General features: G+C 63.9%; 105 protein-coding genes, 2 tRNA genes and 1 riboswitch (2 of these 108 running past the window's edge). Of the genes, 44 read left to right on the forward strand and 63 right to left on the reverse strand.

Translation table 11 applies throughout. From position 1 onward, the window contains the following. The 4 genes from betC to betB all read left to right on the forward strand — a co-directional run. On the forward strand, positions 1-975 hold the 3' portion of the coding sequence (gene betC / locus C7441_RS06000; RefSeq protein ID WP_109612102.1) for a choline-sulfatase. 552 nt of this gene lie to the left of the window's left edge; only the last 975 of its 1527 coding nucleotides appear in the window; its start codon lies beyond the left edge, outside the window; the stop codon is at positions 973-975. Positions 976-977: 2 nt separating this feature from the next. Then, the gene (gene betA / locus C7441_RS06005; protein WP_109612103.1) at positions 978-2630 is read left to right on the forward strand and encodes a choline dehydrogenase; all 1653 of its coding nucleotides are present in this window, start codon (positions 978-980) and stop codon (positions 2628-2630) included. Between the two features lie 71 nt (positions 2631-2701). Further along, complete coding sequence (locus C7441_RS06010) at positions 2702-2848, forward strand: hypothetical protein (RefSeq protein ID WP_019172126.1); 147 nt, start codon at positions 2702-2704, stop codon at positions 2846-2848. Between the two features lie 28 nt (positions 2849-2876). Continuing rightward, positions 2877-4340 carry a betaine-aldehyde dehydrogenase gene (gene betB / locus C7441_RS06015; RefSeq protein ID WP_109612192.1) on the forward strand — a complete coding sequence of 488 codons (1464 nt, stop codon included), beginning with the start codon at positions 2877-2879 and terminating at the stop codon, positions 4338-4340. Positions 4341-4481: 141 nt separating this feature from the next. Here betB and C7441_RS06020 read toward each other — a convergent pair whose 3' ends face one another. Both C7441_RS06020 and C7441_RS06025 read right to left on the reverse strand, forming a co-directional pair. Then, positions 4482-6716, reverse strand: a complete 2235-nt coding sequence (locus C7441_RS06020; RefSeq protein WP_109612104.1) for a mannose-1-phosphate guanylyltransferase/mannose-6-phosphate isomerase — start codon at positions 6714-6716, stop codon at positions 4482-4484. Positions 6717-6731: 15 nt separating this feature from the next. Further along, the gene (locus C7441_RS06025; protein ID WP_109612105.1) at positions 6732-8252 is read right to left on the reverse strand and encodes a phosphomannomutase/phosphoglucomutase; all 1521 of its coding nucleotides are present in this window, start codon (positions 8250-8252) and stop codon (positions 6732-6734) included. 204 nt (positions 8253-8456) lie between these two features. Here C7441_RS06025 and C7441_RS06030 point away from each other — a divergent pair. Beyond that, positions 8457-8533 (forward strand) — tRNA-Pro (locus tag C7441_RS06030). A gap of 107 nt (positions 8534-8640) precedes the next feature. After that, on the forward strand, positions 8641-8892 hold the full coding sequence (locus tag C7441_RS06035; RefSeq protein ID WP_109612106.1) for a hypothetical protein: 252 nt from the start codon (positions 8641-8643) through the stop codon (positions 8890-8892). A 15-nt stretch (positions 8893-8907) separates the two neighbouring features. On the opposite strand, the gene C7441_RS06040 is transcribed toward C7441_RS06035, so the two are convergent. From C7441_RS06040 to C7441_RS06055, 4 genes are all read right to left on the reverse strand, one after another. Beyond that, positions 8908-10545 carry an ABC transporter ATP-binding protein gene (locus tag C7441_RS06040; RefSeq protein WP_109612193.1) on the reverse strand — a complete coding sequence of 546 codons (1638 nt, stop codon included), beginning with the start codon at positions 10543-10545 and terminating at the stop codon, positions 8908-8910. Positions 10546-10549: 4 nt separating this feature from the next. Then, a complete protein-coding gene (locus tag C7441_RS06045; RefSeq protein ID WP_109612107.1) occupies positions 10550-11668 on the reverse strand; it encodes an ABC transporter permease in 1119 nt (372 codons plus the stop codon). Further along, positions 11661-12584, reverse strand: coding sequence for an ABC transporter permease subunit (locus tag C7441_RS06050; RefSeq protein ID WP_019169779.1), 924 nt, complete (start codon positions 12582-12584; stop codon positions 11661-11663). Before C7441_RS06050 ends, C7441_RS06045 begins: the two co-directional genes overlap by 8 nt. Positions 12585-12669: 85 nt before the next feature. Beyond that, complete coding sequence (locus C7441_RS06055) at positions 12670-14262, reverse strand: peptide ABC transporter substrate-binding protein (protein ID WP_109612194.1); 1593 nt, start codon at positions 14260-14262, stop codon at positions 12670-12672. 331 nt (positions 14263-14593) lie between these two features. Between C7441_RS06055 and C7441_RS06060 the strand changes: the two genes are divergently transcribed. Together C7441_RS06060 and C7441_RS06065 are read left to right on the forward strand one after the other, a co-directional pair. Then, on the forward strand, positions 14594-15007 hold the full coding sequence (locus C7441_RS06060) for a TadE/TadG family type IV pilus assembly protein (RefSeq protein ID WP_109612195.1): 414 nt from the start codon (positions 14594-14596) through the stop codon (positions 15005-15007). Further along, the gene (locus tag C7441_RS06065; protein ID WP_109612196.1) at positions 15007-16749 is read left to right on the forward strand and encodes a pilus assembly protein TadG-related protein; all 1743 of its coding nucleotides are present in this window, start codon (positions 15007-15009) and stop codon (positions 16747-16749) included. Before C7441_RS06060 ends, C7441_RS06065 begins: the two co-directional genes overlap by 1 nt. Positions 16750-16770: 21 nt before the next feature. On the opposite strand, the gene C7441_RS06070 is transcribed toward C7441_RS06065, so the two are convergent. Next, entirely contained in the window at positions 16771-18399 is a 1629-nt protein-coding gene (locus tag C7441_RS06070; protein WP_109612197.1) for an alpha-D-glucose phosphate-specific phosphoglucomutase, read from the reverse strand. Positions 18400-18796: 397 nt separating this feature from the next. Here C7441_RS06070 and C7441_RS06075 point away from each other — a divergent pair, with 397 nt between their 5' ends. The 3 genes from C7441_RS06075 (at position 18797) to C7441_RS06085 (ending at position 22416) form a co-directional block, all read left to right on the forward strand. Next, complete coding sequence (locus C7441_RS06075) at positions 18797-19942, forward strand: ROK family transcriptional regulator (protein ID WP_109612108.1); 1146 nt, start codon at positions 18797-18799, stop codon at positions 19940-19942. Positions 19943-20045: 103 nt separating this feature from the next. Next, positions 20046-20969 (forward strand): carbohydrate kinase family protein, encoded by a 924-nt coding sequence (locus C7441_RS06080; RefSeq protein ID WP_109612109.1) that lies wholly within the window; start codon positions 20046-20048, stop codon positions 20967-20969. Between the two features lie 307 nt (positions 20970-21276). Further along, a complete protein-coding gene (locus C7441_RS06085) occupies positions 21277-22416 on the forward strand; it encodes a DegT/DnrJ/EryC1/StrS family aminotransferase (RefSeq protein WP_109612110.1) in 1140 nt (379 codons plus the stop codon). Between the two features lie 277 nt (positions 22417-22693). Here C7441_RS06085 and cysQ read toward each other — a convergent pair whose 3' ends face one another. The 4 genes from cysQ to C7441_RS06105 all read right to left on the reverse strand — a co-directional run bounded on the left by cysQ (position 22694) and on the right by C7441_RS06105 (position 27175). Then, complete coding sequence (gene cysQ / locus C7441_RS06090) at positions 22694-23488, reverse strand: 3'(2'),5'-bisphosphate nucleotidase CysQ (RefSeq protein ID WP_170125032.1); 795 nt, start codon at positions 23486-23488, stop codon at positions 22694-22696. A gap of 10 nt (positions 23489-23498) precedes the next feature. Then, positions 23499-25436: a sulfate adenylyltransferase subunit CysN gene (gene cysN / locus C7441_RS06095; protein WP_109612112.1), complete on the reverse strand. Its 1938-nt coding sequence runs from the start codon at positions 25434-25436 to the stop codon at positions 23499-23501. 1 nt (position 25437) lies between these two features. Next, a complete protein-coding gene (gene cysD / locus C7441_RS06100; RefSeq protein ID WP_109612113.1) occupies positions 25438-26343 on the reverse strand; it encodes a sulfate adenylyltransferase subunit CysD in 906 nt (301 codons plus the stop codon). A 241-nt stretch (positions 26344-26584) separates the two neighbouring features. Further along, positions 26585-27175, reverse strand: a complete 591-nt coding sequence (locus tag C7441_RS06105; RefSeq protein ID WP_019169788.1) for a biotin transporter BioY — start codon at positions 27173-27175, stop codon at positions 26585-26587. A gap of 146 nt (positions 27176-27321) precedes the next feature. On the opposite strand from C7441_RS06105, the gene C7441_RS06110 reads away from it, so the two are divergent. After that, positions 27322-28227, forward strand: coding sequence for an MBL fold metallo-hydrolase (locus C7441_RS06110; protein WP_109612114.1), 906 nt, complete (start codon positions 27322-27324; stop codon positions 28225-28227). 3 nt (positions 28228-28230) lie between these two features. On the opposite strand, the gene C7441_RS06115 is transcribed toward C7441_RS06110, so the two are convergent. Together C7441_RS06115 and C7441_RS06120 are read right to left on the reverse strand one after the other, a co-directional pair. Beyond that, the gene (locus tag C7441_RS06115) at positions 28231-29031 is read right to left on the reverse strand and encodes a DUF1499 domain-containing protein (RefSeq protein WP_109612115.1); all 801 of its coding nucleotides are present in this window, start codon (positions 29029-29031) and stop codon (positions 28231-28233) included. A 32-nt stretch (positions 29032-29063) separates the two neighbouring features. Continuing rightward, positions 29064-30725 carry a fatty-acid--CoA ligase gene (locus C7441_RS06120; RefSeq protein ID WP_109612116.1) on the reverse strand — a complete coding sequence of 554 codons (1662 nt, stop codon included), beginning with the start codon at positions 30723-30725 and terminating at the stop codon, positions 29064-29066. A 176-nt stretch (positions 30726-30901) separates the two neighbouring features. Between C7441_RS06120 and C7441_RS06125 the strand changes: the two genes are divergently transcribed. Next, positions 30902-31279, forward strand: a complete 378-nt coding sequence (locus tag C7441_RS06125; RefSeq protein ID WP_109612117.1) for a hypothetical protein — start codon at positions 30902-30904, stop codon at positions 31277-31279. A 146-nt stretch (positions 31280-31425) separates the two neighbouring features. Continuing rightward, the gene (locus tag C7441_RS06130; protein ID WP_109612118.1) at positions 31426-31824 is read left to right on the forward strand and encodes a DUF427 domain-containing protein; all 399 of its coding nucleotides are present in this window, start codon (positions 31426-31428) and stop codon (positions 31822-31824) included. Between the two features lie 119 nt (positions 31825-31943). Here the strand turns inward: C7441_RS06130 and ppdK are convergent, their stop codons facing one another. Then, positions 31944-34613 (reverse strand): pyruvate, phosphate dikinase, encoded by a 2670-nt coding sequence (gene ppdK / locus C7441_RS06135; RefSeq protein WP_109612119.1) that lies wholly within the window; start codon positions 34611-34613, stop codon positions 31944-31946. A 208-nt stretch (positions 34614-34821) separates the two neighbouring features. On the opposite strand from ppdK, the gene C7441_RS06140 reads away from it, so the two are divergent. Beyond that, on the forward strand, positions 34822-35163 hold the full coding sequence (locus tag C7441_RS06140; protein ID WP_019169795.1) for a VOC family protein: 342 nt from the start codon (positions 34822-34824) through the stop codon (positions 35161-35163). Positions 35164-35308: 145 nt separating this feature from the next. Next, positions 35309-35383 (forward strand) — tRNA-Gln (locus C7441_RS06145). 61 nt (positions 35384-35444) lie between these two features. On the opposite strand, the gene smc is transcribed toward C7441_RS06145, so the two are convergent. The 3 genes from smc to C7441_RS06160 form a co-directional block, all read right to left on the reverse strand. Further along, on the reverse strand, positions 35445-38903 hold the full coding sequence (gene smc, locus C7441_RS06150; RefSeq protein WP_109612120.1) for a chromosome segregation protein SMC: 3459 nt from the start codon (positions 38901-38903) through the stop codon (positions 35445-35447). Positions 38904-38963: 60 nt separating this feature from the next. Beyond that, positions 38964-39623, reverse strand: a complete 660-nt coding sequence (locus tag C7441_RS06155; protein WP_109612121.1) for a DsbA family protein — start codon at positions 39621-39623, stop codon at positions 38964-38966. A 135-nt stretch (positions 39624-39758) separates the two neighbouring features. Then, positions 39759-40265 carry a DUF721 domain-containing protein gene (locus tag C7441_RS06160; protein ID WP_109612122.1) on the reverse strand — a complete coding sequence of 169 codons (507 nt, stop codon included), beginning with the start codon at positions 40263-40265 and terminating at the stop codon, positions 39759-39761. 53 nt (positions 40266-40318) lie between these two features. Here C7441_RS06160 and mutY point away from each other — a divergent pair, with 53 nt between their 5' ends. Together mutY and C7441_RS06170 are read left to right on the forward strand one after the other, a co-directional pair. After that, positions 40319-41449, forward strand: a complete 1131-nt coding sequence (gene mutY, locus C7441_RS06165; RefSeq protein WP_109612123.1) for an A/G-specific adenine glycosylase — start codon at positions 40319-40321, stop codon at positions 41447-41449. Continuing rightward, the gene (locus C7441_RS06170; RefSeq protein WP_109612124.1) at positions 41446-42057 is read left to right on the forward strand and encodes an HAD family hydrolase; all 612 of its coding nucleotides are present in this window, start codon (positions 41446-41448) and stop codon (positions 42055-42057) included. The genes mutY and C7441_RS06170 overlap by 4 nt, the downstream gene beginning before the upstream one ends. 49 nt (positions 42058-42106) lie before the next feature. Here the strand turns inward: C7441_RS06170 and C7441_RS06175 are convergent, their stop codons facing one another. Beyond that, positions 42107-43240: a site-specific DNA-methyltransferase gene (locus C7441_RS06175; RefSeq protein ID WP_026059939.1), complete on the reverse strand. Its 1134-nt coding sequence runs from the start codon at positions 43238-43240 to the stop codon at positions 42107-42109. 197 nt (positions 43241-43437) lie between these two features. Here C7441_RS06175 and C7441_RS06180 point away from each other — a divergent pair, with 197 nt between their 5' ends. Continuing rightward, on the forward strand, positions 43438-44127 hold the full coding sequence (locus C7441_RS06180; protein WP_109612125.1) for an HAD family hydrolase: 690 nt from the start codon (positions 43438-43440) through the stop codon (positions 44125-44127). A 20-nt stretch (positions 44128-44147) separates the two neighbouring features. On the opposite strand, the gene C7441_RS06185 is transcribed toward C7441_RS06180, so the two are convergent. Then, positions 44148-44708: a hypothetical protein gene (locus tag C7441_RS06185; protein WP_170125028.1), complete on the reverse strand. Its 561-nt coding sequence runs from the start codon at positions 44706-44708 to the stop codon at positions 44148-44150. 130 nt (positions 44709-44838) lie between these two features. Between C7441_RS06185 and thrC the strand changes: the two genes are divergently transcribed. Genes thrC through C7441_RS06205 form a run of 4 tightly spaced genes read left to right on the forward strand, consistent with a single transcriptional unit; the run spans position 44839 to position 51038 of the window. Further along, positions 44839-46233 carry a threonine synthase gene (gene thrC, locus C7441_RS06190; RefSeq protein ID WP_109612198.1) on the forward strand — a complete coding sequence of 465 codons (1395 nt, stop codon included), beginning with the start codon at positions 44839-44841 and terminating at the stop codon, positions 46231-46233. 14 nt (positions 46234-46247) lie between these two features. Next, positions 46248-47540: a M16 family metallopeptidase gene (locus C7441_RS06195; protein WP_109612127.1), complete on the forward strand. Its 1293-nt coding sequence runs from the start codon at positions 46248-46250 to the stop codon at positions 47538-47540. 10 nt (positions 47541-47550) lie between these two features. Next, positions 47551-48147: a GNAT family N-acetyltransferase gene (locus C7441_RS06200; RefSeq protein ID WP_109612128.1), complete on the forward strand. Its 597-nt coding sequence runs from the start codon at positions 47551-47553 to the stop codon at positions 48145-48147. 2 nt (positions 48148-48149) lie between these two features. Next, the gene (locus tag C7441_RS06205) at positions 48150-51038 is read left to right on the forward strand and encodes an EAL domain-containing protein (RefSeq protein WP_109612129.1); all 2889 of its coding nucleotides are present in this window, start codon (positions 48150-48152) and stop codon (positions 51036-51038) included. 178 nt (positions 51039-51216) lie between these two features. Here C7441_RS06205 and C7441_RS06210 read toward each other — a convergent pair whose 3' ends face one another. Next, positions 51217-51825, reverse strand: coding sequence for a YqgE/AlgH family protein (locus C7441_RS06210; RefSeq protein ID WP_019169808.1), 609 nt, complete (start codon positions 51823-51825; stop codon positions 51217-51219). Positions 51826-52063: 238 nt separating this feature from the next. Here C7441_RS06210 and C7441_RS06215 point away from each other — a divergent pair, with 238 nt between their 5' ends. Together C7441_RS06215 and C7441_RS06220 are read left to right on the forward strand one after the other, a co-directional pair. Next, complete coding sequence (locus C7441_RS06215) at positions 52064-52867, forward strand: protein-disulfide reductase DsbD domain-containing protein (protein ID WP_109612130.1); 804 nt, start codon at positions 52064-52066, stop codon at positions 52865-52867. A gap of 81 nt (positions 52868-52948) precedes the next feature. Beyond that, positions 52949-53434: a peroxiredoxin gene (locus C7441_RS06220; RefSeq protein ID WP_109612131.1), complete on the forward strand. Its 486-nt coding sequence runs from the start codon at positions 52949-52951 to the stop codon at positions 53432-53434. A gap of 161 nt (positions 53435-53595) precedes the next feature. Here C7441_RS06220 and rnhA read toward each other — a convergent pair whose 3' ends face one another. The 11 genes from rnhA to coxB all read right to left on the reverse strand — a co-directional run bounded on the left by rnhA (position 53596) and on the right by coxB (position 62604). Further along, a complete protein-coding gene (gene rnhA, locus C7441_RS06225; RefSeq protein ID WP_019169811.1) occupies positions 53596-54051 on the reverse strand; it encodes a ribonuclease HI in 456 nt (151 codons plus the stop codon). After that, positions 54048-55010: a homoserine kinase gene (locus tag C7441_RS06230; RefSeq protein WP_109612132.1), complete on the reverse strand. Its 963-nt coding sequence runs from the start codon at positions 55008-55010 to the stop codon at positions 54048-54050. Before C7441_RS06230 ends, rnhA begins: the two co-directional genes overlap by 4 nt. Continuing rightward, positions 55010-56020, reverse strand: coding sequence for a 4-hydroxy-3-methylbut-2-enyl diphosphate reductase (ispH, locus tag C7441_RS06235; RefSeq protein WP_109612133.1), 1011 nt, complete (start codon positions 56018-56020; stop codon positions 55010-55012). The genes C7441_RS06230 and ispH overlap by 1 nt, the downstream gene beginning before the upstream one ends. Before the next feature lie 70 nt (positions 56021-56090). After that, the gene (locus C7441_RS06240; RefSeq protein ID WP_109612134.1) at positions 56091-56855 is read right to left on the reverse strand and encodes an SURF1 family protein; all 765 of its coding nucleotides are present in this window, start codon (positions 56853-56855) and stop codon (positions 56091-56093) included. After that, entirely contained in the window at positions 56852-57250 is a 399-nt protein-coding gene (locus C7441_RS06245) for a DUF983 domain-containing protein (protein WP_026059944.1), read from the reverse strand. Before C7441_RS06245 ends, C7441_RS06240 begins: the two co-directional genes overlap by 4 nt. Positions 57251-57341: 91 nt before the next feature. Continuing rightward, positions 57342-58229, reverse strand: a complete 888-nt coding sequence (locus C7441_RS06250; protein WP_019169813.1) for a cytochrome c oxidase subunit 3 — start codon at positions 58227-58229, stop codon at positions 57342-57344. Between the two features lies 1 nt (position 58230). After that, positions 58231-58863, reverse strand: a complete 633-nt coding sequence (locus C7441_RS06255; protein WP_109612199.1) for a cytochrome c oxidase assembly protein — start codon at positions 58861-58863, stop codon at positions 58231-58233. Between the two features lie 7 nt (positions 58864-58870). Continuing rightward, the gene (locus C7441_RS23975; RefSeq protein ID WP_019169815.1) at positions 58871-59029 is read right to left on the reverse strand and encodes a hypothetical protein; all 159 of its coding nucleotides are present in this window, start codon (positions 59027-59029) and stop codon (positions 58871-58873) included. 2 nt (positions 59030-59031) lie between these two features. Next, on the reverse strand, positions 59032-59976 hold the full coding sequence (locus tag C7441_RS06260) for a heme o synthase (RefSeq protein ID WP_019169816.1): 945 nt from the start codon (positions 59974-59976) through the stop codon (positions 59032-59034). Positions 59977-60048: 72 nt separating this feature from the next. Continuing rightward, positions 60049-61698, reverse strand: a complete 1650-nt coding sequence (gene ctaD / locus C7441_RS06265; RefSeq protein WP_019169817.1) for a cytochrome c oxidase subunit I — start codon at positions 61696-61698, stop codon at positions 60049-60051. A gap of 39 nt (positions 61699-61737) precedes the next feature. Next, a complete protein-coding gene (coxB, locus tag C7441_RS06270; RefSeq protein ID WP_109612135.1) occupies positions 61738-62604 on the reverse strand; it encodes a cytochrome c oxidase subunit II in 867 nt (288 codons plus the stop codon). A 420-nt stretch (positions 62605-63024) separates the two neighbouring features. Here coxB and C7441_RS06275 point away from each other — a divergent pair, with 420 nt between their 5' ends. The 3 genes from C7441_RS06275 (at position 63025) to C7441_RS06285 (ending at position 66131) form a co-directional block, all read left to right on the forward strand. After that, positions 63025-63588: an invasion associated locus B family protein gene (locus C7441_RS06275; protein WP_109612136.1), complete on the forward strand. Its 564-nt coding sequence runs from the start codon at positions 63025-63027 to the stop codon at positions 63586-63588. Positions 63589-63763: 175 nt separating this feature from the next. After that, positions 63764-65176: a metalloprotease TldD gene (tldD, locus tag C7441_RS06280; protein ID WP_109612137.1), complete on the forward strand. Its 1413-nt coding sequence runs from the start codon at positions 63764-63766 to the stop codon at positions 65174-65176. A 214-nt stretch (positions 65177-65390) separates the two neighbouring features. Then, a complete protein-coding gene (locus C7441_RS06285; protein WP_109612138.1) occupies positions 65391-66131 on the forward strand; it encodes an NAD-dependent deacylase in 741 nt (246 codons plus the stop codon). Between the two features lie 40 nt (positions 66132-66171). On the opposite strand, the gene C7441_RS06290 is transcribed toward C7441_RS06285, so the two are convergent. From C7441_RS06290 to C7441_RS06315, 6 genes are all read right to left on the reverse strand, one after another. Next, the gene (locus tag C7441_RS06290; protein WP_109612139.1) at positions 66172-67413 is read right to left on the reverse strand and encodes a class I SAM-dependent RNA methyltransferase; all 1242 of its coding nucleotides are present in this window, start codon (positions 67411-67413) and stop codon (positions 66172-66174) included. Further along, positions 67410-68171: a TlyA family RNA methyltransferase gene (locus tag C7441_RS06295; RefSeq protein ID WP_109612140.1), complete on the reverse strand. Its 762-nt coding sequence runs from the start codon at positions 68169-68171 to the stop codon at positions 67410-67412. Before C7441_RS06295 ends, C7441_RS06290 begins: the two co-directional genes overlap by 4 nt. Positions 68172-68211: 40 nt before the next feature. Next, the gene (gene dxs / locus C7441_RS06300; protein WP_109612141.1) at positions 68212-70125 is read right to left on the reverse strand and encodes a 1-deoxy-D-xylulose-5-phosphate synthase; all 1914 of its coding nucleotides are present in this window, start codon (positions 70123-70125) and stop codon (positions 68212-68214) included. Positions 70126-70228: 103 nt separating this feature from the next. Then, complete coding sequence (locus C7441_RS06305; RefSeq protein ID WP_019169825.1) at positions 70229-71149, reverse strand: pirin family protein; 921 nt, start codon at positions 71147-71149, stop codon at positions 70229-70231. A gap of 109 nt (positions 71150-71258) precedes the next feature. Next, positions 71259-71513: an exodeoxyribonuclease VII small subunit gene (locus tag C7441_RS06310; protein WP_019169826.1), complete on the reverse strand. Its 255-nt coding sequence runs from the start codon at positions 71511-71513 to the stop codon at positions 71259-71261. Between the two features lie 6 nt (positions 71514-71519). Beyond that, positions 71520-72446 carry a histone deacetylase family protein gene (locus C7441_RS06315; RefSeq protein WP_109612142.1) on the reverse strand — a complete coding sequence of 309 codons (927 nt, stop codon included), beginning with the start codon at positions 72444-72446 and terminating at the stop codon, positions 71520-71522. Positions 72447-72569: 123 nt separating this feature from the next. Next, a riboswitch (cobalamin riboswitch) is annotated at positions 72570-72754 on the forward strand. Between the two features lie 49 nt (positions 72755-72803). Here C7441_RS06315 and bluB point away from each other — a divergent pair. Continuing rightward, positions 72804-73550 carry a 5,6-dimethylbenzimidazole synthase gene (gene bluB / locus C7441_RS06320; protein ID WP_109612143.1) on the forward strand — a complete coding sequence of 249 codons (747 nt, stop codon included), beginning with the start codon at positions 72804-72806 and terminating at the stop codon, positions 73548-73550. Here the strand turns inward: bluB and ribB are convergent. Together ribB and aroC are read right to left on the reverse strand one after the other, a co-directional pair. Further along, positions 73522-74619 carry a 3,4-dihydroxy-2-butanone-4-phosphate synthase gene (gene ribB / locus C7441_RS06325; protein ID WP_019169829.1) on the reverse strand — a complete coding sequence of 366 codons (1098 nt, stop codon included), beginning with the start codon at positions 74617-74619 and terminating at the stop codon, positions 73522-73524. The two genes, bluB and ribB, sit on opposite strands and share 29 nt — an antisense overlap. Before the next feature lie 97 nt (positions 74620-74716). Then, the gene (gene aroC, locus C7441_RS06330; protein ID WP_109612144.1) at positions 74717-75814 is read right to left on the reverse strand and encodes a chorismate synthase; all 1098 of its coding nucleotides are present in this window, start codon (positions 75812-75814) and stop codon (positions 74717-74719) included. Between the two features lie 256 nt (positions 75815-76070). Here aroC and C7441_RS06335 point away from each other — a divergent pair, with 256 nt between their 5' ends. After that, complete coding sequence (locus C7441_RS06335) at positions 76071-76325, forward strand: DUF1344 domain-containing protein (RefSeq protein ID WP_019169832.1); 255 nt, start codon at positions 76071-76073, stop codon at positions 76323-76325. A gap of 91 nt (positions 76326-76416) precedes the next feature. Here the strand turns inward: C7441_RS06335 and C7441_RS06340 are convergent, their stop codons facing one another. The 4 genes from C7441_RS06340 to C7441_RS06355 form a co-directional block, all read right to left on the reverse strand. Beyond that, on the reverse strand, positions 76417-77004 hold the full coding sequence (locus C7441_RS06340; protein WP_109612145.1) for a histidine phosphatase family protein: 588 nt from the start codon (positions 77002-77004) through the stop codon (positions 76417-76419). 40 nt (positions 77005-77044) lie between these two features. Then, entirely contained in the window at positions 77045-77869 is an 825-nt protein-coding gene (gene fabI, locus C7441_RS06345) for an enoyl-ACP reductase FabI (protein ID WP_109612146.1), read from the reverse strand. Positions 77870-77980: 111 nt separating this feature from the next. Next, on the reverse strand, positions 77981-78910 hold the full coding sequence (locus C7441_RS06350; protein WP_109612147.1) for a DnaJ C-terminal domain-containing protein: 930 nt from the start codon (positions 78908-78910) through the stop codon (positions 77981-77983). Positions 78911-79031: 121 nt separating this feature from the next. Continuing rightward, positions 79032-79427, reverse strand: a complete 396-nt coding sequence (locus C7441_RS06355) for an RT0821/Lpp0805 family surface protein (protein WP_244916073.1) — start codon at positions 79425-79427, stop codon at positions 79032-79034. 116 nt (positions 79428-79543) lie between these two features. Between C7441_RS06355 and pdxH the strand changes: the two genes are divergently transcribed. Next, entirely contained in the window at positions 79544-80161 is a 618-nt protein-coding gene (pdxH, locus tag C7441_RS06360) for a pyridoxamine 5'-phosphate oxidase (protein ID WP_109612149.1), read from the forward strand. A gap of 178 nt (positions 80162-80339) precedes the next feature. Next, entirely contained in the window at positions 80340-80786 is a 447-nt protein-coding gene (locus C7441_RS06365; RefSeq protein WP_109612150.1) for a BA14K family protein, read from the forward strand. Between the two features lie 70 nt (positions 80787-80856). Here C7441_RS06365 and C7441_RS06370 read toward each other — a convergent pair whose 3' ends face one another. Together C7441_RS06370 and C7441_RS06375 are read right to left on the reverse strand one after the other, a co-directional pair. Beyond that, on the reverse strand, positions 80857-81618 hold the full coding sequence (locus tag C7441_RS06370; RefSeq protein WP_109612151.1) for a crotonase/enoyl-CoA hydratase family protein: 762 nt from the start codon (positions 81616-81618) through the stop codon (positions 80857-80859). 38 nt (positions 81619-81656) lie between these two features. Further along, positions 81657-83432 carry an acyl-CoA dehydrogenase family protein gene (locus C7441_RS06375; protein ID WP_109612152.1) on the reverse strand — a complete coding sequence of 592 codons (1776 nt, stop codon included), beginning with the start codon at positions 83430-83432 and terminating at the stop codon, positions 81657-81659. A 321-nt stretch (positions 83433-83753) separates the two neighbouring features. On the opposite strand from C7441_RS06375, the gene C7441_RS06380 reads away from it, so the two are divergent. Continuing rightward, complete coding sequence (locus tag C7441_RS06380; RefSeq protein ID WP_425326563.1) at positions 83754-85040, forward strand: glycoside hydrolase family 25 protein; 1287 nt, start codon at positions 83754-83756, stop codon at positions 85038-85040. Between the two features lie 76 nt (positions 85041-85116). Here C7441_RS06380 and arsC read toward each other — a convergent pair whose 3' ends face one another. Then, positions 85117-85473 carry an arsenate reductase (glutaredoxin) gene (gene arsC / locus C7441_RS06385; RefSeq protein WP_109612154.1) on the reverse strand — a complete coding sequence of 119 codons (357 nt, stop codon included), beginning with the start codon at positions 85471-85473 and terminating at the stop codon, positions 85117-85119. Beyond that, complete coding sequence (gene purD, locus C7441_RS06390) at positions 85470-86744, reverse strand: phosphoribosylamine--glycine ligase (RefSeq protein ID WP_109612155.1); 1275 nt, start codon at positions 86742-86744, stop codon at positions 85470-85472. The genes arsC and purD overlap by 4 nt, the downstream gene beginning before the upstream one ends. A gap of 138 nt (positions 86745-86882) precedes the next feature. Between purD and ubiA the strand changes: the two genes are divergently transcribed. Further along, positions 86883-87866, forward strand: coding sequence for a 4-hydroxybenzoate octaprenyltransferase (gene ubiA, locus C7441_RS06395; protein WP_109612156.1), 984 nt, complete (start codon positions 86883-86885; stop codon positions 87864-87866). Positions 87867-88026: 160 nt separating this feature from the next. Here the strand turns inward: ubiA and C7441_RS06400 are convergent, their stop codons facing one another. The 7 genes from C7441_RS06400 to C7441_RS06430 form a co-directional block, all read right to left on the reverse strand. Continuing rightward, positions 88027-88593 (reverse strand): DUF6101 family protein, encoded by a 567-nt coding sequence (locus C7441_RS06400; protein WP_019169844.1) that lies wholly within the window; start codon positions 88591-88593, stop codon positions 88027-88029. A gap of 350 nt (positions 88594-88943) precedes the next feature. After that, a complete protein-coding gene (locus C7441_RS06405; RefSeq protein WP_109612157.1) occupies positions 88944-90374 on the reverse strand; it encodes an FAD-binding oxidoreductase in 1431 nt (476 codons plus the stop codon). 118 nt (positions 90375-90492) lie between these two features. Further along, positions 90493-91422, reverse strand: coding sequence for an L-threonylcarbamoyladenylate synthase (locus C7441_RS06410; protein ID WP_109612158.1), 930 nt, complete (start codon positions 91420-91422; stop codon positions 90493-90495). 243 nt (positions 91423-91665) lie between these two features. Next, entirely contained in the window at positions 91666-93993 is a 2328-nt protein-coding gene (gene glyS / locus C7441_RS06415) for a glycine--tRNA ligase subunit beta (protein ID WP_109612159.1), read from the reverse strand. Positions 93994-94112: 119 nt separating this feature from the next. Next, complete coding sequence (locus C7441_RS06420; RefSeq protein ID WP_425326566.1) at positions 94113-95042, reverse strand: glycine--tRNA ligase subunit alpha; 930 nt, start codon at positions 95040-95042, stop codon at positions 94113-94115. Positions 95043-95149: 107 nt separating this feature from the next. Beyond that, complete coding sequence (locus C7441_RS06425) at positions 95150-97159, reverse strand: tetratricopeptide repeat protein (protein WP_109612161.1); 2010 nt, start codon at positions 97157-97159, stop codon at positions 95150-95152. 147 nt (positions 97160-97306) lie between these two features. Continuing rightward, on the reverse strand, positions 97307-98323 hold the full coding sequence (locus C7441_RS06430) for a polyprenyl synthetase family protein (RefSeq protein WP_026059949.1): 1017 nt from the start codon (positions 98321-98323) through the stop codon (positions 97307-97309). A gap of 253 nt (positions 98324-98576) precedes the next feature. Here C7441_RS06430 and C7441_RS06435 point away from each other — a divergent pair, with 253 nt between their 5' ends. The 7 genes from C7441_RS06435 (at position 98577) to moaB (ending at position 103945) form a co-directional block, all read left to right on the forward strand. Then, the gene (locus C7441_RS06435) at positions 98577-100235 is read left to right on the forward strand and encodes an alpha/beta hydrolase (RefSeq protein WP_019169850.1); all 1659 of its coding nucleotides are present in this window, start codon (positions 98577-98579) and stop codon (positions 100233-100235) included. Positions 100236-100294: 59 nt separating this feature from the next. After that, on the forward strand, positions 100295-100528 hold the full coding sequence (locus tag C7441_RS06440; RefSeq protein ID WP_109612162.1) for a putative signal transducing protein: 234 nt from the start codon (positions 100295-100297) through the stop codon (positions 100526-100528). Then, on the forward strand, positions 100525-101310 hold the full coding sequence (locus C7441_RS06445) for a tRNA1(Val) (adenine(37)-N6)-methyltransferase (RefSeq protein WP_109612163.1): 786 nt from the start codon (positions 100525-100527) through the stop codon (positions 101308-101310). The genes C7441_RS06440 and C7441_RS06445 overlap by 4 nt, the downstream gene beginning before the upstream one ends. 72 nt (positions 101311-101382) lie before the next feature. Next, positions 101383-102252 carry a S49 family peptidase gene (locus tag C7441_RS06450; protein WP_109612164.1) on the forward strand — a complete coding sequence of 290 codons (870 nt, stop codon included), beginning with the start codon at positions 101383-101385 and terminating at the stop codon, positions 102250-102252. A gap of 88 nt (positions 102253-102340) precedes the next feature. Next, entirely contained in the window at positions 102341-102526 is a 186-nt protein-coding gene (locus tag C7441_RS06455) for a membrane protein (RefSeq protein ID WP_019169854.1), read from the forward strand. A gap of 10 nt (positions 102527-102536) precedes the next feature. Beyond that, positions 102537-103391, forward strand: coding sequence for a 4-(cytidine 5'-diphospho)-2-C-methyl-D-erythritol kinase (locus C7441_RS06460; RefSeq protein WP_109612165.1), 855 nt, complete (start codon positions 102537-102539; stop codon positions 103389-103391). 5 nt (positions 103392-103396) lie between these two features. Then, positions 103397-103945 (forward strand): molybdenum cofactor biosynthesis protein B, encoded by a 549-nt coding sequence (gene moaB, locus C7441_RS06465; protein WP_019169856.1) that lies wholly within the window; start codon positions 103397-103399, stop codon positions 103943-103945. A gap of 16 nt (positions 103946-103961) precedes the next feature. Here the strand turns inward: moaB and C7441_RS06470 are convergent, their stop codons facing one another. After that, positions 103962-104504, reverse strand: a complete 543-nt coding sequence (locus C7441_RS06470; RefSeq protein ID WP_109612166.1) for a glycosyltransferase family 2 protein — start codon at positions 104502-104504, stop codon at positions 103962-103964. A 101-nt stretch (positions 104505-104605) separates the two neighbouring features. Here C7441_RS06470 and C7441_RS06475 point away from each other — a divergent pair, with 101 nt between their 5' ends. Beyond that, on the forward strand, positions 104606-105760 hold the full coding sequence (locus C7441_RS06475; RefSeq protein ID WP_109612167.1) for a PA0069 family radical SAM protein: 1155 nt from the start codon (positions 104606-104608) through the stop codon (positions 105758-105760). Between the two features lie 152 nt (positions 105761-105912). Beyond that, complete coding sequence (locus tag C7441_RS06480; RefSeq protein ID WP_109612168.1) at positions 105913-106608, forward strand: ribonuclease HII; 696 nt, start codon at positions 105913-105915, stop codon at positions 106606-106608. A 303-nt stretch (positions 106609-106911) separates the two neighbouring features. On the opposite strand, the gene C7441_RS06485 is transcribed toward C7441_RS06480, so the two are convergent. From C7441_RS06485 to C7441_RS06520, 8 genes are all read right to left on the reverse strand, one after another. Then, a complete protein-coding gene (locus C7441_RS06485) occupies positions 106912-107391 on the reverse strand; it encodes a F0F1 ATP synthase subunit B (RefSeq protein WP_109612169.1) in 480 nt (159 codons plus the stop codon). A gap of 12 nt (positions 107392-107403) precedes the next feature. Beyond that, positions 107404-107973 (reverse strand): F0F1 ATP synthase subunit B, encoded by a 570-nt coding sequence (locus C7441_RS06490; RefSeq protein WP_019169861.1) that lies wholly within the window; start codon positions 107971-107973, stop codon positions 107404-107406. Positions 107974-108041: 68 nt separating this feature from the next. Further along, complete coding sequence (locus C7441_RS06495; protein ID WP_019169862.1) at positions 108042-108266, reverse strand: F0F1 ATP synthase subunit C; 225 nt, start codon at positions 108264-108266, stop codon at positions 108042-108044. 74 nt (positions 108267-108340) lie between these two features. Then, complete coding sequence (locus C7441_RS06500; RefSeq protein ID WP_019169863.1) at positions 108341-109090, reverse strand: F0F1 ATP synthase subunit A; 750 nt, start codon at positions 109088-109090, stop codon at positions 108341-108343. Positions 109091-109134: 44 nt separating this feature from the next. Beyond that, on the reverse strand, positions 109135-109542 hold the full coding sequence (locus C7441_RS06505; RefSeq protein WP_109612200.1) for an AtpZ/AtpI family protein: 408 nt from the start codon (positions 109540-109542) through the stop codon (positions 109135-109137). A gap of 242 nt (positions 109543-109784) precedes the next feature. After that, positions 109785-110972, reverse strand: a complete 1188-nt coding sequence (locus C7441_RS06510; protein WP_109612170.1) for a cell wall hydrolase — start codon at positions 110970-110972, stop codon at positions 109785-109787. A 258-nt stretch (positions 110973-111230) separates the two neighbouring features. Next, a complete protein-coding gene (der, locus tag C7441_RS06515) occupies positions 111231-112658 on the reverse strand; it encodes a ribosome biogenesis GTPase Der (protein ID WP_109612171.1) in 1428 nt (475 codons plus the stop codon). Between the two features lie 9 nt (positions 112659-112667). Beyond that, a complete protein-coding gene (locus C7441_RS06520) occupies positions 112668-113333 on the reverse strand; it encodes a tetratricopeptide repeat protein (RefSeq protein WP_109612172.1) in 666 nt (221 codons plus the stop codon). A gap of 214 nt (positions 113334-113547) precedes the next feature. Between C7441_RS06520 and C7441_RS06525 the strand changes: the two genes are divergently transcribed. Then, on the forward strand, positions 113548-114302 hold the 5' portion of the coding sequence (locus C7441_RS06525; RefSeq protein ID WP_109612173.1) for a polysaccharide deacetylase family protein. It continues 241 nt past the right edge of the window; 755 of the gene's 996 nt are visible here — the first part of the coding sequence; it begins with the start codon at positions 113548-113550; the stop codon falls past the right edge of the window.

A 114302-nucleotide genomic window follows, 5' to 3' on the forward strand; every position in this document is an offset into this window, starting at 1 on the left:
CCGCAGCGCCGCCCGTGGTGCCTTACCGTCTCCTTCACCCATCCGCACGACCCCTACGTCGCGCGCCGCAAATACTGGGACCTCTACGAAAACTGCCCCGAACTGGAGCCCGAGGTCGGCTTCATCCCGAAAGAAAGCCAGGACCCGCATTCGCAGCGCCTCTACCTCGCCAGCGACTACGACAGTTTCGACATCACGCCCGAACAGGTGCGCCGCTCGCGCCAAGGCTACTTCGCCAACATCTCCTATCTGGACGATCAGGTCGGCGAATTGCTCTCGGTGCTGGAACGCACCCGCATGCTGGACGACACGATCATCCTGTTCTGCTCCGACCACGGCGACATGCTGGGCGAGCGCGGCCTGTGGTTCAAGATGAGCTTCTTCGAGGGCTCGGCGCGCGTGCCGTTGATGGTGGCGGGCAAGGGCATCGCCCCCGGCCTGATCGACGCGCCGACCTCCAACCTCGACATCTGCCCCACGCTCTGCGACCTCGCCGGCATCGACATCGCCGACATCATGCCCTGGACCGACGGCCAGTCGCTGAAGCCGCAAATGCGGGGCCAGCCACGCAACGAACCGGTGCTGATGGAATATGCCGCCGAAGGCTCCTACGCGCCGCTGGTGGCGATGCGCGACGGCAAATACAAGTTCGTGCATTGCGAGATCGATCCACCGCAACTCTTTGATCTGGAATCGGATCCGCTGGAGCTGACCAATCTCGCCGCCGATCCGGCCAATGCCGCGCTTGTGGCCAGCTTCATGGAGAAGGTCCGGGCGCGCTGGGACATGGCCGCCTTCGACGAGGCGGTGCGTCAGAGCCAGGCACGGCGCTGGGTGGTCTATCCGGCGCTGCGCAACGGCGCCTATTTCCCCTGGGATTTCCAGCCGCTGCGGCAGGCATCGGAGCGCTACATGCGCAACCACATGGACCTCAACGTGCTCGAGGACCAGAAGCGCTTTCCGAGAGGAGAATAGCCATGCTTGAGGCGGATTTCGTCATCATCGGCTCCGGCTCGGCCGGCTCGGCCATGGCCTACAGGCTGTCGGAAGACGGTAAGCATTCGGTCATCGTCATCGAGTTCGGCGGCTCGGATATGGGGCCGCTGATCCAGATGCCGTCAGCGCTTTCCATCCCCCTCAATATGCCGCTCTATGACTGGGGTTTTTCCAGCGAGCCGGAGCCGCATCTGGGCGGGCGCGTGCTGGCCACGCCCCGTGGCAAGGTGCTGGGCGGCTCGTCATCCATCAACGGCATGGTCTATGTGCGCGGCCACGCGCATGATTTCGACCACTGGGCCGAGGAAGGAGCCACCGGCTGGAGCTATGCCGATGTGCTGCCCTACTTCAAGCGCATGGAGCATTCGCATGGCGGCGAGGACGGCTGGCGCGGCACCAAGGGGCCGCTGCATGTGCAGCGCGGCAAGCGCGCCAACCCACTTTACGCCGCCTTCATCGAGGCAGGCCGGCAAGCGGGCTTCGAGTTGACCGACGACTATAACGGCTCCAAGCAGGAGGGGTTCGGACCGATGGAGCAGACCATCCATCTCGGCCGCCGCTGGTCCACCGCCAATGCCTATCTGCGCCCGGCGCTGAAGCGGAAAAATGTGCGTCTGGTCAATGGCTTCGCGAGAAAGGTCGTCATTGAGAATCAACGCGCCATCGGCGTCGAGATCGAAGCGCGCGGGAAGATCGAGGTGGTAAAGGCGCGGCGCGAGGTGATCGTGGCCGCCTCCTCCATCAATTCGCCGAAGATCCTGATGCTGTCGGGCATCGGCCCCGCGCAGCACCTGAAGGACAACGGGATTTCCGTGGTCGCCGACCGTCCCGGCGTCGGCGCCAATCTGCAGGACCATCTTGAACTCTACATCCAACAGGAATCGACCCAGCCGATCACCCTGAACTCGGTGCTCAACCCCTTCTCCAAGGCGCTGATCGGCGCACGATGGATGCTCTTCAAGAGCGGGCTGGGCGCCACCAACCACTTCGAGGCGGCCGCCTTCGTGCGTTCCGCCGCCGGCATCGACTATCCCGACATCCAGTATCACTTCATCCCCGCAGCCGTGCGCTACGACGGCAAGGCGGTGGCCAACACACACGGCTTCCAGGCCCATGTCGGCCCGATGCGCTCGAAATCGCGCGGAGCGGTCACGCTGCGTTCGCCGGACGCGAAGGAAAAGCCGGTCATCCGCTTCAACTACATGTCGCACCCGGACGATTGGGCCGAGTTCCGCCGCTGCATCCGTCTCACCCGCGAAATCTTCGGCCAGGCCGCCTTCGATCCCTATCGCGGCGAGGAGATTTCGCCTGGCAGCCGGGTGCAGACCGACGCCGAGCTCGATGCCTTCATTCGCGACCATGCCGAAAGCGCGCTGCACCCATGCGGCACCTGCCGCATGGGCCGTGCCGACGATCCGATGGCGGTGGTGGACCCGGAATGCCGCGTCATCGGCGTGGAAGGCCTGCGCGTGGCCGATTCCTCCATCTTCCCGCGCATCACCAACGGCAACCTCAACGGCCCCTCGATCATGACCGGCGAAAAGGCATCCGACCACATCCTTGGTCGCCAGCCGCTTTCCCCGTCCAATCAGGAACCGTGGATCAATCCGCGCTGGCAGGTGTCGGATCGTTGATCCTCAAACGGTTCGAATCGCGGCAAATTCGGCTATAGATCGGCTGTGTTGAAGTTTCTGAGGAGCAGTCGATGAAGCAGAACCAGCTCTACCTCGTGATCGGCGCGCTTGTCGTGATCGTCATCGGTCTCGGCATCTATGTCTGGAACGAACAGACGAAACCCAAGGGCGTCGAGATCAAGCTCGATGAATCCGGCATTTCGGTGCAGCAGAACTGACGCAAATTCCAACGCCAGAAAGATGACCATGAAGGCCCAGCCCCAATCATCCCACTATATCAACGGCCGTTTCGTGGACGACGAGCGCGGCGCGCCCATCGCGGTCATCTACCCGGCGACCGGCGAGACGATTGCCACGCTGCATTCGGCCACGCCCAACGTGATCGAGCTGGCGGTCGAGGCCGCGCGTGCCGCCCAGCCCGCCTGGGCACGGCTGAAGCCGGTCGAGCGCGGGCGCATCCTGCGCCGCGCCGCCGACATTCTGCGCGCCCGCAACGAAGAGCTTGCACGGCTGGAGACGCTGGACACCGGCAAGGCGATCCAGGAAACGCTGGTGGCCGACGCCCCCTCGGCCGCCGACTGCCTCGAATATTTCGCCGGCGCGATCGGCGCCTATAACGGCGATTTCATCGACCTCGGCGGGCCGTTTGCCTATACGCGGCGCGAGGCGCTTGGCGTGTGCGTGGGCATCGGCGCCTGGAACTACCCGATCCAGATTGCCGGCTGGAAATCGGCTCCGGCACTCGCCATGGGCAATGCCGTGGTGTTCAAGCCCTCCGAGAACACGCCGCTTTCGGCGCTTGCGCTGGCCGAGATCTACACCGAGGCCGGCCTGCCGGACGGGTTGTTCAACGTGGTGCAGGGTTATGGCGATGTCGGCGGCGCGCTGGTCGGCCACGACGTCGTCGCCAAGGTTTCGGTCACCGGCTCGGTGCCCACCGGCCGCAAGGTGCTGTCGCTCGCCGGCTCGAAGATGAAGCACGCCACGATGGAACTCGGCGGCAAGTCGCCGCTCATCGTCTTCGACGACGCCGACCTCGAAAACGCCATCGGCGGCGCGATGCTCGGCAATTTCTATTCCACCGGCCAGATTTGCTCGAACGGCACCCGCGTCTTCGTCCAGAAAGGCCTGCACGACCGTTTCGTGGAACGCCTGGTGGAGCGCACCAAGAAAATTCGGATCGGCGATCCGCTCGATCCCGAAACCCAGATGGGGCCGCTGGTCAGCAAGGCCCACCACGAAAAAGTGCTCAGCTATATCGAGATCGGCAAGCAGGAGGGCGCCACGCTCGCCTGCGGCGGTAGCGTGCCCGCGTTGCAGGGCTTCGATGGCGGCTGCTTCGTCGAGCCCACCGTCTTCACCGGCGTGACCGACGACATGCGCATCGCCCGCGAGGAAATTTTCGGGCCGGTGATGAGCGTGCTGACCTTCGATAACGAGGACGAAGTGATCGAGCGCGCCAACGCCACCGAATTCGGCCTTGCCGCCGGCGTGTTCACCCGCGACCTGCCGCGCGCGCACCGCGTGATCTCCGAGCTCCTGGCCGGCACCTGCTGGATCAACGCCTACAACCTGACCCCGGTGGAAATGCCCTTCGGCGGCTATAAGCAGTCGGGCATCGGCCGGGAGAACGCGCTGGGAGCGCTCGGCCATTATTCGCAGGTCAAGTCTGTCTACGTCGAGACGGGAGACGTCGAGAGCCCCTATTGAGGCTCGCGAACTGAATCTCTTTTCTCTTCCAAAACACTGTTTGGAAAAGCTTTTGCGGCGGCGATCCATCTCTCATTGAGCATCGGATCTTCCGAAAACCGGCTTCCACTTTTCGGTCCGATGCTCTGGATGCCGCCGTTGTCAGTTCTCGCTTGTGCTGTCCAGATATTGCATCAGCGCGCAGACGAGGTGGTAGAAGATCGAGGCCGGCACTTCGCTCGCCAGCGAGCGGCCGCGTTCGTCGATCCGGTCGATCCACAGACCGAGCGGCGCGGGGTCGATATGCCAGCGGAACAGCCTGCCCACCCGCGCCTCGATCTCGGGCTTGAGGTCCGGGCCGTCCGCGCCGTCGAGCGCGATCGCCGCCTTGATCGCCTCGGTCTGCGGCCAACTGCGCGACACGCGGTCTAGCGGCATGCCCTGGCGCGAGACCGCGCCATAAGCGAGCCCCGTCGCGCGGTTCAGGCCGTTGGCGATGGCCGAGGCGTAGAGCTTGCGGGCATAGGCGGTGAGGTTCTTCTGGCCGCTCTTGGCGGCGAAATCGACCAGCAGCGAGGCCCATTCGAAATGGTGGCCGGGCTCGGTCCATGTCCCCTTTTCGCCCGCTGCCGGCAGCCAGTCGTCATCGTAATATTCGCCCAGCGTCCAGCTTTCGGCATCGAAGAAATGGCTGCGGAACAGGTCGATGATGCGGGCCGCACGGCGCAGATAGTTCCTGTCGCCGGTCGCCGTGTGCCAGGCGAGAAACGCTTCCAGCAGGTGCATATGCGGGTTGGAACGCCGCAGCCCCTCGCCCGCCGAGGTTTCCAGAAAGCCGGTCAGCCGCTGGTCTTCCAGATGCGCGTCGAGGAAGTCGAAAGTCTCCGCGCCCAGCCGCAGCGCGTCCGGGTTGCCGCACATATGCGCGTAAGCCAGCGCCAGCAGCACGCAGGAATGGTCGTAGGCATCCTCCGTGGCATCGGCCACGCCGCCGTCGAGGTTCATGGTGCGTACCCAGCCGCCGCGTTCGGTACGGCCGTTACCCGACATGAAGTCCAGCCCGTACGCGATCAGCCGGTCGGCAGGACCGTCCCAGCCGCGCGCCTTGGCCACGGCGAAGGCGTAGACCTGCCGGGCCATGGTGCGCATGCGCTTGGGCCTCATCAGCGACTTGCCGTCGAAGCCGAGCGCCTCGTGGAAGCCGCCATAGCGCTCGTCCACGCCGGCGGTGGACCAGAGCGGCAGCGTCTCCTCGAACAGCCAGTGGTGCACGCGCTTGCGCCACGCGCCGCTTTGCAGCACGCGGTCGTGCGAGGGCGTGAACTTCGTCTCCAGCCGCCCGCTCTTTTCAAGCTGCTCAACGATTTTCTTGACGTTCTGGCTGTGGCTGACAGGTGCGACGAAGGTGGCGTCCATGGTGGCGACGATGGCGATGTCCTTCAGCCCGATGGCCGAAAGCAGGCGGCCCTCGCTGCGCATGTAGGAATTCTCGCAATCCATGGCGACCACGTCGCCGACGATCACATTGCCCTGCGCGTCCGTGGGGCTGACATCGAGCAAAGACTGCCATGAGCCGAGATCGTTCCAGCGGAAGGCCGCCGGCACCATGGCGATACCGGTGGCATGTTCCATGATGGCGTAGTCGATGGAATCCGACGGGATCGCCTCATAGGCTTCCAGCGGCATGTAGAGCCCCGACAGATCGCGGCTGGCCGTCCTGAAGGCCTGTTCGGCCGTCTGCCAGATTTGCGGCTGGTGCTTCAGGAACTCCTCGCGCATGGTGCTGGCGCGGAACAGGAAGATACCGGTGTTCCAGAAGAAGTTGCCGGCTTCCAGATAGGCCCTGGCGGTTTCCAGATCGGGCTTTTCGACGAAGCGGGAAACGTCGCTGACGCCCTGCCCGCTGCCGGCGACCTCGATATAGCCATAGCCGGTTTCCGGCTGGCTCGGGCGGATGCCGAACACCACCAGCCGGCCCTCCCGCGCGGCCGGCACGCCCTGTTCTATCGTCTGCCAGAACTGGTCATCCGTCGAAATCTCGTGGTCGGAAGGCACCACCAGCACGATGCCGTCGCCATAGGCGTCCAGCGTCTGCAAGGTGGCGATGGCCACGGCAGCGGCCGTATTGCGGCCGGTCGGCTCGAAGATGGCGGCCCCACCGGCGAGATCGATGCCGGCAATGTCATCCTTCACGCGCGCGGCGTGACGCTCGGAGGCGATCAGGTAAACCGGTGTTTCACCCTCCTGCCGCGCCTTGAGGCGGCGCAACGTCTTGACCAGCATCGAGCCATCGCCCGACAGGTCGTGGAACTGTTTTGGGTTGTCCTCGCGCGACAGCGGCCACAGGCGCGAGCCGACGCCGCCGCTCATCACGAAACTGACGATCCGCTCGGTCATGGCAAAACTATCCGTTCAGAATGTCTGGTTGTAGGGGCCGACTTCCGGGCTGCGGCGCAGCACCGCGTCGACCGCGTCGAACATTTCCCGGCGACGTTCGGCCGAGACCGGGCTTTCCACGACAACAACCAGCTCCGGCTTGTTGGAAGAGGCGCGCACCAGACCCCAGGTGCCGTCCTCGGCCACCACGCGCACGCCGTTGACGGTGACGAGGTCGGTGATCTTCTGGCCGGCGAATGTGGCGCCACTTTGTTTCATGGCCTCGAAGTCGGCGACCACCCGCTCCACCACGCCATATTTCAGCTCGTCGTCGCAATGCGGCGACATGGTCGGCGTGCCGTAGGTCAGCGGCAGGTCCCGGTAGAGGTCGGCCATGCTGCGCCCCGGATTGCGGTCGAGCATCTCGCAAACCGCAATCGCAGTCACGATCCCGTCGTCATAGCCGCGCCCGATGGGCGGGTTGAAGAAGAAGTGGCCCGACTTTTCGAAACCCGCGATCGCGCCGAGTTCGGTGACGCGGCGCTTCATGTAGGAATGGCCGGTTTTCCAGTAATCGGCGCGCGCGCCGTTGGCCTGCAACACCGGGTCGGTGGTGAACAGGCCGGTGGACTTCACGTCGGTGACGAACAGCGAGCCCGGATGCAGCGCCGAAATATCGCGCGCCAGCATGACACCCACCTTGTCGGCGAAGATTTCGTTGCCCTCATTGTCCACCACGCCGCAGCGGTCGCCGTCGCCGTCGAAGCCGAGGCCGACATCCGCGCCCGTCTCCAGCACCTTGTCGCGGATGGCATGAAGCATCTTCATGTCTTCGGGATTCGGGTTGTAGCGCGGGAAACTGTGGTCGAGCTCGACGTCGAGCGGGATGACCTCGCAGCCGATGCGCTCCAGCGCTTCCGGCGCGAAAGCGCCCGCCGTGCCGTTGCCGCAGGCGGCCACGACCTTGAGCCTGCGGGCGAGCTTGTGCCCTTTGGTCAGATCGTCGAGATAGGTTTCGCGAAAACCAGAGACGAATTCATAGGCGCCGCCGCCGGTCAGCTCGAAATCGCCTTCGAGCACGATCTTCTTCAGCGCGCTCATCTCGTCGGGACCGAAGGTCAGCGGCCGCGCGGCCCCCATCTTCACGCCGGTCCAGCCGTTTTCGTTGTGCGAGGCCGTCACCATGGCGACCGATGGCGTGTCGAGCGCGAACTGCGCGAAATAGGCCATGGGCGACAGCGCCAGCCCGATATCCTTCACCCGTGCGCCGGCCGCCATCAGGCCCGCCGTCAGCGCCAGCTTGATGGAAAGCGAATAGCCGCGAAAGTCATGTCCGACGACGATATCCGGACCCACGCCCAGCCGCCGAATCAGCGTGCCGAGCCCCATCCCCAGCGCCTGCACCCCGATGAGGTTGAGTTCCGGCGCCTTGGTCGAGCCCGGATGGCCGAACCACCAGCGCGCATCATATTCACGAAAACCGGTCGGCTTCACCAATGCGCTGGTCTCGAACGCGAATGTATTGGGGCTGGCTTCGGCCACGATCTTGAAAGGCACGCGCTATGCTCCGCTTGCTGTTTGTCGGATTCCACAATAGCCGCAACGGCTTACCGTGGCATTAAACGCTCCGGCGCGGCTTGTCGCCACCGCAATGCCGAAAGCTGTGGGCTGGACCAAAGAAAAGCGAAGTTTCTTCACAAGACAGGTCGTTTGCCGCTTGCGGGATTTTTTTTCGACAGCTATAAGCCCGCCGTCTGGTCGCGGAGTGTAGCGCAGCCTGGTAGCGCACCTGCTTCGGGAGCAGGGGGTCGCAGGTTCGAATCCTGCCACTCCGACCAGAAAAATCCCGGGTTTCCGGCGTTTTGCCGTAACCATTGTCTCCCTCGCAAAATTGTGTTCAGGCCTGACGGTGGCGCAAGCCACACCGGATCGCTATGCTCGACGCATGACCAGAGACGCACGCCTCCTTTCCGCCCTTGCCGTTGCAGCGACGCTGCTTCCGTTTCAGGCGTTGGCGGATGACAGCCAGCCGCTTCCCGGCGTCAAGCAGCCGGAGCCCATCGTGCAGGCTCCCCAGCCCGAGCCCGATGAGCAGCCGGGAACGGGAGACACGTTCAAGGTGGGCGATTTCGACGTGAAGGTTTCCGGCAGCGTCACCGTCGATATCGGCTTCGGCAAGGTCAAGCCGCCAAGGTGAGCGGAGCCGCCGACCTCACACGGCGACGCGGAATTTCTTCTCGTCGATCGCGGCGCTCATCAGCGCCCTCGTGTAGTCCTCGCGCGGACGGTCGAAAATGTCCTCGGTCGGCCCCTGCTCCACGATCTGCCCCTGCTTCATCACGATGATGTAATCGGCCATGGCGCGCACCACCGCCAGATCATGGCTGATGAAGAGATAGGAAAGTTCGTGCTCGGCCTGCAGGTCGCGCAGCAGTTCCACGATCTGCTTCTGCACCGAGCGGTCGAGCGCCGAGGTCGGCTCGTCCAGCACCACCACCTTCGGCCGCAGGATCATGGCGCGGGCGATGGCGATGCGCTGACGCTGGCCGCCGGAGAATTCGTGCGGATAGCGGTTGCGCATGGCGGGATCGAGCCCGACACGCTGCAAGGCAATCACGGCGCGCGCATCGCGATCCTTCGCCGACAGCGAGGGCTCATGCACCAGGAGACCCTCCGTGATGACCTGACCGATGGTCATGCGCGGCGACAGCGAGCCGAACGGGTCCTGGAAGACGAGTTGCAGTTCGCGGCGCAGGGGCCGCATGGTTTCGGTATTGGCGGCCGAAATGTCCTTGTGTTCGAAGCGGATCGCGCCCTCGCTCGGCAGCAGCCGCAACAGTGCGCGACCGAGCGTCGATTTGCCCGAACCCGACTCGCCGACGATGCCGATGGTCTGGCCCTGCTTCAGCGACAGCGAAATGCGGTCTACCGCCTTCAGCAGAAGCGGCGGACCGGAGAGGAAGCCGCCACCTATCCTGAACGCCACCTCGACATTGCGGCCTTCCAGCAGCACGGGCGCGCCGGCCGGCGGCGGAGCCTTGCGCCCGGTTGGCTCGGCGGCGAGCAGCATTTTCGTGTAATCGTGCTGCGGAGCGGCGAATACCCGTTCCGTCTCCCCCTCCTCCACGACCTGGCCCGAACGCATGACATAGACGCGGTCGGAAAAGCGCCGGACGATGTTGAGATCGTGGGTGATGAACACGATGGCCATGCCGAGCGTGCGCTGCAATTCGGCCAGAAGCGTCAGGATCTGCGCCTGAACGGTCACGTCGAGCGCGGTGGTGGGCTCGTCGGCGATCAGGATGTCCGGATCGTTGGCAAGCGCCATGGCGATCATCACACGCTGGCGCTGGCCGCCCGACATTTCATAGGGATAGGACCGCATGCGCCGCTCGGGATCGGGTATCTTCACCAGTTCCAGAAGCCGCAGCGCCTCTTTCCGCGCCTCGGCAGCGCCCAGCCTGCGGTGGCGGCGGATCGGTTCGATAAGCTGGTTGCCGATGGTGTAGAGCGGATCGAGCGAGGTCATCGGCTCCTGGAAGATCATGCTGATCTTCGCGCCGCGCACCTGATTGAGCGCCGCCTTGTCGAGCGTCAGCAGGTTCTTGCCGCGGTAGTCCACCTCGCCGCTCGCCTCGCCATTGGAGGCCAGCAGACGCATGGCCGCCATCATGGTCTGGCTTTTGCCGGAACCGGATTCACCGACGATGGCAACCGTTTCGCCGGCATTCACATGCAGGTTGATGCCCTTGACCGCATCGATCTCGCCGTCGAGCGTGCGAAAGCGCACGCGCAAGTCCTTCACCGAAAGTATCGGCCCCGACGCTGTGGGATTGTTGGTCGCGTTCATGGCGTCACCGGTCCTTCGGGTCGAGTGCGTCACGCAGGCCGTCGCCGACGAAATTCAACGCAAACAGCGTGGAAACCAGGAAGAAAGCGGGAAACAGCAGCAGCCAGTTGGCGGTGCCGATATTCTTGGCGCCCGTCGAAATCAGCACGCCCCAGCTCGTCATCGGCTCCTGCACGCCAAGCCCGAGGAAAGACAGGAAGCTTTCCAGGATGATGACATGCGGCACCAGCAGCGTCATGTAAATGACCACCACACCGAGCAGGTTTGGCACGATGTGGCGCGCCAGAATGCCGCTTCGCGTCACGCCCAGCGCCTCTGCCGCCTGCACATATTCCTGCCGGCGGATCGACAGGGCCTGCCCGCGCACGATGCGGGCCATGTCCAGCCACAGCACCGCGCCGACGGCCAGGAACATCAGCACGAAGTTTCGTCCGAAGAACACCACCAGCATGATGACGAAGAAGATGAAGGGCAGTGAATAGAGCACATCCACAATGCGCATCATCACCTCGTCGGTCTTGCCGCCGATGAAACCCGAGGTCGCGCCGTAGAGCACGCCGATCACGACCGCGACGACGCCGGCCAGCAGGCCGATGGCCAGCGAGATGCGCCCCGCCATCAATGTGCGCGAAAGCAGGTCGCGGCCGGTATTGTCGGTCCCGAACAGGAAATATTGCTGCTTGACCGAAGTGCTCATGGTCATCTTCAGGCCGTCGTCCGACCTGCTGTCGATCACCGTGTTGTCGAAGGTGTCGGAGCGGTCGAGATAGCGCGCGTTGCGCTCGTCGATCGGCTTCGATGCGGTGACGGTCACAAAGACGCGCTCACCTTCCTGGCGCCAGTCCTCGATGTCCACGCGCATGCGCCGGACGGCATCGCGCAGCGCATTCTCGATCATACCGGCCTCGGGATAGGCCGACAAACTCGGCGGCGTGCGCACATAGTCGGCATAGATCGTGGTGTAGTTGTGCGGCACGAACAGCGGACCGACGACGCAGACGACCGCCATGAACACCAGATAGAACAGGCTGACCATGGCCGCCTTATTGGACTTGAGGCGCGCCCAGGCATCGCCCCAGAACGAGCGCCCGGCAACAGGCGCGGCAAGCGCAATTTCAGTCATAGCGCACCCTCGGATCGATCACCGCATAGAGAAGATCCACGATGAGGTTGAAGACGATGGTGAAGATCGCGATCACCACCACCGTTCCCATCACCAGCGTGTAGTCGCGGTTGAGCGCGGCATCGACGAAATAGCGGCCGACGCCGGGAATGGAGAAGATGGTTTCCACCACGATGGAGCCTGTGAGCAGGGCCGCGGCGGCGGGACCGGCATAGGACACGATGGGCAGAACCGCGCCGCGGAAGGCATGCCTGACCACCACCGACCATTCCGAAAGCCCGAGCGCGCGAGCCGTGCGGATATGGTGCGAGCGCATGGATTCGATCATCGAGCCGCGCATCAGGCGCGCGACGATGGCGATCTGCGGCAATGCCAGCGTGATGACCGGCCCCACCTTGTTGATCAGCGCGCCGTTGCCCCAGCCGCCGACGGGCAGCAGCATCCAGGTCAGCCCGAACACGAGCTGGATGATCGGCGCGATGACGAATGTGGGAATGGTGCTGCCGGCGGTGGCGATGGCGATCACCGTATAGTCGCCGAGCCTGTTCTGGTTCAGCGCGGCGATGACGCCCAGAATGCTGCCGACGATCAGGGCCAGAAGCAGCGCCGAGGCGCCGAGCTGGATCGAGATCGGCAGACCCTTGGCAAACAGTTCGCCCACGGTGAAGTCCGGCAGATTGTAGCTCGGGCCGAAATTGCCGTGCAGCAGGTTGTTGAGATAATTGAGATATTGCTGCCAGAGCGGATCGTTGAGGCCGAACTGGGCTTCAAGATTGGCCTTGATCTCGGGGCTTAGCCCGCGCTCCTGGTTGAAAGGCCCGCCGGGGGCCACGCGGATCAGGAAGAACGCCAGCGTCACGATGACGAAAAGCGTCGGGATGGCGGTGAGAAGCCGCCGGAAGACGTAGAGCAGCATGGATATTCCCCGCTGTCGCTGAAGGCCGCTCCGCCGCCTCCCCAGGATCAGGACCCGGTGGAGGCGGCGGGCGATCGGCCAGGGATCAGTCCTTGCTGATGAAGCGCGACGGATGCACGTCCATCACGTTCGATTCAAAGCCATGCAGCTTCGAGGAAACGAGGTTGTGGAAGCTGTAATAGAGCAGCGGGATATTGCCGACCTCGTCCACCAGAACGCGTTCGGCGTTTTCCAGCTCCTTCATGCGCTCTTCCGGCTTTCCACCTGCGGCGGCCGCTTTGTCCATGGCTTCCTCGAACTTCGGGCTGTCGAAGTTCGAGTAGTTGTTGCCGCTGGCCTTGCGCGAGATGCCGAGGAAGGTCTCAGGATCCTTGTAGTCCGCGATCCAGCCGGCACGCGCGACGTCATAATCGCCCTTCTGCTCCAGATGGCCGTAATGCGTCTTGGTGTCGGTGTTGAGCAGGGTCACTTCCACGCCGAGCGGCTTGAGCTGCTCCTGGATGGCGACGGCCGTGTTCTTGTGGTTTTCCGACGTGTTGTAGCGGATTTCCATCTTCAGCGGCTTGTCGGGTCCATAGCCGAGCTTTTCCAGGATTTCCTTGGCCTTGTCCTCGCGATCGATCTGCGATTCTTCGGCGAAGGACGCCATCGCCGACGTGTAGCCATCGATCCCCGGAGGCACCATCGAGTAACCCGGCAGCATGGAGTTCTGCCAGACCTTCTCGGCCAGGAAGTCACGGTCGATGGCCATCGAGATGGCGTTGCGCAGCTCCGGATTGTTCCAGGGCTCCTTGTCGGTCTTGATGGCGTAATAATAGGTGCCGAGATACGGCCCGATGCGGAGCTGGTCGCCGAACTTGGCCTTCAGGTCGGCAAGCTGCTCGGTGGGCAGGTCGTCGTTGGAATCGAGCTCACCAGCCTCGAAGCGCTTCATGGCGGTCGAGCGGTCTTCGGTGGGGATGTAGTTCACCACGTCGATCTTCACATTCGCCGCGTCATGGAACTTCGGGTTCTTGACCAGCTTGATGTGATCGTTGGGCGTGAACTCCGCCAGCGTGTAAGCGCCGTTGGAAACCAGATTGCCCGGCTTGATCCAGTCATTGCCCAGCTTCTCGATGGACACCTTGTTGACCGGATAGGTCGACTGGTGGGTCAGCATCTCAAGGAAATAGGGCGTGGGCGAATTGAGCGTCACCTCGAAGGTGGACGCATCGACCGCCCTGACGCCCAGCTCCTCCGGCTTGACCTTGCCGGTGTTCACATCCTCGCCGTTCTTCACCACGTAAAGCATCGAGGCGTATTCGGCGGCTGTCGCCGGGTCGAGCAGGCGGCGGAAGGAATAGACGAAATCGTCGGCCGTCACCGGCGCACCGTCCGACCAGACGCCATCGCCACGCAGCTTGAACGTATAGACCTTGCCGTCGTCCGACACCGTCCAGCTTTCGGCCGCGCCGGGAATGAGATCGGCGTTCTGGTCCTGCATCACCAGACCCTCGAACAGGTCGCGCAGGATATGCGCTTCATAGACCGTCGAGGTCTTGTGCGGATCGAGCGATTCCGGATCCGCCGAATTGCCGCGATTGTAGACGACTTCCGCGAAAGAAGGGGCGAGCATGGCGCCGCCAGCCACGGACAGGCTGACAGCGAACACGGTCGCTTTCAGAAAGTTCTTGAGCAGCATTTTGTCTCTCTCCCGACTTGCCGGCGCTTCTTGGGCGGCGGCGAAGTACCATAAAGCGCCCCTAGGCCGGTTTTCCCCGGCTTCGTTGAGCGAGCCGGCGTCCCTCCCGGACGCCGTTCTGGCGCTGACAGTAGCGAGCGCGAATATCGATTTCAACAGCCCTCAAGGTCACCTTGAGTAAGCTCGAAATTCCGGCGAAGCCGAAAAATCGACCTATCTCGTTAAGCGTTCTTAAACAACCACAGGTTACATTGTGGTTAGCTGGCGCACTACATCCGCATGGCAGGTGGAAGGCGCCGCGGTCAACCGTGTCCGCAGGGGTGCGATCATGTATGTTTGGCGAGATCGGTCCGGAACTTCCGCAATAGAATTCGCCCTGCTTGCGCCGATCTTCATCCTGTTCCTGCTCGGAATGATCGCCTACGGCATCTATTTCGGCGCCAGCCATTCGGTGCAGCAGATCGCCGCCGACGCGGCCCGCACCGCCATCGCGGGGTTGAACGAAACGGAACGGCGCACGCTGGCCGCCGACTTCATTCGCGTCAACGCCGCCGGCTACGCGTTCGTCGATCCGCAGAAACTGTCCATCGACACGCATGACAGCAGCGCGGACGGAAGCCAGTTCGTGGTTGCGCTGAGCTATGACGCAAGCGCGCTGCCGATCTGGAACCTTCTGCAAGACCTGCCCTTGCCGGGCAAGACCATCCTTCGTCAATCGGTCATTCGCGTCGGAGGCATATGATGCCACCTCCCGGACACTTCCTTTCTCCTGGAAAATCTTTCTTTTCAAATACTTCCGGCAATTTCGCAATAATGTCCGCAGCCTGCCTGCCAGTGGCGCTGGTGCTTGCGGCAGTCGCCATCGACGAAGGTTCGCTCTATACCGAGCGACGCGCCGCGCAGTCGATCGTGGATCTCGCGGCCATCACCGCAGCGGCAAATCTCGACAAGGCCGAAACGGCCGTCACCACGGTGTTCGCCGACAACGGCATTTCCGGCGTGACGGTCGGCCGCGCCGGAACCAGGCCACCGGTGGATCCGGCCGGCTTCATCAAACCCACCGTCAACATCGAGCCGGGACGCTATACTGGCTTGGCCACGAGTGCCGTGGGAACCCGTTTTTCGCCGGGCGCAAAACCGTATAATGCCGTGCGCGTGACCTTCGCCAAGAATGGCACGCGGCATTTCGGCTCGGCGCTGATTTCGCCACCGGTCATCGCCACGCAGGCCACCGCAAGCGTATCGGCTCAGGCCGCCTTCTCGATCGGTTCAAGGCTGGCGAGCCTGGACGGCGGCATCCTCAATCAGCTCCTCGGCGACCTGACTGGAAGCAACCTTAAGTTGAACTTGATGGATTATCGGTCGCTCATCGACGCGGACGTAAATCTGCTTTCGGTGTTCGACCAGCTCAATACCAGGCTGAAGCTCAACGCCGCCAGCTACACCGACGTGCTCGGCGCGGACGTCACCGTCGGGCAGCTCGTCGCCGCCATGGCCGCCGTTCCCGGCACGGACAGCCAGGCGAAAGTCGTGCTCGACAGGCTGGCCGGCGTGCTTACCGGAACCGCGAAGGTTCCCTTGCGGGCCCTGGTGGATCTCGGTTCCACCGCACGGGTCGGCGTCGGGCAGACCAGTGCGGGGTTGCCCATCGTCGCCAACGTGATGGAGATACTGACGGCCAGCGCCGTTCTGGCCAATGGCAAGAACCAGGTCGCGACCGGTCTCAAGGTCAATGTGCTTGGGCTTGCCGGGGCGACGGTCGACATCGCCATCGGTGAGCCGCCCCAATCCACGCCCTTCTACACGGTCGGAGAAACGGGCGCGCTGGTGCGTACGGCGCAGACGCGCATTCGCATCGAGGCCGCCGTAAGCGGGCTTGGGCTTCTTGGCGACAAGCTCATTTCACTTCCGGTCTATGCCGACATCGCCTATGCGGAGGGCAGGCTGGCGGAAATTTCGTGCAGCACGGGGCGCGTCGAAAGCGTACGGGTGAAGGTGGACACCACGCCGGGGGTCGCCGACCTTCGCATCGGCGATGTCAACAGCGCGATGATGAAGGATTTCAGCAGGAAGCCGACCGTCTCGCCCGCCAAGCTGGTCGATGTCTCTCTGCTCGGCCTCGGATTGATTTCGATCCATGCGCAGGCACGTGCGGCGGTCGAGAATATCGAGCCGACAAAGCTGTCCTTCACCTATCAGGACATCACAGACCGCACGATCAAGACCGCCCATACCAAGAACCTGACGTCATCGCTGACGCGCTCCCTGCTCGGCGACCTCCACCTGGAGGCACGCACCTTGCTCGGCCTCAAGATCGGGGTTCCTTCGGGCATTGCCTCGGCGCTCGGAACGACGCTTGGCGCAGTCACCGCGCCGGTGGACAGCCTGCTCATGAACGTGCTCGGTCTGCTGGGCGTGCGCGTCGGCGAAGCGGATGTGCGCGTGGAAGGCGCCACCTGCGGCCGTTCCGTGCTGGTTCAATAGGAATCCGGCTCGGGCGCCTCGTCAGGTGATGACGCTCGGCTCCTTGCGGCCGGTATGGGCATGGATGCCGGCAATATCGTCGGCTGCGGCGATCAGGTCGGCGAGCGCGGCCTGCGTGTCGAGATCGTGCCTTGCCGGATCGGGCTCGAAACGCTCGATATAGAGCCGTACTGTCGCGCCCGATGTGCCCGTACCCGAAAGGCGCAGCACGATCCGCGAATTTCCCTCGAAGAAGATGCGGATACCCTGATGCTCGCTTGTCGAGCCATCGACGGGATCGTGATAGGCGAAATCGTCGGCCTTTTCGATCTTCATCCCGCGCACGCTGGTGCCCGGCAGGCCCGGCAGCTTCGCGCGCAGCTCCTCGATCATCCTGCCCGCGCGGTCGGCCTCGACTTCCTCATAGTCGTGGCGCGAATAGTAATTGCGGCCATAGGTCGCCCAGTGTTTTCTGGCGATCTCCATCACGCTTTCTCCGCGCGCCGCGAGGATGTTGAGCCACAGCAGCACCGCCCACAGCCCGTCCTTCTCGCGCACATGGTTGGAGCCGGTGCCGGCACTTTCCTCGCCGCAGATAGTGGCCATGCCGGCATCGAGCAGATTGCCGAAGAACTTCCAGCCGGTCGGCGTCTCATAGATGCCGATACCGAGCTTTTCGGCGACACGGTCGGCGGCCGCACTGGTGGGCATGGAACGGGCAATGCCCTTCAGCCCGTCCTTGTAGCCCGGCGCCAGATGGGCGTTGGCGGCCAGCATGGCGAGTGAGTCCGACGGCGTGACGAAGATGCCCCGGCCGATGACGAGGTTGCGGTCGCCATCGCCGTCCGACGCCGCGCCGAAATCCGGCGCGTCGGGCGCCATCAGCGCATCGTAGAGATGCTTGGCGTGGACGAGGTTCGGATCGGGATGATGCCCGCCGAAATCCGGCAGCGGATGATAGTTGCGCGCGGTGTGGTCGGGCGCCCCGAGCCGCCCCTCCAGAATCTCCTTCGCATAGGGTCCGGTCACGGCATGCATGGCATCGAAGCGCATGCGAAACCCGGATTTGAACAGCTTGCGGATGGCGTCGAAATCGAACAGTTCTTCCATCATCTGCGCATAATCGGCCACCGGGTCGATGATCTCGACCGTCATGCCGGCCACCTCGACCGTGCCGATCCTGTCGATGTCCACCGGCGGCGCATCGACGGTGACGTAGCGCGAAATAGCCCTGGAACGCTCATAGATGGCGTTGGTGACTTTTTCCGGGGCCGGTCCGCCATTCCCGACGTTATATTTGATGCCGAAATCACCCTTGGGGCCGCCGGGATTGTGGCTGGCCGACAAGATGATGCCCCCAAAGGCCTTGTATTTGCGGATGATGTGGGAGGCTGCCGGCGTGGACAGGATACCGCCCTGCCCCACGATGACGCGTCCGAAACCATTGGCCGCCGCCATGGCGATGACCTTCTGCACCACCTCGCGATTGTAGTAGCGGCCGTCGCCGCCCAGAACGAGGGTCTTGCCCTCGAAGCCCTCCACCGCATCGAAGATCGATTGCAGGAAATTCTCCACATAATGCGGCTGCTGGAACACCGGGACCTTCTTGCGCAAGCCGGAGGTGCCCGGCTGCTGATCTTCGAAGGGCTTGGTGGCAACGGTTTTCGTCATCGGAAAGGTCCTGGTCATCTCTCAGCCATGTGTCTGGAAAATCAACGAACGCAACACAACGCATCCGGACGCGGTTCGATCCCCGTGCCGGCCAATACAAATCTTGTGCACGACTATCCCGTTCGAATCCATCCGGGTGCTGATGCACCATGCGGGCGCGTGCCGATCAAATGGCTTTTTCCAACAGGCTGAAATGTTTGCATCCGCGCTGGGGTTGCGAAATGGCCGGCCGATGCAATAGTAATTAAATCACTCTGAATTATTATTGACCAGATCGCCCAACCGGCGCATTGTCCGCCCGAAATGGCAGGAAGTTTTCGTGCAAACGACTGAAATCCGTCCAGCACCGGGTGGCGCGGCAGAAAGCGGTTTTTTGCGCGGCACCAACCAGAGCGGAATGCGCGACCACAATGAGCGGCTGGTGCTTTCGCTGCTGCGCAGGCATGGCGGCCTCGCCAAGACCGACATTGCGCGCCTGACACAGCTTTCCGTCCAGACGATTTCGGTCATCATGCGCGCGCTGGAAGCGGACGGCCTGCTGCTGCGGCGGGAGCCGGTTCGCGGCAGGGTCGGCCAACCTTCCGTGCCGATGGCGTTGAACCCGGATGGCGCTTTCTTCTTCGGCCTCAAGATCGGGCGGCGCAGCGCGGAACTGGTGCTGATCGACTTCCTCGGCAATATCCGCGCGATGCGGCAGCTTTCCTATCGCTACCCCACACCGCGCGAAACCACCGCCTTCGCGCTGGACGATGTAGCCGCCATACGCAGCGCCCTGCCTCCTGAGCAGGACAGGCGCATTGCGGGCCTCGGCATCGCCATTCCCTTCGAGCTTTGGAACTGGGCGGATACTGTCGGCGCACCGCATGAGGCAATGGACGCATGGCGCGGCGCCGACATAAAGGCCGACATCCAGTCCCGCCACGATTTTCCCGTCTATCTCCAGAACGACGCGACCGCCGCCTGCGGTGCCGAACTGGTGTTCGGGCAGAGCGGCGGCCTGAGCGATTTTCTCTATTTCTACATCGGCGCCTTCGTCGGCGGGGGCGTCGTGCTCAATGGCGCGCTCCATGCCGGACGTACCGGCAATGCCGGCGCGCTGGGCTCCATGCCCGTTCCGGGCCCCGGCGGAAAGCCCGTCCAGCTCATCGACGCCGCCTCTCTGGCGACACTGGAAAAAAGCCTTGCGGCACGCGGCATCGATGCATCGTTCCTGTGGCAAAAGCCGGCCGATTGGGACTGGCTCGGCTCCGATCTCGACCTCTGGATCGCGACGGCCGCCAATGCCCTCGCCCACGCCATAGTCTCGGCTTCGGCGGTGATCGATTTCGAAGCGGCCGTCATCGACGGCTGGATGCCCCGAACAGTACGGGCAAGGCTGGCCGAGGCCGTCCGGGCGGCGTTCGGGCAGATCGACACTGCCGGCATCGCCCTGCCGCATTTGCGCGAAGGCACCGTGGGCGTCGATGCACGCTCGCTGGGCGCGGCAAGCCTGCCGCTGTGCGAGCGCTTTCTCGTCGGCGCGCCGCTGGCGGCGGCAACATGACCATGGCCTGTCCTGCCTGCTTTGGCGCGGCCGCCCTGCAACCCGACCCCCGAGCAATCATGCCCAAGCGGTCGCTTGGGCCAATCATCAGCGAGTGACCAGAATGATCCTGTGTTGTGGCGAAGCCCTCATCGACATGCTGCCGCGCGAAAGCACCCAAGGGGAACCCGCCTTCGCGCCCTATGCGGGCGGAGCGGTGTTCAACTCGGCCATCGCGCTCGGGCGGCTGGGCGTGCCGGTGGAATTCTTCTCCGGCCTGTCGTCCGACCTGTTCGGCCAGCAGATCCGCAAGGTACTGGCCTCCAGCAATGCCGACTCCCACTACGCGGCCATTTCGGAGCGGCCCACCACGCTGGCCTTCGTCAAGCTGGACAACGGCCACGCGACCTACACCTTCTATGACGAAAACACCGCCGGCCGCATGCTGAGCGAGGCCGACCTGCCCGCACTGGCCGACGACATCACCGCCATGCTGTTCGGTGCGATCAGCCTGATCCCGGAGCCTTGCGGCTCGGCCTATGAGGCGCTGATGCGCCGCGAGTGCGAACGGCGCGTCACCATGCTCGATCCCAACATCCGCCCCGGCTTCATCCCCGACGCCGAAAAACACCGCGCGCGCATCCTGCGCATGGTGGCCATGGCCGACATCGTGAAACTGTCCGACGAGGACCTTGCCTGGTTCGGCCCCGAGGCCGATGAAGGCGTATTCGCGCGAGGCTGGCTGGAGCTCGGCCCAAAACTGATCGTGGTCACGCGCGGCGCGGAAGGGGCCACGGCCTACACCCAACGGCACAAGGTGCATGTCCCCTCGCAGCGCGTGACGGTGGTCGATACGGTGGGCGCGGGCGACACCTTCAATGCGGGCCTGCTCGCCTCGCTGCACGACCAGAACGCGTTGACCAAAGCGCGTCTGGCATCGCTTGTCGAAGAGGAGATCGGGGCCGCCCTCACGCTCGGCGCGCGGGCGGCGGCGGTGACGGTTGCGCGCGCCGGCGCCAATCCACCATGGCGGCATGAACTGGGCTAGACCGCGATCACTTTATATTTCGCCGCTGGGAACGGTTCCGCCGCCGCAAGGCGCGTGCGACGCCGACTGCCGTGTTTTCGCGAGAGCGGTTCCTGTTTGTCCAATGTCGCCGGAACCGCTCTATCCGGTTGTTTTTACGTATTTCCGGACACAAAACCCCTTTGCGCTTTTGCTGCAAATGCTCCGGCCGCGCCGTCCCAGATGGTAACGCGTCATCCCGACGCGGGGCGGACCCGATCTTCCTGCAAATGTTCAATTCTGCTATCAGCCGGCCTATATCCGGCAGGAAACGAGGCTTGGAGCAGACATGCAGTTCATTGATCTGGGTGCGCAGCGCGCACGAATCCGTGATCGGCTGAGCGCGGCAATCGACCGCGTCGTCGATGAAGGCAAATATATTCTGGGGCCCGAGGTCGCTGAATTCGAGGCTCAGCTTGCCGCCTACACGGGCGTGAAGCATGTCGTGGCCTGCGCCAACGGCACCGACGCGCTGCAACTGCCGCTGATGGCCGCCGGCATCGGGCCGGGCGACGCGGTGTTCGTGCCGAGCTTCACCTTTGCCGCGACGGCCGAGGTGGTGGCACTCACCGGGGCCGAGCCGGTCTTCATCGACGTCGATGCCGACACCTACAATATCGACATCGACAGCCTGGAAGCCGCGATCGCCATGATCAAGGCCGAGGGCAGGCTGAAGCCCCGCGCCATAATCCCCGTCGATCTCTTCGGCCTCGCCGCCGATTACGGCCGCGTCGCCGAGATCGCCGAGCGCGAGAAGCTGATGGTCATCGAGGATGCCGCCCAGTCGATCGGCGGCAAGGCACATGGCAAGATGTGCGGCGCGTTCGGCACTGTCGGCGCCACCAGTTTCTATCCGGCCAAGCCGCTCGGCTGCTATGGCGATGGCGGCGCCATGTTCACCAATGACGACGCACTGGCCGACAGGCTGCGTTCCTTCGCCTTCCACGGCAAGGGCGAGACGCAGTACGACAACATCCATGTCGGCCTGAACTCGCGCCTCGACACGCTGCAGGCGGCGATCCTCATCGAAAAGCTCGCCATCCTCGAAGACGAGATGGAAGCCCGCCAGAAGGTGGCCCAGCGCTACCGTGACGGCCTGCACAATGTCGTCAAGGTCGCTCATGTACCCGAAGGCCACCGCTCGGCCTGGGCGCAATATGCCATCGAGACGCCGCATCGCGACGCGCTCAAGGCGCATCTCCAGACGCTCGGCATTCCGACCGTGATCTACTATGTGAAGCCGCTGCACCTGCAGGATGCCTACAAGCACTATCCGCGCACGCCCAAGGGCCTGCCGGTGTCGGAGGGTCTGCCGGAGCGCATCCTGTGCCTGCCGATGCATCCCTATCTCTCGACCGAGGATCAGGACCGCATCGTCAACGCGATCAGCGACTTTTTGGCCTCCAGACAGGCGCAGGCGGCTGAATAAGAGCTTCGCGCTTATGCTTTAAGAAAAACCGCGTGCCGGCGACGGCGCGCGGTTTTTTGTTTGAGGCCGGATTACCCGCAAGTCAGTCGCGAACGGCGTGGCCTACCCCTACCCCCTCCCCCCTCCCCACAAGGGGGACTTTCCCTAGCTCAATACAGCGCAAAACCGTTAGGACTTTCACCGGGCAGACGTGCAGGCTGGTTCCCCTCCCTTGTGGGGAGGGATCAGGGGTGGGGGTAAAGTCCCATGCGGCTGCCCTCCCCCAACAGGGTTCGCCTCAAAACCCCGGCGCGCCGGAAACTCGCCCCATTGCGACAAATGACGGGTTGGCGAAATCCACATCGTCCAACTGGTTGCGCTTGCCATATGTCAGCGGCTCCCCGCCACGCGTCACGGTTTCGCCGCCGGCCGCGCGCAGCACGGCGTCGCCGGCGGCTGTATCCCACTCCATGGTGCGGCCGAAGCGCGGATAGACGTCCGCCTCGCCCGCCGCGACAAGGCAGAATTTCAGCGACGAGCCGACCGATACGATCTCGGCTGCCTCGACCTGCCGGATATAGGCGTCGGTTTCCGGCGTGCGGTGCGAGCGGCTGGCCACGATGGTGAGCGGCACCTGCCCTTCCCGCACCGAAATCCGGTGACGGCCGGCAATAGTCCCGTCTCCGCTCAGCGCAATGGCCTCTGCCAGCCCCGGCCGCCCGGAGAAAAACCGCCCGCTGCAAGGCGCGTAGACGACGCCGATTTCCGGCGCGCCATCGCGGATCAGCGCGATGTTGACGGTGAAATCCGCATTGCCGTTGACGAATTCCCTGGTGCCGTCGAGCGGATCGACAAGGAAGAAGGCACGGCCCAATTCCGGCGCTTCGATGCCGGCCGAAGCTTCCTCCTCGGCCACGCAGGGAATGCCCGGAAACGCGGCGCGCAGGCCCGCGAGGATCAGCCGCTCGCTCGCGCGGTCGGCTTCAGTGACCGGCGAACTGTCCGGCTTGTGCTCCACCGCGACCTGCCCGTGGAAAATCTCCATGATGACGCGGCCGGCTTCCAGCGCCAGCCGCTCGAAAACGGCCAGCATCGCCTCGTCGTCAGATTCCGCCGCCTTCGTCGTAATGTTGGTCTGCAATTTCACGCTCGCGTAGCCAGCCTTCGAGAACATCTACCATCTCTTCCGGCGTCCTGCCGAGCGTTGCAAGATGTATTTCCGGTTTTTCCGGCGCCTCATAGGGCGAATCCACGCCGGTGAAATTCTTGATCTCGCCGTTCAGCGCGCGCGCATAGAGCCCCTTGGGGTCGCGGCGTGCGCATTCCTCGAAGGGCGTGTCCACGAACACCTCGACGAATTCGCCGGGGCTCATCAGTTCGCGCGCCACCCGTCGCTCGGCGCGGAAAGGCGAGATGAACGACACCAGCACGATCAGTCCGGCATCGGCCATCAGCCGCGCCACCTCGGCCACGCGGCGGATGTTCTCCACGCGGTCGGCTTCCGAGAAGCCGAGATCGCGGTTGAGGCCGTGGCGGATATTGTCGCCGTCGAGCAGATAGGTGTGGCGGCCGCCTGCATGCAGCTTGCGTTCCAGCAGATTGGCGATGGTGGACTTGCCCGATCCCGACAGGCCGGTGAACCACAGCACGGTCGGTTTCTGCTGCTTGGCGGCGGCGCGTGCCTGCTTCGTCACATCGAGCGAATGCCAGTGGATGTTGTCGGCGCGGCGCAAGCCATGCCTGATCATGCCCGCGCCCACGGTCGCGTTGGTGAGCCGGTCGATCAGGATGAAAGCGCCGGTGGCGCGGTTTTCCGCGAAGGGATCGAAGGCAATCGGCGACTGGGTGGAGATGGTGCAGAAGCCCACCTCGTTCATTTCCAGCGATTTCGCAGCCGCATGGGCGAAGTCATTGATGTCGAGTCGGTATTTGAGTTCGGTGACGGTCGCGCTCGCCTGATCCGTCTCCGTGCGCAGGATATAGGACCGGCCCGGCAGCAGCGCCTTCTCGTCGAACCAGACGATGTTGGCTGCGAACTGGTCGGCCACCTGCGGCCGCGTCGCGGGCGACACCAGCAGGTTGCCGCGCGAGACCTCAACCTCGTCCTCCAGCACGAGCGTCACCGCCTGCCCTTCCACCGCCCGTTCCAGGTCGCCGCCATGGGCGACGATGCGCCTGACGCGCGAAGCCTTGCCGGACTTGGCCACGACGATCTCGTCGCCCCGCGCGACAGCGCCGGAAGCGACCGTGCCCGCAAAGCCGCGGAAATCGAGATTGGGCCGGTTCACATATTGTACCGGAAAACGGAACGGCCGCCCCGAAGCATCTTCGTCGATGTCTACGGTTTCCAGGTGCTCGATCAGCGTCGGGCCGGAATACCAGCCGGTCTCGTCAGAGCGGCGGCTGACATTGTCGCCATAGCGCGCCGACATGGGGATGGCCGTGACCGAGGCAAAGCCGAGGTCCTGCGCGAAGCGGGAATACTCACCGACGATGCGCTCGAACACCGCGCGGTCGAAGCCGACAAGGTCGATCTTGTTGACCGCCAGCACGATGTGGCGGATGCCCAGCAGCGAGGCGATGATGGAGTGGCGGCGCGTCTGCCGCAGCACGCCCTGCCGCGCATCGACCAGCACGATTGCCAGATCGGCCGTGGACGCGCCGGTCGCCATGTTGCGCGTATACTGCTCATGGCCCGGCGTGTCGGCCACGATGAACTTGCGCTTCGACGTTGCGAAGAAGCGATAGGCGACATCAATGGTGATGCCTTGCTCGCGCTCGGCCTCCAGCCCGTCCACCAGCAGCGCGAAGTCAATGTCCTCGCCCGTCGTGCCGTGCTTGCGCGAATCCCGTTCCAAAGCGGAAAGCTGGTCCTCGAATATCTGCTTGGCGTCGGAGAGCAGCCGCCCGATCAGCGTGGACTTGCCGTCATCCACCGAGCCGCAGGTAAGGAAGCGCAGCAGCGATTTTTTCTCCTGCGCGGCCAGATATTCATCGACGGTTTCGGAAACGACCAGTTTTTCGGCGAGGTTGTGGCGCATTTCAGAAATATCCCTCGCGCTTCTTCTTTTCCATGGAGCCAGCCTCGTCGCGGTCGATAAGCCGCCCCTGCCGCTCGGAGGTGCGCGCCACCAGCATTTCGCTGACGATGCCATTGAGGTCGGTGGCATCGGATTCGATGGCGCCGGTAAGCGGGTAGCAGCCGAGCGTGCGGAAGCGGACACGGCGGTTTTCCAGCACCTCGCCGGGCTTCAGCTTCATGCGGTCGTCGTCGCGCATGACGAGCATGCCGTCGCGCTCGACCACCGGGCGCTCCTTGGCAAAATAGAGCGGCACGATAGGGATATTTTCCTGCAATATGTACTGCCAGATATCCAGTTCGGTCCAGTTGGACAACGGGAACACGCGGATCGATTCACCCGGAGCCACACGCGTGTTGAAGATCTTCCACATTTCCGGGCGCTGATTCTTCGGGTCCCAGGCATGGCTGGCGTTGCGGAAGGAGAAGATGCGCTCCTTGGCCCGCGCCTTTTCCTCGTCGCGCCGCGCGCCGCCGAAGGCCGCGTCGAAGCCGTATTTGTCGAGCGCCTGGCGCAGCCCAACGGTCTTCATGACATGGGTGTGGGTGTTCGAGCCATGGTCGAAGGGATTGATGCCATCGCGCACGCCGTCTTCGTTGACATGCACCAGCAGCTCGAAGCCGAGCTTTTGGGCCATCTCGTCGCGAAACGCGATCATCTCGCGGAACTTCCACGTCGTATCGACATGGAGGAACGGAAACGGCGGCTTGGCGGGATAGAAGGCCTTCATCGCCAGATGCAGTAGAACCGACGAATCCTTGCCGATGGAATAGAGCATCACCGGTTTGGAAAAGGTCGCCGCGACCTCGCGGAAGATATGGATAGCTTCGGCTTCGAGCCGGTCGAGATGGGTGAGCCTGGCAAGCATGAAGAGCCTTCGGGGAACTGGGAGGCTGCGAAAGGCAACGTCCTGAATTTCCAGAATTTTCTTCGCAAGCGGTCCGACTCTCAAGAAGCAGGCTACCAAAATCGGGCGCAATGCCGATTTCAACGTCCGCCACACGGCATTTCGGTGGAATGTTGTTCCGCAAGGATGCCGAACCGCGTTCGGCAACAAAAAAGCCGCGAACCGAGGTTCGCGGCTTTCTGCATCCGGAATTCCGGAAAGGTCAGCGCTTGGGCAGCAGCGCCCAGACGGCCGGGGCCAGCGTCGAGGCCAGCGCGACCTTGATCAGGTCCGGCACGATGAACGGCACGACGCCGAACTGCCACGACTTCTCCACGCCGATCAGCACGGCGAGCCAGGCAAAGCCCATCGCCATCATCACGACTTCGGCGGTCAGCACGGCGCCGAGCATCTTGACCGGGCTGCGGTCCCAGCCGCGGTCGGCCGCCCAGCCGACAATTGCGGCCATGGCCACGAAACCGGCCAGATAGCCGCCGGTGGAGCCCAGCATGTAGGCGAGGCCGATGCCCTTCTCGGGCGTGCTCTGGAAGACCGGGAAGCCCATGGCGCCCTGCGCCATGTAGAGCAGCAGCGTGGCGAGCGCCAGACGCATGCCGAAGGCCGCCGAAATCAGGAAAATCGCCAGCGTCTGCAGCGACATGTCGACCGGGCCGAGCACGACCTTCGTCTTGGCCGACAGGGTCAGCAGCAGCGTGCCGGAAACGGCGAGGAAAATCTGAGTTGCCAGACGCGCGGCGCCGCTTTCGGGCAGGGCCTGCGAGACGAGCGAGCGCGCGGTGATTGAATTTGCCATGTTGGTCCCCATTTCAGTCGAGGTCGACCGATCAGCATCGGCCCGGTTTGCCTATATTGGCTGACGTGCTAAGCGGCAAACGGTTTTAACGGTTTTGGCCGTGCCAGGCACAGCAACCGTATCCGAAAGGCGCAGTGAGGTCCGGCATGTCCATGGAATTCGACATAAGTTTCGAGCCGGCTTACGGCGAGGCCGTGCCGGTGGCGGATGGCGTGCTGCGGCTGACGGTCAACAATCCCAGCGCCTTCACCTTCCACGGCACCAACAGTTACATCATCGGGCGCGACACGCTGGCGGTGATCGATCCCGGCCCGGAGGACGACGCGCATTTTTCGGCGCTCATCAAGGCGATCGCCGGCCGGCCGGTCAGCCACATCCTTGTCAGCCACACCCATCGCGACCACTCGCCGCTTGCCGCGCGGCTGGCCGCGCATACCGGCGCCATCGTGGCGGCTGAAGGCCCGCATCGTTCCGCGCGGCCGCTCCGGATCGGCGAGACCAATCCGCTCGACGCCAGCGCCGATACCGACTTCCGGCCCGACCTGGCGCTGAAGGACGGCGATGTGATCGACGGCGACGGCTGGCGCATCGGCACGGTGCTGACGCCTGGCCACGCGGCCAACCACGCCGCCTTTTCGCTGGAAGGCACGGGCATCCTGTTTTCGGCCGACCATGTGATGGCCTGGGCCACCACCATCGTGGCGCCGCCCGATGGCGCCATGAGCGACTATATGAATTCGCTCGACCAGCTTCTGGCGCGCGACGACCGCCTCTACCTTCCCGGCCATGGCGGCGCGGTGACGAAGCCGCAGGCCTTCGTGCGCGGGTTGAGGGCGCACCGCAAGATGCGCGAGCGCGCCATTCTGGAGCGGCTGAGGTCCGGCGACCGCACCATCGCCGATCTGGTCGCCGCCATCTATCGCGACACCGATCCGCGCCTGCACGGCGCGGCCGGGCTTTCGGTGCTGGCGCATCTGGAAGACCTTGTCGGGCGCGGCGATGTCACCACCGACGAGGCCATCTCCCTCGACGGGCATTTCACACCGGCCTGACCCTCATTCGGCGTCGGGCAACGGCTTTTCGCCGGTTTCGTCGGCGATCTCGGCATCGAGGTCGTTGAGGAATTGCCGCACCCGCGCGGCGTTGTCGCCAAGATCGTGACGGCCGAAGCGCGAGGCCGAGCGCATGTCGACATAGGTCGTATCGCCTTCATCCATCAGCCGGATCGCCACGTCTGCCGGAAAGGCAAGGAAAGTGGTGAAGGCCAGCGCCTCGATGCGGACCTCGTCGGGATTGTCCTTCTGGCGGAAGGGACCGTAGAGCTTCCAGTTCGTATTCGACAGAACAGCCTCCACCGCGCCCAGCGTGCGGTCGAGCGGAAGCTCGTAGCGCCTGCCGGTAACCTCCGGATAGCTCTGTGTCTGCAGTCTCGCCTGCGCCGGCGACGGCGGCACCACGGGGTTCATGGCGGGGGTGCGCGTTTTCAGGGCCACCGTCAGCGCCGGCGGATCATCGAGATCGGTGGAAACGTCGTTGAGTTCGGGGTAGGCGTAGGCGCGATAGCCCGTCAGCAGGAACGGCAGCAGCACCAGCACCGACAGCAGCGCGCCGCCGGTCATGTCCCTGCCGCCGATGTCACCATCGTTCCATACCGAAGGAAAGGCGAAGGCGGCGAACATCAGGCCGAAGGCGGCAAGAACGGCGACGATGCCGAGCACCCACAGAAACGGCACCGTCTCCAGCAGCGCATAGCGGTGGCCCAGGCCCGAAACGATGAACAGCACCGTCGAAAAGGACCCCAGGCGCCAGGACCAGACGGCACTCCTCGACCTTCGCTCTTCCAGATATGCCGCCATGCTGTTGTGCCCGCGCCTCCGTCGCAGACTGTTTAAAGCGTTTCGCCGGTCGGAAGAAGTCCCTCGCCATCGGTTGGCAGGCGATAATCCCTGAACTGTTTGCGCAGCACGCTTTTCTGGATCTTGCCGGTGGCCGTGTGGGGGATTTCCTCGACGAAGGCGACATCGTCGGGCAGCCACCATTTGGCGACCTTGTCCTTCATGAAGGCCAGTATGTCCTCCCTGGCAGGCTCCTTGCCGGGCTTGCGCACCACCACCAGCAACGGCCGCTCGTCCCATTTGGAATGGCGCACGCCGATCACCGCCGCCTCGGCCACATCCGGATGGCCCACGGCAAGGTTTTCAAGCTCGATGGTCGAAATCCACTCGCCGCCCGACTTGATGACGTCCTTGGCGCGGTCGGTGATCTGCATGTAGCCGCTGGGGTCGATATGGGCGACGTCGCCGGTGTCGAACCATCCCTCGTGACCGAACTGCTCGCTGCCGGCATCACCGTAATAGGCGCGCGCAACCGCTGGCCCGCGCACCTTCAGGCGACCGAAGGTCCTGCCGTCCCAGGGCAGCACGGTGTTGTTGTCGTCCGTCACCTGCATTTCAACGCCGAACGGCGCATGCCCCTGCTTTTCCTCGATGTCGAGCCGCGCATCGCCCTCCAGCGCGGCATATTCCGGCTTTATGGTGCACAGGCTGCCGAGCGGCGACATTTCGGTCATCCCCCAGGCGTGGACGACCTCGACTCCATAGTTCTCCTGGAACTTCTTCGTGATGGCGCGCGGGCAGGCCGAGCCGCCAATGACCACCTTGTTGAGATAGGGAAGCTTCTTGCCGGTCTCCTCCAGATGCTGCAGCAGCATCAGCCACACAGTCGGGACGGCCGCCGTGAAGCTGACCTTTTCGGTGTCCAGCAATTCGTAGATCGAAGCGCCGTCCATGCGCCCGCCGGGCATCACCATCTTTGCGCCAACCATGGGGCAGCTCTGCGCCAGCCCCCAGGCATTGGCGTGGAACATGGGCACCACCGGCAGCACGACATCGCGCGAGGAGATGCCCATGGCATCGGGCATGCACGCCATCATCGCATGCAGCACGTTGGAGCGATGGCTGTAAAGCACGCCCTTGGGCTCGCCCGTGGTGCCGGAGGTGTAGCACATGCCCGCGGCGTCGTTCTCGCCGAGGTCCTTCCAGCGGTAGTCGCCGTCTGCCTCGGCCAGCCACTCCTCATAGGCGACCACGTTCGGCAGCGTGGTCTGCGGCAGATGCGCGGCGTCGGTCAGCACGACGATGCGCCCGAGGCTCGGCACCGAGGCGGCGATCTTCTCGACCAGCGGCAGGAAGGTGAGATCGACGAACAGCGCCCTGTCTTCGGCATGGTTCATGATCCAGGCGATCTGGTCGGGAAACAGGCGCGGGTTGAGCGTGTGATAGACGCCGCCCATGCCCATGATGCCATACCAGGCTTCCATATGGCGGGCGGTGTTCCAGGCCATGGTGGCGATGCGGTCGCCGGCCTTGCAGCCATCCCGTTCGAGGCGCTGCGCCAGCTTCAGCGCGCGCAGGCGCAGTTCGGCATAGGTGGTGCGCACGACCGGTCCTTCGACCGAGCGTGAAACAACTTCGCGATGGGGGTGCTGGATACCGGCATGATCCAGTATCTTGTGGCAGAGCAGCGGCCATTCCTGCATCAGTCCAAGCATTCGCTTCCTCCCTTTTTTCGTTTTGGACATTGTTTGAACGAAAGGAGCTATTGTCCAGAGTTTCTCGCGCTCTAGCTTCATGACACTTGGTCTAATCGGCAGCGGTCATATTGCGGCCACTGTCACCGAGAATCCTCGCCTGTGGCGGGGATGTGTGAGGGAACAGAGGTTTCCGGATGAGTGAGCAACCTGTCGAGTACAGCGTAGAGGAAGCAAAGGCCGCGGTGGCGGAAACGATCTCCGAAAACACGGTGCAACTGCCGCAGAAAGACCATCCGGTTTCGGACGGGGATTTCGACGAGGTCGTGCATGGCGCGCTAGACGCCGTGGGTGGTACGCTGCTGTTCACGATCCGCATCGACCAGACGGATCAGCCCCACTATGCGGCGGCGGCATTCATCGGCGAAGGCGAGGGCCGGCAATATCTGGTGCTGACCATGCCGCTTACCGGCGGGCATCTCAGCGTCGAGACCGCCGCAAAGAGCAAGAGCCCGATCGCCGGGATCGCAGCCGCATATGCCGGCCTGGCGGACGCCTTCTCGCACGCGGCATAAAAAAGAGCCTTCAGGCTGTCCGACCTGCGCCCGTTGCGCCGGGCGAAGCCTGCCGTTTGCTGCCGTCCCTTGAAATTTGCGCATCCTGTTGCGGAACGGAAATCCGGCCGGGCGCGTTCCTGGGTAACAGCAGGAGCCTCGCAAAGATGGAAATCGTCGCCCATTCCGCACCGGGATTTCGCCGCAACCCGACCTACAGCATCACGGTCAAACGGTTCACCGGCACGGTCGTCGTTTTCTTCGCCGATGCCGTGATAGCCTCGACCACGCATGCGAAAGTGCTGCGCGAGCAAGGCCATGAGCCGGTTTATTACATCCCTTTCGAGGACATTTATTTCGAGTTCCTGCGGCCCAGCGAGACGCGCACCTATTGCCCGTTCAAAGGCCATGCCAGCTACTGGAACGTCATCGCTTCCGGCGACGCGGCAAGGGATGTGATGTGGTCCTATCAGGACCCTTATTCGGAAATGGCGGTGATCGACAAGCACGCCGCCTTCTATCCCAGGAAGGTCAGGATAGATGTCACCCCGGCCTCAAGGATGTGAGAGACCGGGACCATCCCTGCGCAAGCCGGCCACGACAAGGGCGATCTTTGCCTACGCTTGCGCAAGAAGACCCGCCCCTGGCGGGACGGGTCCAATAGCTCGATTGCCTGACAGGCCGATTACTTTTGCGCGGCCTTGACCGCCGCCTGCGCGGCCGCCAGCCGGGCGATCGGCACGCGGAAGGGCGAGCAGGACACATAGTCAAGCCCGACCTGTTCACAGAAATAGATAGATGCCGGATCGCCGCCATGCTCGCCACAGATGCCGAGCTTGATGTCGGGTCGTGCCAGGCGGCCGCGATCGGCGCCCATCTGCACCAGTTCGCCGACGCCCTCGACATCCAGTGAAATGAACGGGTCCTGTTCGATGATGCCCTTCTGGCGATAGACTTCCAGGAAGGAAGCCGCATCGTCACGCGAAATGCCGAAGGCCGTCTGGGTCAGGTCATTTGTGCCGAAGGAGAAGAACTCGGCCGACTCCGCGATCACGCGGGCGCGGATCGCCGCGCTCGGCAGTTCGATCATCGTGCCGGTGAGATACTCCACCTTGACGCCGGTTTCTTCCATGACGCTTTTCGCGACGGCGTCGATGCGCTCCTTGACGAAGTCGAACTCCTTCACGACGCCGACCAGCGGCACCATGACTTCCGGCACCACCGGCTTTCCGGTCTGCCGGCCTGCTTCCACCGCCGCCTCGAAGATGGCGCGCGCCTGCATCTCCGCGATCTCCGGATAGGTGATCGCCAGGCGGCAGCCGCGATGGCCGAGCATGGGGTTGAACTCATGCAGCATTTCGGTGCGGCGGCGCAGCTTGTCGGCAGACACGTTCATGACGCCCGCCACTTCCTCGATTTCCTCTTCCGTCTTCGGCAGGAACTCGTGCAGCGGCGGATCGAGCAGGCGGATCGTGACCGGCAGGCCGGCCATGATCTCGAACAGCTCCACGAAATCCGCACGCTGCATCGGCAGCAGCTTGGCCAATGCGTTCCGACGACCCTCTTCCGTGTCGGACAGGATCATCTCACGCATCGCCAGAATGCGGTCGTCGTCGAAGAACATGTGCTCGGTACGGCTGAGGCCGATACCCTCGGCACCGAAGGAGCGGGCCATGCGCGCATCGGCCGGGGTCTCGGCGTTGGCGCGCACCTTCATGCGGCGGATCTTGTCGGCCCATTCCATGATCGAGGCGAAATCACCCGACAGCTCCGGCTGGAGCATCGGCACAGCGCCCTTCAGCACCTGACCCATGGCGCCGTCGATGGTGATGATGTCGCCCTTGCGGAAGGTCGTTCCCATCGCCGTCAGCGTGCCGGCCTTGTAGTCCACCCGCAGCGAGCCCGCACCCGAAACGCAGGGCTTGCCCATGCCGCGCGCCACGACCGCCGCGTGGCTGGTCATGCCGCCGCGCGTGGTCAGAATGCCTTCGGCCGCATGCATGCCGTGAATGTCTTCCGGGCTCGTCTCGACGCGCACCAGAATGACCTTCTTGCCGATCGCGCGCAGCTCCTCGGCCTCGTTGGAGGAAAACACGATCTCGCCGGTGGCCGCACCCGGCGAGGCCGGCAGGCCGGTGGCGATGATGTTGCGCTCGGCCTTCGGATCGATGGTCGGGTGCAGAAGCTGGTCGAGCGAGGCCGGGTCGATGCGGGCCACCGCTTCTTCCTTGGTGATCAGGCCTTCGGCCGCCATATCGACCGCGATCTTGAGCGCTGCCTTGGCGGTGCGCTTGCCCGAACGGGTCTGGAGCATCCACAGCTTGCCGCGCTCGATGGTGAATTCGAGGTCCTGCATGTCGCGGTAGTGCTTTTCCAGCCGCTGCGAGATTTCCATGAAGGCGCCGAAGGCTTCGGGCATCAGCTTCTGCAGCGACGGCTTGTCGGAACCGGCGGCGATGCGCGCGGCTTCGGTGATGTTCTGCGGCGTGCGGATGCCGGCCACCACGTCCTCGCCCTGCGCGTTCACCAGGAACTCGCCATAGAGCGCCTTTTCGCCGGTGGACGGATTGCGCGTGAAGGCAACGCCGGTGGCCGAGGTGTCACCCATATTGCCGAACACCATGGCCTGCACGTTGACCGCCGTGCCCCAGCTTTCGGGAATGTCGTGCAGGCGGCGATAGGTGATGGCGCGATGGTTCATCCAGCTCGAGAACACGGCGCCGATGGCGCCCCAGAGCTGTTCCTTCGCGTCCTGCGGGAACGGCTTGCCCAGCTCTTCCTCGACCTTGGACTTGTAGAGCCCGATGATTTCCTGCCACTCGGCCGCGGACAGATCAGTGTCGAGTTCGTGCCCGAGCCGGGCCTTCTCGTCCTGCAGTATCTCCTCGAACACCTCATGGTCGAGGCCCATGACGACGTCCGAATACATCTGGATGAAGCGGCGATAGCTGTCATAGGCAAAGCGCGCATCGCCGGAATCGGAGGCCAGCGCCTCGACCGTCACGTCGTTGAGGCCGAGATTGAGGACGGTGTCCATCATGCCCGGCATCGAGGCGCGCGCGCCCGAGCGCACCGAAACCAGAAGCAGCTTTTCGGGGTCGCCGAAACTGCGGCCGGTCAGCCGGCCGATATTCTCCAGCGCGTTCCCGACCTGCTTCTCCAGACCCTCGGGATAGGCGCGGCCATTGGCATAAAAGGAGTTGCAGACCTCGGTGGTGATCGTAAAGCCCGGGGGCACCGGCAGCCCGAGACTGCACATCTCCGCCAGGTTCGCGCCCTTGCCGCCAAGAAGATTCTTGTCGCCGGCACGCCCTTCGGCGGCACCATCCCCAAAGGTGTAGACCCACTTGGTCATGCTTGCTCCTCGCCAGTCGGCTTTCGCCACAGCCGCTCTGGGCCTGCGGCATTGCTACTGGCAGGAGCGATAGATTGCTGCGTTGCGAAACGCAACCTGTGCTTCCGCACCATCCCGGCCTACAATCGATTAAGAAAAAGCACTTATCGGCAGACTTGTGAAATGCTTCGGAATTTTATAGAACATAACAAGAACAAAGGAGGATGCCATGAAACAGACCGGAAAGCTCGATTATCTCGAAATGCCGGCAACCGGCGGCACGCTGGACAGCGTCAAGGCATTTTACAGCGCAGCCTTTTCGTGGACATTCACGGATTACGGCCCGACCTACGCCGCCTATGACGAAGGCCTGGAAGGCGGCTTCGATGCCGATGGCGCGGCCGTGGCAAAGCCGCTGCCGGTGCTTTATTCGGAGAATCTGGAGGACACGCTCGCGGCGGTGGAAAATGCCGGCGGCAGGATCGTGCGGCCGATCTTTTCCTTCCCCGGCGGCCGCCGCTTTCATTTCACCGACCCGGCAGGCAACGAACTGGCGGTGTGGGGGCAGTAGGTCCAGGCATATCCGGTTGCGCAGCCGCGACGTTGTCCATGACACGCTTTTCCCAAGCGATCAAAAATCGCGCCGGCGCGATTGTGCTTTTGCCCGACACTGAATATAAGGCCGCGACCGACGCGACTCGGGCGTCGGTCGGTCTTGGGGCGTAGCCAAGCGGTAAGGCAGCGGTTTTTGGTACCGCCATTCCCTGGTTCGAATCCAGGCGCCCCAGCCACGGACTTTCCGAAAACAGCTTGTCGAACGATCCGCCCACCGGTTCGGTGCGCACGAAAGCCTCAGCTTGCCTCGCGCATGCGTTCGGCGGTCTGCAGGTCCACCGACACCAGCGTGCTCACGCCCTGCTCGGCCATGGTGACGCCGAACAGGCGGTTCATGCGCGCCATGGTGATCGGGTTGTGGGTGATGATGACGAAGCGCGTCTCGGTCGTGCGCGCCATTTCTTCCATCAGGTTGCAGAAGCGCTCGACATTGTGATCATCGAGCGGCGCGTCCACCTCGTCCAGCACACAGATCGGCGCGGGATTGGTGAGGAACACGGCGAAGATCAGCGCCATCGCCGTCAGCGCCTGCTCGCCGCCCGAAAGCAGCGTCATGGTCTGCGGCTTCTTGCCGGGCGGGCGGGCGAGGATTTCGAGGCCGGCTTCCAGCGGGTCATCCGATTCGATGAGCTGGAGTTCGGCCGTGCCGCCGCCGAAAAGATGCGTGAACAGGCGCTGGAACTCGACATTGACCTTGTCGAACGCCGCCAGCAGGCGCTCGCGGCCCTCGCGGTTGAGGCTCTGGATCGCCTGCCGCAGTTTGCGGATCGCCTCGATCACGTCGTCGCGCTCCGAAACGATGGTTTCCAGCCGCTCGGAAAGCTCCCGCTGCTCCTCCTCGGCGCGCAGGTTCACCGCGCCAAGCCGCTCGCGCTCCATCTTCAGCCGCTCCAGCCGCCGCTCCACCTCGCCCATGTCGGGCAAGGGATCGTCGGCTTCCAGCCCGGTGTGGCGGATGACCAGATGCGGCGCGGTGTTCAGCGTTTCCTGGATACGGGCCTCGACCTCCCTGCGGCGGTCGTCGGCCGCGGTCAGGCGCTCCTCCGCACGGCCGCGCGCCTCGCGCGCTTCGGACAGCGCCTGGATCGCCTCGGTGGCAGCCTTGTCCAGCACGGCCTGACGGTTTTCCGCCTCCTGCAACCGGTCTGCCGCTTCCTTGCGCTGGGCCTCGGCCTTCGATAGCTCCGACATCAGGCTGCGGCGGCGCTCATCCAGCTCGTCCGGCGCGTCGATCAGCCTTTCGCGTTCCTCGGCGGCTTCGGCCTGCCGCTCATGCAGCGAGGCGATGTGACCGGCCGCATTATCGGCGCGCAGCGTCCAGTTGCGGCGCTCGCCCGCAATTGCGTCCAGCCGGCGGGTGCGGGTTTCGGCCTCGCGGGTCAGGCCGTCATGCATCGCGCGCGCGTCGGCAAGGGCCGCCCGGTCGCGGCCCACATGCCCCGCCGCCTGATCGAGTCGCGCCTGCAGCTCGGTAAGATCGGGCGCATCGGCCAGCATTTCCTCGGCTTCGACGAATGCCGCGGCTGCTTCCTCATGGTCGCCCTCGATGCGCGCGCGCGCATCGTCCAGCGCCGCACGGCGGCTGGAAAGCTCGCCGGCCGCCTTCTCGGCCTTCGCCAGCGCATCGCGTGCCTGGTCGAGTGCGTGCTGGGCATCGCGCCATGCCTGCCGCGCGGTGCGCTCGTCCTCGATGCATCCGCGCACGGCCGCTTCCGCATCGGCCAGCGCCTTCTCGGCCGCGCGCACCCTGACGGTAGCCGCGACCGCCTCGGCATCGAGTTCGGCCAGCCGGTTCTTCTGCGCCAGACGCTGCGCGGCCGCCGTGGGCGCGTCGGCGCTCGCGGTAAAACCGTCCCAGCGCCACAGCGCGCCGTCGCGGCTGACCAACCGCTGGCCGGGCGCAAGCAGGCGCTGAAGGCGCGGCCCGTCGGCCGGCGCGACAATGCCGATCTGGGCAAGGCGGCGCGCAAGCTGATTTGGCGCACGGACAACCGTGGTGAGGCCCTGCACGCCTTCGGGCAAGGTCGGGTCGCCCGCCGCAGGCTCCGTGTCGCCCCAATGCACCGGTGCGCTGCGGTCGAGCGGCACGTCGAGGTCTTCGCCAAGGGCGGCGCCAAGGGCGGTTTCGAAGCCGCGCTCGACGCTGATCTGCTCCAGCACCGCGGGGAAAAGATCGCCGGTCGCGGCATTGAGAATCTTCGCCAGCGTACGGGCTTCGGTCTCGATCTCGGCAAGTTCGGCGCGCGCCTGCTGCAAGGGCGGGCGGGCGGCCGCTTCCGCCGCGCGCGCTTCGCCAACCATGCGCTCGGCCTCGCCGGCGGCAAGCTCGGCCTCTTCCAGCGCGAGCTGCGCCTCCTCGGCCAGCACCCGCTTTTCGGCCGGGTCGGCAAGGCCGGAAATGCGCGAGACGATCTCGGAAAGCTCGCGGTCCACCTCGGCAAGCTGCCGGGCGAGCCGGTCGCGGCGCTCGGCGGTGTCGCGCAACGCGCGCTCATATTGCGTGCGCGAGGCGGATGCCTCCGCGCGCTCGGCCGTCAGCCGCGAAAGCGCTTCCTCGCTGCGGGCAAGAATGGCGGCGGCTTCCTCGAAGGCGGCGCGAGTGGCCACTTCGCGGTCGGCCGCGCCGTCGTTTTCGGCTCTCAGCGTGTCCTCTTCCTCGGCCAGCCGGGCGAGAATGTCGGCATTGTCGCGCACGAGCTGTTCCTCGCGCGCAATGTCCGCGTCGAGCTGCTGAAGCCGGCGCTCCAGTTCGGTCTGGCGCGCACGGACGCGGCCGGCCTCCTCCTCGATCTGCGTGCGTGCGATGGAAAGGCGCTGGAAGATCGCGGCGGCGGCAGCTTCCGCCTCGCGCAGCCTGGGCAGGCTGTGGGCCGCGATGGCCTGCTCCTTGGCCGCTTCCATCTGGGCGGCGGCGCGTTCGCCCACCAGCGAGGTGGCCGTGGCAAGCGCGGAACGCGCCTCGCCTTCCTGTGCCTTGGCCTGCGTCCAGCGCAGATGCAGCAGCGTGGCTTCCGCCGCGCGGATGTCGGCCGACAGGTTCTTGAAGCGCGCCGCCTGTCGCGCCTGGCGCTTCAGGCTGTCGATCTGGCTTTCCAGCTCGCCCACCACATCGTCGAGGCGTTCGAGGTTCTGTTCGGCCGCGCGCAGGCGCAGTTCGGCCTCGTGGCGACGGGTGTGCAGGCCCGAAATGCCGGCGGCCTCTTCCAGCAGCGCGCGGCGCGCCTGTGGCTTGGCCTGAATGAGTTCGCCGATGCGCCCCTGCCCCACCATGGAGGGCGAGCGCGCGCCGGTCGACTGGTCGGCGAACAGGAGTTGCACGTCCTTGGCGCGCGCCTCCTTGCCGTTGATGCGATAGACCGAGCCCGCCTCGCGCTCGATGCGGCGCGACACCTGCAACTCGTCGGCATCGTTGAAGGCCGGCGGGGCGGTGCGGTCCGAATTGTCGAGGAAAAGCGTGACTTCGGCGGTGTTGCGGGCGGGGCGTGTATTGGAGCCGGAGAAGATCACATCGTCCATGCCCGAGGCGCGCATGTTCTTGTACGAGCTTTCGCCCATCACCCAGCGCAACGCCTCGACCAGATTGGACTTGCCGCAGCCATTCGGCCCGACGATGCCCGTCAGGCCGCGCTCGATGACAAATTCACCCGGTTCGACGAAGGATTTGAAGCCGAGAAGCCTCAGGCGGGAAAATTTCATGCGCGCGGTCCCGCAACCGCAGGCGCACCGGGGCGCATGCGCCCCGGCATGGCCGGGCCGTCAGAGCATGCCGTCGATAACCGCCGACATTTCCTCAATAGACATCGCCCCTTTGTACATCTTGCCATTGATGAAGAAGGTCGGAGTGGAGTCGATCCCGAATTCTTCCGCACCACGTTTTTGTACTGCTCTGACATCGTCCAGAAGTTTCTGGTCCGTCAAGCAGGCCTCGAAGGACTCCTGTGAAAAACCCGCCAGTTTGGCGATTTGAAGGAGCGCGGTCTTTGCATCCGGCACCGGCGCCCAGTTTTCCTGCTGCTTGAACAGCACTTCGACCATCGGGAAGTAATTGTCCTTGGCACAGCGCGCAAGCATGAAGGCGGCTTCGGCGCGCGGGTCGAAGGGGAACTCGCGCAGGATATAACGCACCTTGCCGGTGTCGATATACTTGGTTTTCAGCTCGGGAAAGGTGGTGTTGGCGAAGTGCGCGCAGTGGCTGCAGGTCATCGAGGCATATTCCACGATAGTGACCGGCGCGTCTTCCTTGCCCATCACCTCGTCCGGCAGGGCGCCGGGCTGAAGCAGCTTGGCCATGTCCACCGTGCCCTGCGGCTGCGGCGCGGCAGCGACAGCCGGGCTTTCGCTGGCCGCGAGCAGCGCCACCGCCGGAACGGCGGCGAGCGAGGAAAGAACGGTTCTGCGCGAAATGGAACGGGTCATGCGAATCACCTGCCTGCCATTAGAGTGTGCGATGCCGAAGCAACGAAAAGCGATAGTCGGGATCAATTAAGGCATTCATTTCCCCAATCCAATCGCCAATTCAGGCGCTTTCATCACGAAAGCGCGAGAAAAATGTCAAGTCTTACGGTGCTTTGTGCCGATGACGGTGGCGCCGAGCCGTTCCAGCGAGGCGCGCAGGCCCTCGTCCTCGATATTGCCGACCGTGGCGCGCAGCCGCGCCCGCTCGCCCTCGGTAAGCTGGCGCGGGCGCGGCTTGGGCTGCAGCGAGGTGTCGGTGATCGGCTTCTGCACGATGCGCAGCCTGCCGATTGCCGTAAAACCGAGGAAGGCGTTGACCCGGCCGATGACCTCGCCCGACTCGTGCTGGAGGTGCAGCGCCGCTACCCCTTCGCAGGCCACCACCAGCGTGGCGGGCTCGAACGGGTCGTCCTCGTGCAGACGGCGCGGCCACTGGATCTTCTCCGGCCGCGTCTTCGCCGCAAGGCGCGGGCCGACGATCTCTTCCCAGGACTGGACCAGCCCGACGGAGATGCCGGCGCGCCTGCGCAGCACCGGATCGAGGATTTCCGTGGCGAGATCGCTCACCGGAACGGGATTGCCGAAAGGCCCTTTCCCTGCCATGTGCGTTCTCCAGACCAATTGCGCCAGCGCGGCGCGTGAAGCTTCAGGGATCAATGGCACCACAAGCTCCATCCCGCAAGAGCGCGGACCCGACGCAGGCAATCGCGCCGCAACTGCTGGCCTGGTACGACGCCAACCACCGTGAACTGCCATGGCGCATCGCGCCGCGTGAACTCGCGAAAGGCGTGCGGCCCGATCCCTACCGCGTCTGGCTGTCTGAGATCATGCTGCAGCAGACGACCGTCGAGGCCGTAAAGCCCTATTTCCGCGCCTTCCTCAAAAAATGGCCGGACGTTTCTGCGCTCGCCGCCGCCGACAACGAAGACGTCATGAAGGCCTGGGCTGGCCTCGGCTATTATTCGCGCGCCCGCAACCTCAAGGCCTGCGCCAATGCGGTGGCGGCTGGCGGGGGTGCGTTCCCCGACACGGAAACGGACCTGCGCGCCCTGCCCGGCATCGGCCCCTATACGGCCGCCGCCATCGCCTCGATCGCCTTCAACCGGCCGGCGGCGGTGATGGACGGCAATGTCGAACGCGTCATGTCACGGCTCTACGAGATCGCCACGCCTCTGCCCGAGGCCAAGCCGGAGATTCGCGCCCTGCTCGAAACGCTGGTACCCAACGACCGGCCCGGCGACTTCGCGCAGGCGATGATGGATCTCGGCGCCACCGTCTGCACGCCGCGCCGGCCGCGCTGCATGCTGTGCCCGCTGCGGGACGACTGCCTGGCGCTGGCGCATGGCGATCCCGAATTCTACCCGGTCAAGGCGGCGAAGGCCGAGAAGCCGGCGCGGCGCGGCGCGGCCTTCGTGGCGGTTCGGCCCGACGGGGCCGTGCTCTTGCGCAAGCGACCGGAAAAGGGTCTGCTCGGCGGCATGACCGAAGTGCCGACCACCGGCTGGACCGCACGGCAGGACGGGGCGACGGAAAGCGATGCCGCGCCCTTCCCCGCAAATTGGCAAAAGGCCGGAAATATCACCCATATTTTCACGCATTTTTCGCTCGAATTGCATGTTTTCCGGGCCGAGATTCATCAAATCGCGACCCCGAATGACCATTTCTGGGCGGCTGCCGACGATCTTCATGGGGAAGCCCTGCCGACTGTCATGAAAAAGGCAATCGAAGCCGCCATACCAGGGGCGACCCGCAAGCCGCATTCCATCAGACCAAAGAGGCCCAAATGACCGAAATCCGTCACATCGTCTTCGACATCGGCAAGGTGCTCATCCATTACGATCCGGACCTGCCCTTCAGCCGGCTGATCCCCGACGAGACGGAACGGAAGCGGTTCTTCGAGACGATCTGCACCAGCGAATGGAACATCGAGCAGGATCGCGGGCGCGGCTGGGAAGAGGCAGAGGCGCTGCTGATCGCGGAGTTTCCCGAGCACGAGGAAAACATCCGCAATTTCCGCCACCACTGGCACGAAATGGTGCCGCACGCCTATGACGACAGCGTCGAGTTCATGGAAGCGCTGATTGACAAGGGCCACGACGTGACGCTGCTGACCAACTGGGCGAAGGACACCTTCGTGGAGGCGCGCGGCCGCTTCCCCTTCCTCGACAGGCCGCGCGGCATCACCGTTTCAGGCGAGATCGGCATGATCAAGCCCGACCGCGGCATCTACGACCACCACGCGGCAACCTTCGGGCTGGAGCCCGCCGCCACCGTCTTCATCGACGACAGCCAGAAGAATGTGGACGGCGCCAGGGCCGCCGGCTGGCAGGCGGTGCTGTTCCAAAATGCCAAAACGCTCGAGGAGGACCTCGAGCGTTTCGGGATCAGCCGGTGACTGGAAACCGGACCAATCGGTAGGTGGTGAAGCGTGCCGGCGCGGCAGGTTACGCGCCGGCGCGCTCCATGCCGAGGCGCGCGATGCGCCGAAGCTCGTCGATGGGGGTCAGGCCGCCATTGCGCTCATAGTGCCAGAAGGTCCAGCCGTTGCAGGCGTCGAACCCCTGCACGGCCGCGCCGATACGGTGGATGGAGCCGGCCTGGTCGCCGACAGCCAGCGTGCCATCGGCGCGCACCGTGGCGGCCCAGCGGCGCTTGGCGTCATAGAGCTTTGCGCCCGGCTTGATCATGCCGGAATCGATCAGCGACACGAAAGCCACGCGCGGTTCGGCGCGCTTGCCCGAAAGCACCGTCAGCGTGGTGCTTTCCAACGGCTTCACCGCCTCGATGCGCGCCCTGGCGGCGTCGATATAGTCCTGCTCGCGCTCAATGCCGACGAAATGGCGGCCGAGGCGTTTGGCCACCGCGCCGGTCGTGCCGGAGCCGAAGAAGGGGTCGAGCACCACGTCGCCCGGCCTGGTCGTGGCGAGCATGATGCGGGCCAGCAGCGCCTCCGGCTTCTGCGTCGGATGCAGCTTATCGCCATTGTCATCCTTCAGCCGCTCGTTGCCGGTGCAGATCGGGAACAGCCAGTCCGAGCGCATCTGCACATCGTCATTGGCCGCCTTCATGGCATCGTAGTTGAAGGTGTAGTTCTTGGCGTTGGCGTCGCGCGAGGCCCAGATCAGTGTCTCATGCGCGTTCTGGAAGCGGCGTCCGCGGAAATTCGGCATCGGGTTGGTCTTGCGCCACACGACGTCGTTGAGGATCCAGTAGCCGAGATCCTGCAGAGAGGCGCCAACGCGGAATATGTTGTGGTAGGAGCCGATCACCCAGATCGTGCCATTGGGCTTCAGCACGCGGCGCGCGGCCAGCAGCCAGGCGCGGGTGAAGGCATCATAGGCGGCAAAGCTGTCGAACTGGTCCCAGTGGTCGTCCACGGCATCGACCTTGGACTGGTCGGGCCGGTGCAGGTCGCCGCCAAGCTGGAGGTTGTAGGGCGGGTCGGCGAAGATGACATCGACCGACTTTTCGGGAAGCTTGTCGAGTGCCGCGACGCAATCGCCTTTCAGGATCGTATCCAGCCATTCGGCCTTTTGCGGCAAGGGGGAAAGGTCGGCGGAAAGACGCACGGCAGACATTCGGACACCCGGATTACGCGTTACTGTTTACACGCTGTTATGGTTACCGATCAGCGTAAACAATTGGTGAAGCGGTGGCCGATTTTGTCGATTGGAAAACCGGGTGCGTTTGCGATGAAGGCTGCGATGGTGTATGCGGGCGGGCAACCTATATAGGGCGCAACGCCCCTTCCCTTCCCTGAATTCCCCGGATTGCCATGACCCAGCCCGATCTCGTCATATTCGATTGCGACGGCGTTCTCGTCGATTCAGAAATCATCGCAGCACGCGTGGAGGCGGACCTCCTGACCGCCGCCGGCTTCCCGATCGAGGCGGAGGAACTGGCCGAACTCTATGCGGGCCTGACCTTCAAGGACATTCTGCTCAAGATCGAGGAACAGTCGCAGATCCCGTTCCAGGCGACGCTGATCGACCAGGCCGAAAAGCTGGTGGACCAGCGGCTTGCCGCCGAGGTGCGAGCCATAGACGGCGTGTATGAAGCCGTGGCCAGCGTGACCGCGCCGCGCTGCATCTGCTCCAATTCGAGCAGCGAGCGCCTTGAAATGACGCTCGGCAAGACCCGCTTGCTGCCCTTCTTCTCCGGCCGTATCTTTTCGTCGCTCGACACGCCCAGCAAGAAGCCGAAACCTTCGCCGGACGTTTTCCTGCATGCGGCCACGACGCTCGGCGCCGATCCGGCGCGAACCTTCGTAGTGGAGGATTCGGTGCATGGCGTGGCCGGCGCGCGCGCGGCCGGCATGCGGGTGGTGGGCTTCACCGGGGCCTCGCACAGCTATCCCGGCCATGCCGATGCGTTGACCGAGGCCGGGGCCGAAACCGTCATCCGCCGCTGGGCGGATTTCGCAGGCGTGGTCGCCGCGCTGACGGAATGGTCGGAAGACGCGTGATCGCGTCTTCCCTGATCTGCTTACTTGCCCTTGGCCGGCGGGCCTTCGTCGAAGCCGGCGTAAAGTTGCACATTCTGCTCGGCCGGGATCGGGAAGGTTACGGCCGGGTCGTTGAAGACGAACTGGGTGGCGGTGGAGGTATCGCTGACCGTCACCTCGAATTTATGCAGCTTGGAATAGAGAACCTTCTGGTCCATGCCCTGCACCGCCACGACGCGGATTGGCATGGTGATCTTGCCGGGAGCGCCTTCCGGCCCCGGAACCACCTTGCCCGCAATAGCCACGTTCAGCGTCAGCATGCCGTCGGCACGGCTGCAGGCGCGCGTGACCTGCGCGATGGACGCCTGATAGACCAGCTTGGAGGCATCGTCCTGGCCGCCCTTGGCGTAAGTGCTGAAAAAGGCCGTTCCCTCGCGCAGCGTCACATTCGGGCAGTAGGCCCTCAGTTCGCTTTCCGCTACCTTGGGCTTTGCCGCGCTGTCAGCCCCGCCACCACTGGACTGGCAGCCCGCGACGACAATCATAAGGCTCGAAAGCGCAAGGCCCGCCACAACACGGCTATCGATAGATCGAAACTTCATATGCTGAACTTCCCTCTCGCAAAGCTGGCGCTGGTATAGCAATCGCGCGGCAAAAATGCGACTGACGGTGCGCAAGTTTTCAACGGTTGGCTTCCATCATGAAGCGGAACGCCAGGACAGACGGATGACGATGAACTACATCAGCACTCGCGGGGAAGCGCCCGCACTCGGTTTTTCCGACGCGGTCCTGACCGGACTGGCGCGCGATGGCGGCCTCTACATTCCCAGCGAATGGCCGCAGTTCAGCGCGGCTGAAATCCGGGCCATGCGCGGCCTTTCCTATCCCGACCTCGCCATCCGCCTGCTGACCCCGTTCCTCGGCGGCGAGATTTCCGCGCCGGCCTTCGAGCGCATCGTGCGCGAGGCCTATGCCACCTTCCGGCACGAGGCCGTGTGCCCGATCGTGCAGCTTGGCGCCAACAGCTTCGTGCTGGAGCTTTTCCACGGCCCCACGCTCGCCTTCAAGGACGTGGCCATGCAGATGCTGGCACGGCTGATGGACCATGTTCTGGCCGAGCGCGGCCAGCGCGCCACCATCACCGCAGCAACCTCCGGCGACACCGGCGGCGCCGCCATCGACGCCTTCGCGGGCCGCGACCGCACCGACATGTTCGTGCTGTTTCCCAAGGGGCTCGTCTCGCCGGTGCAGCAGCGCCAGATGACCACGCACACGGCAAGCAATGTCCACGCTCTGGCGGTCGAGGGCAATTTCGACGACTGCCAGGACCTCGTGAAAGAGATGTTCAACGACCATGCGTTCCGCGACCGGGTCTCGCTTTCGGGCGTGAACTCGATCAACTGGGCGCGCATCATGGCCCAGATCGTCTACTACTTCTCGTCCGCCCTTTCGCTCGGTGCGCCGGACCGCCCGGTTTCCTTTACCGTGCCGACCGGCAATTTCGGCGATATTTTCGCCGGTTACGCCGCCAAGCGCATGGGCCTGCCCATCGAGCGGCTGGTGATCGCCACCAACGACAACGACATCCTCGCCCGCACGCTGGCCACCGGCGAATACCGCACCACCGGCGTGGTGGCGACGACCTCGCCGTCCATGGACATCCAGGTTTCCTCGAATTTCGAGCGCCTGCTGTTCGAGACCACCGGCCGCGACGCGACTGCCGTGCGCCGCTACATGGCAGGCCTCAGGCAATCCGGCGCCTTCACCATCGAGGCTCCGGCGCTGGAAAAGATCCGCACCGGGTTCGACGCCGGTCGCGCCACCATGGCCGAGACGGCCGAAACCATCGGCGAGACGCTGAAGACCTGTTCCTACCTGCTCGACCCGCACACGGCGACGGCCGTGCATGTCGCGCGACAGCATGCAGGTGAAGCGCCGATGGTGATCCTGGCCACGGCGCATCCGGCCAAGTTCCCGGCGGCGGTGGAGGAAGCCTGCGGCGTGTCGCCATCGCTGCCAGTTTGGCTGGAGGGGTTGATGGAGCGCGAAGAAAGGTTCACGATAGTTCCTTCCAACCTGAAAATGGTGGAAGATCATATAAGCCGCCATGCGCGGGCGGCGCGTTAGGGAGTAAGAATTATATGGGTGTTGAGGTAAGCCGTCTGTCGAACGGCCTGACGGTCGCCACCGAAACCCTTCCAAGTATCGATTCCGTCGCATTGGGGGTGTGGGTCAAGTCCGGGGCCCGCAACGAACGCGATGACGAGCATGGGATGGCTCACCTCCTTGAACACATGGCGTTCAAGGGAACCAACAAGCGAAGCGCATTCCAGATCGCTTCCGAAATCGAGAATGTGGGCGGCGAGATCAACGCCGCCACGAGCGTGGAAACAACCGCCTTCTATGCCCGCGTGCTCGCCGACGACCTGCCGCTGGGGCTCGACCTGCTGGCCGACATCCTGACCGAGTCGAAATTCGACCCGGAAGAACTGGAGCGCGAGCAAAACGTGATCCTGCAGGAAATCGGCGCCGCGCACGACACGCCCGACGATGTCGTGTTCGACCATTTCACCGAGACCGCCTTCCGCCACCAGACGCTCGGCCGCTCGATCCTCGGCACGCCCGAGACCGTCAAATCCTTTACTTCCAAACAGCTTCATGCCTTCATGGAACGCCAGTATGGCGCCGACCGCATGATCGTCGTGGCCGCAGGCGACGTGAAGCATGACGAGTTCGTGCGCGACGTGGAGCGGCGGCTGGGCGGCTTCCGCCCCAAGGCCGATGGCGTGATACCGCAATATGCCCACTATGTCGGCGGCGACTATCGCGAGCATCGCGACCTGATGGATGCCCAGATCGTGCTCGGCTTCGAGGGTCGCGCCTATCATGTGCGCGACTTCTATGCCTCGCAGATCCTGTCGATGATCCTCGGCGGCGGCATGTCCTCGCGGCTGTTCCAGGAGGTGCGTGAAAAGCGCGGCCTGTGCTACTCTGTCTATGCCTTCCATTGGGGCTTTTCCGACACCGGCCTGTTCGGCATCCACGCCGCGACCGGCCAGAGCGACATCCGCGAACTGGTTCCGGTGATCATCTCCGAACTGGAGCGGGCCGGCGGCAAGATCCTTCAGGAAGAACTCGACCGGGCGCGCGCGCAATATCGCGCCGGCCTCATCATGTCGGCCGAAAGCGCATCCAGCCGCGCCTCGCAGATCGCCCGCCAGCTTCTGCTGTTCGGCCGCCCGATCGCCAAGGAAGAGCTGATGGAACGGCTGGGCGCGCTCACCGTCGATCGCCTGACCGACCTTTCTTCGCGTCTTTTCTCGACCAAGCCGACGATCACGGCCGTGGGGCCGGTCGGCTCGCTGCCCGCCTATGAGGAGATCTGCACCTCGCTTCCAAGCACTGCCAACGGCCTGCGCCAACTGGCGGGCTGACAGGCTCACAATGTTCGCGCTCCCTTTCTTTCGCCGAGATTCGCCGGCGCTGAGAGGCGAGCGCGTACATTTGCGCGTGCCCGAAGCCAGCGATTACCGCGAATGGGCGGTGCTGCGCGGCGAAAGCCGCACCTTCCTCGAGCCATGGGAGCCGCGCTGGGCGCCGGACGAACTGGAGCGCACGGCCTGGCGCCATCGCCTCAGCCGCTACCGCGAGGATTTCGCCAACGGCAATGCGGCTGCCTTCTTCATTTTCGACAATGAGACGAATCGGCTGGTCGGCGGCATCACGCTCGGCAATATCCGCCACGGCGTCGCCCAGACCGGACAGGTGGGCTACTGGATCGGGGCGCGTTATGCCGGACAGGGCCTGATGCTCGACGCCGTGCTGCTGCTTTCCAACTTCGCCTTCGATACGCTGAGGTTGCACCGGATCGAGGCGGCTTGTATTCCCAGCAACAAGCGTTCGATCCGTGTGCTTGAAAAAGCCGGATTTCAGCGTGAAGGACTGCTGCGATCCTATCTCAGGATCAACGGAAACTGGCACGATCACTATCTCTACGCCTTGATCGCGGACGATCGGCGTGGTGTCACGACAAAGGGTTGATTTTGGCAAATTCTCTGCGGATCGGACGCCTGCTGGCCTGTTTTCTTGCGCTTTTCGCCAGTTTGTGCGCGGTCTCCTCCGCATTCGCCATAGAGCCGATCAAGATTTCCCGCGACGATGTCGCGCTCGATCTTTCCGGGGCTGTGGAAATCTACCGGAATCAGGGCGAGAATTTCCAGGTCTCCACCGCGCCCGGCCCCGACGGCATCGTGCGGCGCATCGAGGTGGAAGCCAACGACAAGCGCTCCAGCGGCGACTGGGCGGTCTTCGCGCTCGCCAACACCACCGAGCAGCAGATCGACCGCCTGATCGTGGCGCCGCATTTCCGCCTGGTGAATTCCGGCCTGTTCTGGCCCGACCTGGGCTCCAGCCGCATCGCCGCGATCACGCCGAGCGAAGGCTTCGCGCTCGACCGGCAGGCCAGCCCCGATGCCGATGTGTTCCTCGTCACGCTGAACCCCGGCTCGGTCGTCACCTTCATCGCCGAACTTTCGTCGCCACGGCTGCCGCAGGTCTATCTGTGGGAACCGGAAGCCTACAAGGACTCGGTCAATTCCTACACGCTGTATCGCGGCATCGTCATCGGCATCGCAGGGCTTCTGGCGCTGTTCCTGACCATCCTGTTCGTGGTCAAGGGTACCTCGATGTTTCCGGCCACGGCGGCTCTTGCCTGGGCGGTTCTGGCCTATATCTGCATCGACTTCGGCTTTCTCAGCAAGGTCATAGAAATATCGCCCGGCAACGAGCAGATGTGGCGCGCCGGCACCGAGGTCGCGCTTGCGGCGACGCTGGTGGTCTTCCTGTTCGCCTACCTCAACCTCAACCGCTGGCACGACCATTTCAGTTACGGTGCGCTGGCCTGGGTGCTGGCGCTGGTGCTGATCGCGGGCGTGGCCATCATCGACCCGGCCGTTGCCGCCGGCATTGCGCGGCTTTCCTTCGCGGCCACGGCAATCGCCGGCATCGGCCTTATCGTGCTGCTCGGCCTGCGCGGCTACGACCGCGCCATCATGCTGGTTCCGAGCTGGGCGATGGTGCTCCTGTGGCTATGCGGATCGTGGATGGCCGTGACCGGGATGCTCGACAACGACATCGTCCAGCCGGCGCTGGGCGGCGGGCTGATCCTCATCATCCTGCTCATCGGCTTCACCGTCATGCAGCATGCCTTTGCGGGCGGCGCGCTGCATCAGGGGCTGTTCAGCGACCTCGAACGGCAGGCGCTGGCGGTTGCCGGCTCGGGCGATATCGTCTGGGACTGGGACGTGCTGCGCGACCGCGTGGTGACCAAGCCCGATGTGAGCCTGCAGCTCGGCCTCGAACCCAACGCGCTGGGCGGCCCTGCCCGCAACTGGCTGCCGGTGCTGCATGTCGACGACCGCGACGCCTTCCGCACCACGCTCGACGTGGTGCTGGAACACCGGCGCGGCCGCGTGGCGCAGACCTTCCGCCTGCGTGGGGCGGATGGCCACTATCACTGGTTCGGCCTGCGCGCGCGCCCGGTGGTCGGCTCGGATGGCGAAGTCATCCGCTGCGTCGGCACGCTGATCGACATCACCGAGCACAAGAAGTCGGAGGAGCGGCTGCTGCACGACGCCGTGCATGACAATCTGACCGGCCTGCCCAACCGCGAATTGTTCATGAACCGGCTGGAAGCGGTGCTTTCCATCGCGCGGACGGAAGAAAACATCCGCCCCACGGTCTTCGTCATCGACATCGACCGTTTCAAGCAGGTGAACGACAGCCTTGGCATTTCGGCCGGCGACACCATCCTGCTCACCATCGCGCGGCGGCTTCACCGCCTGCTCAAGCCGAAGGATTCGCTGTCGCGCTTTGCCGGCGACCAGTTCGCGCTCATGCTGCTTTCCGAACAGGACCCCGCCCGTATCGCGGCGATTGCCGATGCGATCAAGCAGGCCATCGGCGCGCCGATCACCTTCGCCCGGCGCGAGATCGTGCTGACCGCCTCCGTCGGCCTCATCACCTGGACGGCATCGCAGGCTTCGGCCGAGGACATGGTCAAGGATGCCGAACTGGCCATGCATCAGGCCAAGCGGTTCGGCGGCGATCGCATCGAGCCCTTCCGGCCAGCCTTCCGCTCGGTTGGCACCGACCGGCTGCAACTCGAATCGGACCTGCGCCGCGCCGTCGAACGCAAGGAATTCACGCTCGCCTACCAGCCCATCGTGCGGCTTGAAGACGGCAGCACCGCGGGCTTCGAGGCCCTGCTGCGCTGGGATCACCCACGCCGCGGCATGATCCCGCCTTCCGACTTCATTCCCGTCGCGGAAAGCTGCGGCCTCATCGTGCAGCTCGGGTTGTTTGCCATGCAGCAGGCGGCGGAAGACCTCGCCTCATGGCAGAAGCAGATCGGCGACGTGCCGCTTTCGGTGTCGGTCAATCTCTCCAGCCGCCAGCTCATCCGGCGCGATCTCGTCAGCGACGTGCGCTCGGTGATCGCGCGCGCCAATCTCAAGCCGCGCTGCTTCCGGCTGGAGCTGACGGAATCGCTGGTGATGGACAATCCCGAGCAAACCGGCCATGTGCTGGCCAAGCTCAAGGCGCTCGGCATCGGCCTGTCGCTGGACGATTTCGGCACCGGCTATTCGTCGCTCTCCTATCTCACGCGCTTCCCCTTCGACACGATCAAGATCGACAGGAGCTTCCTTGACGACTCCTCACCCAAGCGCGACGTGCTGCTGCGCTCCATGGTCAACATGGCGCATGAGCTTGGCATGTCGGTGGTGGCCGAAGGCATTTCCGATCAGAACGACGCGCTGCAACTGCGCCAGATGGGCTGCGAATATGTGCAGAGCTTCATGTTCGGCGCGCCGGCAAACGGCGAGGCCGTGCTGAAACTGCTCAAGGAGCAATATCCGCTGGCGCAGGCATGACGGAGCCAAGTGGAAACACCTGGCGTCGCACACATGCGCCAAAATCAATCAGATAGACCATGATGTCGTCAGCGAAAACCGCTTAGCGCTTTTCGCTGACGTGGCCCTTTCGGCATAGCCGGGGTCTTGCCGGGTCGCGACAGCTTCAATTCAGAGGTAAACGGGAATGCAGGCGCGCTCAGGCGTGGCCGGCATCCTGGCTGAGATGCGCCAGATCGATGCCGATCGAGGCAAGCAGCCGATCATATTTGCATTCGATATCGGTATCGAACAGCAAATCCGCCTGTGCCGGGCAGGTCAGCCAGCCATTCTCGGCGATCTCGTTTTCGAGCTGGCCGGCACCCCAGCCGGCATAGCCGAGCGCCATCAACGCATGGCGCGGTCCGCGCCCGGTCGAGATTGCGCGCAGGATGTCCACTGTGGCGGTGAGGCAGACCGTATCGGAAACCGCGAGGGAGGATTCCACCTTGTAATCGTCGGTGTGCAGCACGAAGCCCCGGCTGCGATCGACCGGCCCGCCATTACGGACCACGAAATCGCGTGCCGATGGCGGCAGGCGGATGGCTTCCTGTTCGTTGAGAATGCCGAGTTGCACCAGAAGATCGGGAAACAGAAGCTGCTGGCTCTGGTTGATGATGAGCCCCATAGCGCCCTCTTCGCTGTGGGCGCAGATGTAGATCACAGCACGGGCGAAGCGCTCGTCCCTCATGCCGGGCATGGCGATGAGGAACTGGTCATCCAGAAAGCCGCGCTTCACCGCGCTCTTTTTCTGACGCAAAATATCCATATCTGTAGCGTAACGCGTTTTGGGTAAGCTTGAAAGAGATGCCTTCGCACAAGACCGACAACGCCGGAGAAATTGTTTGAACCCCGGTGAACGGCGGAGCGAGCGAACCGATGGAAATGTTCCGCCTTTTCATATCTGTGCAACGAGATTGCACCGCCCGCAGAACTCACGCAAAAATGAAGGCCGCGTGCGCGTGCGCCCGGTTGCATATCAATTCTGGAGAACTCAAATCGCACCCATGAAGACCATTTCTGCCTCCACCCTCGCCTGCCTCGTCATTTTCAATGCCGGCCATGCGCTTGCCGCCTCCTCGAAATGGGTAGAGGCGCAGGGAGGCAAGGTGCGGCTGGTGACCACAGGCAAACCGGACGCACAGGGAAGACTGGAGGGCATTCTCGACATTCATCTCGACGAAGGCTGGAAGACCTATTGGCGCGATCCGGGCGATGCGGGCGTGCCGCCTTCACTGGAGGTCTCGGCCAGCACCAATGTCACCAGCGCGCAGCTTCGCTTTCCCGCGCCGCAGCGGCATGACGACGGGTACGCGATATGGGCGGGCTACAATCATTCGGTGGCGCTGCCCGTCATATTCCACGTCGCCAAGCCGGATGAGCCGGCGAAGATTTCCGCCGATGTGTTCCTCGGCATTTGCGAGTCCATCTGCATTCCGGTCAGCGCGAAACTCACCCTCGATCCGGCCGAAAATGCCGACGACAGCGCCGATGCGGCCGCGGTGACCACGGCAATGAGGGCGCTGCCCCTGCCGGCAAGCCCGGATTTCGATGTCGCGCTGGTCAGTGACGACACGAAGACGGCTCTGCTCGATGCGAAGCTGCCCAGCGGGGCCTCGTCCGCTGACCTGTTCATTGCCGGCGGCGACGGCTACGTCTTCGCCACGCCCAGGAAGATCGAAAAGGACGGCAAGACACAGTTTTCGGTCGAAATCCTCGACCGCCCGGCGGCAAAACCCGTGGGCGGCGGCCTGCACTATACGCTGGTGACCGACAAGGGCGCAGTGAGCGGCATGTTGCCTTATCTTTAGGACCCGGATGGGCAGTTGCGGGGCGGCCGGTAAGCCGATAGGCATCTGGCGCAAGCAACATGAACTTATCGAGGAGAGCCCATGACCATTTCCGTTGGCGACAAGCTGCCCGAAACCACCTTCAAGACCGTGACCGCCGATGGCGCGAACAGCCAGACCACGGCCGACATCTTCGCCGGCAAGAAGGTGGTGCTGTTCGGCGTACCGGGGGCCTTCACGCCCACCTGCAGCAACAACCACCTGCCGGGCTATCTGGAAAACCACGACGCCATCACCGCGCGCGGCGTCGATACCATCGCCGTGGTCGCGGTCAACGACCAGTTCGTGATGGGCGCCTGGGCGCGTCACACCGGCGCGGAAGGCAAGATCCTGTTCCTGGCCGATGGCAATGGCGATTTCGTGCGTGCGGCCGGCCTCGACATCGACCTTTCGGGCGGTGGGCTCGGCACCCGTTCCAAGCGCTTCTCGGCAATCGTCGAGGACGGCAAGGTGACGGCGCTCAACATCGAGGACTCGCCCGGCCAGGCCGTGGAATCGGGAGCCGCCAAGCTGCTCGAACAGCTTTGATCCCGAACCCCGGAGCGAAAAGCGAGACCCGGTTTTCGCTCCATTGAAGAATTGCAAGCGCGCCGGCGGTCCTCGCCGGCGCGCTTGCTTTTATCCGTATGATTGATTTTGCCGCATGTATGCGACGCCAGGTGTTTCCACTGGCTGCAACAAGCTCCGCCCTATCTTGCGCCGGCCGGCTTTTTCTTGAACGGCTCCATGGCCATGCGGGCAAGCTCGTCGGCGCGCTCGTTTTCGGGATGGCCGGCATGGCCCTTCACCCAATGCCAGTTCACCGTGTGGCGCCGGTTCGCCTCGTCCAGCGCCTGCCAAAGCTCGCCGTTCTTCACCGGCTTCTTGTCGGCCGTCTTCCAGCCGTTGCGCTTCCAGCCATGGATCCATTTGGAAATGCCGTCCATGACATATTTGCTGTCGGTGTGAAGCTCGACATTGCACGGCTCCTTCAGCGCGTTCAGCGCCGAAATCGCCGCCATCAGCTCCATGCGGTTGTTGGTGGTGGCCGCCTCGCCGCCCGAAAGCTCCCTGGTGACACCGTTGAAGCGCAGGATCGCGCCCCAGCCGCCCGGACCCGGATTGCCCGAGCAGGCGCCATCGGTGAAAATCTCGACAGTCTTCATTTCAAGCCATATTCCGACGGCGACGTGATGCCCCTGTGGAAGCGCACGCGGCGGATGAATTCCATCGGGTCGCGCTTCTGCACCAGCGCACCGTCGGGGATCGTCAGCCAGTCATAGAGCCGGGTGAGCATGAAGCGCAAAGCCGAGCCGCGCGCCAGAATGGGCATGGCCTGCTTTTCCGCCTCGCTCAGCGGCCGCACCGACTGGTAGGCGGCGAGCATCGCCGCCCCCTTGGTGAGGTTGAAGGAATTGTCTTTCTCGAAGCACCAGGCGTTGAGGCAGGTGGCCAGATCATAGGCATAGAGATCGTTGCAGGCGAAATAGAAGTCGATCAGCCCCGAGAGCCGGTTGCCGAGGAAGAAGACATTGTCCGGGAACAGGTCGGCATGAATGACGCCGGCCGGGAGATCGCCCGGCCAGTTGCGCTCGAATTCGGCGAAATCGGCATCCACCTCGGCGGCAAGACCCGCCTCGACCTCGTCGGCACGGTCGCGAGCGCCGTCCCACAGTTTGCGCCAGCCCGCTATGTCCAGCGCATTGGGGCGCGATATCGGGAAATCGGCACCGGCAAGATGCAGCTCCGCCAGCGCCCTGCCCACTTCGCGGCAATGCGCGACGGTCGGCTTGCGCATCCACATGCCTTCCAGGAAGGTGATGAGGGCTGCCGTGCGCCCGGCCAACGTGCCGGTGACGCCACCGTCGCGCCGATGCACCGGCAGCGGGCACGAAATGCCCTTGCCCGCCAGGTGCTCCATCAGGCCGAGGAAAAACGGCAGATCGTCCTTGTCGACGCGCTTTTCATAGAGCGTCAGGATGTAGGAGCCGCTGGTCGTATGCAGCAGATAGTTGGAGTTCTCCGACCCTTCCGCGATCCCCTTGTAGGACAGCAGTTCGCCGACCAGATAGTCGCGCAGAAAGGCTCCGAGTTCGCTCTCGGAAACATCCGTATAGACCGCCATCACACGGTCCCGTTCACGAATGCCATGTCGGAAGGCGTCAGTTCGACATCGCGCAGCGCGCTCATGACCGGGAAATTCTCCGTTTCCGTTGCCGTCACGGCGAGATCGACCCTCACGTCGAAACGCTCCCGGAACGCATTGACGATTTCATCGACGATGATCTCCGGCGCGGATGCCCCCGCCGACAGGCCGAGCGTCGAAATGGCACCGATGTTCTGCCACGGAATCTCGGAGGCACGCTGCACGAGAAGCGACATTTTCGCGCCGGCCCGTTCTGCGACTTCCACCAGACGCCGGGAATTGGACGAATTGGGCGCACCGACCACAAGGAACAGGTCGGCGCCGACCGCCGTTTCCTTCACCGCTTCCTGCCGGTTGGTGGTGGCATAGCAGATCGATTCGGCCGCAGGCGCCGTCAGCGTCGGAAAACGCTGCCGCAGCGCGCGGATCAGTCCGGCCGTATCCTCCACCGACAGGGTCGTCTGGGTGACGAAGCCGAGCGCATCGGCATCCTCCGGCACGAAGGCGGCGACATCGGCTTCGTTCTCGATCAATGTCACCGAGCCCTCCGGGAGTTGCCCCATCGTGCCGATGACTTCGGGATGACCGGCATGGCCGATCAGCAGCACATGGCGGCCGAGGCGCTGGTGGCGCATGGCCTGCTTGTGCACCTTCGAGACCAGCGGACAGGTGGCGTCGAGATAGAACAGGTTGCGCGCCTGCGCGTCCGCCGGCACCGATTTCGGCACTCCATGCGCGGAAAACACCACCGGCCGCTCGTGATGCTCGTCGGGAATCTCGTCCAACTCCTCGACGAACACCGCGCCGAGATTCTGCAGCCCTTCCACCACATAGCGGTTGTGCACGATCTCGTGGCGCACATACACCGGCGCGCCGTATTTCTTCAGCGCCAGCACCACGATCTGGATGGCCCTGTCCACGCCGGCGCAAAAGCCGCGCGGCTGGCAAAGTCTTATCGTCAGTGGAGGCTTGGATGAATTGTCAGGCATGTCGTCCGGTCTTCTCTTTCGCACCGACATGATGTCTGCATCCCCTATATGTCAAGGGCGGGGCAGACGTTCAGGAGGCGCGCTTGCGCGAGCGCCACAACCATGCGCCCAGCACGCCGGCAAGTGCGGCAGCAAGACCGTACCATGTCACGGCATATTGCAGATGGCTGTTGGGCAGGTCGATGATGGTCACACCGCCGACCGGCAGTCCGCCGGGGTTGGGCGCCTTGCCGGCGTCGATGAAGAAAGGCAGCACCTTCGCCCCGGCCGGCAGGCCGGCGGTGGCGGCCATCACGTCCCGATCCTTCCAGTAGAAGATGTTCTTGGCCACATCGTTGTCTGGCACCAGCGTGGAGGGTTTTTGCGCCAGCGGGTTGCGGGCAAGCCCGGTCACTGTCACCTCGCCTTCGACCTCGCCCTGCGGGCGGGTGCCGGGGTCCTTCATGTCGTAAGGCACGAAGCCGCGGTTCACGAGCGCGAAGCGCCCATCGGCCAGTTCGAGCGGCGTGTAGACATAGAAGCCCGATTCGCCCTCATAGGTGGCGAAGAAGTGCCGCTCGCCCGAATGCAGGAAACGGCCGCTGACGGTCACCGGCCAATATTCCACATCGCCGGTGTCGGCGAACTTCTTTTCCATCTGATCCAGCGGCAGCGGCGCGGAATGGATGCGCTGGTCTATCGTCGCAAGCAGCGCCTCCTTCCAGTGCAGGCGCTCCACCTGCCAGGTGCCGAGCCCCAGCAGAACGATCAGGCCGATCAGCCCGAAGATGATCGCCAGCCAGCGGCCCGCCGCGCTGCCGGAACGGGGCGCGACCTGTGTCGGCTCGTTGGTCATTGCGGCCTGTCCAGCCGCCCCTCGGCGGCCTTGTTGCTATATTGCAGCGTGATCAGCACGCCCTTGATGAGACGCAGCGCCGTCAGGCTCAGCACGAGCGTCAGCGGTATCCAGAGCAGGAAATGGACCCACAGCGACGGGTTGAGCGTGACCTCCATCCACAATGCCAGCCCCACGACGATGAAACCGATGATGAGAATGACGAACACCGCCGGGCCATCGCCCGCATCCGCAAAGGAATAGTCGAGCCGGCAACTGCCGCAGCGCGGCGCGACCGTCAGGAAGCCCGAGAACAGCCTGCCCTCCCCGCAGCGCGGGCACCGGCCGCGCAGACCGGCTGAAATGGGCTCCACCGGAGGCCAGTGTGCCTGATCTTCATGAGCGGGCTGGGTCACGGCTACATCTCCATTCGGGTTCGGGCTTCTCAGAAAAGACAAGGCGGCCGTGTCGCCACGGCCGCCCCCATTATGGTTCAAGGCATTCGCCTTAGTGTTCCGCGAAGGTTCCGCCGAACGAACCCCAGACGTAGATGGCGGCGAACAGGAACAGCCACACCACGTCAACGAAGTGCCAGTACCAGGCAGCCGCTTCGAGGCCGAAATGCTGCTTGGGCGTGAAGTCGCCACGCATCGCGCGGATCAGGCAGACGGCCAGGAAGATCGTGCCGATGATGACGTGGAAGCCGTGGAAGCCGGTCGCCATGAAGAAGGTTGCGCCGTAGATCGAGTCCGTGAACGCGAACGGAGCGTGGATGTACTCGTAGGCCTGCACGAAGCTGAACAGGACGCCGAGCCCGACCGTGATCGCCAGGCCGTTGACCAGGCCCTTGCGGTTGCCGTGCAGCAGGGCGTGATGCGCCCAGGTGACCGCCGTGCCCGACAGGAGCAGGATGATCGTGTTGTAGAGCGGCAGGTGCCAGGGGTTCAGGACCTCGATGCCCTTGGGCGGCCAGACGCCGCCGGTGAACTCGGCGCGCGCGACCTGATGCATCTCGTTCGGGAACAGGCTGGCATCGAAGAAGGCCCAGAACCAGGCCACGAAGAACATCACCTCGGAGGCGATGAACATGATCATGCCGTAGCGCAGATGCAGCGACACCACGCGGGTGTGATGACCTTCATGCGCTTCCTTGATGGTGTCCGACCACCACGCATACATGGTGTAGAGAACGATCGCGACGCCGATGGCGAAGATCCAATAATGGGCGTTAGCCAGGTCGATGCCGAACAGCGGGAAGCTGCCCTGCTTCATAGACTGCATCCAGGCCACGCCGCCGATCGCCATGACGAGCGCGCCGAGCGAGCCCAGGATGGGCCAGGGGCTTGGATCAATGATGTGATAGTCGTGTTTGGGTTTTGCGTGCGCGTCAGCCATATCAGCCCCCGAAGTTACCGTCGGTGTTGTCATTTGTCTTAAGGTTTCCCGCCTGCGGCGCATTGGCCACCGGCTTCGCCCCCTCGATCGGGAAAAATGTATAGGAAAGAGTAATGGTCTTTACGTCCTTCAGCTCCGGGACGTTGACGATATCGGGGTCAACGTAGAAGACCACCGGCATATCGAGTGTCTCGCCCGGCTGCAAGGTCGTGTCGGTGAAGCAGAAGCACTCCACCTTGTTGAAATAGCCGCCGGCCAGTTCGGGCGTGACGTTGAACGTCGCGCGCCCGGCTGTCGGCTTGTCGGAGATGTTCTGCGCCGTGTAATGCGCCTGCGCGGTCTCACCGATCTTGATGGTGATGTCGCGCGCCACGGGCTCGAACTTCCACGGCAGCCCGGACGAGGTGTTGGCGTCGAAGCGAATCGTCACTTTCTGGTCGAGCACGCGGTCCGAATACTGGTCCACGCGCTGCGTGGTCCCGCCATAGCCGGTCACCCTGCAGAACATTTCATAGAACGGCACGGCTGCGTAGGACATGCCCACCATGCCGGCGACGAAAGCGATGCAGATGACCGCGACGCGTCCGTTGGACTTGCCGTTCTTATCCTGAGGCTTGTCGGGTTCGCTGGTCATATCCCCCTCACGATGCGCCATTGAGGAAGGAGGGGACGAACTTGATGATCGTCGTGACGTAGAAAATAACCACCAGAACGGCCAATCCGACGCCAATCGCGACCGAGCGGCTGCGGCGAGCTTTCTTCTGGGCTTCGGTAAGGGTCACCAGTTCGGGTTCCGTCATGATCAAACTCCCGGCACTGCGAGCGCGCGCTCGATGATGCTATCGGCCAGATAGGCTGCGAAAATCACGGACAGATAAAGCAGCGAATAACCGAACAGTCCCTTGGCCGGCTTCATCGCGCGGTCGCTGTCGGGCATCCTGAGCACCTGCAGGGCATACCAGACGAAGCCGATGCCGAGCAGGATCGAGACGATGCCGTAGAACGGCGTGGTGTAGCCAAGGAACCAGGGCAGCGCGCCAACCGGGGCGACCAGCAGCGAATAGGCAAAAATCTGCCTGCGCGTGGAAGCCTCGCCAGCCACGTTCGGCATCATCGGGATGCCGGCGCGCTCGTAGTCTCCGGACTTGAACAGGGCCAGCGCCCAGAAATGGGGCGGCGTCCAGAGAAAGATGATCAGGAACAGGATGATGCTTTCGAGGCCGATGCTGTCGGTGGCCGCAGCCCAGCCGATCATCGGCGGGAAGGCGCCCGCGGCACCGCCGATGACGATGTTCTGCGGCGTCCAGCGCTTCAGCCACATCGTGTAGACGACGGCGTAGAAAAAGATGGTGAAGGCGAGCAGCGCGGCCGACAGCCAGTTGACCACGAGGCCGATGGTCATGACCGAGAGCACCGACAGCACCAGACCGAAAGCCAGCGCCTCGCCCGGCAGGACACGCCCGGACGGCACGGGCCGCTTGATGGTGCGCGTCATCACCCGGTCGATGTCGGCATCGTACCACATGTTCAGCGCGCCCGAGGCGCCTGCCCCGATGGCGATTGCGAGTATGGCCACGACCGCGATGAAAGGATTGATCGAAACCGGGGCGGCCACGAGGCCGACGATGGCCGTGAACACCACGAGCGACATCACACGCGGCTTCAGAAGCGCGATGAAGTCCCCGGCGGTAGCTTCCGACATGCGGATGCCGCCGTCGTTCAGAATGTTCTTTTCAGCCAGTGCCATGCCTACGCAGTCCACTCTCTCGGTTTGGCCGAAACCGCCGATGGACGGCGGTTTCGATGTCGTAAAGCGACGTTACTTGACGCGCGGGAGATCCACCCACTGGTGGTACGGCGGCGGCGAAGGCAGCTGCCATTCCAGCGTGGTCGCACCCTCGCCCCACGGGTTGGCGCCGGCGACGCGCTTCTTGGAGAAGGCTTCGAAGACGCCATAGAGGAACACCAGGACCGCGAAGGCCGAGATGTAGGAGCCGATCGACGAGACGTGGTTCCAGCCCGCGAACGCATCCGGATAGTCGATGTAGCGGCGCGGCATGCCGGCCAGACCCAGGAAGTGCTGCGGGAAGAAGATCAGGTTCACGCCGATGAAGGTGATCCAGAAGTGGGCGTGCGCGATCGCCGGCGAGTACATGTAGCCCGTCATCTTCGGGAACCAGTAGTACCAGGCGGCGAAGATCGCGAACACCGCGCCCAGCGACAACACGTAGTGGAAGTGGGCAACCACGTAGTAGGTGTCGTGCACCGAGCGGTCGAAGCCGGCATTGGCGAGCTGGACGCCCGTGACGCCGCCGACGGTGAACAGGAAGATGAAGCCGATCGACCACACCATGGGGGGCTTGAAGCTGATCGAGCCGCCCCACATCGTGGCGATCCACGAGAACACCTTCACGCCGGTCGGCACAGCGATGACCATCGTGGCGAACACGAAGTAGCGCTGCGTGTCGAGCGAGATGCCGGTGGTGTACATGTGGTGCGCCCACACGACGAAGCCGACGGCACCGATGGCGACCATGGCGTAGGCCATGCCGAGATAACCGAAGATCGGCTTGCGCGAGAAGGTCGACACGATGTGGCTGACGATGCCGAAGCCCGGCAGAATCAGGATGTACACTTCCGGGTGACCGAAGAACCAGAACAGGTGCTGGTACAGGATCGGGTCGCCGCCGCCTTCGGGAACGAAGAAGGCCGTGCCGAAGTTACGGTCGGTCAGCATCATGGTGATGGCGCCCGCCAGAACCGGCAGCGACAGCAGAAGCAGGAAGGCGGTGATCAGCACGGCCCATGCGAACAGCGGCATCTTGTGCATGGTCATGCCGGGAGCGCGCATGTTGAAGATGGTCGTGATGAAGTTGATCGCGCCGAGGATCGAGGACGCGCCCGCAATGTGCACGGACAGGATCGCCAGATCCATCGCCGGTCCGGGCTGGCCGGAGGTGGCGAAAGGCGGATACATCGTCCAGCCGCCGCCGACGCCCCACCCACCGGCCGGGCCGGGGACGAAGAAGGAAATCAGCAACAGAAGGAAAGCCGGAATCAACAGCCAGAACGAGATGTTGTTCATGCGCGGGAACGCCATGTCCGGCGCACCGATCATGATCGGAACCATCCAGTTCGCGAAACCGCCGATGAGCGCGGGCATGACCATGAAGAAGATCATGATGAGCCCGTGCATGGTGGTGAACACGTTGTAGAGCTGCTTGCCGGCGTCGATCGCGGCATCGCCCTCGACACCGTAGACCAGCGACGCGAGGCCGTGGAAAATCTGGATACCAGGCTCTGCCAGTTCCCAGCGCATCATCACCGACATGAAGCCGCCGATAAGACCCGCGATAATCGCGAAGATCAGGTACAGCGTGCCGATGTCTTTATGGTTGGTCGAAAATAACCAGCGAACCAAACCGCGAGGCTTATGTTCGTGGTCGCTGTGAACCGCAGCGCCTGCCATGTTCCGCTCCACTCCTAAAATTCCATTCCGGGCGCGGCATCAATTGCCGGCGACCGCCACCTTGCTGGTGCTTTCAATTTCCGCCATCAGCGCCTTGTTGGCGCCATCGAGATCGTCCTTGGCCGCAGCCGCCCAGGTCTGGTACTGCTCTTCGGTCACCACGCGGATCGCGATCGGCATGAACGCATGATCCTTGCCGCACAGCTCCGAGCACTGGCCGTAATAAAGGCCTTCCTTCTTGGCCTTGAACCAGACCTCGTTGATACGGCCCGGCACGGCGTCGGTCTTGATGCCGAACGCGGGCATGGCGAAGGCGTGGATCACGTCGCTGGCGGTAACCAGAACGCGAACCATGGTATCGATCGGCACGACGACCTCATTGTCGACGGCCAGAAGGCGCGGATAGACGGCGCGGTCTTCCTTGCCGGCGTCAGCGCGATCTTCATCGCTGAGCATGGCCGAGTTGAACGACAGCGCTTCGTCGGTCTGATATTCGTAGTCCCAGTTCCACTGGTTCCCGGTCGCCTTCACGGTGATCTTGGCTTCTTCCGGCGGCGAATACTGCGCCGTCAGGAGCTGGAACGAAGGCACCGCCATGAACAGCAGAACCACGACAGGTCCAACCGTCCAGAGGACTTCGATAAGCGTGTTATGGCTCGTGCGCGACGGGGTCGGGTTTGCCGCGGAACGGAAACGCAGGATGCAATAGATCAAAAGCACGAGCACCAGCAGGGTGATCGGCACGATGAACCACAGCGTGTAGCGTTCGAACCAGGTGATCTGCTCCATGATGGAGGTTGCGGCCGGCTGGAAACCGGTCTGCCAAGGCGTCGGCTGCGCCGCATAAGCTGCGGCGTTGGCGAAAAGGACTGCCGCAGCGCCAGCACTTGCTAGGATTTTTCTCATCGCCCTCTCTGTCTCCCAATTTCATGCGCTTGTAGCAGCACGAATACTAAATCCCACCGGGACGGGGAATCCCGGTGGCCATCGGTAGTTCAAACCATACTCTCTTCGCGTCCGCAAGAAAGGAGCACAACTACTCATGCGGCATTTTTGCGCGCAAGCTGTGGCGGCGAGATGGCATCGAGGCAGTGGCGGCGAGCGCGCGATTTGCCGTCCGGCGGCGCAAATCGGCCGGTTTGGGAAGCAGATTGCACCGTTGCGCGCATATCGGCAATGTCGCGGCTCGGAGCGGAATGGACGCAATTCCGGCGAATTTCCTTGGAAAATCGGCCTCGTCAAGGCTATTGGCTGGTTCGGTCATCGTCTTGCCGTATAGTTTTAATTGTCACGACCAGACTTGCCGTGATTCGTAATGGAGTCCTCATGACGTCTCGACTTTCGGGAACCCTGGCCAAGGCCATAGTCCTGGCCGCCCTGACTGCCTCCGTCGCTCCGGCGGCAGCGCAGCAGCAGCCTGCCCAGCAGCCGCAGGCGCAGCAACAGGCTCCGAACCCGCAGAGCGGCAAGGTGCGCTCGACTCACGGCGCATGGTCGATCATCTGCGACACGCCCGCCGGCGCCACCGCCGAACAATGCGTGATGATGCAGAACGTGATTGCCGAGGACCGGCCCGAGATCGGCCTCTCGGTGGTCGTGCTGCGCACCGCCGACAACAAGGCCGAAATCCTGCGCGTGCTGGCCCCGCTCGGCGTGCTGCTGCCCAACGGCCTCGGCCTCAACGTGGACGGCAAGGACATCGGCCGCGCCTATTTCGTGCGCTGCTTCGGCGACGGCTGCTATGCCGAGGTCATCTTGGAGAAACCGCTGCTCGACACGCTGAAGACGGGCACGTCCGCGACCTTCATCGTCTTCCAGACGCCGGAGGAAGGCATCGGCATTCCGGTAGACCTGAAAGGCTTCGCCGAGGGTTTTGCGGCCCTGCCCTGATCCGGACGGTCAGCGGGAATCGTAATGAAAGCGGGTGCTGGTCGCCCGCTTTTTCGTTGGTCGGATGACAGGCAAATCGCCGGTCGGGACGCTTGCGCAACGATAGTGCATTGCCGAAAGCAGCCGCCACGCCTACATCGGGTCTGACCCTTTCCAGATACGAGGCGGACCCGCCATGACCAGCCTGCTCAGCCAGTTCGACATTTCCGAAGACCGCATCCGCCAGATCGTCACCCACACGATCAACGGCAGCGACGACGGCGAACTTTTCCTCGAATATCGCGAAAGCGAAGCGCTGATGTTCGACAATGGCCGACTGAAGACCGCCAATTTCAACACCGACCAGGGCTTTGGCCTGCGCGCGGTTGCCGGCGAGGCAACCGGCTATGCGCATTCCAGCGAATTGTCCGAAGCTTCGCTGCTGCGTGCGGCCGATGCCGTCTCGACCGTCAAGGGCGGCTATTCGGGCAAGCTTGCCGATGCGCCTGCGCGCACCAACCGTCATCTCTATGGCGAGGAAAACCCGATCCCCTCCCCCAGCTTCGAGGCCAAGGCCAAGCTGTTGCAGGAGATCGACGGCTGGCTGCGCGCCAAGGACCCGCGCGTGCGCCAGGTCACGGCCTCGCTCGTCTCGTCCTGGCAGCATGTCGAGATCATGCGCGCCGACGGCCAGATGGTGCGCGACATCCGCCCGCTGGTGCGCATGAACATCGCCGTCGTTGTTGGCGACGGCGACCGCCAGGAAACCGGCAGCTACGGCGCCGGCGGCCGCAAGGGTTTTGGCGAATTCCTGACCGAGGACAGCTGGCAGTTTGCCGCCGAGGAGGCGCTGCGGCAGGCGCTGGTCAATCTGGAAGCCATTCCGGCGCCGGCCGGCACGTTCGACATCGTGCTGTCCAGCGGCTGGCCGGGCGTGATGCTGCACGAGGCGGTCGGCCACGGGCTGGAAGGCGATTTCAACCGCAAGAAGACCTCGGCCTTCGCGGGCCTGATGGGCGAGCAGGTCGCCGCCAGGGGCGTGACCGTGGTGGACGACGGCACCATCGCCGAGCGGCGCGGCTCGCTGACCGTGGATGACGAAGGCACGCCGAGCGGCCGCAACGTGCTGATCGAGGACGGCAAGCTGGTCGGCTACATGCAGGACCGCCAGAACGCGCGCCTCATGGGCATGAAGGCCACCGGCAACGGCCGGCGCGAATCCTATGCCCACCAGCCCATGCCGCGCATGACCAACACCTATATGACCGGTGGCGACATGGAGCCCGACGAAATCATCGCCTCGGTGAAGAACGGTATCTACGCCGTCTCCTTCGGCGGCGGCCAGGTGGACATCACCTCCGGCAAATTCGTGTTCGGCTGCACCGAAGCCTACATGATCGAGAACGGCAAGATGACGCAGCCGATCAAGGGCGCCATGCTGATCGGCAACGGCCCGGACGCCATGCACCGCGTGACCATGGTCGGCAACGACATGAAGCTCGACACCGGCATCGGCATGTGCGGCAAGGCCGGACAGGGCGTGCCGGTGGGCGTTGGCCAGCCGCATCTGCGCATGAACCAGATGACGGTGGGCGGCACGCGGGCCTGATGCCAGAAATTAAAGTTTTGAGCCTCAAACTTTAATTTACTCTCCGGCCTTTAAAGTCGGCTTGAACTTCCAGCCCACGGATTATAGTTTTGAGCAGAAAACTTTAATCCCTGGGCGTCTCTACTATCCTCAACATCCTTGTCGAAGTTGAAAGCAGCTCAAATCCGAATCTCTTCATATGCTGGCCTGTCGTGCATCTCAGCGAAGGCCATTAATGAGTAAGTTTTCCTCCATCGTCATTCTCACCGGCGCGGGCATCTCGGCCGAATCGGGCATCGACACGTTCCGCGACAGCAACGGCATCTGGTCCAAGGTGGATTACCGGGAGGTGGCGACACCGGAAGGGTTCGCGCGCAATCCGGGCAAGGTCCATGCTTTCTACAACAAGCGCCGGCGTGGATTGCGCGCCGTCCGGCCCAATGCCGCGCACGAGGCTCTGGCGCGGCTGGAGGCGGGTTTCGACGGCTCGTTCCTGCTTGTGACCCAGAACATCGACAATCTGCACGAGGCCGCGGGTTCGCGGAAACTGCTGCACATGCACGGCGAGGTGAACGCCGCGCTCTGCCAGTGCTGCGGCATGCGCTGGCCGTGGACCGAAGACCTCACCATCAATTCGCAGTGCCAGTGGTGCAAGACGACCGGCCAGATGCGGGTAGACGTGGTGTGGTTCGGCGAAATGCCCTACCGCATGGACGAAATCGACGCCGCGCTGACGAACTGCGACCTTTTCGTGTCGATCGGAACCAGCGGCAATGTCTATCCGGCTGCCGGTTTCGTCGAGCAGGCGAAGGCCGCCGGCGCGCATACGGTGGAACTCAACCTTGAGCCGTCCGAGGGCTATTCGTTCTTCGACGAGGCCGTTTATGGCCGCGCGACGGAAGTGGTGCCACTCTTCGTCGAGCGGCTGCTGGCCGGGCAGGACGACACTCCGGCGGATAAATGCGGAACCGGCTGACCGATCGGCAAAGACCGGCCCCACTTCCGGACGAGGTGAACTACCGCCGTTTGCGCGGCTTCTCCAGAAGCGCCACCGCCTCGACATGGGGCGACCAGAGGAACTGGTCCACCGGCGTCACGCTCTTCAGCGCATAGCCGCCATCGACCAGTATGCGCAGGTCGCGCGCCAGCGTGGCCGGATTGCAGGAAACGGCCGCCACGAACGGCACGTCCGATTTCGCGATCTGCTTGCACTGGTCTTCCGCGCCCGCGCGCGGCGGATCGAAGGCCACACCATCATAGGCGGCGAGTTCCTTGTAGGTGAGCGGACGCCGGAAGAGGTCGCGCTTTTCGATGACCACCCGCTTCAGCCCGCCCCCGAAACGAAAGCCCCGGTCGAGCGCGGCCAAGGCCGCCGCATCGCCTTCGACGGCATGCACTTCCGATTTCCGGGCAAGGCGCAGGGCAAAGGCACCCGCCCCGGCGAACAGGTCGGCGACCTTCTTCGCCTTTTTCAGATGCTCGCCGACGAGATCGGCCATCACCTGCTCGGCCGAAGCAACGGCCTGAAGGAAGCTGCCCGGCGGCGGCGTGACCGAGGCGCTGCCGAATGAAACCAGCGGCTTTCTCGGCTCAACGACGATCTCGCCATCCACCGACACGCGCGCCAGCCCCTCGCCGATGGCGAAGGCGGAAATGGCCATGCGCGCCTTGTCTTCCAGCTTGCCTGCGTCCTGCGCCGCGACATCGAGCCCCGACTCGGTATGCGTGACGGTGATGTGGAATGCCTGCTGCGTATGGCAGATCAGGCCAGCCAGCCGCCGCAGCATCGGAAGCGCTGCCTCGATCTGCGGCTCCACGATCGGGCATTCCTCGATATCGATGATGTGGTGCGAGAGGGCGCGGTTGTAGCCGAGCAGCATACCACCTTCCGTGCGGCGGGCGGAAAACACGGCGCGGCGGCGCGAATGCGATGCGCAGGGCACGGTGGCGGCGACGTCCACTTCCAGGCCCCGGCTTTTCAGCGCCTGCACGACCTTTTCGCGCTTCCAGTCCAGATAGGCCTGAGCATCCAAATGCTGAAGCGCGCAGCCGCCGCATTCGGTGAAATGCCGGCAGGCCGGCTCGATGCGCAGCGGCGACGGCTCAAGCACGGCCATCAGCGTGCCGCGATCCTTTTCGCGCGCGGCGTTCACCGTTTCGCCGGGCAGCGTGAACGGGATGAAGACGGGGCCTTGCGGCGTATCCGCGACGCCGTCGCCCTGCGCGCCAAGACGGGAGACCTGGAAACGTGTGCTCATGCCTTCACTCCGGCCAGCAGGAATTCGCGGTTGCCGTCGCCGCCTTCGATAGGAGACGGGCACAGGCCCAGCGCCGTCCAGCCGATCTGGCTGTCCAGCCATTCGGCAAGGGCGGTCGCCACGACGGGTCCATCCGCGGTGTTCTTCAGAATGCCGCCCTTGCCGATCGCCTCGCGGCCGGCCTCGAACTGCGGCTTGACCAGAAACAGCCCATAGGCGCCGCGCCTTGCCAGCAACAGCGCCGGCGGCAGGGCAAGCTTCAACGAAATGAAGCTGACATCGGAAACGATCAGGTCTAGCGCCCGGCCTTCCAGCACGTCGGCGGTCAGGTCGCGCGCGTTCAACCCCTCCACGCAGCTCACGCGGGGATCGCCGCGCAGGCTCTCATGCATCTGGCCGTGGCCGACATCGATTGCCGTGACGTGGGCTGCGCCGCGCTCCAGCAGCACCTGGGTGAAGCCGCCGGTGGAGGCGCCGATGTCCAGCGCGTTCGCGCCGCGCGGGTCGATGCCGAAATGGTTGAGCCCGGCAATGAGCTTCAGCGCCGCGCGCGACACATAGGCCTGCGCCGGGTCGGCAACGGTAATGACTGCGGCGTCCGACACGGCCTGTCCCGGCTTGGTGACGATGCCGCCGTCCACGCTTACGGTGCCGCGCTCCACGGCGTCGCGCGCCCGCGAACGGCTGGCGAAGAGCCCTCGGCTGACCAGCGCCTCGTCAAGGCGCCGGCGGGTGGTGTTTCGGTTGTCGGCTTTCATCGGCCTTCCATGGCGAAAGCCGTGGCGGAAGGCAAGCGCCTCAGGCGGTCGCCGAACGCACGGAGCGGCCGAGCGCGGCAAAAACCGCATGCACGATCCCTGCGGAATCCAGACCTGAATCGGCATACATTTTTTCCGGCTTGGCATGGTCGGTGAATTCGTCCGGCATAACCAGCGGCCGAACCTTCAACCCCGAATCCAGCAAACCTTCCTTTGCCAGGAAGTGCAGCACATGGCTGGCAAAGCCGCCGACAGCGCCCTCCTCCACCGTCAGCAGCACCTCATGCGAGGTGGCGAGCCGGCGCACCAGATCCTCGTCCAGCGGCTTGGCGAAGCGGGCGTCGGCCACGGTGGTCGAAAGCCCGGCGGCGTTCAGTTCCTCCGCCGCCAGCAGGCAATCCTGCAGGCGGGTGCCGAAGGACAGAAGCGCGACCTTGGTGCCTTCGCGCAGGATGCGGCCCTTGCCGATTTCCAGCACCGAGCCACGCTCCGGCATATCGACGCCGACGCCGTTGCCACGCGGATAGCGGAAGGAGATCGGGCCCTCATCATAGGCCGCGGCGGTGCGCACCATGTGGCGCAGTTCCGCCTCGTCGGCGGCTGCCATCACCACGAAGTGGGGCAGCGTGGCGAGGAAGGCGGTGTCGAAGGCTCCGCAATGGGTCGGCCCGTCAGCGCCGACGAAACCGGCGCGGTCGATGGGGAAACGCACCGGCAATTGCTGGATCGCCACGTCATGCACGACCTGGTCGTAGGCGCGCTGGAGGAAGGTGGAATAGATCGCGGCGAAGGGCTTGAAACCTTCAGTCGCAAGGCCGGCGGCGAAAGTCACCGCATGCTGCTCGGCAATGCCGACATCGAAGGTGCGCTCGGGAAACACTTCGCCGAACAGGTCGAGCCCGGTGCCGGACGGCATGGCGGCGGTGACGGCAACTATCTTGTCGTCCTCGCGCGCTTCCTGAATCAGGCTCTGGGCAAAGACCTTGGTGTAGCTCGGCGCATTGGCGGGCGCCTTGGCCTGCGCGCCGGTAATGACGTCGAACTTGTTGACGCCGTGATACTTGTCGGCCGCGGCCTCAGCCGGGGCATAGCCCTTGCCCTTCTGCGTCACGACGTGGATGAGCACGGGGCCATCGCCATTGTCGCGGACGTTTTTCAGAACCGGGATCAGATGTTCCAGATTGTGACCGTCGATGGGGCCGATATGGAAGAAGCCGAGTTCCTCGAACAGCGTGCCGCCGGTGACATAGCCGCGCGCATGCTCGACCGCGCGGGTAATCGCCCGGTCGACGCGGGCGCCGAGATAGGAGGTCAGCTTCTTGCCGAGATCGCGGATGCCCTGATAAGCGCGGCCCGAACCGAGACGGGCCAGATAAGCGCTCATCGCGCCAGTCGGCGGCGCAATCGACATGTCGTTGTCGTTGAGGATGACGATCATGCGCGAGTTCAGCGCGCCGGCATTGTTCATCGCCTCATAGGCCATGCCCGCCGACATGGCCCCGTCGCCGATCACGGCGATGACGTTGTTCCTGCCGCCCTTCAGGTCGCGGGCCACGGCCATGCCGAGGCCGGCCGAAATGGAGGTCGAGGAATGCGCGGTGCCGAAGGGGTCGTAATCGCTTTCCGCGCGCTTGGTGAAGCCGGAAAGCCCGCCCTCCATCCGCAAAGTGCGGATGCGGTCGCGACGGCCGGTGAGGATCTTGTGCGGATAGGCCTGATGCCCGACATCCCAGATGATGCGGTCTGCCGGCGTGTCGAAGACATAGTGGAGCGCGACAGTCAGCTCGACCACGCCGAGCCCGGCGCCGAGATGGCCACCAGTATGCGAAACCGCGTCGACGAGTTCGGCGCGCAGTTCGGAAGCCAGTTGCGGCAGGTCGCTCTCGGGCAGCGCCTTCAAGTCGGCAGGAATGCGAACCTTGTCCAGCAGCGGCGTCTTGGGCGGCAAATTCACGTCATATGGCCTGTCTAATCGATCAATATTGGCTTGGGAGATAGAGTGTCGCTCCCTGAATGTAAATGACAGGCGGGCTCACGCGCGTCATTTCGCCCGCGGATCAGCCCTCCGGCAGAGGAACAAATTCTTTCTCGTCCCCCGGCACGATGTCGAAACGCCCCGTTTTCCATTCCTCCTTGGCCTGCTCGATGCGTTCCCTGGAGGAGGAAACGAAGTTCCACCATATGTAGCGCCTGGAGCCGAGCGACGCACCACCGAAAAGCATGAAATGCGCGCCATGCTCGCTCCCCACCACGATCTCGTCGCCGGGGCGGAACACCAGCAGGCGATCCGACGCAAAGCGGTCGCCGGAAATGACGACATCGCCCTCCAGGACGTAGATCGCCCGTTCCTCGGCTTCGGCCGGGATTTTTATCCGGGCGCCGGCAGCGAGCCTGAGATCGGCATAGAGCGTGTCCTGAAACGTGGTGACGGGCGAGCGATGCCCTTCGAAGTCGCCCATGACGACGCGGCCGGTCACGCCATTGTCGGTGAAATCGGGCAGGGCCGTCGATGACGTGTTCTCGAAGGTCGGCGCCATTTCCTCAATCCGGTCGGGCAGAGCGATCCAGGTCTGCAATCCGGAAATGCCCTGTGCTTGCCCGCGCATCTCCTGCGGCGTGCGCTCCGAATGGACGATGCCACGACCGGCCGTCATGAGGTTCACGTCGCCGGGCGAGATGACCATCTCGGTGCCGAGCGAATCGCGATGCCGCACCCGCCCGTCGAAAAGATATGTGACCGTGGAAAGGCCGATATGCGGATGCGGGCGCACATCCAGCCCCTGCCCTGCCCGCAGGATCGCCGGCCCCATGCGGTCGAAGAAGATGAAGGGGCCGACCAGCCGTCGCCGCGCCGTCGGCAGCGCGCGGCGCACCTCGAAGCCGCCGATGTCGCGCGCATTGGGCACGACCATCAGTTCGATGGCATCGCAGGAGAATGCATCCCCCGGCTCGGGATCGCGGGCGGGAAAGAAGCTCATGGTGACCTCCCTGCATCGGCGGCAGTCGTTGAACCTTGCCGCCAGAAGCTATGCCCTGATCCCGACAATAGGAAGACCGCTCACCCGAGACGGTTCGTTCAATGAGCGGCTACTCCCCGTCGAGCGGCTCCGTTCCCACCGGCTTGCCGTCGCGCGAGAGGCGGATTTTCTCCACCTTGTCCTCGGCCGCCTTCAGCAGGCGGTCGCAATGCGCCTTCAAGGCCTCGCCACGCTCATAGATGCGGATCGACTGGTCGAGCGGCACGTCGCCGCGCTCCAGATCGTCAACGATGCGTTCCAGCGCCTGCAACGCCTGCTCGAAGCTCATCGCCTTGATGTCTTCGTTGTTCTGTTCGGCGTCCATGCAAGATTATCCTTTCATCAGGCGCTTCACATGCGCCGCGACCGAGAACGCCAGGCCCTGCAGGTCGTAGCCGCCTTCGAGCAGGCTGACGACGCGGTGGTTCGCATGGGTGGCGGCACGGTCCATGATCTGGCCCGTTGCCCAGTCGAAATCTTCTTCCGTCAGGTTGATCTCTGCCAGCGGGTCGCGGTGATGCGCGTCGAAACCGGCCGAGATGATGACGAGATCGGGTTTGAAATTGTCCAATGCCGGCAGCACGCGCGAGCGGAAGGCGTCGCGGAACAGATCGCTGCCGGTGCGTGGCGAAAGCGGCGCGTTGACGATATTGCCCGCACCCACTTCGGTTTTCGCGCCCGTGCCGGGAAACAGCGGCATCTGATGGGTGGAGCAGAACAACACGCTGGGATCGTCCCAGAAAATGTCCTGCGTGCCATTGCCATGGTGTACGTCCCAATCGATGATGGCAACACGCTCGACGCCGTGCTTCTTCTGCGCATGGCGCGCGGCGATGGCCGCCGTGTTGAACAGGCAGAAGCCCATCGCCGTGGTCTTTTCGGCGTGGTGCCCCGGCGGGCGCGCCGCAACGAAGACATTGTCCGCCTTGCCGGCGAAGACGTCGTCCACGGCGGCATTGGCGGCCCCCACCGCGGTCAGGGCGGCCTGCCAACTCTTGGGACTCACGGTGGTGTCGCCGTCGATTGCACGCAGTCCCTCTTCGGGAACAGCGTCGCGGATCATTTCCACGAAGCTTTCCGGGTGCGCATAGAGCAAGGTCGCCTCGTCGCCCATCGGCGCTTCGACCCGGTCGAGGGCGAGGAAGGGCTCCTCCTCCAGGATGCGCGCCACCGCGCGCAACCGGTCCGGGCGCTCGGGATGTCCGGACGGCGTCAGGTGCTCAAGGAAGATCGGATGGGAATAGAGGCGCGTGGTCATGGCAAACAGTCTATCAGCAAAGGCTGGCAGTGCCACGCACTACCAGCCAAAGCCTGGGGAAAATCGTCTCTTCGTTGCAGTGCATGTCGTTTCCGAGGGGTGCATGGCGCGCTTGCGCAAGCTAGTGTCGTGTCATTGCCAGGTGCCCGCCCACGCGGCGGGAGAATCGGGAACGCGGTGAAATTCCGCGGCGTGCCCAACGCTGTAAGGGGGACCGCATCGGCACATGCCACTGTTCTTGCGAACGGGAAGGCGCCGATGACGGTATGATCCCAAGCCAGAAGACCGGCCCGGCAAAGATAGTCGTCCGCTTGGTCAGGCAGGGCGACGCCGAGGACGTTCGCAAGGGGAAACGCGATGCCCGCCACCTGCCATCCGGCGCAGACGCACCAAAACCATGACAAATCATTCGAGCATACCGCCCGCGAGGCGGTCTACCACGCGATCTTCGGCCGCCGCGACGTGCGCAGCCATTTTTCGCCCGAGCCGCTGGAGGACGCCGTGCTGGCCCGCCTGTTGACGGCGGCTCACCATGCGCCATCGGTGGGCTACATGCAGCCCTGGAATTTCATCGTCATCCGCGACATGGCCCGGCGCGAGCGGATGCGCGACCTGTTTTTTGCCGCACGTGAGCAGGAATTGCCCAACATCGCGGCAGAGCGGCAGGCGCTCTATCGCAAGCTCAAGCTCGAAGGCATCTGCGAAAGTGCGGTGAACCTGTGCATCACATGCGATCGGAGCCGGGCACAGAACTCGCCGCTCGGCCGCTGGCACAACCCGCAGATGGATCTCTACAGCACGGTCTGCGCGGTGCAGAATTTCTGGCTGGCCGCGCGCGCCGAAGGCGTCGGCGTCGGCTGGGTCAGCATCCTCGACGAACGGGCCGTGAAGCGGGAACTGGAAATCCCGGCGCATGTCGCGCCGGTCGCCTATCTGTGTGTCGGCCGCGTCTCGCAATTCGCGAACCGGCCCGATCTGGAGGAAAAAGGCTGGGGCAGCCGCCTGCCGCTGCCCGGCCTGATCATGAGCGAAACCTTTGGCGGCTCGGGTGAAGCCGCCCTGAAGGACGCCGTCCTCAGAGGATTTCCGTCTTTGCGATCCTGATGCCGAAGCCTTCCAGGCCGATATAGTGGCGCTCGCGCGAGGCGATGAGGTTGATGGAGGAAATGCCCAGGTCCTTCAGGATCTGCGCGCCAAGGCCGATCTGACGCCATTCGTCCTCGCGCCGGCGGGCCTCTTCATGGTCCTCGTCGTCGCGTTGCGGACGGTTGCGCCCCGGATCGGCGACCCCGACCGAACCTTCGCGCAGATAGACGATGACGCCGCGCTGGCGCTCGCCCATCTTCTTCATGATGTCGTCCAGCCGGCAGCCGGCACCGAACACATCGGCCACGACATCCTCGGTCTGAAGTCGCACCGGCACCTCGGCACCGTCGCGAATGTCGCCATAGACGACGGCCAGATGGTGCATCACGTCCCACGGCAGCGTGTAGATGAAGGCCTTCGCCTTGCCGCCTGGCGTCTCGATGTCGAAGCTGTCCATGCGCTGGACAAGCGTTTCCTGCCGCTGGCGATAGGCAATCAGATCGGCCACGGACACCTGCCTGAGCCCGTTCTGCTCGGCGAAGGCGGCCACCTGCGGGCCGCGCATGACGGTGCCGTCGTCATTGACCAGTTCGGATATGACGCCGACCGGGGGCAGGTTGGCGAGCTTGCACAGATCGACCGCCGCCTCCGTATGGCCGGAGCGCATCAGCACGCCGCCCTCGCGCGCCACCAGCGGGAAAATATGTCCTGGACGCACGAAATCGGACGGCCCGACATTGCCGTTTGCCAGATTGCGCACGGTGAGCGTGCGATCGTCGGCCGAGATACCGGTGGTGGTGCCGTGCTTGAAGTCGACGCTGACGGTAAAGGCGGTGGTGTGCGCCGAATCGTTTTCCGCGACCATCGGCGCGAGATTGAGGCGGCGGGCGTCCTCACGCGTCATCGGCGTGCAGACGATGCCGGATGTGTGGCGCACGATGAAGGCCATCTTCTCGGGCGTGCAATGCACGGCCGCAACGATCAGGTCGCCCTCGTTCTCGCGCCCATCATCGTCCATGACGACGACGATTTCACCGCGCTCGAAGGCGCGAATGGCTTCGACAATTTTCTTCTGGTCGTAGGACATGGTCAAATCCAGTGAGTGGTGGTGGTCGACGGTGAATGGTCGGGCCGGATGGTTCAGGGCGGTTCTTTCCATTCACCATTGACCATTCACCGCGTGCTCAACGTCCCGTCTGCCCCCTGTGGCGCAGATAGTGATCGGCAATGGCGCAGGCCACCATGGCCTCGCCGATCGGCACGGCGCGGATGCCCACGCAGGGGTCGTGACGGCCCTTGGTCATCACATCCACGTCCCGGCCATCGAGATCGATGGATTTGCGCGGCGTGAGGATCGAGGACGTCGGCTTGACCGCGAAGCGCGCGACGATCTCCTGACCGGTCGAAATGCCCCCCAGTATACCGCCGGCCTTGTTGGAGAGGAACACCGCGTTTCCGTCATTGCCGATGCGCATCTCGTCGGCGTTCTCTTCGCCGGTGATGCGCGCGGCTTCGAAGCCATTGCCGATCTCCACGCCCTTCACGGCGTTGATCGACATGAGGTTGGAGGCGATCTCCTGATCGAGCTTGGCATAGATCGGCGCGCCGAGGCCGGCCGGCACGCCTTCGGCCACGATCTCGATTACCGCCCCGACCGACGAGCCGGCCTTGCGGATGCTGTCCAGATATTCGGTGAAAACCGGCACCGAGTCCGGGTCCGGCGTGAAGAACGGGTTTTGCGGATCCTCGACGAAATTCCAGTTCCAGCGGCTGCGGTCGATGTCCTTGACGCCGACGGAGACCAGTGCGCCGCGCACCACCATGCCGGGCACCACCTTGCGCGCAAGCGCGCCGGCCGCCACGCGCGCCGCCGTCTCGCGGGCGGAGGAGCGGCCGCCGCCACGATAGTCGCGCAGGCCGTATTTCATCTGATAGGTGTAGTCGGCGTGCCCCGGCCGGTACTGGCGGGCGATCTCGCCATAGTCCTTGGAACGCTGGTCGACATTGCGAATCAGCATCGACACCGGCGTGCCGGTGGTGACCATGGTCTCGCCGTCGTCTTCCGGCACGAAACCGGACAGGATTTCAACCTCGTCGGGCTCGCGGCGCTGGGTGACGAAGCGCGACTTGCCCGGCCGGCGACGGTCCAGCTCATGCTGGATCTCGGCGCGCGTGAAACGGATACCCGGCGGGCAGCCGTCGACCACGCAGCCCAGGGCCGCGCCGTGGCTTTCGCCCCAGGTGGTGACACGGAACAAATGTCCGAAAGTGTTGTGCGACATGAGAATTCAGCCCTGCCCCGGCCACGCCGGTTTTCGTCGTGCGTTCTATTGGCGTTTTGGGCGAGGGTCAAACCATGATCGGGCCACCGCTTTCACACCTGTCGGGCGCATTTTCTACAATTACCACAACATGTTGAAAACAAATGGTGAAACCGGCAGATTTAGTTTTGACACATTCGCCATGTTAGTGATTTGCTTCCCGAGCGCATTCGAGCCGCAGCGATCGGCGCCAAGGATAAACATAAGAGGATGGACCATGCGTAGACTGATCGGCGCTTTTGCCGCCGCTATCGTGACGATTTCCAGCGTGGCCTATGCCGCCGAAGCCGAAGGCAAGATCAAGTCGATCGACCACGAGAAACTGACCATCACCCTCGACAACGGAAAGTCCTACAAGCTGCCCGGCGAATTCGACGTCGATGCGCTTCAGGAGGGCATGGAAGTGCTGCTGGCCTACGACCAGATCGATGGCGTCAACACCATCACCGATATGGAACTGCCGTCGGATTAATTCCGCTTCACCCGACGACGCTTTCTCGAATCGTCATCGGACTTTGTCTCGTGATCTTTCCGAAAAGTCCGCAGCTCTGCGGGATAATGCTTTAAAGCCAGTCGAGACGACCGCCGCGCAGGCGCAGCACGCGATCCTGCGGGATTTCCAGCGCAGCGGCATCTGTCGCCGGCATGGCCTCCACCAGCCGGAAGGCGACGCGCAGGATTCCGCCATGCGTGACGCAGACGGTGGGCCGCTCAAGCTCATCGAACCAGGGCCGGACACGCGCGAGCAGCATCTCGTAGCTCTCGCCCTCGTCGCCGGGTGGCACGAAATCCCATTTGTCCCGCGCGCGGGCTGCCGTGGATCCGGGCGCACTGGCCTCCACTTCCGCCAGCGTAAAGCCCTGCCAGTCGCCGAAATGCACCTCCACCAACCGCGCGTCGGTGCGGTAGCCCTGCGCCGGCAAGCCCATGGCAACGCGCACGCGCTCCATGGTTTCGCGCGTGCGCCGGAGCGGGCTGGCGACGAAGTCGAATTCAGCCGGCCTGTCGATCAGTTCGGCCAGACGCCTGCCGTTTCGGTCGGCCTGGCTTCGGCCGCGCGCGGTTATGTCGGTGTCGGCCTGCCCCTGCAGCCGCTGCTCGGCATTCCACGCCGTCTGCCCGTGACGAATGAAATAGACAAGCGGATACATGGCGCGAGCGCGCCTCCCGGAAGCTCGGCAGGACCGCGGATCAGTCCTTGACGGTGGAAATGTCGGGCGCGTCCACGGCCTTCATGCCGACGACGTGATAGCCCGAATCGACGTGATGCACCTCGCCGGTGACGCCGCGCGACAGATCGGACAGGAAGTACAGGCCGGAATCGCCCACTTCCTCCGGTGTCACGGTGCGCTTCAGCGGGGCGTTGTACTCGTTCCACTTCAGGATGTAGCGGAAGTCGCCGATGCCCGAAGCCGCAAGCGTCTTGATGGGACCGGCCGAGATCGCGTTGACGCGGATGCCCTTGCCACCAAGATCGACGGCCAGATAGCGCACGCTGGCTTCAAGCGCTGCCTTGGCGACACCCATGACGTTGTAGTGCGGCATCACCTTCTCGGCGCCGTAATAGGTCAGCGTCAGCAGCGAGCCGCCATCGGTCATCAGCGCTTCGGCACGCTTGGCGATGGTCGTGAAGGAATAGACCGAAATGTCCATCGTGCGCAGGAAATTGTCGCGCGTCGTCTCGACATAGCGGCCATCCAGCTCCTCCTTGTCGGAGAAGGCGATGGCGTGGACGACGAAGTCGAGCTTGCCCCACTTCTTGGCAACGCCGTCGAACACGGCATCCAGGCTTTCGGCATCGGTCACATCGCAGTGGCCGGCAATATGGGCGCGCTCACCCAGCTCGGCCACCAGCGGCTCGACGCGCTTGCGAAAAGCGTCGCCCTGATAGGTCAGGGCAATCTCCGCACCCTGATCGGCGCAGGCCTTGGCAATTCCCCAGGCGATCGACCGGTTGTTGGCCACGCCGAGGATAAGGCCGCGTTTTCCGGCCATGAGGCCCTGTCCAACCGTCATGTGGTCGTTCTCCGCATTCTCTTCATACAGGAAATGCCCCTATCGCACAGGCACAGGATGCCTTCAAGCTTCCTGCGCAGCGAAACAAACCGATTGAAGTCGGCCAAACGGTCAGTTGGCCGACTTTTTCATCAGCGCCTCCAGTTCGGCACGGTCGGTTTCGGGCAGCATGACACGGATATGGACATAGAGATCGGCATGGCCGCCGCCCTTCTGCGTGAGGCCGCGTCCCTTCAGGCGCAGCACCTTGTCGGAGCTGGACCACGCCGGAACATTGACCGCCAGCCTGCCCGTGGGCGTTTCCACCGCCACCTTGGCGCCCAGCACCGCATCCTGCAGCGAGACCGGCAGATCGACATGCAGGTCGCGCCCCTCGACGCGGTAGCGCCCGTGCTTGCGGAAATGGATCTTCACCAGCGCGTCGCCCGGACCGCCGAAACCGGCCTCGCCCTGCCCTTTCAGGCGGATGGTCTGGCCGTCCTCGACATAATGCGGCAGCTTCACCGCCAGCTTGCGCCCGTCGGGGAAAATGGCCGTCACCTTGTCGGCGGCTGCGACTTCCTCGATGGTGACGTCGAGCGTGGCGTTGAGGTCGGCCCCCTTCGGCGCACGCCGGGCGCTGCCGCCCGCACCCGTGCCAGCCTGGCGAAAGGCCTGGCCGAAAAGTTCGCTGAAAATATCGCTGTCGCTGCCGAACGACTCGCCGCCCATCCCGCTGGTGCGGAACTCGAAATGCTCGCCGCCCTGCCCCCGCGCCTGCCTGCGGAAGCCGGCGAACGGGTCGCCGCCCGGCTGGCCCTCGAAGCCATGGAATTTCGGCTTGCCCTCGGCATCGATCTCGCCGCGGTCATAGGCGGCGCGGCTCTTTTCATCGCCGAGTATCTCATAAGCCTGATTGGCGGCCGCGAACCGGTCCTTCGCCTTGGGATCATTCGGGTTCTGGTCCGGATGATGCTTCTTGGCGAGTTTGCGATACGCCGATTTTATCTCCTTGGCCGAAGCGTTCTTGGCAACGCCCAGCACTTCATAGGGATCACGCATACCTTCTGCCTGCTGGAAATTCGGAAATTACAATCTGTCGAACCCTATATGCTCCTCGGTAGGAAGAAATTCCAGAGCAGGGGACGATATGAGCCCGGCGCAATGCGCGCGGCAGGCGAAATCACGTGGCGGGCTGGAAATCCAGCATGCGCCACAGGCCCGCGCCTGCCTTGCAGACCTCGCCATGATAGAGGCCGACGCCATCATAGCTCTCGCGCGAGGTGGTGAACTTGCGGCACAAGGCGCCGTTGTCGCGGCTTTCGATGACATTGCTGATTGCGCCGCGCGAACCGGTATCGGCATTGGCCCAGGCCAGCGGAGCGCCCGCCAGTCCCTCAAGGTCGGCCGAGGTGACGGCGTTGCGTATGGTGGCCTCGTCGGACGCGCGCTCCGGATCGGTCGTCGTCTGCGATGCGGACGCGACGGAGCCGGTGAGCAGCGAACGATCCACCTCGGCCTTTTCCAGGCTGAACCCGCCCATGCCGCAGCCTGACAGCAGGACGGGAAAACACAGCACCAGCGCCAGCCTCGGGCGATTCGATCGGAAAAGACACGACAAACCGTCGCTGCAAGCTTGCGCAACGCGCGACAATGGGCAATCTCCAGTCAACAACTTCAATTCGAGCGGAAATTATGGCCGAGACAGCATTAACAAGCGGTGACTTCTCCGAAAGCATGGAGCCGTTTCGTCTTTTTGCGGCATGGCTCGACGAGGCCGGCAGGAGCGAGCCGAACGACGCCAATGCGGTGGCGCTGGCCACGGTGGACAGCGACGGCCTGCCCGACGTGCGCATGGTGCTGCTGAAAGGCTTCGACGAAAAGGGCTTCGTCTTCTACACCAATTTCGAAAGCGCCAAGGGCAGCGAAATCCTCGCCACGATGAAGGCTGCGATGTGTTTCCACTGGAAGTCGCTGCGGCGGCAGGTGCGCATTCGCGGCGCCGTCGAAATCGTCAGCGACGAGGAGGCGGACGCCTATTTCGAGTCACGCCCGCGCGGCAGCCGAATCGGCGCCTGGGCGTCGAAACAGTCGCGCCCGCTGGAAAGCCGCTTCGCGCTGGAAAAGTCGGTCGCCGAATACACCGCGCGCTACGCCATGGGCCACATACCGCGCCCCGGCTACTGGTCGGGTTTCCGCATCATCCCGCGGACGATCGAGTTCTGGCACGATCGTCCCTTCCGCCTGCACGACCGCATCGTGTTCAGCCGCGCGGCGGATGGCGGCTGGGACAAGGACCGGCTGTACCCGTGAGGGCAGCCGGATTTCCGGGAATCTGCGACACTCCATACCGGTAACGCAGGCAGGCCGGCACGCGTGCCTTCGATGGAACCCTTTGTCATTACAAGAATTTAATCTTTTCATTCAGTTGAGGTTCATCCTCCGACTGCAACATTGCCTCACACGGGCTTGGAAACAGAATGAGGAACCGATGAAAAAGATATTGTCGACCATTTGCGCGGCCGCCATGACCATCACGGCCGTCGCCGCCACGATGGCGCCCGCCAATGCCGCACCAGTGCTGTTCCCGAAACTCGAAGCCGGAAGGACTGACGTGCAGCAGGTGCGCGACCGCAGGGGCTTCCAGCGCCGCGGCAACCATTATTATTACAACGGCCATCGCGGCTATCGTCACCACCGTCCGGGCTGGAGACGTCACAATGGCTGGTGGTTCCCGCCGGCGGCCTTCATCACCGGCGCCATCATCGGCGGGGCGATCGCCAACCAGCCACGCCCGGTATATCGTCCGGCATACCGGCTGTCGAACGCGCATGTGCGCTGGTGCCACGACCGCTACCGCTCTTACCGCGTTTCGGACAATACGTTCCAGCCTAACAGGGGGCCTCGCCAGCAGTGCGTCTCGCCCTATATGCGCTGATACAGGCACATGCCGACCGTTTCAGGCTCTTGCGACCCCGTTTCGGCGGGGTCGTGTCGTTTTCGGCAGGTTATTTCTTGCGGTTCGTGAAGGCGGTCAGGGCCGCCCTGGCTTCGTCCGATTTCAGCCGCCGGCGGAAAATTTCGTTCTCCTGACTTACCCGCTCCGCCACCGCCTCGCGTGGCGCGCGCAGCAGATCGCGGGTGGCCTTGAGTGCTCCGCGCGGCTTGGCCGCAACGGCATCCGCCGCCGCGAGTACTGCCGCTTCCAGCGCATCTTCGGGCACGACATCGTAGATCATGCCGGCCGCCCTGGCCTTCTCGGCCGTAAGCCCCTCGCCGAGACCAAGCATGGCAAAGGCCTGCTGGCGCCCGAGGACCATCGGCAAGAGCAGGCTGGACGCCGCCTCCGGCACCAGCCCGAGATCGACGAAGGGCGTGCGGAACACCGTGCGCGGCGTTGCGAAGGTGAGATCGCAATGGAGATTGAGCGTCGTGCCGATGCCGACCGCGATACCGTCCACCCCCGAAAGCATCGGCTTTTCGCATCGCACCAGGGTGAGCAGGAAATCCCACACTTCGGGACTGCCTTCCCCGCCCGTCGCCACGGCCATGAAATCGGTGAGGTCGTTGCCGGCCGAAAACGCGCCCGGCACGCCAAAGAAGACATGGGCCGCGATCTGCGGATCGGCGTCACCCGACTGCAAGGCCGCGGCTATCGCCGCATACATGGCGCTGGTGAGCGCATTTTTCTTTTCGGGCCGGTTCATGCGGATGACCTGCACCGCACCGCGCCGCTCGACCAGGATCTGGCCGTCAGCCAAGGTTCCCATAATTCTTCCCCCTTCGAATATTCCGGCCCGGACCGGGCTCAGTCAGAGATCAGCGCCTTGCCGGCAACTCCCACGCTTGCGGCGCCTTCAACGATGCTCTCCCTCAGCGGTCGCGTCTCGCCGAGAAGATTTTCAGCAAAGAAACGGCACAGCGCCTGCCGCTCCTCGTCCCCATCGGCAAGCGCCGCGCGCGCCAGATAGGCGCCGCCCGCAGCCAGCGCGAACAGCCTGAGATAGGGTGTGGCACCGGCCAGCGCCTCGTCCATTCGGCCGTTTGCCAACAATTTCTGCAGATGGCGGGTGGCATTCGAGAAATCATCCAGCGCGTCGTCCAGCGCGTTGGCGCTGCGTCCGAATCCCGGCAGGTTGGAGGAGCGCACATCGCTCACGATCCCGCCGAGTTCGGCAATGTAACCGCCGATGTGCTCGCCGCCGTCCAGCGGCAGCTTGCGTGTCAACAGGTCGATTGCCTGGATGCCGTTGGTGCCCTCGTAGATCGGTGCGATGCGCGCGTCGCGCAGCAATGCCGCTGCACCCGTTTCCTCGATGAAGCCCATGCCGCCATGAACCTGCACGCCGAGCGAGGCGACATCGACGCCCACATCGGTGGAAAACGCCTTGGCGACGGGGGTGAGCAGGTTCACCCGCTCCTGCCAGTATTGCGCGCGCTCGCCGCCGGCGCGGGCGCGGTCGGCGGCATGTGCGCAGGAGTAGCAGATGGCGCGCGCGGCCTGCGTCAGCGTCTTCATGGACAGCAGAGTGCGCTGCACATCCGGATGATGGACGATGGGCGCCATACCCTCGCCGGAATAGCTCGCCGCCTTGCCCTGCCGGCGCTCATTGGCATAGGCCAGCGCCTTCTGGAATGCGGCCTCCGCCACTGCCACACCCTGGATGCCGACCGCAAGGCGGGCATTGTTCATCATGGTGAACATGCAGGCGAGCCCCCGGTTTTCCTCGCCGATCAGCCAGCCCACCGCGCCCGGTTCGCGGCCTTCCGCAAAACCGTCGCCAAAGATCATGGTGCAGGTGGGCGAGGCGTGGATGCCCAGCTTGTGCTCGAGCCCCGAACAGAACAGATCGTTGCGCGCGCCCAGCGAACCGTCTTCGTTGACGAGGAATTTCGGGACCAGGAACAGCGAGATGCCGCGCGTGCCGGCGGGCGCGTCGGGCAGGCGCGCAAGCACCAGATGCACGATATTGTCGGTGAAATCGTGCTCGCCATAGGTGATGAAGATTTTCTGGCCGAAAATGCGATAAGTGCCGTCTCCGGCGCGCTCGGCACGGGCGCGCAACGCGTTGAGGTCCGAACCGGCCTGCGGCTCGGTCAGGTTCATCGTGCCCATCCATTCGCCGGAGACGAGCTTTTCCAGATAGGTGTGCTTCAGCGCCTCCGAGGCATGTTTTTCCACCGCCTCGACCGCGCCCATGGTCAACATGGGGCCAAGGCCGAAGGCGATCGACGCGGAATTCCACATCTCCAGCACGGCCACGCCCAGCATTGCCGGCAGGCCCTGCCCGCCGAATTCCTCCGGCGCCTGCAGCGCGTTCCAGCCGCCCTCGCGCCAGCGCGCGTAAAGCTCCTTCCAGCCCGGCGGCGTGGTGACGGCGGCATCCTTCAGCACCGCGCCATGCCGGTCGCCGATCTCGCGCAATGGCGTCACTTCCTCGGTCGCGAAGCGCCCGGCTTCCTGCAGGATCGCATCGGCCAGGTCCTCGCCCAGATCGCCGAACGCTCCTTCCTCGATGGCCGCCTTCAGCCCGGCCACATGCTTCAGCGTGAAGGAAATCTCCTCAACGGGTGCGCGATACATGCGGCCGATCCTCCTGGACAAGATATGAACGTGCTTTGCACACTATGCGGAAAGGATGGCCTCGCGCTACTTTCTTTTGACGTAAACGTCAAATTTGCACGCGTCCGCCCCGTGACTTTTCGACTGCGCGTGGAAGAGGTTCGGCAAGTCCTTTGCCGGCCGTGCGGCAATCACGCTTTCGGCCTTTCCGGCGGATGCCACAATTTAAGCACTTCCTTAATCATAAGAGAGCAGGGTTACTGCTGAGTTTGTGGGACTTCCGATTTGAATCAAACTTGCCGACGTCATAGCCGTCGTGCGCTCATCGCGCTTGGCGCACTATTGGCGCTGAATACAATGCCGGCCGGCGCGTCCGATTTTTCACAGCCGTGGAAAAAGCAGGACCGCGCGCTGGTGATAGACGCCTACGAATACAATCCGATCGACTGGGACAAGCTTACCACCGACAAGACCATTGTCGGCTTCATCAACAAAGCCTCCGATGGGCTGGCTCCGCCCTATTCGTGCAGCGGCAACGAAACCGAAATACGGCTGTGCAAGGCACTGTGGAAGCGCCATGCGGTGGCGCGCGAACTCTACCAGACCCGCCGCGCCATGGCGAAGACGCTCGGACTGAAATGGGGCGCCTACCACCTTGCCCGCCCCGGCAATCCGATCGACCAGGCCAATAATTTCATCGATTTCGCCGACCCCGCCCCCGACGACCTGATCGCCCTCGACATCGAGGACAATGATCCGGAAAAGTGGATGTCGCTGGAGGACGCGGAGGAATTCGTGCGCCATATCCAGCGCCGCACGGGCCGCTATCCCATCCTCTACACCAATGGCAGCACGGCCCAGCACATCGCCGACAACCGCGACAAATACCCGCTGCTTTCACGCCTGCCGCTCTGGTATGCGCGTTACAAGCCGGAAATCGACATGCATTTTCCCAAGGGCAACTGGGAAACCTATGCGCTCTGGCAGTTCGTCGCGCAGGCCAATTGCAATGCCAGAAGCTGCCCATACCGGGTGCCGGGAACGCCGATCGACATCGACGTGAATGTCGCCGCGATGAATGCCGACGAATTGCGCAAGGCATGGCCCTTCGGCAACCTGCTGGAAGAGCCCGAACCGCTGATCGCCAATGTGCCCTTGCCGACCAGTCGCGAAACCGCACTTGCCCTGAACGAGCAGGAAGCCACCAGCAACGACACGCCGACGCTGGCCTATGCGCCGGCGCCGCAGACCGGGCCGCTGGCGGCGCTGGAAAGCGCCCTCATCAACGGCAAGCACGCGCCATTGCCCCCGCCGCAGCCGGTCGCGACCACCACGAGCGTCGCGCTGGCGAAGGTCATCGAGCCGGGCGACGCCGCCACGCCTGTCAAGCTGGCGGAGCCGGTCGAAATCGCCGAGGCGAGTGCCGTCATCGAGCCTGCGGTGATCAAATCGGCCGGGCCGGTGGTGGTGGCAGATGCCGTGTCGGTTTCATCCAGCGGGAATGGCGTGCTCGGCCGCATCGGCAGCTATCTGGCCTCGCTGCGGCAGGCCGTTGCGAACTGGGCCTTCGGTGGCGCCGAAGCTTCCGAAAACGACGCGACGCTTCCGGGCAAGACCGAATTGCCCTGAGCGGGCGCGACCCTGTCCGAGCATGGTCTTTTCCGAAAACCGGTTTCCACTTTTCGGGATCAGGCTCTACGGTCCTTCAGGCTTCGGGCAGAAGCTCCCTTAGCTTTTCGGAAGGCCGCGCCAATATCGCCCCCTTTTCCGTAACGACGATGGGCCGCTCGATCAGGATCGGATGCGCGAGCATGAAGTCGATCAACTCGTCATCGCTCCATTTCGGATCGTCCAGGCCAAGCTCGTCATAGGGCGTGCCACGACGGCGCAGCAGATCGCGCGGCTTCATGTCCATCAGGCCGAGGAGTTCCACCAGCCGCGCACGCGAAGGCGGCGTTTTCAGATATTCGACGATTTCCGGCTCCTCGCTGGAAGCGCGAATCATGGCCAGCACGTTGCGCGAGGTTCCGCAGTTCGGATTGTGATAGATCGTGATCGTCATTTCGCCTGCTCCCGTTCCACCGCCCGCCAGCCGATGTCGCGGCGGCAAAAACCTTCCGGCCAGTCGATGACATCCACCGCCTCATAGGCTTTGCGCTGCGCCTCGGTGACGGTCTTGCCGATTGCCGTGACGTTCAGGACGCGCCCACCGGCGGAGACGATTTCGCCATCTTCCTCGGCGGTACCGGCATGGAAGATTTCCACGCCCTCGCGCGCCTTTTCCAGCCCGCGAATGATGGTGCCCTTTTGCGGCGTTCCCGGATAGCCCTTCGACGCCATCACCACGGTCAGCGCCGCCTCGTCGCGCCAGCGTGCCGACATATGCGCAAGCTGGCCATCCGCGACGGCGTTGAGAAGCACCAGCAGGTCGTCTTTCAGGCGCATCATCAGCACCTGGCATTCGGGGTCGCCGAAGCGGACATTGTATTCGATGAGCTGCGGGCCTTTCTCGTCGATCATCAGGCCGGCGAACAGCACGCCCGAGAACGGCATGCCCATTTCGGCCATGCCGCGCATGGTCGGCTCGATGATCTCGCGCATGGTGCGCTCGATCAGCTCCGGCGTCATCACCGGCGCCGGCGAATAGGCGCCCATGCCGCCGGTGTTGGGACCGGTGTCGCCCTCGCCGACGCGCTTATGGTCCTGCGCGGTGCCGAAGGGCAGCGCCGTCTTGCCATCGCACAGACAGAAGAAGCTCGCTTCCTCGCCGGTCAGAAACGCCTCGACCACCACTTCCGCACCGGCTGCGCCGAAGCCGCCATCGAAGCAGGCGTCGATCGCGGCCAGCGCCTCGTCCAGCGTCATCGCAACCGTCACACCCTTGCCGGCGGCAAGGCCATCGGCCTTGATCACTATGGGCGCGCCCATCTTCTCGATATAGGCCCTTGCGTCGGCGGCATTGCCGAAGCGTTCATAGGCAGCGGTGGGGATGTTGTACTTCCGGCAAAGATCCTTGGTGAAGCCCTTGGAGCCTTCGAGCTGCGCGGCCTTGGCCGAAGGCCCGAACACACGGATGCCTTCGGCGCGCAGATGATCGCCAAGGCCCGCGACCAGCGGCGCTTCCGGCCCGACCACCACGAGGTCTATCGCCTTGTCCTTGCAGAAGGCGGCAACAGCGGGATGATCGTTGACGTCGAGCGCGGCGATCTCCGCCAGCTCCGCGACACCCGGATTGCCCGGCGCGGCATAGAGTTTCGTCAGCATCGGCGACGCCGCCAGCTTCCAGGCCAGCGCATGTTCGCGGCCGCCCGAACCAATCAGAAGAACATTCATGCCATCGCGCTCCGTGCCTGGGTTCGTCCGTTGCGGCTTCCGGTATGACCATGAGGTGGCAGGGTCAACCGTCAACACCCATTATCAAGGACAAATCATCGTCTTGACGAGCGTTGTCGCTGCTGTCACCTCAAGCAGATGGAAAACATTCAGTCGAAAGAGGCGCAAGGCCGCGTTGCCGACGCGCCGAGCGGTCATTGGGTCTATCGGATTCTGCCTCGCCGGGCGTGGCCCTATGCGCAACTTGCGCGCTGGGACCGGCCGATCGGCTGGATACTTTTGCTTTGGCCTTGCTGGTGGTCCGCCGCGCTCGGCGCGGTCGCCTTCGCGCGGCCGGAAGACCCGCTGCCGACGCTGCTGCCCAGCCCCTTGTTCCTGGTACTTTTCATGATCGGCGCGATCGCCATGCGCGGCGCCGGCTGCACCTATAACGACCTGGTCGACGAAAAGATCGATGCCGAGGTCGAGCGCACCCGCTCGCGGCCGTTGCCGTCGGGCCAGGTCAACCGCAAGCAGGCCTGGACCTTCCTGGTGGCGCAGGCACTGGTCGGGCTCGTGGTGCTGCTGCAATTCAACAGCTTTTCCATCATGCTCGGACTCTCCTCGCTGGTGATCGTGGCGGCCTATCCCTTCATGAAAAGATTCACCGACTGGCCGCAATTCGTTCTCGGCCTTGCCTTTTCCTGGGGCGCGCTGATGGGCTGGGCATCGGCATTCGCCGATCTCGAAGCAGCCCCCATACTGCTCTACATCGGCTCGATCATGTGGGTGATCGGTTACGACACCATCTATGCCCATCAGGACAAGGAAGACGACGCGCTGGTGGGCGTGCGCTCCACCGCGCGCCTGTTTGGCGCAAACACCAAAATGTGGCTGGTCGGGCTTTATGGCGGCGCGCTGATCTGCTTTGCCGCGGCCTTTGCGGCGGCGGAAGCGCCGATGCCGGCGCTGGCCGGCCTGGTGGCCGCTGGCGCGCATATGGCGCGCCAGATTCGCGTGCTCGACATCGACGATCCCGACCAGTGCCTCAAACTGTTCAAGTCGAACAGCACGGTCGGCTGGCTGATCTTCCTCGGCCTGATCGGCGGCGGCCTTTGGGTGGCGCTGAAGCCGCTACTGTGAGGCTGGGTTAGCATCATTTTCGACAGCCGAAGCTGAACGACGGCAAGCCTGACCTTCGGCCAACAGCAAAGACTTCTCCTTCGAAGCCACTACCGCCAGCGGCCGCCACCGCCCGCGAGCATGGCCCGCGGACGGCAAAGGTCCGAAAAATTTCAGGCGCCTATCTCCGCGCGATGATTTCCTCGCCGCCGATGACCAGGCGCAGGCCGAGATTGCCGGCCTTGCGACGCGCCTGGAAGCGCGAGCGGCGCGTGACCGTCGGGCGGCCTTTGCGACGCTCCTGCGGCGGCATGGCCTTGATGGCGGCGCCGAGCGATTCTTCCAGCGTGCGGGCGACGCCGTCCGCCTCGATGAGCAGCATGGGCAGACGGAAGGCCTCGGCCCAGGCACGCCAGTCGGCAGCCACGTCGTCCAGATTGTCGGCCACCAGCAGCGGCACCGAGAGCTGCGGATCGTTGTGCAGGAGTTCAAGCGTCACGGTGACGTTGAACAGGTCGTCCTCGATCGCGCGGGCCGCGACACCGCGGAAGGCGGTTGCCGGCATCACCACCGTGGCAGGCAGGCCGCTTCTCTGCAGGATACGCCGCACCGTCGCGCCGCGCTGGTCGATGGTAAAGCTGACATCGCCGAAGTCGTCGCGCGTGGCGTAGCTGGTCATCTGGGGCAAGCGAAACGGGTCGAGACGCATGTTGCGCCCCGCCCAGACTGGCTTCAGTCCGGTGCTCATTGTGTGTGCCTTCTTCCTGTTACTCCTGAGAGCCGGTTTCCGGTCTCTCCGAACCGGTTTTCCCGGTCTCGTTATGGGAAGACACTAGCGCGGGGTCCTTACCGGCCCGCTTAAGAAAGTCGGTTAAATCTTTCTGATCTATCAGATGGTTATCGGAATCCGACCAACTACAAGATGTTGTAAACCTGAATGAAGGAGCGGTGAATTTCAGGGAAGAAACCGTTCCGAGACGTAAGCGACATGCCCCCTCTCCGACCGCTTCGCGGCCACCTCGCCCACGAAATGGGGGAGAGGTACCGAGGCGCAGTCGAGACGCAAAGAGGGAAACCGCTCTCTGTCTTTTGCCGTCTCTAAATCACCTTGCCGGGATTCATGATCCCCGCCGGATCGAACGCCGCCTTCACACGGCGCATGAGGTCGATGGCAATCGGCTGGGTGGTGGCGATGAGTTCGTCGCGCTTCATCTGGCCGATGCCGTGCTCGGCCGAGATCGAGCCGTTCATCTCGCGCACGATGTCATGCACCGCCTTGTTCATGATCGGGTAGAGATCGAGGAAGGCTTCCGTATCGCCGCCGGCCGGCTGCGAGATGTTGTAGTGCAGATTGCCGTCACCCATGTGGCCGAAACAGGCAATGCGCGCATCCGGGCAGATGGCAACCACTGCCCTGCCCGCCTGCTCGATGAAGGCAGGTATAGAAACCACCGGCACGGAAATATCGTGCTTGATCGAGCCGCCCTCGGGGCGCTGGGCGTCCGACAGGCTCTCGCGCAGCCGCCAGAAGGCGCCGGCTTGCGAAAGGTTGGCTGCGATCACCGCATCGCCAACAAGTTCCGCCTCGAAACCCGACGTCAGCACCTCCTCCATCAGCAGCCGGGCATCTTCCGCCGAGCGGCCGTATGAAATCTCGATCAGCACATGCCAGGGCCATTCGCCTTGCAGCGGCCGTGTGGCGTCAGCCACATGGCGCACGGCGAAGCCCAGCACCATGTCGGAAATGAGCTCGAAGGCGGTGAGGCCGCTGCCAGCCTGATCGGTGGCGCGGCTGAACAATTCCAGCGCTGCTTCTGGCGAAGACAGCCCGACCCAGGCCACCTCCCTGCCCTTCGGCTTCGGAAACAGCTTTAGCACCGCCGCTGTGATGACGCCGAGCGTGCCCTCGGCCCCCACGAAAAGGTCCTTGAGGTCGTAGCCGGTATTGTCCTTCTTCAGCTTGCGCAGATCGTCGAACACCTCGCCGGTGGGCAACACCACCTCGACGCCGAGGCAGAGTTCACGCGCGTTGCCATGGGCCAGAACGCCGGTGCCGCCCGCATTGGAAGAGAGATTGCCACCGATCTCGCACGAGCCTTGCGAGCCGAGCGAGAGCGGAAACAGCCGGCCTGCGGCATCGGCCGCCTCATGCAGCTTTTCCAGGATCACGCCGGCCTCAGCCGTCACGGTGTTCGACAGCGTGTCGATCTCCCGGATACGGTTGAGCCGCGACAGCGACAGCACGACTTGCGTGCCCGAACGATCGGGCATCTGCGCGCCGACCAGCCCTGTATTGCCGCCCTGCGGCACGATTGCCGTGCCCGTTTCGGTGGCCAGCTTCATGATGCGGCTCACCTCGTCCACACTGCCAGGCCGCAGAACCAGAGGCGAAAGGCCGGGATAGCGCCCGCGCCGTTCGGTGACATAGGGCTCGATGTCCGCCGTCTCGCGCAGCGCATGGCCCGCGCCGACGATTGCCACAAAGCGGTCGAGCAAGGCGGGGTCGAGAGGCATAGAATTGTGAGTCATGGCCGATACTTAGAGCGAGATGGCATTCTCTTGAATGCCATCTCGCTCTAAGCCTTTGTTCTTTGGGCATGATCCCGAAAGTCTGCAACTTTTCGGGATCATGCCCCGGTTAGAAATCTCAGCTGTCTCGCGGAGCAGCGGCGCGGGCAAGCCGGTCATTGATCGCCTCGCCCAGTCCCGCATGCGGCACGGGCTCGACGGCGATGGTTTTCGCGCCCGAGCGATCCAGCGCCTGCATGTGCGAAAAAAGGTTGCTGGCGGCTTCGCGCGGGTCGCCGGTCTCGGAAAGGTTCAGGAAGGCCACCGCGTCTGCCGCCCCTGCCGCGCGTCTCTGGCCAAAGCCAAGCAGCGCCTCGCCCGGTTCGACCGCCGAAACATTCAGCCGCATCGCCGCGCCCGGCGCATAGTGCGACAGCATCATCCCCGGCGCCTCGATGCCGGCCTTGTCGTTGCGCAGCAGCTTCGTGCCGGCAATCGCCTCGATCTCTTCGGCCGAAATGCCGCCGGGCCTGAGCAGATGCAGGCCGCGTTCATCCGCCTTCACGATGGTCGATTCCAGTCCGACCTGCGTCGGCCCGCCGTCCACCACCAGTTGGATGCGCCCACCCAGATCGCCCTCGACCGCTCGTGCGCTGGTGGCACTGATCTTACCCGACGAATTGGCGCTGGGTGCTGCCAGCGGCCGGCCGAGCCTGGCGATGAGTTGCGCACCGAAACCGCGCGGCATGCGCAGGGCGATGGTGTCCAGACCGGCCGTCACCAGCGGATGGATGCCGCTTGTCGCCCGATGCGGCAGCACCAGCGTCAGCGGTCCCGGCCAGAAGGCTTCGGTCAGCCTGCGCGACAGCGGATCGAATTCGGCGATCGTCTCGGCCATCGCCATGGAGGCGACATGCGCGATCAGCGGGTTGAAGCGCGGCCGGCCCTTGGCTTCGAAGATGCGCGCCACAGCCTCGCCATTGGTGGCGTCGCCAGCCAGACCGTAGACGGTCTCGGTGGGGATGGCGACGACCTCGCCGGCCGCCAGCAGCGCCAGCGCCCGTTCCATCGCCTGATTGCCCTTAAGGATTTCCGCCACTTGCGACGATCTCATTGTTTGTCACAGTTTGACTATAGCGGGCAGGCGACGGCCGCAAGGGTTGGGTGGGTGAAGAGTGCTATGCCATCTTGACTTCCCCCTTGATGAGGGAGGTCGCCACGAAGTGGCGGGTAAAAGTGGATGGTGTTGCATAGCCACCCCACCCCGGCGCTTCGCGTCGACCCTCCCCATTCAAGGGGAGGGTAAAAGTGCTCAACCGGCGATCTTGGAGAAATCGGCAACCTCGCCCGTCGCTGCGCGGATGCGCGACAGGAGCGCCAGACGGTTGGCGCGCACGTCGAGGTCTTCGTCGTTGACGAGCACCTTGTCGAAGAATGTGTCGACCGGTTCGCGCAGCACGCTGAGCGCCAGCATGGCAGCGGAAAAATCAGTGTTTCGAATCGCTTGCGCGGCTTCCTTCTCAGCGTGATTCACCGACGCGAGCAGCTTGTGCTCTGCCTCTTCGCGCAACAGCGATGGCTCGACGCCATCGCCGATGCGTGTGCCCTTCTTCTCCTCGGCCGCAAGAATGTTGGCGGCGCGCTTGGTGCCGGCCAGCAGGTTCCTGCCGTCCTCGGTGTTGAGGAACACCACCAGCGCCTCGACGCGGCGGGTCAGCAGAAGCAGGTTGTCGGCTTCCGGCGTCACCACGGAATCGATGAGGTCGTAGCGGGCGCCGAGATCGCGCAGATAGACCTTCAGCCGCTCGTGGAAGAACGCCAGCAGGTCCGCACCCAGCGGCCTGGCCTTCTCGGCGGCTTCCTCGCGGATGCGCTTCTCGTAGCCGGCAATCGCGTTGTCGAGGTCTTCCTGACCGTCGACATCGCCCGACTTCTGCGCGGCGAGCCTTGCCTCATATTCCTCGAGCAGTTTCTGGATGCGCGGCTCGTCGTGGCCCGCGAAGGCAGACGCGATGAGCTTCGAAAGCTCGACCGTCCACTCCTTCGACAGCACCAGCCGGATGACGCCGAGCGCGGCTCGGCGCAGCGCGTAAGGATCCTTGGAGCCCGTGGGCTTCTCGTCGATGGCCCAGAAGCCCACCAGCGTGTCGAGCTTGTCGGCCAGCGCCACGGCCACCGAAACGGGATCGGTGGGCACACGGTCGGACGGACCTTGCGGCTTGTAGTGCTCCTCGATGGCCGCGGCCACCGAAGCATGCTCACCTTGCAGCAGGGCATATTTGTGCCCCATGGCGCCCTGCAGTTCGGGGAACTCGCCCACCACTTCGGTCTGCAGATCGGCCTTGGCCAGCAACGATGCACGCTCGGCCAGCGCCGGGTCGGCCCCGACAAGCGGCGCGATCTCGTGCGCCAGCCGGCGGATGCGATCCACGCGCTGGCCCTGCGTGCCGAGCTTGGCGTGGAAGGTCACGCCGAGATGATCGAGACGGGCCATGCGCTGGTCGAGCGGCTTCCTGAGATCAAGGCCGAACTTCGCGCCGGAATCCGCAAGCTGGTTGAGATCCGGCAGGTCGTGCTGGTCGGTCGTCCAGAAATAGAGCGCGTCGGACAGGCGCGCGCGCACCACCTTGCCGTTGCCGTGAGCGATCTCCTTGCCGCCGTCCTTCGCCTCGATATTGGCGACGAGGACGAAGCGACTGGAAAGCGCATCTTCCGCCCCCTGCGGGCGCGTGACGAAACACTTCTGGTTGGCACGGATGGTGAGGCGGATGACCTCGGCCGGGATGGCGAGAAAATCCTGCTCGAACTCTCCCATCAGCACGACGGGCCATTCCACCAGGCCTGACACTTCTTCCACGAGGCCCTCGTCCTCGACCAGTTCAAGCCCGCTGGCAAAGGCCAGATTACGTGCGTCCGAAAGGATCATTTCCTTGCGGCGGTCGGCATCCAGCACCACTTTTGCGGCCTCGAGCCTGGAAACATAGTCGTCGAAGCGGCGCACGGGGATGGCATCCGGCGCGTGGAAACGATGGCCGTAGGTGACATTGCCGGAGCGGATGCCGTCGATCTCGAAATCGACCACCACCGGCTCCCCGGTCTCGGGCCCGAAGGTACAGACGATGGATTGCAGCGGGCGCACCCAGCGCAGCGCTTCACCGCCGCGTCCCTCGACGCCGCCATAGGCCATGCCCTTGGGGCCGGACGCAGCGCCCCAGCGCATCGACTTCGGCCAGGGGAAGGCGCGGATGACGTTCGGCACCAGCTCGGAAATAATCTCTTCGGCCGCGCGGCCGGGCTTCGAAATATGGGCGACGTAGAAATCGCCCTTCTTCGGGTCCGTATGCACATGCGCCTCGGATATGTCGGCGAGGCCGGCGGAGCGCAGGAAACCGTCGATAGCCTGCTGCGGCGCCTTGGTGCTCGGCCCTTTCTTCTCCTCGCGCGTGTCCCTGGAGCGGGCGGTGAGACCGCGAATATCCAGCGTCAGCCGGCGCGGTGTCCAGTATTCGCGCGCCGCCTCATAGGTCAGGCCCGCGTCCACGAGACCGTCGGTGATCATCTTTTTGAGGTCGCCGGCAGCCTTGCGCTGCATGCGGGCGGGGATTTCCTCGGAGCGAAGTTCAAGCAGAAGATCAGGCATCAGAGCAGCTCCGACCGCATGGTATTTTTGCATTTGCGCGTCCTCGCGCCAAAGGCGCTGCGGGCGCGCGGCGTGGCCGGGATTTCCTCGGAACGAAGTTCAAGCAGAAGATCAGGCATTTATGCAGCCTCGCCGGTCATCGCAAAGCCACCGGCTTCGGTCTGGAGGAAAGCCTCGCCGCACTGGCGGGCGAGGTTGCGGACACGCAGGATATAGCTCTGGCGCTCGGTGACAGAGATCACGCCGCGCGCATCGAGCAGGTTGAAGACGTGGCTGGCCTTGATGCACTGGTCATAGGCCGGGAACACCATCTGGTGCGGCTTGCCATCGGTGCGCCGGGCGCCGGCCTTCAGCAATGCCTCGCACTCGGCCTCGGCCTCGTCGAAATGGCGCAGCAGCACGGCCGTATCGGCATGCTCGAAATTGTAACGGGAATATTCCTGCTCGGCCTGCAGGAAGACCTCGCCATAGGTGACTTTCTCGTCGCCCTCACGGCCGTTGAAGTTGAGGTCGTAGACATTGTCCACGCCCTGCACATACATGGCCAGACGCTCGAGCCCATAGGTCAGCTCGCCGGAAACGGGCGCGCATTCGATGCCGCAGACCTGCTGGAAATAGGTGAACTGCGACACTTCCATGCCGTCGCACCAGCATTCCCAACCGAGACCCCACGAACCGGTGGTCGGGTTCTCCCAGTCGTCCTCCACGAATCGGACGTCATGCAGCAGCGGATCGATGCCGATGGCCCTCAACGAGCCGAGATAAAGCTCCTGCAGGTCGGGCGGGCTGGGCTTCAGCAGGACCTGATACTGATAGTAGTGCTGGAGACGGTTCGGGTTCTCGCCATAGCGGCCGTCCTTGGGCCGGCGTGACGGCTGAACATAGGCGACATTCCAGTTTTTGGGGCCCAGCGCGCGCAGCGTGGTGGCCGGATGGAGCGTGCCCGCACCGACCTCCATGTCGTAAGGTTGCAGGATGACACAACCGTATTTCGCCCAGTAATCGTGCAGCGTCAGGATCAGCCCCTGAAAGGAACGGCTGGGGTGCATATAGTCGGGCAGGTTTGCGGTCACGGGAAAGCCTCAAAAAGACGGGCCGAAAGATCGGCCCGTCCTATTCCGGTGATCCGGAAGCGTCAAGTTTCGACGCGAAAAGATCAGTTGCCGAGCGCGGGGAGTACCAGTTCCTGTCCCGGCACGATGCGGCCGGGATCGCCACGCAGCTGCGGGTTCAGGTTCAGGATTTCCTGATAGCGATGGCCGTTGCCCAGCACATCGTTGGCGATCGACCACAGCGACTGACCGGGCTGCACCCTGTAGGCGGCGGGCGTGGCGGAGATTTTCTCCAGCGGCACGATATCCGGCTGCTCGCCCTTCTTGTCGGACTGCGGGGTGGGCTCGGGCTTCACCTCGGGTTCGGCCGGCTTGGCGGGCGCCTGCGCGGCAGCCTTGCCTTCCAGCGGCGGCAGCCCCTGGGAAAGCTTCTTCAGCACAGACGCCAGAACGTCCGGCTCGGGCTTCATGTCGCGTGCATGGTTCCACTGGAAGGTCGCCTCCAGCTTGCGGCCGGCGCGCCAGTAGGCATCGCCAAGGTGATCGTTCAGCACCGGATCGTCGGGCTTCAGCGAAACCGCGCGCTCCAGTTCAGTCACGGCCTCGTCGAAACGGCCGAGCTTGTAATAGGCCCAGCCGAGCGAATCGACGATGTAGCCGTCGCTCGGGCGCAGGTCGACGGCCTTGCGGATCATCGCGAGGCCTTCTTCCAGGTTGAGGTCCATATCGACCCAGGAATAGCCGAGGTAATTCAGCACCTGCGGCTGATCGGGCATCAGCTTCAGCGCTTCGCGGAAATTCGGTTCGGCCTTCGGCCACTCCTTCAGCCGCTCATAGGCGATGCCGCGCTGGTAAAAGATGTTCCAGTCAGATTTTTCCGGCGTCTTCAGCCGCTCCACCGCCTTGTCATAGATGTCGGCGGCCGCACGATAATCCTGGATGGATGCATAGACACCGCCGAGCGCCAGATAGGCGCGCATGTCGTCGGGGGCTTCGTCGAGCAGCTTCTTGAGATGGTCGATGGCTTCGTCGGACTTCTTGAGATCGGCGAGATTGAGGCCAAGCTGCAGATCGGCGGCGCGTTTCAGCGGCGAACCGGCAGGTATGCGGCGGTAGAGGTCGATGGCCTCTTGCGCATTCTCCTGCTGCTCTGCAACGGCCGCAAGCTGCAGCAGCGAAACGTCGCTGTCAGGCTTCAGTGCCAGCGCATATTGCAGATAGAGCCGCACGAAGGGCTCGCCGCCGCCACGGTTGAGCGCCGTGGCAAGATCGACCAGGATCTCACTGGAGCCATCCGCCGGTGTCGTGACGAGTTGCGCAACCGGCTCATCCTTCTCGATCTTATCGCGCAGCGCGATCAGCGAGATGCGTCCGCTGGCAAATTCGTCGGCCTTGTCGAGCACGGCCAGCGCCTTCTTCTTCTCGCCGCGATGGGCGAGCGAACCGGCATAGGCTTCAGCCGCGCGCAGCCAGGTTTCGGGCGCGGCGCCGCCGCTGGCGGCATCGTCCAGCACCGACTGGTAGATCTTGTCGGCCCTTTGCGAATTCCCGGCCACATCGGCAATCAGCGCCCGATGATAGGTGGTGAACAGCGAATACCAGTCCGGCCCCTGCAATTTCTTGAGGTAGCTCAGTGCTTCGTCGGTTTCGCCATCGCCCGCCATCGACCATGCGGTCATGACGCTGGCGATGAGCCGGTCGAGGTCGGATTCGACGGCAAGCTTCAGCAGGGTCTGGGAAGCCTTGTAGTCCTTCTTGCGGATGGCATCGATGGCCAGCGCCAGACGCGAGAACCGCTCGACCTCCGGCACGGTCTTCAGTTTTTCCGCATAGGGCAGCGATTCGTCGAAGCGGCCCTGTGCGATCAGGGCGAGCATCAGGCTCTGCTGAATGTCGCGATTTTCGGTGTCGAAGGCCAGTGCGCGCTTGTAGTAGGTGATGGCGCCATCAAGATCGTTGTCGACCTCGGCAACGCGCGCCGCCAGATAGGCGCCCGACAGCGAACTGATCCGCGCCGGTTCCTCTCCCTGCCTGGCCAGAACCGGCTGGCCTATCACCATCAGCCCTGCCAGCGCCGAAACACTCGCCAGCCAGCCTACGCTCATTCGCCGCATATTCGTCCTTCCCGCCGCGCCACCCCGATGGGGGCATGACTCACTCGCGCGATAGTTCGCAAAAGCATGGCCTTTTTGCGATCACGGTTCAATCGGCCGCGCTTCACGTCGGGGCCGGCGCTGTAAAAACGCGGCCCGTTACGGCATTTATACCACGCGACTGATGCAGAAATCGATAACGTCGATCAGCGCATCCTTTTGCGGCGTGGCGTCCAGCGGCGCCAGCGCATCGCGGGCGATTTCACCGAAATGGCGGGCGCGCCCGATCGTGTCGGCGATCGCGCCGTGGCGCGTCATCAGGCCGATCGCCTTTTCCAGTCCCGCATCGTCGGCATTGTTGGCCTCGATCGCATCCTTCCAGAATTCGCGCTCGGCGGCGGTGCCGCGCCGATAGGCGAGGATGACGGGAAGCGTTACCTTGCCCTCGCGGAAATCGTCGCCGACATTCTTGCCAAGGTCCTTGCTGTCGCCGCCATAATCCAGCGCATCGTCGATGAGCTGGAAAGCGAGGCCGAGATTCATGCCGTAGGAACGAAGGGCTGCGCGCGCCGGCTTCGACGCACCGGCAATGACCGGGCCAACCTCGGCTGCGGCCGAAAACAGCGCCGCGGTCTTGGCCTTGATGACGGCGAAATGCTCGTCTTCGGTGGTTTCCAGATTTTTGGCCGCCGCAAGCTGCATGACCTCGCCCTCGGCGATGATCGAGGCGGCCGTGGACAGGATGTCGAGGGCGTCGAGCGAGCCGACATCGACCATCAGGCGGAATGCCTGGCCGAGCAGGAAGTCGCCCACGAGCACGCTGGCCTGATTGCCCCAGATCATGCGCGCGGTCTTCCTGCCGCGCCTGAGGTCGCTTTCGTCCACCACGTCGTCATGCAGCAGCGTTGCCGTGTGCATGAACTCGACGCTGGTGGCGAGCTTGATGTGGTCCTCGCCGGAATAGCCGAACATCTGGGCGGCCGCGAGCGTCAGCATCGGGCGCAGTCGCTTGCCGCCGGAGGAAATGAGGTGATTGGCCACCTCGGGAATCATCTCCACGTCCGAGCCGGCCTTGGACAGGATGAGCTTGTTGACGCGCGCCATATCGGCCGCCGTCAGATCGATGATCTCCTTGACGGACGCGACCTCGCGCTTTCCCTCGTCAATGTTGAGAACGACACCCACCATAAACTCTCCACACTTCGGGCCAGGCCCTTCAGACTGTGACATGATTTAGGTCGTCAAGGCATTCATGGGCAAGAGGCGAATTGGCGCGGCGGGCCGCAATGGCAAGCCCCGCGCGAAAAACCGGGCCGTAGTGACCGATTAGCTGCATTCACGCCTCGGCGATAATCCACAGGCAGATATTGCCGTGTTCCGGCTTTCGGTTACTCTCCGGCCTTAATCCCTTGCCGGAAACCTTCGAGGAGCGGGACGCATGCTGCTGCAACGTTGGCTGATCAGGTTGTGGCAGTCCTATTCGGCGGTCGGGCTGCTGGCGGGAACGCTGTTCTTCGCAGCCTCGCTCACGCCCTCCCTGCTGCCACGCAACTTCGTCACCCAGGGCGTGCTTTCAGGCGTCTCCATGGCCGTCGGTTATGGGCTCGGCCTGCTCGCCCTGCTTTTGTGGGACTATATGGAACTGCCCAAACCCCGCGAACGGGCGGGCAGGACCGTCAAGATCGTCGCCGCGCTGGTTTGCGCGGTCATCGTGCTCACCTTCCTCTGGCGGGCCGCCGAGTGGCAGAATTCCATTCGCCTGCTGATGCAGTTGCCGCCGGTGGACAGCGCGCATCCCACCAAGGTCGGGCTGATCGGGCTCGTCACCTTCATCGTGCTGGTGGCGCTGGCGCGGCTGTTCGGGCTGATCTACCGGCGCGCCTCCCGCTTCACCGGGCGCTATGTGCCGCGCCGCGTGTCGAATGTGGTCGGCTTCGCCATTGCCGCGATCCTGTTCGTCACCATCGCCAATGGCGTGATCTTCCGGTTTGCGCTGCACATGGCCGATTCGTCCTACAAGCGGCTCGACGCGCTGATCGAAGACGACCTGCCGCCGCCGGGCGCACCGAACAAGACCGGCAGCCAGGCCTCGCTGCTGCGCTGGGACGAGCTGGGGCGCACCGGGCGCAACTACATCGCCAAGGGACCGACCAGACAGGACATCGAATCGTTCCTGCACCGCGACGCCATGGAGCCGATCCGCGTCTATGCCGGCTTGCGCTCGGCGGAGACACCGCAGGAGCGCGCAAAGCTGGCCCTCGAAGAGCTGAAACGGGTCGGCGGCTTCGAACGCTCGGCGCTTGTCGTCATCACGCCGACCGGCACCGGCTGGATAGACCCGGAAGCGGTAGACCCACTCGAATATCTGCATGGCGGCGACATTGCGAGCGTCGGCGTGCAATATTCCTATCTCGCAAGCTGGCTGGCGCTGCTTGTGGAGCCCGACTACGGCACCGAGACATCGCGCGCGCTGTTCCATGAAGTCTACGACTACTGGACGACCCTGCCCAAAGACCAGCGTCCAAAGCTGTATCTTTACGGCCTGAGCCTCGGCGCGCTGAGTTCCACGCAATCGTCGGAATTGTTCGAGGTGCTGGCCGATCCCTATGACGGCGCGCTGTGGGCGGGGCCGCCCTACTCCACCCGCATGTGGCGCAGCATCACCGCCGATCGCAACCCCGGCTCGCCCGAATGGCTGCCGAAGTTCCGCGACGGCTCCTATGTGCGCTTCACCGCGCAAAAGAACGCGCTCGACATTCCCGGCGCGCATTGGGGGCCAATGCGCGTGGTGTTCCTGCAATATGCGAGCGATCCGATCACCTTCTTCCAGTACAGCGCCGGCTATCGCGCGCCCGACTGGATGCACGACCCGCGCGGGCCGGACGTCTCGCCGCAATTGGGCTGGTATCCGATCGTGACGCTGCTGCAACTCACGCTCGACGTTGCGATGGCCACCACCACGCCCATGGGCTACGGGCATGTCTATGCGCCCGAGCACTATATCGACGCCTGGGTGGCGGTAATGAACGTGCAATGGCCGCAGGAGGAAATCGACCGGCTGAAGGCTTTCTTCGAGCAAAGACGGCACGAACAATAGACACCGCCGCCAACGCATTGCCGTTTACATCGGCCCGCCAAACTGCGACTCTCGCCTGCATGATCGAACTCATGCGCACCAACGACGCCGTCATCATCTCCTTCATCGAATCGCTGCTGCGCGATGCGGGCATCGGCTTCTTTGTGGCCGACCAGAATATGAGCGTCCTGGACGGCTCCATCGGCGTCCTGCCGCGCCGCATCATGGTGACCGACGATGATGCCGAAACCGCCCGGCAAGTGCTGACGGAAGCCGGCTTCGGCAAGGAAATCCGTCACCCGGACCGGCCATGATCCATGCCGGGCGCGAGCGCCCTGCCTTCACCACGGACGCTTTTCACCGCGGCGGTTTCTGGCTGGTTCAGCCGCGCGATGCAGGCCATCGCGCCGGCATGGACGCGCTGATGCTGGCGGCGGCCGTGCCTTCCGGCTTTCGCGGCCATGCCGTCGATTTCGGCGCGGGCGCAGGCGCGGCCGGACTGGCCGTTGCAGCACGCTGCCGGGAGGCCACCGTCACGCTGGTGGAACTGTCGCCCGAGATGACCGGCTTTGCACGGCAAACACTGGCGCATGAAGGCAATGCCCACGTTGCACCCCGCGTTTCGCTGGTGGAGGCGGACGTGACGCAGACCGGCAAGGTACGCGCCGGGGCCGGGCTTGCCGACAATTCCTGCGATTTCGTCATCATGAACCCACCTTTCAACATGGCCCGCGACCGCGCCACGCCGGACGAGTTGCGACGCCGGGCGCATGTGATGGAGAACGGGCTGTTCGAAAGCTGGCTGCGCAGCGCGGCAGCTATCGTGCGTCCACGTGGCGGGCTGGCGCTGATCGCGCGGCCGCAATCGCTGCCGCAGATCCTTGCAGCTCTTGGCGGACGTTTCGGCTCGGCCGAAATCATGCCGATCCATCCGCGCGCCGATGCCGCCGCCATCCGCATCGTGCTGCGCGCCCGAAAAGGGGCACGTGGGGCGCTCGCGCTTTGCCCGCCGCTCATCCTCCATGATCAGGGCCACGAGTTGTCCATACGCGCCGATGCCATAAGCAACGGCCAGGCATCGCTTTTCGCCGACTGAGCAAGCGCAAGGCATTGTCATCGCTGGGAAAATGCCTACATGCGAAACGACCCTGACCGGAGACCGACATAAGTGAAACGCCTGCTCAATCGCCTGCTGCCGAAATCCATGCGCTCGGAGGCGGTGATCATTCCGGTCGTGCGGCTGCACGGCACTATCATGCCGGGCGGCAACCAGTTCCGGCCCAGCCTGTCGCTTGCGTCCACCGCGGGCGTGATCGAAAAAGCCTTTGCCTTTACCGATGCGCCGGCCGTGGCGTTTTCCATCAATTCGCCGGGCGGCTCGCCCGTCCAGTCGCGGCTGATCTACAAGCGCATTCGCGATCTCGCTGCCGAAAAGAACAAGCAGGTGCTGATGTTCGTGGAGGATGTCGCCGCATCCGGCGGCTACATGATCGCGGTGGCCGGGGACGAGATCATCGCCGACCCCTCCTCCATCGTCGGTTCGATCGGCGTGATTTCCGCGTCCTTCGGCTTTCCCGAACTGATGAAGAAGATCGGCGTCGAGCGTCGCGTCTACACGGCCGGGCAGAACAAGTCCGTGCTCGACCCCTTCAGGCCGGAGAAGAAGGACGACATCGAGCGGCTGAAGGCACTGCAACTCGACGTCCACCAGACCTTCATCGACCTGGTCAAGGAGCGTCGCGGCGCCCGACTCAAGGACGATCCCGATCTTTTCACCGGCCTGTTCTGGTCCGGCACGCGGGCGATCGAACTCGGCCTGATCGACAGGCTGGGCGACATGCGCTCGGTGCTGAAGGAGCGGTTCGGCGAGAAGACGCAGCTTCGCCTCATCACCCAGCCGCGCGGGCTGTTCGGACGCAAGCTCGGCGTCTTCGGCTCCCGCGCAAGCCTCTCGGCCCCCGACATTGCAGCGGCCGCCGCAAGCGGGCTTGTCGATGCGGCGGAAGAACGCGCGCTCTGGGCACGCTTTGGCCTTTGAAAAGCGCCATTCCCATGCCTATTATGATGGGAGCCGCCCCTGAAAGGCGGCGCATGCCGGCCCCGTAAGCCTGGGGAGAACAGGGAAAATGCCACAGCTCATCTTCTTCGCACTCGTCGTCCTCGTCGCCTATTGGGGCTATCGCTCCTTTGTGAAGGAGGCAGAACGGGTAACAGCGAAAGTCCGCCGCACCGAGCGGGAGGCCGCAAACCGCAGCATGGGCACGCTGGTGAAGGACCCCAAGACCGGCGAATACCGGCTGGCCAAGGACTGACCGGTACGTCGTGCATGCCCCCGCGCCCGCCGAGCATGCGCCGGCGAAGATAAATCTCGCACTCCATGTCACCGGCCGCCGCGCCGATGGCTATCACTTGCTCGAAAGCCTCGCGGTCTTCACTGAATCCGGCGATAACGTGAGCGTGGCCCCGGCGGCCGAAGACAGCTTTTCCGTCACCGGCCCGTTCGCGGCCCATCTGCCGCTGAATGGCGACAATCTCGTCATGCGCGCTCGCGACGCCTTGCGGGCACTTGCCCCCCATACCGCGACGCCCGTCGCCATCTCGCTCGAAAAGAACCTGCCGATCGCATCCGGCATCGGCGGCGGCTCCAGCGATGCCGCCGCGACGCTGCGGGCGCTGGCGCGGCACTGGCGCATCGAAGCCGATCTTGCCGTGCTCGCACTGACGCTGGGTGCGGACGTGCCCATGTGCCTTGCGGCAAAGTCGCTGGTGGCGCGTGGCATTGGCGAGGTGCTGGAGGCCGTCACGCTTCCTCCGCTGCCGCTTGTGCTGGTCAATCCGGGTGTCGCCGTTTCCACGCCCGACGTGTTTCGTGCCCTTGAGCGCCGTGACAACCCGCCACTGCCGCCCCTGCCCGCGCGCATGGATGCTGAAGCCATGGCAAACTGGCTGCGCACCGCACGCAACGATCTGGAAGCCCCGGCCAGGGCGCTTGCACCGGTCATCGGTGACGTGCTCGACAGGTTGAAACAGGCCGGCACCCCGTTTGCCCGCATGTCGGGCTCTGGCGCCACCTGCTTCGGCCTGTTCGACAGCAACGAAGCGGCCGCCCGCGCAGCCACCACGCTGCGCAAGGACCAGCCGGACTGGTTCATCGCCGCCACGACAAGCATGAGGTGAGCAACATGGCCAACGAGACACGCCCATTCATTCCGGTTCGCATCGCGGTACTGACGGTCTCCGACAGCCGCACGCTTGCCGACGACAAATCCGGCCAGACGCTCGCGGACCGCATCGTTGAAGCAGGTCACGTGCTTGCCGCGCGCGACATCGTGCATGATGACAAGGACAAGATCAGCGCGCGTGTGCTGGACTGGTCGCGGGACGAAAACATCGACGTGGTGATCACCACCGGGGGCACCGGCTTCACCGGCCGCGACGTGACGCCCGAGGCGCTGGAACCCATCTTCGAAAAGCGGATGGACGGTTTTTCGGAAGTGTTCCACCGCCTCTCCTACGACAAGATCGGCACGTCCACCGTACAGTCGCGCGCCACCGGCGGCGTGGTCAACGCCACCTTCGTCTTCGTGCTGCCCGGTTCGCCCGGCGCCTGCAAGGACGCCTGGGACGGCATCCTCAAGCAGCAGTTCGACTACCGCCACATGCCCTGCAACTTCGTGGAGATCATGCCGCGACTGGACGAGCACCTGAAGCGCGGGGGCAAGTCGGCATAAGCAGCCTCAGTCCTGCTCAACCGGCGTCGGCGACGCGGATTTCGGCCGCAAGCCGCCGGCCTGCCAGACCGCGCGCCACCGCCTCGGCATCGGCCGCGTGACGCGACAGGGGAAGCGCCTGCGCCTTGCGGATGAGCAAGCCCTCGCGCAGCGCCCTGCTGGACCTGAACATGCCGACAAACCACGGACGTCTGTCGGCGCGCGAAGGGGTAAACCGGGCTGGCATCGCCATCGTCGCGACATAGTGCTCGACGGCCTCCGACCAGCCGTCCACCAGCCGCGCGCCGGGCTCCAGAAGAAGCAGCCAGTCGGCCTTGGCCTGCCGCACGCCGGCCCCGATGCCGCCATCGGTCAGATAAACGCAGCCAGTCTGGTCGGCTATCGCGTGCGTTTCCCTGGATACCGCCCGGTCGCAGACGATGACCTCGCGCACCATGCCCGAAACCGCCGCGCTCACCAGCGACGACAATGTGCGCGCCAGCGCCTCGTCATTGTTGCGGGTCTCGATCAACACCGAAAGCATCGCGATGGCGTAACCCAAACCCGGCAAAAACGCCATATGGCAATCCAAAGTTCTTGATTTGTTCTCATTGATGAAATAGGAATAGTTTCATCACCGGCGGCGAGTCGCCGGCAGCAAACAAATCGGAGACACGCAAGATGGAACCGATAGCACGCGCGGATGCGGCGGCTTTCCGGAACGGAGGTTCCGCCATGGCCAATGCCATCATCGACGAAAGCGGCGTCCGGATCGACGGCGAGCGCCGCCGCGGGCGGGCTGCGGGCATCAATCCAAGCGGACGCTTCGAGCCGGTCACCCGCCATGTCTTCGACGACGGCTGGAGCACGCTCGAGGAACTGCCGCCTTTCAAAACCGAGGTGCAGACGGAAAAGCCGCGCACCATCATCACCCGCAACAGCTCGCCCGACATTTCCTTCGACCGCTCGATCAATCCCTATCGCGGCTGCGAGCATGGCTGCGTCTATTGCTTCGCCCGGCCCACCCACAGCTACATGGGCATGTCGCCGGGGCTCGATTTCGAATCCAGGCTGTTCGCCAAGCCGGATGCGGCCAGGCTGCTCGACAAGGAGCTGTCCAGGGACGGCTACCAGCCGCGCACCATCGCCATCGGCACCAACACCGACCCCTACCAGCCGATCGAGAAGCAGTGGCGCATCATGCGCGAAATCCTCGAAGTGCTGGAGGCGCGCAAGCACCCCGTCGGCATCGTCACCAAATCGGCGCTTGTCGTGCGCGACATCGACATACTGTCGCGCATGGCCGAGCAGGGGCTTGCCAAGGTGGCGCTGTCGGTGACGACGATGGATCGCATGATCGCGCGCACCATGGAGCCGCGCGCCGCAACGCCGACGCGGCGGCTGGAGGCGATACGGCAATTGAGCGACGCCGGCATTCCGGTGGGCGTCATGGTGGCGCCGATCATTCCCGGCCTGACCGATTCGGAGATCGAGCGTATTCTGGATTCGGCGCGTGCTGCCGGCGCGGGCGAGGCCGGCTATGTCATCCTGCGCCTGCCGCTCGAAGTCAGCCCGATCTTCAAGGACTGGCTGCTCAGGCATTATCCCGATCGCTACCGCCATGTCATGTCGCTGATCCGCTCCATGCGCGACGGCAAGGACTACGATTCGGAATGGGGCAAGCGCATGAAGGGCACTGGCCCCTATGCCTGGCAGATCGGCCGCCGTTTCGAGATCACCGCGCGCAAGCTGGGCCTGAACCTGCGCGAGGCCTCGTTGCGGACCGACCTGTTCGTCGCGGCGGAGAAACGCAACGAACAACTTGTCCTGCTTTGAAAGTTGCCGCGCGGCCTGCCTTGGCCTGTGCCGACAAACAAATCCGTCAGGCCTTTCCCCAAGTTTGCCGACGGTGCCCTTCCCGGCTTGCGCCCCATAGAGCCCGGAAGGACTTGCGGAGGATCGGGCCTGATGCGAGCATAGCCGCCATCATGGCTCGCCAGCGTCCCGATTCTCCGCCCCTCTTCGAAGTCGTCGAACGTCCCGATTTCTCTTTCGAGACACGGGCCATGTCGCGCGGGCAATGGCCGGTCGCGGGGCTGGACGAAGCCGGGCGCGGACCGCTCGCGGGCCCTGTCGTCGCGGCAGCCGTCGTGCTCGATCCGGCGCGCATCCCAAGCGGTCTGGACGATTCCAAGCGTCTCACCCACCCGCAGCGCGAAGAGTTGTTTCATGAAATCCTCGGCAGCGCACTCGGCATTGCGATGGCTTCGGTCTGTGCCGAGGGTATCGACCGCAGCGACATCCGCAAGGCGAGCCTGGAAGCGATGCGCCGGGCGCTCTGCGGACTGCCGCTTGCACCCAAGCTGGCGCTGGCCGACGGGCGCGACGTGCCTCCCGGCCTGCCCTGCCCCGGCGAAGCTCTCGTGAAAGGCGACCAGCGCTCGCAATCCATCGCAGCCGCTTCGATCGTCGCCAAAGTCGTGCGCGACCGGATGATGACCGGCTGCGGCCGAACCGACGCCCGCTACGGTTTCGAGGTCCATATGGGCTATGCGACAGCCCGCCACCGCGCCGCGATCACCGCGCATGGCGCCGTCGCCCGCTGGCACCGTATTTCCTTCGCGCCATTCAGAAACGGCGCCGAGGACGCAGCAGCAGTCGCCGAGAAAGAACAGTTCCTCTGAGGAATTTAGGTGCCGCCGCGCTTCTGCGTTTGCGGTCGACGGATATGCCCCCGTTGACCGCACCCTTCTCCCTTGTCTGCCGTAGTTGGTATCAGGCCGTACGCCTTGTCGGCAAAGCCCGCTCCTTTTGCCGGGATGAAACGCGTACTTCCCCGTGTCGGTGGCGTCGCTCATCTCCCGCTCGCAGGCCCATGCCCACCAGACCGCATCCATCGGCTTTGCGCGATGTGCTGTTGAAAAGCGCCCATGAAAAAAGCCGCCGGTTTTGCCGGCGGCTTTCTGAAACTGTAAAAACGATTCCGCTCAGTTGAGCTTGGACTTCACTTCCTGAAGCGAAGCCTTGAAGAGATCGGCTCCAGCCTTGGCATCGACCTTGGCTGCCAGCAGCGAGCGTGCTGCCTCCACCGCCAGATCGACGGCGCTGGCACGAACCTCGCTGATCGCATCACGCTCGGCCTGGCTGATCTTCTGCTCGGCGAGAGCGGCGCGGCGCGCCACATATTCCTCGGTCTTCTTCTCGGCTTCGGCGACAAGCAGTTCGGCCTCGTGCCTGGCGGCCTCGACGATGTCGGCGGCCTCCTTCTCGGCTTCCTTGCGCTTACGCTGGAATTCGGCCAGCAGCTGCTGGGCCTCTTCACGAAGACGGCGGGCATCCTCCAGCTCGCTGCGAATGCGATCCGCACGCGTGTCGAGCGACTTGGAGAGCATCCCCGGCACCTTCATGTAGATGACGACGGCGAGGAAAATGACGAGGGCGACGGTAGCCCAGAAAGTAGCATCCATCATGGTCTGCTCCTACTCCCGCGCTGCCTTGACGGCTGCTGCCACGGAAGCCTTGTCGGCCTTGCCACCGATCAGTTCCTGAACGATCGCAGCGGTCGTGTCTTCAGCGATTGTGCCAACTTCCTTCATCGCAGCCGTCTTGATGGCAGCGATGCGGGACTCGGCCTCGGCGAGCTTCTGTTCAAGCCCGGCCTCGACGCCCTTGCGCTTGGCATCGGCATCGGCCTTGGCACCATCGCGGGCCTGCTGGCCGATCGCGTTGGCCTTGCTCTTGGCCTCGGCGAGTTCCTGCTCATAGGCAGCAACGGCAGCGTCCGCCTCGCTCTTCATGAGAGCGGCCTGGTCCAGATCCTGCGCGATGCGATCGCGACGGACCTCCAGGATACCGCCGACGCGCGGCAGAACCACCTTCTTCAGAAAGATGTAGAACAGGCCGAACGTAATCGCGAGCCACAGAATCTGTGACGGAAAATGCGAAGGATCGAACGGTGGAAACTGACCACCGGTCTCCGCATGTTCCAACGAATGGGTTTCATCCAACGCCGGAGATCCCTCCTGCGCGAATGCCGGTGTCACGAACATCTGCTTCCCCTGTTCACTCTATCCGGCCGCAACAGCGCGGCCGGAGAAATCGCTCATTCCGGCAATTCTTACGTGAAGAGCAGGAGCAGAGCGACGAGCAGCGAGAAGATGCCCAGAGCTTCGGTAACGGCGAAGCCGAAAATCAGGCGGCCGAACTGGCCATCGGCAGCCGACGGGTTGCGCAGGGCGCCCGAGAGGTAGTTACCGAAAATCGTGCCCAGGCCGATGCCCGCACCACCCATGCCGAGGCAGGCGATGCCCGCACCGATTGCCTTTGCTGCTTCAACTTCCATGTCCAACTCCTTGTGGATCGAAATTCAGTTCAATGCTTTCACTTGGCGGGCGCGAGACCCGCCGGCGACTTGTACTAGTGTCCCGGATGCAGTGCGTCGTTGAGGTACATGCAGGTCAGCACCGCAAAGACGTAGGCCTGCAGGAAGGCCACCAGAAACTCGAGAGCGGTAATCGCAACCGTCATGGCCAGCGGCAGGACCGAGCCGGCGATGCCGACCGCGCCAAGCGCGCTGAGCGAAGCCACGAAGCCCGCGAACACCTTCAGCGTGATGTGTCCGGCCAGCATGTTGGCGAAAAGACGGACGGACAGACTGACCGGGCGCGAGATGAAGGAGATCACTTCGATGAGCACCACCAGCGGCACCAGAATGCCCGGCACGCCCTGCGGGACGAACAGCTTGAGGAAGCCGAATCCGTGCTTCATGAAGCCGTAGACCAGCACGGTCCCGATCACCAGAATGGCGAGAGCGAAGGTGACGATGATGTGGCTGGTGACGGTGAAGAAATAGGGGAAAAGCCCGAGAATGTTCGCCACGAGAACGAACATGAACAGCGAGAACACGAAGGGGAAGAACTTCATCCCCTGTGATCCCGCCGCGTCCCGCAACATGGATGCCACGAACTCGTAGCACATTTCCGAGATCGACTGCAGCCGGCTCGGAACCAGACCGCGGCTCGACGTGGTCAGGAATAGGAAGGCGCTGGTCGCCACCACCGTCGCCACCATGAAGGCCGACGAGTTGGTGAAGGAGAAGTCGTATCCGCCGATCTCGATCGGAATCAACTTCGAGATATGAAACTGATGGATCGGATCGTTGGACACGCGGCCCCCTTGGCAAAAAAAGACGTACCCGCAGGCACTGTTGTTCAGTTGTCACGGTCCCCGGCGTTCTTGTCAGACGCCTTCGGGTCCACTTGAGCTACGACACCGGCCGAGCGCATCACATTGAGAACACCGGCACCGAAGCCAAGGAGCAGAAAGACAATCAAGCCCCATGGCGACGTCCCCGCCAGACGATCGATTGCCCAGCCCAGCCCAGCGCCGACCGCCACCCCCGCGATGAACTCGCTCGACAGCTTTACGGCCTGACCATACCCGGTCGTCTCGCCTGACTTTGCGCCGCGTTCCCCCTCGCCTTCGCCTTGCCGCCTCGCCGCAAGAGTTTCGGCAAGCTGGCGCCGACGGCGCTCGAGGTCATCGTCGCGGAACGCGCGTTCACCACTCTTTCCAGGCCCGGTTTTGCCGGTTTCGTCTGGCCCGCTTTCGTTGGCCATCGCAACCTCCATGCCTGGATAAAACGGGATCGTTCATCCGCTTCAAAGTCGCGGGCAACATAGTTAGGGAGCCCATCTGCGTCAAGCCGCGGAATGGGCGCTCTCCCGATGTATTTTCCCTAATGAAATCAATAAATTGAGAAAGTGCGACAACCTGCCCGCCATCGAAAGCGGCCCATTACACCCGAATCCGGGCAGAATCCGGGCCACCGATGCGGTTGCCGGGGCAGGCCCGGAGCCCCTCAGCTCCAGCCGCCGCCGTAGGTCCGGTAGAAGATGTGGAGACCGATGCGCTTCATCTTCTCCATCGTGCGGGCCCAGCCCGGATTCACATAAGCCGCATAATAATGGGTGGAGGACGCCACCTCGGGAAGGAAGATCTTGCCGGCGGTGACGGCCAGGGCGATCTCCTCGGCGATCTTGTAGTGCTTGCGGCTGGTCACGACCTTCTTGCGGCCATCGCAGGCGAAGGAGAACTGGCAGCGGTTGCGCCAGTTGTCGTTCTGGTAGACGACGCGGCAGATCGTGTTCGGATAGGCCGGGTTACGCACGCGGTTGAGGATCACCTGCGCCACGGCAGCCTGGCCTTTCGGGCTCTCGCCCTGCGCTTCGAAATAGATCGCCGTCGCCAGGCACTGCTGCTCCTTCTTGGTGAAGACGCTTGCCGGCAGCGGATTGCGCATCCAGTGATGGTCGCCATCGGCCAGGGGCGGAATGAAGCGGCCGTTGGACGGGTCCTTGTCCCGCAGCAGGCTCTCGAAAGGAGAGGTCCTGGCGTAGTCAGGCTCGGATGGGGCGTAGGCGGTGGCCAGAATATCCGGCGCGTTGTCGTTCATCAGCGAGGCCAGCATGGTCGGCACGCCCGGCGCCGCCTTCTTTTCCTCCGTCGCATGGAATGCCGTTGCGATCTGGACTTCCTTGCCCTGTATGTCCGGCTTGGCGAAGGTCATCTTCAATCCGCCATCCATGACCGGACGCGTCAGCGAACTGGTGCGCTTAAGCACGGACCCCGCGCTGAATGCCTTGGGCGGAGCGACCGGCGTGACGTTGACGATGCGGCCCTGCTTGTCACGGCGGTTGATGCGCTCCTCGTCGGGCGTCAGATCAGCGGCGGCCTGCTTGCCACGAAACGCCACCGCGCCGATACCCGGCGTCCTGACGCCCGAACCCGACATCGAGCCGGTGATCGTATCGCCATCGGCGAAGGGCAGTTCGGCTGCATGCACCGAACCGGCAACGGAGCTTTCGACAAAGCTGTTCCAGCGCGCGCCACCCATCTCCACGCCGGAAATCAGGCTTCGCATATCCTGGTAGGCCGTCACGGTGGGAAAGCCGATCCAGATACCGAGGCCGATAACCAGAGGCGGAACAAACGCACGCTTTTTCAGGCTGGCAACGGCCAGTTGCAGCGTCGATAGGCGTCGATGCACAGAAACTCTCCAGAACGCAACAGGAACCCTCTGGAGAAGGAAAATGAAGCATTAACCTTGATGGAGCGTTAACGGACCGGAGGCACCGCGAGCGTGGCACCGACCGAATTGTCGCAAGCTGCACGGCTTGCGCGAACAAGGGCCGAGAGAAACGAATGCCCGCACCGGGGGCAGGCATATCAAAGCAGATCGGGCACGCGGGAAAGACGAGATCGGCCGCCGGCTTCGGGCGAGTGGCAGCCGATCAATTAAAACACGCTAACTGCGCTTGTTGGCGCGACCCGCGAACGGATTATCGGGCGCGCGCATCACCATGCGGATCGGCACGCCGGGCATGTCGAAGGCATCGCGCAGGCTGTTGACCAGATAGCGGATATAGGACTGCGGCATGGCTTCCGGACGCGTGCACGACAGCACGAAACCGGGCGGCCGGGTCTTGGCCTGGGTGATGTATTTGATCTTGAGGCGACGGCCAGCCACGGCGGGCGGCGGATGATGCGCAACAATGCCTTCCAGCCAGCGATTGAGCCGGCCGGTGGAAACGCGCCTGTTCCACACCTGATGCGTTTTCAGCACCGCATCCATGAGCTTGTCGAGACCCCGGCCCGTTTCAGCCGAGACAGGCACCGCCAGCAGGCCGCGCACTTGCGGCAGCAGCCGCGCGGTCTTCTCGCGCAGTTCCGCCAGCGTTTCCTGCGGATTCTCGATCAGGTCCCACTTGTTGAAGGCAAGGACCAGCCCCCGCCCCTCGCGGATGATGAGATCGGCGATCTGCAGGTCCTGCTTCTCGAAGGGAATGGTAGCGTCGAAGACAACGATGACGATTTCGGCAAAGCGAATCGCGCGCAGGCCATCGGCCACCGACAGCTTTTCGAGCTTTTCCTGCACCTTGGCCTTGCGGCGCATGCCAGCCGTGTCGAACAGCCGGATCTGGCGCCCGCGCCATTCCCAATCCACTGAAATCGAATCGCGGGTGATGCCGGCTTCCGGCCCCGTCAGCAGCCGCTCCTCGTCGATCAGCGCATTGATCATCGTCGACTTGCCGGCGTTCGGCCGGCCGACGACGGCGATGCGCATCGGCTTGGTCTCGTCATAGACGGGTTCGGCGTCGGGATCGGTGATGTCCTCGCCGACCAGAACTTCGGCGATTGCCGCATCGTCGTCCTCGTCTTCTTCGCCGAACACGCGTTCCTCGCCGAGCGCCTCGATCACCGCGTCACGCAGGTCGGGCATGCCCTGCCCATGCTCGGCGGAGATCGGGATCGGCTCGCCAAGGCCCACTTCCCAGGCTTCCAGCATGCCGGCCTGTGCCCCGCGCGCCTCGGCCTTGTTGGCAACGAGCACCACGGGCTTGCCCGAACGGCGCACGACGTCGGCAAAGGCCTTGTCGTCGGGCATCAGGCCGCTCTTGGCATCGACCATGAAGAAGATGAGATCGGCTTCGTGAATAGCGATCTCGGTCTGCGCGCGCATCCGGCCCTGCAGGGTCTCGGCGGCGGCCGTCTCGAAGCCGGCCGTGTCGATGACGTCGAAATTGATGTCATAGAGCTTGGCGGAATGGACGCGGCGATCACGCGTGACGCCGGGCGTATCGTCGACCAGCGCCAGCTTCTTGCCGACAAGCCGGTTGAAAAGCGTTGATTTGCCGACGTTAGGCCGGCCTATGATGGCAACCTTGAAGCTCATTGCGTGCCATCAAGACGCCGCGCCCGAACCGCGGATCAGCTCGGACATGAGGGAAGCGCGCTGACGCGCGTTGCGCGGAGCGCCATCGTCGGACGAAATCTGCTCGAAGAGTTTCAGCGCGTCGTCGGCCTTGCCCTCCTTCCATGCCGAAAGGCCAAGAACCTCGCGCGCGGAACTGCGCAGCGGATTGGCGTCGGCCGTAAGATCCTCGGCGCGTTTGGCGACATCGGCGTAGGAGCCGTGATCGACAAGGATGTAGGCCGCGCGCAGGCGCGCCATGTCGCGCAGCACGGCGGGAATGGAGGTGTCGGCGGCAACCTCGTCAAATGCCTTCACGGCGCCGTCGAAATCGCCCTTGTCGGACAGGACCGTGGCGGCGCGCATGCGCGCCAGCGTCGGATAGGCACCGTGGCCATCGGCCTCCAGTTCCTTCAGCGCGGCGATCGCCTCGTCCTGCTTGCCGGAATTGGCCAGCGTCAGCGCCTGCAGGAAAGCGTCGCCCGAGCGGCTCGCCTGCTTCTCGCTCCAATATTCATAGCCTACGAAGGCAGCCGTGCCGAGCACGAGCAGAACCGCAGCCACGATCGCGATCGGGCCGAAACGCTCCCATATGAGGCGCGCCCGCTCCTGGCGGATCTCTTCATTGACTTCGCGGATGAAACTGTCGTCCGACATTCGATCAAACCATGTTTGCCCGTCTCGGGCTGTTGTGAGCCGCCGTTTTAGCGATATTTCGCCGGCATGGAAGGGGGCGCGGCGGAAAATCGCCCCTTTGTGCCGAACACCGTCCTGCATGGCATGTTAACGCGCCGCTTACCATACCGGCCCGCAACCGCGCCACATTTGCACCCTATGGCTGCCGGTTTCATTCCAAGCCAGAAGTATACTGATGCCCGCCATTTTTCGCACCCTTACGCTTGCCTGCGTTTCCCTGTCGCTCGCCCTGCCCGCCTTCGCCGCCGCCAATCCGCCGCAGCGGCCGCAATATGTGATCATCTCCTTCGACGGCGCACATGAACTGGCGCAATGGCAGCGCAGCCGCAACCTGGCCGCCCGCACCGGCGCACGCTTCACCTATTTCCTGTCCTGCGTGTTCCTGCTCAGCCGTGACAAGCGCACCGAATACAAGGCACCGGGAAGGTCGGCCGGCCGCTCCAATGTCGGCTTTGCCCAGTCGAAAGACGAGGTGCGCCAGCGGCTTTCGCAAATCTGGCTGGCCCGCGCGGAAGGACATGACATCGCCAGCCATGCCTGCGGCCATTTCGATGGCAAGGCCTGGAGCAAGGCGGACTGGCTGAGCGAATTCGCCTCGTTCAACCGCATCCTGCGCGACGCCTATGAGATCAACGGCATCGAGGGCGAGCCGGAAGGCTGGAAGCGGTTTGCCGAAACGGAAATCAAGGGTTTCCGTGTGCCGTATCTTTCAGACAGCAAGGCGCTCTACAGCGCGCTGGCCGAAGACAAATTCGCCTATGACGCCAGCGGCGTCTCGCGCGGACCTGCCGAACCGCGCCCGGTGGACGGCATCATGCGCTTTTCCCTGCCGCAAATCCCCGAAGGGCCGAAAGGCCGGCCGGTGATCGCCATGGACTACAATCTGTTCGTGCGGCATTCCGGCGGCATCGAGCGCAAGGACGAAGGTGC

Source organism: Pseudaminobacter salicylatoxidans, assembly GCF_003148475.1.
Taxonomy (GTDB): domain Bacteria; phylum Pseudomonadota; class Alphaproteobacteria; order Rhizobiales; family Rhizobiaceae; genus Pseudaminobacter; species Pseudaminobacter salicylatoxidans.

Bases quoted from the DNA above. Each gene is read 5' to 3' on its own strand.
- betA (WP_109612103.1), top strand. From the start codon at position 978: ATGCTTGAGGCGGATTTCGTCATCATCGGCTCCGGCTCGGCCGGCTCG.
- C7441_RS06010 (WP_019172126.1), top strand. From the start codon at position 2,702: ATGAAGCAGAACCAGCTCTACCTCGTGATCGGCGCGCTTGTCGTGATC.
- betB (WP_109612192.1), top strand. From the start codon at position 2,877: ATGAAGGCCCAGCCCCAATCATCCCACTATATCAACGGCCGTTTCGTG.
- C7441_RS06020 (WP_109612104.1), bottom strand. From the start codon at position 6,716: ATGACCGAGCGGATCGTCAGTTTCGTGATGAGCGGCGGCGTCGGCTCG.
- C7441_RS06035 (WP_109612106.1), top strand. From the start codon at position 8,641: ATGACCAGAGACGCACGCCTCCTTTCCGCCCTTGCCGTTGCAGCGACG.
- C7441_RS06040 (WP_109612193.1), bottom strand. From the start codon at position 10,545: ATGAACGCGACCAACAATCCCACAGCGTCGGGGCCGATACTTTCGGTG.
- C7441_RS06045 (WP_109612107.1), bottom strand. From the start codon at position 11,668: ATGACTGAAATTGCGCTTGCCGCGCCTGTTGCCGGGCGCTCGTTCTGG.
- C7441_RS06050 (WP_019169779.1), bottom strand. From the start codon at position 12,584: ATGCTGCTCTACGTCTTCCGGCGGCTTCTCACCGCCATCCCGACGCTT.
- C7441_RS06060 (WP_109612195.1), top strand. From the start codon at position 14,594: ATGTATGTTTGGCGAGATCGGTCCGGAACTTCCGCAATAGAATTCGCC.
- C7441_RS06065 (WP_109612196.1), top strand. From the start codon at position 15,007: ATGCCACCTCCCGGACACTTCCTTTCTCCTGGAAAATCTTTCTTTTCA.
- C7441_RS06070 (WP_109612197.1), bottom strand. From the start codon at position 18,399: ATGACGAAAACCGTTGCCACCAAGCCCTTCGAAGATCAGCAGCCGGGC.
- C7441_RS06075 (WP_109612108.1), top strand. From the start codon at position 18,797: ATGCGCGACCACAATGAGCGGCTGGTGCTTTCGCTGCTGCGCAGGCAT.
- C7441_RS06080 (WP_109612109.1), top strand. From the start codon at position 20,046: ATGATCCTGTGTTGTGGCGAAGCCCTCATCGACATGCTGCCGCGCGAA.
- C7441_RS06085 (WP_109612110.1), top strand. From the start codon at position 21,277: ATGCAGTTCATTGATCTGGGTGCGCAGCGCGCACGAATCCGTGATCGG.
- cysQ (WP_170125032.1), bottom strand. From the start codon at position 23,488: ATGCTGGCCGTTTTCGAGCGGCTGGCGCTGGAAGCCGGCCGCGTCATC.
- cysN (WP_109612112.1), bottom strand. From the start codon at position 25,436: ATGCGCCACAACCTCGCCGAAAAACTGGTCGTTTCCGAAACCGTCGAT.
- cysD (WP_109612113.1), bottom strand. From the start codon at position 26,343: ATGCTTGCCAGGCTCACCCATCTCGACCGGCTCGAAGCCGAAGCTATC.
- C7441_RS06105 (WP_019169788.1), bottom strand. From the start codon at position 27,175: ATGGCAAATTCAATCACCGCGCGCTCGCTCGTCTCGCAGGCCCTGCCC.
- C7441_RS06110 (WP_109612114.1), top strand. From the start codon at position 27,322: ATGTCCATGGAATTCGACATAAGTTTCGAGCCGGCTTACGGCGAGGCC.
- C7441_RS06115 (WP_109612115.1), bottom strand. From the start codon at position 29,031: ATGGCGGCATATCTGGAAGAGCGAAGGTCGAGGAGTGCCGTCTGGTCC.
- C7441_RS06120 (WP_109612116.1), bottom strand. From the start codon at position 30,725: ATGCTTGGACTGATGCAGGAATGGCCGCTGCTCTGCCACAAGATACTG.
- C7441_RS06125 (WP_109612117.1), top strand. From the start codon at position 30,902: ATGAGTGAGCAACCTGTCGAGTACAGCGTAGAGGAAGCAAAGGCCGCG.
- C7441_RS06130 (WP_109612118.1), top strand. From the start codon at position 31,426: ATGGAAATCGTCGCCCATTCCGCACCGGGATTTCGCCGCAACCCGACC.
- ppdK (WP_109612119.1), bottom strand. From the start codon at position 34,613: ATGACCAAGTGGGTCTACACCTTTGGGGATGGTGCCGCCGAAGGGCGT.
- C7441_RS06140 (WP_019169795.1), top strand. From the start codon at position 34,822: ATGAAACAGACCGGAAAGCTCGATTATCTCGAAATGCCGGCAACCGGC.
- smc (WP_109612120.1), bottom strand. From the start codon at position 38,903: ATGAAATTTTCCCGCCTGAGGCTTCTCGGCTTCAAATCCTTCGTCGAA.
- C7441_RS06155 (WP_109612121.1), bottom strand. From the start codon at position 39,623: ATGACCCGTTCCATTTCGCGCAGAACCGTTCTTTCCTCGCTCGCCGCC.
- C7441_RS06160 (WP_109612122.1), bottom strand. From the start codon at position 40,265: ATGGCAGGGAAAGGGCCTTTCGGCAATCCCGTTCCGGTGAGCGATCTC.
- mutY (WP_109612123.1), top strand. From the start codon at position 40,319: ATGGCACCACAAGCTCCATCCCGCAAGAGCGCGGACCCGACGCAGGCA.
- C7441_RS06170 (WP_109612124.1), top strand. From the start codon at position 41,446: ATGACCGAAATCCGTCACATCGTCTTCGACATCGGCAAGGTGCTCATC.
- C7441_RS06175 (WP_026059939.1), bottom strand. From the start codon at position 43,240: ATGTCTGCCGTGCGTCTTTCCGCCGACCTTTCCCCCTTGCCGCAAAAG.
- C7441_RS06180 (WP_109612125.1), top strand. From the start codon at position 43,438: ATGACCCAGCCCGATCTCGTCATATTCGATTGCGACGGCGTTCTCGTC.
- C7441_RS06185 (WP_170125028.1), bottom strand. From the start codon at position 44,708: ATGAAGTTTCGATCTATCGATAGCCGTGTTGTGGCGGGCCTTGCGCTT.
- thrC (WP_109612198.1), top strand. From the start codon at position 44,839: ATGAACTACATCAGCACTCGCGGGGAAGCGCCCGCACTCGGTTTTTCC.
- C7441_RS06195 (WP_109612127.1), top strand. From the start codon at position 46,248: ATGGGTGTTGAGGTAAGCCGTCTGTCGAACGGCCTGACGGTCGCCACC.
- C7441_RS06200 (WP_109612128.1), top strand. From the start codon at position 47,551: ATGTTCGCGCTCCCTTTCTTTCGCCGAGATTCGCCGGCGCTGAGAGGC.
- C7441_RS06210 (WP_019169808.1), bottom strand. From the start codon at position 51,825: ATGGATATTTTGCGTCAGAAAAAGAGCGCGGTGAAGCGCGGCTTTCTG.
- C7441_RS06215 (WP_109612130.1), top strand. From the start codon at position 52,064: ATGAAGACCATTTCTGCCTCCACCCTCGCCTGCCTCGTCATTTTCAAT.
- C7441_RS06220 (WP_109612131.1), top strand. From the start codon at position 52,949: ATGACCATTTCCGTTGGCGACAAGCTGCCCGAAACCACCTTCAAGACC.
- rnhA (WP_019169811.1), bottom strand. From the start codon at position 54,051: ATGAAGACTGTCGAGATTTTCACCGATGGCGCCTGCTCGGGCAATCCG.
- C7441_RS06230 (WP_109612132.1), bottom strand. From the start codon at position 55,010: ATGGCGGTCTATACGGATGTTTCCGAGAGCGAACTCGGAGCCTTTCTG.
- ispH (WP_109612133.1), bottom strand. From the start codon at position 56,020: ATGCCTGACAATTCATCCAAGCCTCCACTGACGATAAGACTTTGCCAG.
- C7441_RS06240 (WP_109612134.1), bottom strand. From the start codon at position 56,855: ATGACCAACGAGCCGACACAGGTCGCGCCCCGTTCCGGCAGCGCGGCG.
- C7441_RS06250 (WP_019169813.1), bottom strand. From the start codon at position 58,229: ATGGCTGACGCGCACGCAAAACCCAAACACGACTATCACATCATTGAT.
- C7441_RS06255 (WP_109612199.1), bottom strand. From the start codon at position 58,863: ATGACCAGCGAACCCGACAAGCCTCAGGATAAGAACGGCAAGTCCAAC.
- C7441_RS23975 (WP_019169815.1), bottom strand. From the start codon at position 59,029: ATGACGGAACCCGAACTGGTGACCCTTACCGAAGCCCAGAAGAAAGCT.
- C7441_RS06260 (WP_019169816.1), bottom strand. From the start codon at position 59,976: ATGGCACTGGCTGAAAAGAACATTCTGAACGACGGCGGCATCCGCATG.
- ctaD (WP_019169817.1), bottom strand. From the start codon at position 61,698: ATGGCAGGCGCTGCGGTTCACAGCGACCACGAACATAAGCCTCGCGGT.
- coxB (WP_109612135.1), bottom strand. From the start codon at position 62,604: ATGAGAAAAATCCTAGCAAGTGCTGGCGCTGCGGCAGTCCTTTTCGCC.
- C7441_RS06275 (WP_109612136.1), top strand. From the start codon at position 63,025: ATGACGTCTCGACTTTCGGGAACCCTGGCCAAGGCCATAGTCCTGGCC.
- tldD (WP_109612137.1), top strand. From the start codon at position 63,764: ATGACCAGCCTGCTCAGCCAGTTCGACATTTCCGAAGACCGCATCCGC.
- C7441_RS06285 (WP_109612138.1), top strand. From the start codon at position 65,391: ATGAGTAAGTTTTCCTCCATCGTCATTCTCACCGGCGCGGGCATCTCG.
- C7441_RS06290 (WP_109612139.1), bottom strand. From the start codon at position 67,413: ATGAGCACACGTTTCCAGGTCTCCCGTCTTGGCGCGCAGGGCGACGGC.
- C7441_RS06295 (WP_109612140.1), bottom strand. From the start codon at position 68,171: ATGAAAGCCGACAACCGAAACACCACCCGCCGGCGCCTTGACGAGGCG.
- C7441_RS06305 (WP_019169825.1), bottom strand. From the start codon at position 71,149: ATGAGCTTCTTTCCCGCCCGCGATCCCGAGCCGGGGGATGCATTCTCC.
- C7441_RS06310 (WP_019169826.1), bottom strand. From the start codon at position 71,513: ATGGACGCCGAACAGAACAACGAAGACATCAAGGCGATGAGCTTCGAG.
- C7441_RS06315 (WP_109612142.1), bottom strand. From the start codon at position 72,446: ATGACCACGCGCCTCTATTCCCATCCGATCTTCCTTGAGCACCTGACG.
- bluB (WP_109612143.1), top strand. From the start codon at position 72,804: ATGCCCGCCACCTGCCATCCGGCGCAGACGCACCAAAACCATGACAAA.
- ribB (WP_019169829.1), bottom strand. From the start codon at position 74,619: ATGTCCTACGACCAGAAGAAAATTGTCGAAGCCATTCGCGCCTTCGAG.
- aroC (WP_109612144.1), bottom strand. From the start codon at position 75,814: ATGTCGCACAACACTTTCGGACATTTGTTCCGTGTCACCACCTGGGGC.
- C7441_RS06335 (WP_019169832.1), top strand. From the start codon at position 76,071: ATGCGTAGACTGATCGGCGCTTTTGCCGCCGCTATCGTGACGATTTCC.
- C7441_RS06340 (WP_109612145.1), bottom strand. From the start codon at position 77,004: ATGTATCCGCTTGTCTATTTCATTCGTCACGGGCAGACGGCGTGGAAT.
- fabI (WP_109612146.1), bottom strand. From the start codon at position 77,869: ATGACGGTTGGACAGGGCCTCATGGCCGGAAAACGCGGCCTTATCCTC.
- C7441_RS06350 (WP_109612147.1), bottom strand. From the start codon at position 78,910: ATGCGTGATCCCTATGAAGTGCTGGGCGTTGCCAAGAACGCTTCGGCC.
- pdxH (WP_109612149.1), top strand. From the start codon at position 79,544: ATGGCCGAGACAGCATTAACAAGCGGTGACTTCTCCGAAAGCATGGAG.
- C7441_RS06365 (WP_109612150.1), top strand. From the start codon at position 80,340: ATGAAAAAGATATTGTCGACCATTTGCGCGGCCGCCATGACCATCACG.
- C7441_RS06370 (WP_109612151.1), bottom strand. From the start codon at position 81,618: ATGGGAACCTTGGCTGACGGCCAGATCCTGGTCGAGCGGCGCGGTGCG.
- C7441_RS06375 (WP_109612152.1), bottom strand. From the start codon at position 83,432: ATGTATCGCGCACCCGTTGAGGAGATTTCCTTCACGCTGAAGCATGTG.
- arsC (WP_109612154.1), bottom strand. From the start codon at position 85,473: ATGACGATCACGATCTATCACAATCCGAACTGCGGAACCTCGCGCAAC.
- purD (WP_109612155.1), bottom strand. From the start codon at position 86,744: ATGAATGTTCTTCTGATTGGTTCGGGCGGCCGCGAACATGCGCTGGCC.
- ubiA (WP_109612156.1), top strand. From the start codon at position 86,883: ATGGAAAACATTCAGTCGAAAGAGGCGCAAGGCCGCGTTGCCGACGCG.
- C7441_RS06400 (WP_019169844.1), bottom strand. From the start codon at position 88,593: ATGAGCACCGGACTGAAGCCAGTCTGGGCGGGGCGCAACATGCGTCTC.
- C7441_RS06405 (WP_109612157.1), bottom strand. From the start codon at position 90,374: ATGACTCACAATTCTATGCCTCTCGACCCCGCCTTGCTCGACCGCTTT.
- C7441_RS06410 (WP_109612158.1), bottom strand. From the start codon at position 91,422: ATGGAACGGGCGCTGGCGCTGCTGGCGGCCGGCGAGGTCGTCGCCATC.
- glyS (WP_109612159.1), bottom strand. From the start codon at position 93,993: ATGCCTGATCTTCTGCTTGAACTTCGCTCCGAGGAAATCCCCGCCCGC.
- C7441_RS06420 (WP_425326566.1), bottom strand. From the start codon at position 95,042: ATGCACCCCAGCCGTTCCTTTCAGGGGCTGATCCTGACGCTGCACGAT.
- C7441_RS06425 (WP_109612161.1), bottom strand. From the start codon at position 97,159: ATGCGGCGAATGAGCGTAGGCTGGCTGGCGAGTGTTTCGGCGCTGGCA.
- C7441_RS06435 (WP_019169850.1), top strand. From the start codon at position 98,577: ATGCTGCTGCAACGTTGGCTGATCAGGTTGTGGCAGTCCTATTCGGCG.
- C7441_RS06440 (WP_109612162.1), top strand. From the start codon at position 100,295: ATGATCGAACTCATGCGCACCAACGACGCCGTCATCATCTCCTTCATC.
- C7441_RS06445 (WP_109612163.1), top strand. From the start codon at position 100,525: ATGATCCATGCCGGGCGCGAGCGCCCTGCCTTCACCACGGACGCTTTT.
- C7441_RS06455 (WP_019169854.1), top strand. From the start codon at position 102,341: ATGCCACAGCTCATCTTCTTCGCACTCGTCGTCCTCGTCGCCTATTGG.
- moaB (WP_019169856.1), top strand. From the start codon at position 103,397: ATGGCCAACGAGACACGCCCATTCATTCCGGTTCGCATCGCGGTACTG.
- C7441_RS06470 (WP_109612166.1), bottom strand. From the start codon at position 104,504: ATGGCGTTTTTGCCGGGTTTGGGTTACGCCATCGCGATGCTTTCGGTG.
- C7441_RS06475 (WP_109612167.1), top strand. From the start codon at position 104,606: ATGGAACCGATAGCACGCGCGGATGCGGCGGCTTTCCGGAACGGAGGT.
- C7441_RS06480 (WP_109612168.1), top strand. From the start codon at position 105,913: ATGGCTCGCCAGCGTCCCGATTCTCCGCCCCTCTTCGAAGTCGTCGAA.
- C7441_RS06485 (WP_109612169.1), bottom strand. From the start codon at position 107,391: ATGGATGCTACTTTCTGGGCTACCGTCGCCCTCGTCATTTTCCTCGCC.
- C7441_RS06490 (WP_019169861.1), bottom strand. From the start codon at position 107,973: ATGTTCGTGACACCGGCATTCGCGCAGGAGGGATCTCCGGCGTTGGAT.
- C7441_RS06495 (WP_019169862.1), bottom strand. From the start codon at position 108,266: ATGGAAGTTGAAGCAGCAAAGGCAATCGGTGCGGGCATCGCCTGCCTC.
- C7441_RS06505 (WP_109612200.1), bottom strand. From the start codon at position 109,542: ATGGCCAACGAAAGCGGGCCAGACGAAACCGGCAAAACCGGGCCTGGA.
- der (WP_109612171.1), bottom strand. From the start codon at position 112,658: ATGAGCTTCAAGGTTGCCATCATAGGCCGGCCTAACGTCGGCAAATCA.
- C7441_RS06520 (WP_109612172.1), bottom strand. From the start codon at position 113,333: ATGTCGGACGACAGTTTCATCCGCGAAGTCAATGAAGAGATCCGCCAG.